At 64.0% G+C, this 113,954-nt stretch carries 102 protein-coding genes, 1 tRNA gene and 5 pseudogenes (2 of these 108 cut by a window edge); 55 read left to right on the forward strand and 53 right to left on the reverse strand.

Going from position 1 to position 113,954, the window contains the following annotated elements; translation table 11 throughout:
* The 3 genes from MTX19_RS15040 to MTX19_RS15050 form a co-directional block, all read left to right on the forward strand.
* Positions 1-87: the 3' end of a molybdopterin-binding protein gene (locus MTX19_RS15040; protein ID WP_280984247.1), read on the forward strand. It extends 669 nt beyond the left edge of the window; 87 of the gene's 756 nt are visible here — the last part of the coding sequence; the start codon falls outside the window, past its left edge; it ends in the stop codon at positions 85-87.
* 6 nt (positions 88-93) lie between these two features.
* Positions 94-621, forward strand: a complete 528-nt coding sequence (gene gpt, locus MTX19_RS15045) for a xanthine phosphoribosyltransferase (protein WP_280984248.1) — start codon at positions 94-96, stop codon at positions 619-621.
* Positions 622-807: 186 nt separating this feature from the next.
* Entirely contained in the window at positions 808-1,431 is a 624-nt protein-coding gene (locus tag MTX19_RS15050; RefSeq protein WP_280984249.1) for a hypothetical protein, read from the forward strand.
* A 16-nt stretch (positions 1,432-1,447) separates the two neighbouring features.
* Here MTX19_RS15050 and MTX19_RS15055 read toward each other — a convergent pair whose 3' ends face one another.
* Entirely contained in the window at positions 1,448-2,470 is a 1,023-nt protein-coding gene (locus MTX19_RS15055; protein ID WP_280984250.1) for a methionine synthase, read from the reverse strand.
* Between the two features lie 100 nt (positions 2,471-2,570).
* Here MTX19_RS15055 and MTX19_RS15060 point away from each other — a divergent pair, with 100 nt between their 5' ends.
* The 3 genes from MTX19_RS15060 (at position 2,571) to MTX19_RS15070 (ending at position 4,993) form a co-directional block, all read left to right on the forward strand.
* Positions 2,571-3,275, forward strand: a complete 705-nt coding sequence (locus tag MTX19_RS15060) for a glutathione binding-like protein (protein ID WP_280984251.1) — start codon at positions 2,571-2,573, stop codon at positions 3,273-3,275.
* Positions 3,276-3,407: 132 nt separating this feature from the next.
* Complete coding sequence (locus MTX19_RS15065) at positions 3,408-4,019, forward strand: 2-hydroxychromene-2-carboxylate isomerase (protein ID WP_280984252.1); 612 nt, start codon at positions 3,408-3,410, stop codon at positions 4,017-4,019.
* Positions 4,019-4,993, forward strand: coding sequence for an NADPH:quinone oxidoreductase family protein (locus tag MTX19_RS15070; RefSeq protein WP_280984253.1), 975 nt, complete (start codon positions 4,019-4,021; stop codon positions 4,991-4,993). The genes MTX19_RS15065 and MTX19_RS15070 overlap by 1 nt, the downstream gene beginning before the upstream one ends.
* A gap of 15 nt (positions 4,994-5,008) precedes the next feature.
* On the opposite strand, the gene MTX19_RS15075 is transcribed toward MTX19_RS15070, so the two are convergent.
* From MTX19_RS15075 to MTX19_RS15115, 9 genes are all read right to left on the reverse strand, one after another.
* Positions 5,009-5,701 (reverse strand): alpha/beta fold hydrolase, encoded by a 693-nt coding sequence (locus tag MTX19_RS15075; RefSeq protein ID WP_348638292.1) that lies wholly within the window; start codon positions 5,699-5,701, stop codon positions 5,009-5,011.
* A complete protein-coding gene (locus MTX19_RS15080) occupies positions 5,698-6,588 on the reverse strand; it encodes a crotonase/enoyl-CoA hydratase family protein (protein WP_280984254.1) in 891 nt (296 codons plus the stop codon). Before MTX19_RS15080 ends, MTX19_RS15075 begins: the two co-directional genes overlap by 4 nt.
* Positions 6,589-6,722: 134 nt before the next feature.
* On the reverse strand, positions 6,723-8,144 hold the full coding sequence (locus MTX19_RS15085; RefSeq protein ID WP_280984255.1) for an amidase: 1,422 nt from the start codon (positions 8,142-8,144) through the stop codon (positions 6,723-6,725).
* Positions 8,137-9,309: a M20 aminoacylase family protein gene (locus tag MTX19_RS15090; RefSeq protein WP_280984256.1), complete on the reverse strand. Its 1,173-nt coding sequence runs from the start codon at positions 9,307-9,309 to the stop codon at positions 8,137-8,139. The genes MTX19_RS15085 and MTX19_RS15090 overlap by 8 nt, the downstream gene beginning before the upstream one ends.
* A gap of 7 nt (positions 9,310-9,316) precedes the next feature.
* Entirely contained in the window at positions 9,317-10,840 is a 1,524-nt protein-coding gene (locus tag MTX19_RS15095) for a M81 family metallopeptidase (RefSeq protein ID WP_280984257.1), read from the reverse strand.
* 165 nt (positions 10,841-11,005) lie between these two features.
* Complete coding sequence (locus tag MTX19_RS15100) at positions 11,006-12,670, reverse strand: ABC transporter ATP-binding protein (RefSeq protein WP_280984258.1); 1,665 nt, start codon at positions 12,668-12,670, stop codon at positions 11,006-11,008.
* Positions 12,667-13,554, reverse strand: a complete 888-nt coding sequence (locus MTX19_RS15105) for an ABC transporter permease (protein WP_280984259.1) — start codon at positions 13,552-13,554, stop codon at positions 12,667-12,669. Before MTX19_RS15105 ends, MTX19_RS15100 begins: the two co-directional genes overlap by 4 nt.
* A 3-nt stretch (positions 13,555-13,557) precedes the next feature.
* A complete protein-coding gene (locus MTX19_RS15110) occupies positions 13,558-14,499 on the reverse strand; it encodes an ABC transporter permease (protein ID WP_280977204.1) in 942 nt (313 codons plus the stop codon).
* Positions 14,500-14,712: 213 nt separating this feature from the next.
* Positions 14,713-15,843: a M20/M25/M40 family metallo-hydrolase gene (locus MTX19_RS15115; RefSeq protein WP_280984260.1), complete on the reverse strand. Its 1,131-nt coding sequence runs from the start codon at positions 15,841-15,843 to the stop codon at positions 14,713-14,715.
* A gap of 266 nt (positions 15,844-16,109) precedes the next feature.
* Between MTX19_RS15115 and MTX19_RS15120 the strand changes: the two genes are divergently transcribed.
* Positions 16,110-17,708, forward strand: a complete 1,599-nt coding sequence (locus MTX19_RS15120) for an ABC transporter substrate-binding protein (protein ID WP_280984261.1) — start codon at positions 16,110-16,112, stop codon at positions 17,706-17,708.
* 124 nt (positions 17,709-17,832) lie between these two features.
* On the opposite strand, the gene MTX19_RS15125 is transcribed toward MTX19_RS15120, so the two are convergent.
* Positions 17,833-18,120 (reverse strand): hypothetical protein, encoded by a 288-nt coding sequence (locus MTX19_RS15125; protein WP_280984262.1) that lies wholly within the window; start codon positions 18,118-18,120, stop codon positions 17,833-17,835.
* A gap of 295 nt (positions 18,121-18,415) precedes the next feature.
* On the opposite strand from MTX19_RS15125, the gene MTX19_RS15130 reads away from it, so the two are divergent.
* The gene (locus MTX19_RS15130) at positions 18,416-18,703 is read left to right on the forward strand and encodes a PilZ domain-containing protein (protein ID WP_280984263.1); all 288 of its coding nucleotides are present in this window, start codon (positions 18,416-18,418) and stop codon (positions 18,701-18,703) included.
* Between the two features lie 79 nt (positions 18,704-18,782).
* Here the strand turns inward: MTX19_RS15130 and MTX19_RS15135 are convergent.
* Positions 18,783-18,869: transfer RNA gene (locus MTX19_RS15135), tRNA-Leu, on the reverse strand.
* A 220-nt stretch (positions 18,870-19,089) separates the two neighbouring features.
* Here MTX19_RS15135 and MTX19_RS15140 point away from each other — a divergent pair.
* Positions 19,090-19,521, forward strand: coding sequence for a twin-arginine translocation pathway signal (locus MTX19_RS15140; protein WP_280984264.1), 432 nt, complete (start codon positions 19,090-19,092; stop codon positions 19,519-19,521).
* An 85-nt stretch (positions 19,522-19,606) separates the two neighbouring features.
* Here MTX19_RS15140 and MTX19_RS15145 read toward each other — a convergent pair whose 3' ends face one another.
* Together MTX19_RS15145 and MTX19_RS15150 are read right to left on the reverse strand one after the other, a co-directional pair.
* Positions 19,607-20,812, reverse strand: a complete 1,206-nt coding sequence (locus tag MTX19_RS15145) for an FAD-dependent monooxygenase (protein WP_280984265.1) — start codon at positions 20,810-20,812, stop codon at positions 19,607-19,609.
* Between the two features lie 13 nt (positions 20,813-20,825).
* Complete coding sequence (locus MTX19_RS15150) at positions 20,826-21,071, reverse strand: zinc-finger domain-containing protein (RefSeq protein WP_280977211.1); 246 nt, start codon at positions 21,069-21,071, stop codon at positions 20,826-20,828.
* Positions 21,072-21,304: 233 nt separating this feature from the next.
* Here MTX19_RS15150 and MTX19_RS15155 point away from each other — a divergent pair, with 233 nt between their 5' ends.
* Positions 21,305-22,438, forward strand: a complete 1,134-nt coding sequence (locus MTX19_RS15155; RefSeq protein WP_280984266.1) for a hypothetical protein — start codon at positions 21,305-21,307, stop codon at positions 22,436-22,438.
* Between the two features lie 58 nt (positions 22,439-22,496).
* On the forward strand, positions 22,497-23,249 hold the full coding sequence (locus MTX19_RS15160) for an alpha/beta fold hydrolase (RefSeq protein WP_280984267.1): 753 nt from the start codon (positions 22,497-22,499) through the stop codon (positions 23,247-23,249).
* On the opposite strand, the gene MTX19_RS15165 is transcribed toward MTX19_RS15160, so the two are convergent.
* Positions 23,235-24,629, reverse strand: a complete 1,395-nt coding sequence (locus MTX19_RS15165) for a hypothetical protein (RefSeq protein WP_280984268.1) — start codon at positions 24,627-24,629, stop codon at positions 23,235-23,237. The two genes, MTX19_RS15160 and MTX19_RS15165, sit on opposite strands and share 15 nt — an antisense overlap.
* A 195-nt stretch (positions 24,630-24,824) precedes the next feature.
* Here MTX19_RS15165 and cysE point away from each other — a divergent pair, with 195 nt between their 5' ends.
* Positions 24,825-25,652: a serine O-acetyltransferase gene (gene cysE, locus MTX19_RS15170; RefSeq protein WP_280984269.1), complete on the forward strand. Its 828-nt coding sequence runs from the start codon at positions 24,825-24,827 to the stop codon at positions 25,650-25,652.
* 233 nt (positions 25,653-25,885) lie between these two features.
* A complete protein-coding gene (locus MTX19_RS15175; RefSeq protein WP_066511091.1) occupies positions 25,886-26,098 on the forward strand; it encodes a DUF3126 family protein in 213 nt (70 codons plus the stop codon).
* Between the two features lie 129 nt (positions 26,099-26,227).
* Here the strand turns inward: MTX19_RS15175 and MTX19_RS15180 are convergent, their stop codons facing one another.
* Complete coding sequence (locus tag MTX19_RS15180; RefSeq protein ID WP_280984270.1) at positions 26,228-26,938, reverse strand: hypothetical protein; 711 nt, start codon at positions 26,936-26,938, stop codon at positions 26,228-26,230.
* Positions 26,939-27,157: 219 nt separating this feature from the next.
* On the opposite strand from MTX19_RS15180, the gene MTX19_RS15185 reads away from it, so the two are divergent.
* Positions 27,158-27,487, forward strand: a complete 330-nt coding sequence (locus MTX19_RS15185; RefSeq protein WP_280977217.1) for a hypothetical protein — start codon at positions 27,158-27,160, stop codon at positions 27,485-27,487.
* Positions 27,488-27,577: 90 nt separating this feature from the next.
* A complete protein-coding gene (locus MTX19_RS15190) occupies positions 27,578-28,108 on the forward strand; it encodes a gamma carbonic anhydrase family protein (protein WP_280984271.1) in 531 nt (176 codons plus the stop codon).
* Between the two features lie 7 nt (positions 28,109-28,115).
* Here MTX19_RS15190 and MTX19_RS15195 read toward each other — a convergent pair whose 3' ends face one another.
* Complete coding sequence (locus MTX19_RS15195) at positions 28,116-28,352, reverse strand: hypothetical protein (protein WP_280984272.1); 237 nt, start codon at positions 28,350-28,352, stop codon at positions 28,116-28,118.
* 71 nt (positions 28,353-28,423) lie between these two features.
* On the opposite strand from MTX19_RS15195, the gene MTX19_RS15200 reads away from it, so the two are divergent.
* The gene (locus tag MTX19_RS15200; RefSeq protein WP_280984273.1) at positions 28,424-28,732 is read left to right on the forward strand and encodes a hypothetical protein; all 309 of its coding nucleotides are present in this window, start codon (positions 28,424-28,426) and stop codon (positions 28,730-28,732) included.
* Positions 28,733-28,891: 159 nt separating this feature from the next.
* Positions 28,892-29,401 (forward strand): hypothetical protein, encoded by a 510-nt coding sequence (locus MTX19_RS15205; protein ID WP_280984274.1) that lies wholly within the window; start codon positions 28,892-28,894, stop codon positions 29,399-29,401.
* Positions 29,402-29,828: 427 nt separating this feature from the next.
* Here MTX19_RS15205 and MTX19_RS15210 read toward each other — a convergent pair.
* The 4 genes and pseudogenes from MTX19_RS15210 to MTX19_RS15225 form a co-directional block, all read right to left on the reverse strand.
* A pseudogene (locus tag MTX19_RS15210) lies at positions 29,829-30,153 on the reverse strand (dienelactone hydrolase family protein); the annotation flags it as partial.
* Between the two features lie 805 nt (positions 30,154-30,958).
* Complete coding sequence (locus tag MTX19_RS15215; RefSeq protein ID WP_280986044.1) at positions 30,959-31,441, reverse strand: hypothetical protein; 483 nt, start codon at positions 31,439-31,441, stop codon at positions 30,959-30,961.
* Positions 31,442-31,968: 527 nt separating this feature from the next.
* On the reverse strand, positions 31,969-32,583 hold the full coding sequence (locus MTX19_RS15220; protein ID WP_280984277.1) for a transglutaminase-like cysteine peptidase: 615 nt from the start codon (positions 32,581-32,583) through the stop codon (positions 31,969-31,971).
* 335 nt (positions 32,584-32,918) lie between these two features.
* On the reverse strand, positions 32,919-33,536 hold the full coding sequence (locus MTX19_RS15225) for a PilZ domain-containing protein (protein WP_280984278.1): 618 nt from the start codon (positions 33,534-33,536) through the stop codon (positions 32,919-32,921).
* A 174-nt stretch (positions 33,537-33,710) separates the two neighbouring features.
* Here MTX19_RS15225 and MTX19_RS15230 point away from each other — a divergent pair, with 174 nt between their 5' ends.
* The 3 genes from MTX19_RS15230 to MTX19_RS15240 all read left to right on the forward strand — a co-directional run bounded on the left by MTX19_RS15230 (position 33,711) and on the right by MTX19_RS15240 (position 37,120).
* A complete protein-coding gene (locus tag MTX19_RS15230; protein ID WP_280984279.1) occupies positions 33,711-33,896 on the forward strand; it encodes a hypothetical protein in 186 nt (61 codons plus the stop codon).
* Between the two features lie 38 nt (positions 33,897-33,934).
* Positions 33,935-35,086: a zinc-binding dehydrogenase gene (locus tag MTX19_RS15235; protein WP_280984280.1), complete on the forward strand. Its 1,152-nt coding sequence runs from the start codon at positions 33,935-33,937 to the stop codon at positions 35,084-35,086.
* A gap of 111 nt (positions 35,087-35,197) precedes the next feature.
* Complete coding sequence (locus MTX19_RS15240; protein WP_280986045.1) at positions 35,198-37,120, forward strand: cyclic nucleotide-binding and patatin-like phospholipase domain-containing protein; 1,923 nt, start codon at positions 35,198-35,200, stop codon at positions 37,118-37,120.
* Positions 37,121-37,238: 118 nt separating this feature from the next.
* On the opposite strand, the gene MTX19_RS15245 is transcribed toward MTX19_RS15240, so the two are convergent.
* The gene (locus tag MTX19_RS15245) at positions 37,239-38,723 is read right to left on the reverse strand and encodes an ABC transporter substrate-binding protein (RefSeq protein WP_280986130.1); all 1,485 of its coding nucleotides are present in this window, start codon (positions 38,721-38,723) and stop codon (positions 37,239-37,241) included.
* A gap of 505 nt (positions 38,724-39,228) precedes the next feature.
* Between MTX19_RS15245 and MTX19_RS15250 the strand changes: the two genes are divergently transcribed.
* From MTX19_RS15250 to MTX19_RS15260, 3 genes are read left to right on the forward strand one after another with little or no spacing between them, the layout of a single operon-like run.
* On the forward strand, positions 39,229-40,089 hold the full coding sequence (locus tag MTX19_RS15250) for a xanthine dehydrogenase family protein subunit M (RefSeq protein ID WP_280984797.1): 861 nt from the start codon (positions 39,229-39,231) through the stop codon (positions 40,087-40,089).
* 4 nt (positions 40,090-40,093) lie between these two features.
* Entirely contained in the window at positions 40,094-40,573 is a 480-nt protein-coding gene (locus tag MTX19_RS15255) for a (2Fe-2S)-binding protein (protein WP_280984283.1), read from the forward strand.
* Entirely contained in the window at positions 40,573-42,831 is a 2,259-nt protein-coding gene (locus tag MTX19_RS15260; protein ID WP_280984284.1) for a xanthine dehydrogenase family protein molybdopterin-binding subunit, read from the forward strand. Before MTX19_RS15255 ends, MTX19_RS15260 begins: the two co-directional genes overlap by 1 nt.
* Positions 42,832-42,977: 146 nt before the next feature.
* On the opposite strand, the gene MTX19_RS15265 is transcribed toward MTX19_RS15260, so the two are convergent.
* Both MTX19_RS15265 and MTX19_RS15270 read right to left on the reverse strand, forming a co-directional pair.
* Positions 42,978-43,922, reverse strand: a complete 945-nt coding sequence (locus tag MTX19_RS15265; protein WP_280984285.1) for a dehydrogenase — start codon at positions 43,920-43,922, stop codon at positions 42,978-42,980.
* Between the two features lie 225 nt (positions 43,923-44,147).
* Positions 44,148-44,717 carry an HdeD family acid-resistance protein gene (locus MTX19_RS15270; protein ID WP_280984286.1) on the reverse strand — a complete coding sequence of 190 codons (570 nt, stop codon included), beginning with the start codon at positions 44,715-44,717 and terminating at the stop codon, positions 44,148-44,150.
* A gap of 251 nt (positions 44,718-44,968) precedes the next feature.
* On the opposite strand from MTX19_RS15270, the gene MTX19_RS15275 reads away from it, so the two are divergent.
* Positions 44,969-45,190, forward strand: a complete 222-nt coding sequence (locus MTX19_RS15275) for a dodecin (RefSeq protein ID WP_280984287.1) — start codon at positions 44,969-44,971, stop codon at positions 45,188-45,190.
* A 184-nt stretch (positions 45,191-45,374) separates the two neighbouring features.
* Here MTX19_RS15275 and MTX19_RS15280 read toward each other — a convergent pair whose 3' ends face one another.
* From MTX19_RS15280 to MTX19_RS15290, 4 genes and pseudogenes are all read right to left on the reverse strand, one after another.
* Entirely contained in the window at positions 45,375-45,935 is a 561-nt protein-coding gene (locus MTX19_RS15280) for a GNAT family N-acetyltransferase (RefSeq protein ID WP_280984288.1), read from the reverse strand.
* A gap of 18 nt (positions 45,936-45,953) precedes the next feature.
* Entirely contained in the window at positions 45,954-46,088 is a 135-nt protein-coding gene (locus MTX19_RS39250; protein WP_348638335.1) for a hypothetical protein, read from the reverse strand.
* A pseudogene (locus tag MTX19_RS15285) lies at positions 46,065-48,304 on the reverse strand (Orn/Lys/Arg decarboxylase N-terminal domain-containing protein); the annotation flags it as partial. The pseudogene MTX19_RS15285 and the gene MTX19_RS39250, both read right to left, overlap by 24 nt.
* 78 nt (positions 48,305-48,382) lie before the next feature.
* On the reverse strand, positions 48,383-48,490 hold the full coding sequence (locus tag MTX19_RS15290) for a hypothetical protein (protein ID WP_280984289.1): 108 nt from the start codon (positions 48,488-48,490) through the stop codon (positions 48,383-48,385).
* Between the two features lie 180 nt (positions 48,491-48,670).
* Here MTX19_RS15290 and MTX19_RS15295 point away from each other — a divergent pair, with 180 nt between their 5' ends.
* On the forward strand, positions 48,671-49,828 hold the full coding sequence (locus tag MTX19_RS15295) for an acyl-CoA dehydrogenase family protein (protein ID WP_280986046.1): 1,158 nt from the start codon (positions 48,671-48,673) through the stop codon (positions 49,826-49,828).
* A gap of 15 nt (positions 49,829-49,843) precedes the next feature.
* On the opposite strand, the gene MTX19_RS15300 is transcribed toward MTX19_RS15295, so the two are convergent.
* The 6 genes from MTX19_RS15300 to MTX19_RS15325 all read right to left on the reverse strand — a co-directional run bounded on the left by MTX19_RS15300 (position 49,844) and on the right by MTX19_RS15325 (position 54,716).
* A complete protein-coding gene (locus MTX19_RS15300; protein ID WP_280984292.1) occupies positions 49,844-50,266 on the reverse strand; it encodes a cupin domain-containing protein in 423 nt (140 codons plus the stop codon).
* Between the two features lie 73 nt (positions 50,267-50,339).
* Positions 50,340-51,479: a DJ-1/PfpI family protein gene (locus MTX19_RS15305; protein WP_280984293.1), complete on the reverse strand. Its 1,140-nt coding sequence runs from the start codon at positions 51,477-51,479 to the stop codon at positions 50,340-50,342.
* A 222-nt stretch (positions 51,480-51,701) separates the two neighbouring features.
* Positions 51,702-52,316 carry a tetratricopeptide repeat protein gene (locus tag MTX19_RS15310; protein WP_280984294.1) on the reverse strand — a complete coding sequence of 205 codons (615 nt, stop codon included), beginning with the start codon at positions 52,314-52,316 and terminating at the stop codon, positions 51,702-51,704.
* A 350-nt stretch (positions 52,317-52,666) separates the two neighbouring features.
* Complete coding sequence (locus MTX19_RS15315) at positions 52,667-54,217, reverse strand: sodium:solute symporter (RefSeq protein WP_280984295.1); 1,551 nt, start codon at positions 54,215-54,217, stop codon at positions 52,667-52,669.
* A gap of 80 nt (positions 54,218-54,297) precedes the next feature.
* A complete protein-coding gene (locus MTX19_RS15320; RefSeq protein ID WP_280984296.1) occupies positions 54,298-54,501 on the reverse strand; it encodes a DUF3311 domain-containing protein in 204 nt (67 codons plus the stop codon).
* Complete coding sequence (locus MTX19_RS15325) at positions 54,498-54,716, reverse strand: hypothetical protein (protein WP_280984297.1); 219 nt, start codon at positions 54,714-54,716, stop codon at positions 54,498-54,500. Before MTX19_RS15325 ends, MTX19_RS15320 begins: the two co-directional genes overlap by 4 nt.
* 204 nt (positions 54,717-54,920) lie before the next feature.
* Between MTX19_RS15325 and MTX19_RS15330 the strand changes: the two are divergent.
* The 8 genes and pseudogenes from MTX19_RS15330 (at position 54,921) to MTX19_RS15365 (ending at position 64,522) form a co-directional block, all read left to right on the forward strand.
* Positions 54,921-55,306 (forward strand): annotated as a pseudogene (locus MTX19_RS15330) (ester cyclase).
* A 605-nt stretch (positions 55,307-55,911) separates the two neighbouring features.
* Positions 55,912-57,219 carry an ABC transporter substrate-binding protein gene (locus tag MTX19_RS15335; RefSeq protein WP_280984298.1) on the forward strand — a complete coding sequence of 436 codons (1,308 nt, stop codon included), beginning with the start codon at positions 55,912-55,914 and terminating at the stop codon, positions 57,217-57,219.
* Positions 57,220-57,278: 59 nt separating this feature from the next.
* Positions 57,279-58,154, forward strand: coding sequence for a branched-chain amino acid ABC transporter permease (locus MTX19_RS15340; RefSeq protein ID WP_280984299.1), 876 nt, complete (start codon positions 57,279-57,281; stop codon positions 58,152-58,154).
* Positions 58,154-59,995 carry a branched-chain amino acid ABC transporter ATP-binding protein/permease gene (locus MTX19_RS15345; protein WP_280984300.1) on the forward strand — a complete coding sequence of 614 codons (1,842 nt, stop codon included), beginning with the start codon at positions 58,154-58,156 and terminating at the stop codon, positions 59,993-59,995. Before MTX19_RS15340 ends, MTX19_RS15345 begins: the two co-directional genes overlap by 1 nt.
* Before the next feature lie 11 nt (positions 59,996-60,006).
* Positions 60,007-60,705, forward strand: a complete 699-nt coding sequence (locus MTX19_RS15350) for an ABC transporter ATP-binding protein (protein ID WP_280984301.1) — start codon at positions 60,007-60,009, stop codon at positions 60,703-60,705.
* A 190-nt stretch (positions 60,706-60,895) separates the two neighbouring features.
* On the forward strand, positions 60,896-61,774 hold the full coding sequence (locus MTX19_RS15355) for a tyrosine-type recombinase/integrase (protein WP_280979743.1): 879 nt from the start codon (positions 60,896-60,898) through the stop codon (positions 61,772-61,774).
* A 14-nt stretch (positions 61,775-61,788) separates the two neighbouring features.
* Positions 61,789-62,979 carry an IS91 family transposase gene (locus tag MTX19_RS15360; RefSeq protein WP_280979744.1) on the forward strand — a complete coding sequence of 397 codons (1,191 nt, stop codon included), beginning with the start codon at positions 61,789-61,791 and terminating at the stop codon, positions 62,977-62,979.
* A gap of 637 nt (positions 62,980-63,616) precedes the next feature.
* On the forward strand, positions 63,617-64,522 hold the full coding sequence (locus tag MTX19_RS15365; RefSeq protein WP_280984302.1) for a hypothetical protein: 906 nt from the start codon (positions 63,617-63,619) through the stop codon (positions 64,520-64,522).
* Between the two features lie 434 nt (positions 64,523-64,956).
* On the opposite strand, the gene MTX19_RS15370 is transcribed toward MTX19_RS15365, so the two are convergent.
* The 3 genes from MTX19_RS15370 to MTX19_RS39260 form a co-directional block, all read right to left on the reverse strand.
* Positions 64,957-66,729 (reverse strand): tetratricopeptide repeat protein, encoded by a 1,773-nt coding sequence (locus MTX19_RS15370; RefSeq protein WP_280984303.1) that lies wholly within the window; start codon positions 66,727-66,729, stop codon positions 64,957-64,959.
* A 435-nt stretch (positions 66,730-67,164) separates the two neighbouring features.
* A complete protein-coding gene (locus MTX19_RS39255; RefSeq protein ID WP_348638293.1) occupies positions 67,165-67,599 on the reverse strand; it encodes a methyltransferase in 435 nt (144 codons plus the stop codon).
* Complete coding sequence (locus MTX19_RS39260) at positions 67,557-68,186, reverse strand: methyltransferase dimerization domain-containing protein (protein WP_348638294.1); 630 nt, start codon at positions 68,184-68,186, stop codon at positions 67,557-67,559. The genes MTX19_RS39255 and MTX19_RS39260 overlap by 43 nt, the downstream gene beginning before the upstream one ends.
* Positions 68,187-68,455: 269 nt before the next feature.
* Here MTX19_RS39260 and MTX19_RS15380 point away from each other — a divergent pair, with 269 nt between their 5' ends.
* Positions 68,456-70,240: an adenylate/guanylate cyclase domain-containing protein gene (locus MTX19_RS15380; RefSeq protein WP_280986047.1), complete on the forward strand. Its 1,785-nt coding sequence runs from the start codon at positions 68,456-68,458 to the stop codon at positions 70,238-70,240.
* 118 nt (positions 70,241-70,358) lie between these two features.
* Here MTX19_RS15380 and MTX19_RS15385 read toward each other — a convergent pair whose 3' ends face one another.
* The 3 genes and pseudogenes from MTX19_RS15385 to MTX19_RS15395 form a co-directional block, all read right to left on the reverse strand.
* Positions 70,359-70,631, reverse strand: a complete 273-nt coding sequence (locus MTX19_RS15385) for a hypothetical protein (RefSeq protein WP_280977249.1) — start codon at positions 70,629-70,631, stop codon at positions 70,359-70,361.
* Positions 70,632-70,788: 157 nt separating this feature from the next.
* A complete protein-coding gene (locus tag MTX19_RS15390) occupies positions 70,789-71,478 on the reverse strand; it encodes a response regulator transcription factor (protein ID WP_280984304.1) in 690 nt (229 codons plus the stop codon).
* Positions 71,475-72,965: pseudogene (locus tag MTX19_RS15395) on the reverse strand (DUF4118 domain-containing protein); the annotation flags it as partial. The pseudogene MTX19_RS15395 and the gene MTX19_RS15390, both read right to left, overlap by 4 nt.
* A gap of 360 nt (positions 72,966-73,325) precedes the next feature.
* On the opposite strand from MTX19_RS15395, the gene MTX19_RS15400 reads away from it, so the two are divergent.
* Complete coding sequence (locus tag MTX19_RS15400) at positions 73,326-73,790, forward strand: hypothetical protein (RefSeq protein ID WP_280984305.1); 465 nt, start codon at positions 73,326-73,328, stop codon at positions 73,788-73,790.
* 149 nt (positions 73,791-73,939) lie between these two features.
* Positions 73,940-75,778, forward strand: a pseudogene (locus MTX19_RS15405) (potassium transporter Kup); the annotation flags it as partial.
* An 88-nt stretch (positions 75,779-75,866) separates the two neighbouring features.
* Here the strand turns inward: MTX19_RS15405 and MTX19_RS15410 are convergent.
* On the reverse strand, positions 75,867-77,600 hold the full coding sequence (locus MTX19_RS15410; protein ID WP_280984306.1) for an adenylate/guanylate cyclase domain-containing protein: 1,734 nt from the start codon (positions 77,598-77,600) through the stop codon (positions 75,867-75,869).
* 683 nt (positions 77,601-78,283) lie between these two features.
* On the opposite strand from MTX19_RS15410, the gene ltrA reads away from it, so the two are divergent.
* Entirely contained in the window at positions 78,284-79,606 is a 1,323-nt protein-coding gene (ltrA, locus tag MTX19_RS15415) for a group II intron reverse transcriptase/maturase (RefSeq protein WP_280980119.1), read from the forward strand.
* Positions 79,607-80,408: 802 nt separating this feature from the next.
* Here ltrA and MTX19_RS15420 read toward each other — a convergent pair.
* Positions 80,409-80,963 carry a PAS domain-containing protein gene (locus MTX19_RS15420; RefSeq protein ID WP_280984307.1) on the reverse strand — a complete coding sequence of 185 codons (555 nt, stop codon included), beginning with the start codon at positions 80,961-80,963 and terminating at the stop codon, positions 80,409-80,411.
* A 513-nt stretch (positions 80,964-81,476) separates the two neighbouring features.
* Here MTX19_RS15420 and MTX19_RS15425 point away from each other — a divergent pair.
* Positions 81,477-82,280 carry a rhomboid family intramembrane serine protease gene (locus MTX19_RS15425; RefSeq protein ID WP_280984798.1) on the forward strand — a complete coding sequence of 268 codons (804 nt, stop codon included), beginning with the start codon at positions 81,477-81,479 and terminating at the stop codon, positions 82,278-82,280.
* Positions 82,281-82,468: 188 nt separating this feature from the next.
* Positions 82,469-82,897, forward strand: coding sequence for a CBS domain-containing protein (locus tag MTX19_RS15430; RefSeq protein WP_280977254.1), 429 nt, complete (start codon positions 82,469-82,471; stop codon positions 82,895-82,897).
* Between the two features lie 4 nt (positions 82,898-82,901).
* Here MTX19_RS15430 and MTX19_RS15435 read toward each other — a convergent pair whose 3' ends face one another.
* Positions 82,902-83,933, reverse strand: coding sequence for a patatin-like phospholipase family protein (locus tag MTX19_RS15435; RefSeq protein WP_280984799.1), 1,032 nt, complete (start codon positions 83,931-83,933; stop codon positions 82,902-82,904).
* A 239-nt stretch (positions 83,934-84,172) separates the two neighbouring features.
* On the opposite strand from MTX19_RS15435, the gene MTX19_RS15440 reads away from it, so the two are divergent.
* Together MTX19_RS15440 and MTX19_RS15445 are read left to right on the forward strand one after the other, a co-directional pair.
* Entirely contained in the window at positions 84,173-85,243 is a 1,071-nt protein-coding gene (locus MTX19_RS15440; protein WP_280984800.1) for a hypothetical protein, read from the forward strand.
* Positions 85,244-85,425: 182 nt separating this feature from the next.
* A complete protein-coding gene (locus tag MTX19_RS15445) occupies positions 85,426-87,909 on the forward strand; it encodes an EAL domain-containing protein (RefSeq protein WP_280984308.1) in 2,484 nt (827 codons plus the stop codon).
* 109 nt (positions 87,910-88,018) lie between these two features.
* On the opposite strand, the gene MTX19_RS15450 is transcribed toward MTX19_RS15445, so the two are convergent.
* Both MTX19_RS15450 and thrS read right to left on the reverse strand, forming a co-directional pair.
* Complete coding sequence (locus MTX19_RS15450; protein WP_280984309.1) at positions 88,019-88,582, reverse strand: nitroreductase; 564 nt, start codon at positions 88,580-88,582, stop codon at positions 88,019-88,021.
* An 84-nt stretch (positions 88,583-88,666) separates the two neighbouring features.
* Positions 88,667-90,709, reverse strand: a complete 2,043-nt coding sequence (gene thrS, locus MTX19_RS15455; RefSeq protein WP_280984310.1) for a threonine--tRNA ligase — start codon at positions 90,707-90,709, stop codon at positions 88,667-88,669.
* A gap of 257 nt (positions 90,710-90,966) precedes the next feature.
* Here thrS and MTX19_RS15460 point away from each other — a divergent pair, with 257 nt between their 5' ends.
* Positions 90,967-92,229, forward strand: coding sequence for a hypothetical protein (locus MTX19_RS15460; protein ID WP_280986048.1), 1,263 nt, complete (start codon positions 90,967-90,969; stop codon positions 92,227-92,229).
* Between the two features lie 105 nt (positions 92,230-92,334).
* Positions 92,335-93,474, forward strand: coding sequence for an MFS transporter (locus tag MTX19_RS15465; RefSeq protein ID WP_280984801.1), 1,140 nt, complete (start codon positions 92,335-92,337; stop codon positions 93,472-93,474).
* Positions 93,475-93,597: 123 nt separating this feature from the next.
* Here MTX19_RS15465 and MTX19_RS15470 read toward each other — a convergent pair whose 3' ends face one another.
* Entirely contained in the window at positions 93,598-94,725 is a 1,128-nt protein-coding gene (locus MTX19_RS15470; RefSeq protein WP_280984802.1) for an alpha/beta hydrolase, read from the reverse strand.
* 484 nt (positions 94,726-95,209) lie between these two features.
* On the opposite strand from MTX19_RS15470, the gene MTX19_RS15475 reads away from it, so the two are divergent.
* Positions 95,210-96,580, forward strand: coding sequence for an amino acid permease (locus MTX19_RS15475; RefSeq protein ID WP_280986049.1), 1,371 nt, complete (start codon positions 95,210-95,212; stop codon positions 96,578-96,580).
* Between the two features lie 2 nt (positions 96,581-96,582).
* A complete protein-coding gene (locus MTX19_RS15480; RefSeq protein WP_280984313.1) occupies positions 96,583-97,797 on the forward strand; it encodes a hypothetical protein in 1,215 nt (404 codons plus the stop codon).
* A gap of 88 nt (positions 97,798-97,885) precedes the next feature.
* On the opposite strand, the gene MTX19_RS15485 is transcribed toward MTX19_RS15480, so the two are convergent.
* Together MTX19_RS15485 and yidD are read right to left on the reverse strand one after the other, a co-directional pair.
* A complete protein-coding gene (locus MTX19_RS15485; protein ID WP_280977263.1) occupies positions 97,886-98,053 on the reverse strand; it encodes a hypothetical protein in 168 nt (55 codons plus the stop codon).
* A gap of 120 nt (positions 98,054-98,173) precedes the next feature.
* On the reverse strand, positions 98,174-98,485 hold the full coding sequence (yidD, locus tag MTX19_RS15490; protein WP_280984314.1) for a membrane protein insertion efficiency factor YidD: 312 nt from the start codon (positions 98,483-98,485) through the stop codon (positions 98,174-98,176).
* A 280-nt stretch (positions 98,486-98,765) separates the two neighbouring features.
* Between yidD and MTX19_RS15495 the strand changes: the two genes are divergently transcribed.
* Positions 98,766-99,683 carry a hypothetical protein gene (locus MTX19_RS15495; RefSeq protein ID WP_280984315.1) on the forward strand — a complete coding sequence of 306 codons (918 nt, stop codon included), beginning with the start codon at positions 98,766-98,768 and terminating at the stop codon, positions 99,681-99,683.
* A gap of 175 nt (positions 99,684-99,858) precedes the next feature.
* On the opposite strand, the gene MTX19_RS15500 is transcribed toward MTX19_RS15495, so the two are convergent.
* The gene (locus MTX19_RS15500; RefSeq protein ID WP_280977267.1) at positions 99,859-100,305 is read right to left on the reverse strand and encodes an iron-sulfur cluster assembly scaffold protein; all 447 of its coding nucleotides are present in this window, start codon (positions 100,303-100,305) and stop codon (positions 99,859-99,861) included.
* 245 nt (positions 100,306-100,550) lie between these two features.
* Between MTX19_RS15500 and folE the strand changes: the two genes are divergently transcribed.
* The 4 genes from folE to MTX19_RS15520 all read left to right on the forward strand — a co-directional run bounded on the left by folE (position 100,551) and on the right by MTX19_RS15520 (position 104,160).
* Positions 100,551-101,231: a GTP cyclohydrolase I FolE gene (folE, locus tag MTX19_RS15505; protein ID WP_280984316.1), complete on the forward strand. Its 681-nt coding sequence runs from the start codon at positions 100,551-100,553 to the stop codon at positions 101,229-101,231.
* Positions 101,232-101,258: 27 nt separating this feature from the next.
* Positions 101,259-101,687, forward strand: coding sequence for a phosphoribosyl-AMP cyclohydrolase (gene hisI / locus MTX19_RS15510; RefSeq protein ID WP_280984317.1), 429 nt, complete (start codon positions 101,259-101,261; stop codon positions 101,685-101,687).
* A gap of 116 nt (positions 101,688-101,803) precedes the next feature.
* Entirely contained in the window at positions 101,804-102,811 is a 1,008-nt protein-coding gene (locus tag MTX19_RS15515) for a transglycosylase SLT domain-containing protein (protein ID WP_280986131.1), read from the forward strand.
* Positions 102,812-102,978: 167 nt separating this feature from the next.
* A complete protein-coding gene (locus MTX19_RS15520; RefSeq protein WP_280984318.1) occupies positions 102,979-104,160 on the forward strand; it encodes a DUF2336 domain-containing protein in 1,182 nt (393 codons plus the stop codon).
* Between the two features lie 72 nt (positions 104,161-104,232).
* On the opposite strand, the gene MTX19_RS15525 is transcribed toward MTX19_RS15520, so the two are convergent.
* The 3 genes from MTX19_RS15525 to MTX19_RS15535 form a co-directional block, all read right to left on the reverse strand.
* Positions 104,233-104,811, reverse strand: a complete 579-nt coding sequence (locus tag MTX19_RS15525; RefSeq protein ID WP_280984319.1) for an Hpt domain-containing protein — start codon at positions 104,809-104,811, stop codon at positions 104,233-104,235.
* A gap of 18 nt (positions 104,812-104,829) precedes the next feature.
* Positions 104,830-105,375: a response regulator gene (locus MTX19_RS15530; protein WP_280977273.1), complete on the reverse strand. Its 546-nt coding sequence runs from the start codon at positions 105,373-105,375 to the stop codon at positions 104,830-104,832.
* Between the two features lie 102 nt (positions 105,376-105,477).
* Positions 105,478-106,257, reverse strand: coding sequence for an NAD kinase (locus MTX19_RS15535; RefSeq protein ID WP_280977274.1), 780 nt, complete (start codon positions 106,255-106,257; stop codon positions 105,478-105,480).
* 257 nt (positions 106,258-106,514) lie between these two features.
* Between MTX19_RS15535 and MTX19_RS15540 the strand changes: the two genes are divergently transcribed.
* Entirely contained in the window at positions 106,515-108,089 is a 1,575-nt protein-coding gene (locus MTX19_RS15540; RefSeq protein ID WP_280986050.1) for a peptidase S10, read from the forward strand.
* Between the two features lie 710 nt (positions 108,090-108,799).
* Here MTX19_RS15540 and MTX19_RS15545 read toward each other — a convergent pair.
* Positions 108,800-110,410, reverse strand: a complete 1,611-nt coding sequence (locus MTX19_RS15545; RefSeq protein WP_280978673.1) for an IS1182 family transposase — start codon at positions 110,408-110,410, stop codon at positions 108,800-108,802.
* A 171-nt stretch (positions 110,411-110,581) separates the two neighbouring features.
* Between MTX19_RS15545 and MTX19_RS15550 the strand changes: the two genes are divergently transcribed.
* The 4 genes from MTX19_RS15550 to MTX19_RS15565 all read left to right on the forward strand — a co-directional run.
* On the forward strand, positions 110,582-110,953 hold the full coding sequence (locus MTX19_RS15550) for a hypothetical protein (protein ID WP_280984320.1): 372 nt from the start codon (positions 110,582-110,584) through the stop codon (positions 110,951-110,953).
* Between the two features lie 97 nt (positions 110,954-111,050).
* Complete coding sequence (locus MTX19_RS15555) at positions 111,051-111,458, forward strand: FixH family protein (RefSeq protein ID WP_280984321.1); 408 nt, start codon at positions 111,051-111,053, stop codon at positions 111,456-111,458.
* On the forward strand, positions 111,455-112,894 hold the full coding sequence (locus tag MTX19_RS15560; RefSeq protein WP_280984322.1) for an efflux RND transporter periplasmic adaptor subunit: 1,440 nt from the start codon (positions 111,455-111,457) through the stop codon (positions 112,892-112,894). The genes MTX19_RS15555 and MTX19_RS15560 overlap by 4 nt, the downstream gene beginning before the upstream one ends.
* On the forward strand, positions 112,891-113,954 hold the beginning of the coding sequence (locus MTX19_RS15565) for an efflux RND transporter permease subunit (protein ID WP_280984323.1). Its footprint extends 2,122 nt past the window's final position; the window shows 1,064 of its 3,186 coding nt (coding positions 1-1,064); it begins with the start codon at positions 112,891-112,893; its stop codon lies beyond the right edge, outside the window. Before MTX19_RS15560 ends, MTX19_RS15565 begins: the two co-directional genes overlap by 4 nt.

Below are 113,954 nucleotides of genomic sequence, written 5' to 3' on the forward strand. Positions count from 1 at the left end.
CCGGAAAAGCTTGCGGCGGCGATGGGCGCCGTAAAAGAGATGTTGAAGCAGGTACAGGCTGCGCAGAGGAAGCCAGCGGCGGGTTGATACGACATGGTTGAGAAGAATTCGGAATCAAGCGCGCAGGAACGGGCCGGCAGGCCGTTTCCGGTCTCGTGGGATCAATTCCACCGGGATTGCCGGGCATTGACCTGGCGGCTCAACGAGGTCGGGCCGTTTCACGCGGTGATCGCGATCACCCGCGGCGGCCTGGTGCCGGCGGCGATCGTGGCGCGCGAACTCGGCTTGCGCGTCATCGACACCGTCTGCGTGGCGAGCTACGACCACGACAAGCAGGGCGACCTGCAAGTGCTCAAGGGTATATCGGAGCTGACCGCGAAGCTCGGCGGCGGAACTGGCAAGGGACTCCTGATCGTCGACGACCTCGTCGACACCGGCAAGACCGGCAAGCTGGTGCGCGAGCTGCTGCCGGACGCACATTTCGCGACCGTCTACGCCAAGCCGAAGGGACGGCCGCTGGTCGACACCTTCATCACCGAGGTGTCGCAGGACACCTGGATCTTCTTTCCCTGGGATACCGCGCTGTCGTTCCAGCCGCCGATCCGCGACGGCGCGGCGTAGAGTCACCTCGCCCCGCTTGCGGGGAGAGGTCGGATCACATCGCACGATGCGATCCGGGTGAAGGGGGACTCACCGCGGGTTTGTCTCTCACCGTATTTGTGGAAACCGCCCCTCACCCCGACCCTCTCAGAGCGAGCTGTGCTCGTCTCGACCCCGCAAGGGCGGGGAGAGGGAGGAAGGAAAGCCATGCCGCTGCAAAACCGCGTCACGCCGACCGGCGACATCGTCGCCACCGAGCATCGCGGGATGTTCACCGGCAACCGCGGCATCATCCACGATCCCGCGACCCGCACGCTGCTGAACAAGCGGTGGTCGACGCCAGCCTGGCTCACCTGCGTCTGCGAGTTCAGGGGACGGCGGCGCAAGGTAATGAGCCGGCAGAGCTGGACCGAACTCTTCTTCCTCGATGAAGCCACAGCATTCGCGGCAGGGCACCGGCCCTGCTTCTTCTGCCGCCGCGATGACGCCATGCGGTTTCGGGCGGCATGGGAGCAGGGCAATCGCGTAAGCGATCTCAGCGCCAAGGCTATCGACGTCGTGCTGCACGCCGAGCGGCTCGATCGCGGCAAGAAGCGGCTGCATCCGCTGCCGATGCCAGTCGACGAGTTGCCCGATGGCACAATGGTGCAGGCGAACGGGGGCAGCTATCTCGTCGCCGATGGCAAGACGTTGCGCTGGTCGTTTGCCGGCTACAGCACTGCCGACGTTATCGCTCTCGCCATGCTGCTGACGCCGCCGTCAACGGTCCGTGCATTCCAGGCCGGCTACCGGCCGGTGCTGCATCCGAGCGCCGCGCCCGCGCTCGGCTGATCCATCGGCGCAGCCCTTACGCCAGCCGCTGCCGCGCCAGCCTCGCGCCGGCACCGAGCGCGACCAGCTTGGCTTCGGCGATATCCCGCCGCATCGGCGCCATGCCGCAATTGGTGGTCGCGATGATGTTGCCCTTCGGCACGAACTTCGCGACGGCTTCAATCACCTTGACCACGTCCTCGGCGGTTTCGACCTCGTCGCTGGCGACGTCGATCACGCCGGCCTGCACGATCTTGCCGGGCAGCGCGGCCAGCAATTCCAGCGGCACCTTCGAATTGCGGCATTCGATCGCGACCTGCTGGATCGAGCTTTTGTCGATCACCGGGAAGGTCTCTTCATACTGCCGCCACTCGCCGCCGAGTGTCTGCTTCCAGTCGGTGTTGGCCTTGATGCCGTAGCCATAGCAGATGTGCACGGCCGTGGCGCAGGTCAGCCCTTCGGCCGCGCGCTCCAAGGCCTTGATGCCCCAGTCGCGGACCTGGTCCATGTAGACGTTGAAGGCGGGCTCGTCGAACTGGATCATGTCGACGCCGTCGGCCTGCAGCGCCTTGGCCTCCTCGTTGAGCAGTTCGGCGAAAGCAAAGGCCATCTTGACGCGGTCGCCGTAGTGCCGGTCGGCGATCGTATCGATGATGGTCATCGGGCCGGGCAGGGTGAACTTCAGCTTGTTCTTGGTATGCGCACGCGCGGCGCGGGCTTCGGCGTCGTGGACGCGGCCCTTCAGCCTGAGCGGCGCAACCACCTGCGGGACCATCGCCTTATAGCGGTCCTTGCGGATACCCATCTCGACCTTGTGGGCGAAATCGATCCCCTCGATTTTCTCCAGGAAGCCGTGCACGAAATGCTGCCGCGCCTGTTCGCCCTCGGTGACGATGTCGACGCCGGCATCCTCCTGCAGCTTGACCGCAAGCACCGTGGCGTCGCGCTTGGCGCGGGCGAGCTCGGCGCCTTGAGATTTCCACGGCGCCCACAGCATGTTCGGCTCCGCCAGCCATTCCGGCTTGGGCAGGGAGCCCGCGATCGTGGTTGGAAACAACATGGGAGCCTCCCGATGGGTTCGGATTGAGCGCCTGTGTGCCATGTCCTATGGTGGAGGTACAGAACAACAAAAGTCTTTGTGACCGGGAATAAGGACGCCCATGATCGACCTGCACTACGCGCCGACGCCAAACGGCTGGAAAGTCTCGATCATGCTGGAGGAACTGGGGCTCCCCTACAAGGTCATCCCGGTCAACATCCGGGCCGGCGAGCAGTTTCGCCCGGAATTCCTGGCCATCAGCCCTAACAACCGGATCCCGGCGATCGTCGACCACGCGCCGGCCGACGGCGGAGGGCCGTTCTCGGTGTTCGAGACCGGCGCCATCCTGATCTATCTCGCCGATAAGACCGGCCGCTTCCTGTCGCAGGAGCTGCGCGCGCGGTCGACCGTCATCCAATGGGTGATGTGGCAGATGGGCGGTTTGGGTCCGATGCTCGGCCAGCACGGCCATTTCGCGCTCTATGCCCCCGAGAAGATTCCTTACGCGATCGAGCGCTATCGCGACGAGGCGGCGCGGCTCTACGGTGTGCTCGACCGTCAGCTCGGCAAGACCGGCGCCTATATCGCCGGTGACGATTACTCGATCGCCGACATCGCCTGCTTCCCCTGGACCATGACCCACAAGGCGCAGGGCTTCACCCTCGACGATTACCCGAACATCAAGCGCTGGTACGCGACCGTGCGCGCCCGCCCGCAGGTGCAAGCGGGGCTTGCGATCGGCAAATTCGTCAAGGAGCCGTTCGACGAAGAGGCACGCAAGAACATGTTCGGGCAGCGCGCGAAGGAGCTTGCCGAGAGGAAATGACGCTATAACCCCTCATGGTGAGGAGGCGTAGCCGTCTCGAACCATGAGGCCCGGATGGTGGCCTCATCCTTCGAGACGCGCTCCGCGCTCCTCAGGATGAGGATTGAGAGAAGCGAGAACAAAGGAAACGCCATGATCGAATTCTTCTTCGACTGTTCCAGCCCCTGGACCTATCTCGCCTGGCACAACATCCAGCCGCTGGCGAAGGAGTTCGGTGTCGAGATCACCTGGCGGCCGATCCTGGTCGGCGGCATCTTCAATACCGTCAATCCGTCGGTTTACGCGCAGCGCGAGAAGCCGGTGCCGCTGAAGGCGCGCTACATGAAGAAGGATCTCGCCGACTGGGCGCGCTCGGCGGGGCTTGCGATCAAGATGCCGCCGACTGTGTTTCCGGTGAACAGCGTGAAAGCGATGCGCGGCTGCGTCTGGCTCGGCAATGAGAAGATGGTGCCGTTCGCCCGCGCGGTGTTCGAAGCCTATTGGGGCGATGACAAGGACATTTCGCAGGACGCGGTGCTGACCGAGATCTGCGGTAAGGTCGGGATCGATCCGGCAAAATTCCTTGCCGGGATCGGCGACCAGGCGGTCAAGGACCAGCTCAAGGCCAACACGGACGAGGTGATGGCGCGCGGCGGCTTCGGCTCGCCGACGATCTTCATCGACAAGACCGACATGTATTTCGGCAACGACCGTCTGCCCTTGATCCGCGAGGCGCTGGCACGCCTCAAGGCGCGAGCTGCCTGATGCCGAAAGCCGTCGTCTGCCGCGAGCTCGGGCCGCCCGAGCGCCTGCGCCTGGAAAGCTTCGCCTCGGTGCCGCTGAAGCCGGGCGAGGTCCGTGTCGCGATCCGCGCCGCCGGGATCAATTTCCCCGACATCCTGATGGCCGCGGGCGAATATCAGCTCAAGCCGCCGCTGCCGTTCACGCCGGGCTCGGAAGCCGCCGGCGATGTCGTCGAGATTAACGGTACCGCTGGTGTCGCCGTCGGTGACAGGGTGATCGTCAAGATGCGTTTCGGCGCCTATTGCGACGAGACGGTCGCGACACCGTCGCAGCTCGTGCCGCTGCCGTCGACCTTCGACTATGCGGAAGGCGCCACCTTCCTCGCCGCGCACGGCACCGCGTACCACGCGCTGATCGACCGCGGGCAGATCAAGCCGGGCGAGGTGCTCTTGGTGCACGGCGCCGGCGGCGGCGTCGGGCTTGCCGCGGTCGAAATCGGCAAGCTGCTCGGCGCCACCGTGGTCGCGGCGGCCTCCAGCGAGGAGAAGCTGGCTATCGCAAAGGCGCGTGGCGCCGATCACGTCTTGCTCTACGAACGCGAGCCGTTCCGCGACGTCGTCAAGCGCCTCACCGATGGCCGCGGCGCCGACGTGGTGTTCGATCCCGTCGGCGGCGAGGTGTTCGAGAACTCGATGCGCTGCATCAACTGGGGCGCACGGATCCTCGTCGTCGGCTTCACCGGCGGCATCGGCCTTGCCCGCACCAATCTCCTGATGATCAAGGGGGCGAGCGTGCTCGGCGTTCGCGCCGGCGAGGCGGTGCGAAAGAACCCCGCACTCGGCGAGGTCAGATTCAAGACGCTGAGCGAGTGGGCGGAAGCCGGCAAGGTGCGACCCAACATCTCACACCGCGTGCCGCTCGAGGATTATGCGAAGGCGATGCGGCTCCTGATCGAACGCAAGGCAATCGGGCGCGTGGCGCTGCTGACCAAATAAGCTGTGCAGGGCGGATTAGGCTTCGCTAGTCCGCCCTGCGATTGGCGGCGAACTTCCCCTCTTGCAGGAAGGCGATGGTTTGCGCGATGGCCTCGCTGTTGCGCACCAGGGGTGCGAGGTGCGGACCACGATGTGATCGGCCATGCCGTCGAGCCTGGTGTTGACGATCGAGACCCGCCCGTCGTGCGGCCGCGGCAGCCCGATGGAGGTGATCGGATAGATCGAGCGGTTACCCGCGATGATGCCGGTGGCGTAGTCGATCGGCGGCAGCATCGTGCTGGTCGCGGCATCGCGGCGGGTGACGAGCTGCTGACCGGCCGGACCGAAGAAGGCGCGATAGGCCGCGAGGTTCTTCAGGCGGTCGGCGATCTCGCTGCCGCCGTTCGGTGTGCCGAGCATCACGACGCGGCCGAGCCGCAGCGGGCGGTGCCTCGCGAGATAGACGCGGGCGAGAAGGCCGCCCATGGAATGGCAGACGAAATGGACGGAGCCCCCAAGGTCGCCCGCGAACAGCTCGACCGCAGGATGGATGTCCTCGGCCAGCGCATCGAGCGGCTTCCTCCGGCTGTCATAATCGAGATTGAGGGTGACAAAGCCAGCGGCCTGCAGCGCCAGCTCCATCCGGCGAAACGAGCGCGCCGTCCTGCTGATGCCGTGCAGCAGGACGACGCCGTCAGGTGTTGACGTCGCGGGACGCCGTTCGCTCACTTATACTCGCGCTCTTGCCACCACGGGAAATAGTCGGGCATGTCCGACGACACCTTGTTCTTGAACTGCGCGGGACGCTTTTCGAGGAATGACACCACGCCTTCCTTGACGTCATCGGAGCGGCCGCGGGCATAGATGCCGCGGCTGTCGACCTTGTGTGCTTCCATCGGATCGTCGGCGCCCAGCATGCGCCACATCATCTGGCGGATCAGCGCCACCGACACCGGCGCAGTCTTTGCCGCGAACTCCTTGGCGAGCGCACGCGCGGTCGGCAACAGATCGTCCGGCGGCACCACGTTGCTGACGAGCCGGCCGGCGAGCGCCTCCTGCGCCGGGAAGACACGGCCGGAATAGCACCATTCCAGCGCCTGGGAGATACCGACAATGCGCGGCAGGAACCAGCTCGAGGCGGCCTCCGGCACGATCCCGCGCTGGGAGAACACGAAGCCGAAGCGGGCGGCCTCGGAGGCGATGCGGATGTCCATCGCAAGCTGCATGGTCACGCCGATGCCGACCGCAGGGCCGTTCACCGCGGCAATCACCGGCTTCAGGCACTTGAAGATGCGCAGCGTCACCTGGCCGCCGCCGTCGCGCACCTGCGGATCGCTGTAGTCGGCGCTGCCGTCGGCATTCCGCCGCACCGGGCCGCGCCGCGCGTCGCGGTCGAAGGTGTTGGCGCCGGAGGACAGGTCGGCGCCGGCGCAGAAGCCGCGGCCCGCACCGGTGACGATGATGGCCCTGACATCGTCGTCCTTGTCGGCTTTGTCGAACGCGTCGATCAGCTCCTGCTGCATCGTCGCGTTGAAGGCGTTGAGCTTGTCGGGCCGATTCAGTGTGATGGTGAGAATCTGCTCGGCGACCTCGTACTTGATCGTCTCATACGCCATGGGGATGATTTCCTCTCGGTTTTCTTGGATGAAGAGCGCAACGCGCATCTTCATCCAGATAACCCGGCAATGCATCCCTTGTGAAGAAGCCGGATGCGCGGAGCGTCCCGTGCATCGCGACTTGCGTTGAGGCGCTATTTCTTCGGCGGCGTGGGCCACGGTTTCTGCGCGCCGCGCAGGCTCTCGAAGGCCTTGCCCATGCCGAGCACGCCGATGTCGTCGAAGCGGCGGCCGATGATCTGGACGCCGATCGGGAAGCCCTTCTTGTCATAGCCGCCATTGATCGACAGCGCAGGGTTCTCCGACATATTCCACGGCACGGTATAGCAGATGTGCTCGAACGGCTTTGCGGGATCGTTGAGCGGCGCGGCGAACTCCGCCGGGAAGTTCACGACCGGCGAGACCGGCGAAATCACGTAGTCGATCTCGCAGAACAGCTTCGCGGCCGCCGCGCGGATCGCCATCGTCTGGTTGAAGCCGCGCACGACGTCGACACCCGAGAGCTTCGCACCAGCCTCGCCCCACTTGAGGATGTAGGGCAGGGTCTTGTCGCGCTCGGCAGCCGGGAGTTTCGAGAGATCGTCCCACATCCGGGCACGCCAGAAATTGTCGAGCCCCTCGAGCATCTCCTGGGTCAGGATGCCGTCGATCTCGGTGATCGCGGCGCCGGCGGATTCGAATGCCTTCGCAGCCTTGACGACGACGTCGCGAACGTCCTTCTCGAGCTTCTGGCCTACGCCGAGATCGAGCATCAGGCCGATGCGAAGCTTGCGCGGCGACTTCTCCAGCGCCTTCCAGTTGACCTCGAGTGCGGCGGGCAGGCTCATGCCGTCGCGGCGGTCGGGGCGCGACAACACGCTCATCATCAGCGCGGCGTCGTCCACAGTGCGGGTCATGGGGCCGGCAACGCGGCCGACATAGGGCGGGTCGATCGGAACGCGGCCGAGGCTCGGCTTCAGGGCAACGATGCCGCACCAGCAGGCCGGCAACCGTACCGAGCCGCCGATATCTGTGCCGAGATGCAGCGGACCGTATCCGGCGGCACCGGCCGCACCCGCGCCGGCGCTTGATCCGCCGGGGTTCTTGCTGACATCCCAGGGATTGCGAGTGAGGGGATGGAACGACGACAGCCCCGACGACAGCATGCCGTAGTCGGGCATCGTGGTCTTGGAGAAGATCACGCAGCCCGCTTCGCGCAACCGCGCCGCGGGCGGTGCATCCTTCGGCGCCGGCACGAGCTTGACGCTCGCCGAGCCCAGCGGCACCGGCTGGTCCTTGGTCGCGACATTGTCCTTGATGGTCGCGGGAACGCCGTCGAGCGTGCCCGCCGGCTCGCCCTGGTTCCAGCGCTCGGTCGAGGCCTTCGCAACCTTGCGCGCCCCGTCGGGATCGTAGAGGTACAGCGCCTTGATGTGCGGCTCCCATGCCGCCACGTGGGCGATGACCTCTTCGAGGACCTCCGACGGCGAGAACTGCTTCGCACGATAGCCAGCGAGCAGGTCGACGGCGGAGAGATCGTGCAGCGAGGTGATGGCGTCCTGTGCGGACTTAGGCATGGGCACCTACCGGCATGCGTTTCTCGATGATGCGGGCGAACATGCTGGCGCCGATCGGCAGGATCTTGTCGTCGAGGACGTAACCCGGATTATGCACGGGGACCGAGCCGTCATGGCCGACCCAGAAATACGCCCCCGGAATGGCCTGCATCATGTCGGCGAAATCCTCGCTGCCCATCTTCGGGGTCGAGCGGGTGAACACCTTGGCAGGATCGACCACGGTGCGCGCGACCTCTTCGACCACACGGGACTGTTCTTCCTGGTTCACCAGCACGCTGAACGTATCACGGATATCAGCCTCGATCTCGACATCATAGGCCGCCGCCATGCCGGCGCAGATCGCGCGCATGCGCTTGCGGATCAATGCGCGGGTGTCATCGTCGAAGGCGCGGACGGTGCCGCATAGCCAGGCCTCGCCCGGAATCACGTTGTAGGCGGAGCCGGAGTGGATCTGCGTGATCGAGACCACCGCGGGCTGCAGCGGATCGACATTGCGGCTGACGATCGACTGCAGCGCCTGTCCGAGCGTCATCGCAATCACCACCGCGTCCTTGGAGCGCTCCGGCATCGCGCCGTGCGCGCCATAGCCGTGGATGCGGATGTCGAAGAAGTCGGCGCCGGCCATCGCCGGTCCGGGCAGGATCGCGATCTCGCCGTGGTTGAGGTCGGGCGCGTTGTGCAGGCCGTAGACCTCGTCGCAGGGGAACTTCTGGAACAGGCCGTCCTTGATCATCGCCCGCGCGCCGCCGAGGCCTTCCTCGGCCGGCTGGAAGATGAAATGCACGGTGCCATCGAAATTGCGGGTCTCGGCGAGGTAGCGCGCCGAACCGAGCAGCATCGTGGTGTGGCCGTCATGACCGCAGCCGTGGAAGCGGCCGGGAATGGTCGAGCGCCACTTCAGATTGGTGTTTTCCTCCATCGGCAGCGCGTCCATGTCCGCGCGCAGGCCGATCCGCTTGGTGCCGTTGCCCTTGCCCTTGAGCACGCCGATCACGCCGGTGCCGCCGAGCCCGCGATGCACCTCGATGCCCCAGCTCTGCAGCCTGTCGGCGACGATGCCGGACGTCCGCACTTCCTCGAAACCGATCTCGGGATGCGCGTGCAAATCCCGCCTGATGGCGGTGAGTTCGTCGGCAAAGCTGTCGATGCGCTCAATTGTGGGCATGGTCTCTCTATCCGTTGGTGCGTGATGGGGAGGTGGGCGTGAAGGCGGGACCGTTCGGCTTGATGCGAATGCCCGGACGCAAATGCTTCCAGGGCAACGAGGCGGTATCGGCCGGCATCGCGCCGGGTGCGGCGCAGATCAGGAGTTTTGCCGCGATCGGCTCGAAATCGGCGCGGAAATGCACCGAGCTCTTGTTGACCAGGATCTTCTGCGTCGTCGGCTCGATGCCGACATAGCGATACATCGACTGGTCGGCGAGCTGGGCCTTGTAGGAGCCGACGACAACGCGGACATCGCCGATGCGCAGGCAGGCCGATGGCCCCATGTCCATGTCGCGGCCGCCATAATAGGGACCGGGTGCAACGAACTTGCCGTCGGAGAGCTTTTCGACGACGAAGGTTTCCTTGTACGGCGCGTCGCCGGGAATCCCGGACTTGCCGCCGAGATCGAGTGTGACGGTCGCGCCGACGCCAGCCGCATGCGCGGTCCTTGCCGATTGCGGATCGTAGATCACGCCGGTGGCGGCACCGACGGCCTTGTTGCGCACCAGCGCACGCAGCATGCCGGTGGTGTCGGAATCGCCGCCGGCGCCGGGATTATCCTGGGTGTCGGCGATGATGATCGGCTTGCTCGCCGATTGCGCCAGCTCCATCGCCAGCCGCACGCCCTCGTCGGGCGAATAGATGCGGCCGTCGAAATCGTCTTCATGGCTCTCGACCAGCGCGACGATCCTGTCGGCGGCCGCGTCCGCATCGGCTTGCGTCCGGCCATAGGCGAACACGCTCGGCCCGCAGTCCCTGAAATCGGCGGCCGGAAAGCCCGGCGCGAAGGAGAGCGTCGGCACGGCGTCGCTCTCCAGCGCTGCGAGCTTCTGATAGATGCCCCTGGTCGGCTGGTCGTTGGTGCATTGCCAGCTGATCGGGATCAGGAACGGCAATTGCCGGAATGATTTCGCGAAGCGCTCGCCGGTCTTGAGCAGCAGCGCCAGATGTCTCGCGCAGGCACGGCCGGTGTCGGCCATGTCGACATGCGGATAGGTGCGGTAGGCGATCAGCGCGTCGGCATGTGCGATCATCTCGGGCGAGACGTTCGCGTGCAGGTCGAGGCTCGCGACCAGAGGCAGATCCTTGCCGATCACCCTGCGCACGCGGGCGAGGATTTCGCCTTCGCCGTCGTCATGGTGCTCGGTCACCATCGCACCGTGCAGGTCGAGATAGACGGCATCGATCGGCCCGGCCGCGGCGATGCCGTCGACCATCTCCTTGACGATCCGCTCGAAGGCATCCTTCGTCACATGCGCCGACGGGCTCGCGGCGGCCGAGATCGTCGGGACCAGCTCCCAGCCATTGGCCTCCGCCGCCTCGACGAAGCCGGCGAGGCCGACATTAATCCCGCGCATGACCTTGAGCACATCAGCGCCATGCACCATCGACGGCCAGCCGCCGCCATGCACGAAGTCGTCATAGGTTGCCTTCGTCGGCGCGAAGGTATTGGTCTCGTGCAGGAAGCCGCCAACGGCAATGCGAGTCATCAAGTCGGTCTCGACACGTTTCTTCGATCATGATGCGACGGATCATGCTCTGGCCGGCGACGTTAAGCGTGTCGTCGCGCCAAGCGCAAGCCGTGGAGCACTTCCGGATTTGCATGCCGCATGGGCGTATCGAAGGCCCAAGGCTAAAGGCATAAGGCTAAAGGCTTAGGCCGTTGCCACAATGCCTTCCGAAACCGCGCGGAAATTTGCGAAGTCCCAGCCGCGACCGGGGGCGGCATCGAGCAAGGCGCGGGTATAGGCCTGCTGTGGATTGGTCAGCACCTCGGCGGCCGGCCCCTGTTCCACGACGCGGCCATGCTGCATCACGGCGACGTCGTCGCAAATCTGTGCGGCGACGCGCAAATCGTGGGTGATGAACAGCAGCGCGATGCCAAGCCGTTTCTGGATTTCATCAAGCAGATCCAGCACCTGCGCCTGCACCGAGACGTCGAGCGCTGACACCGCTTCGTCAGCCACCAGCACATCGGGATCGAGCGCCAGCGCGCGTGCGATCGCGATGCGTTGGCGCTGGCCGCCGGAGAATTGGTGCGGGTAGCGCGAGATGGCATCGGGCGGCAGGTGGACCAGCTCGAGCAGTTCGCGGGCTCTCGCAAGTGCGTCCTTGCGCGGCATGCCGTAATTGATCGGGCCTTCCGCAATGCTCTCGCCGACGGTGACGCGCGGATTGAGCGAGCGGTAGGGATCCTGGAACACGATCTGGATCTTCTGGCGATGCGGCTGCAAGAGCCGCCGCGACAAATCGGAGATCTCGCGGCCGGCGAGGCGCACGCCGCCCGAGGTCGGGTCGATCAGGCGAACGATGCAGCGCGCCACCGTCGATTTGCCGGAACCGCTTTCGCCGACGATGCCGAGCGTACGGCCCTTGCGCAAGGTGAGGGTGACGTTCTGCGCGGCCGCGACCTCGCGGGCTTTGCCGAACAGCGACCGTTCCCGATAGACCTTGCCGAGCTCGTTGGCCTCCAGCACCACGGGTTCAGTGGTCTCCGGGCGCGGCGCGCGCGGCACGAGGCTCGGCACCGAGGACAGGAGGTTGCGCGTGTAATCCATTTTCGGATTGCGCAGCACGTCCTGCAGCGCGCCGGCTTCGACCAGCCGGCCATGCCGCATCACGGCGACGCGGTCGGCGATCTCGGCGACCACGCCCATGTCATGGGTGATGAACAACACCGCGGTGCCGTGGTCGCGCTGCAGGTCGCGGATCAAGGTGAGGATCTGTTTCTGGGTGGTGACGTCGAGCGCGGTGGTCGGCTCGTCCGCGATCAAGAGCTTCGGCTCCAGCACCAGCGCCATCGCGATCATGATGCGCTGGCGTTGCCCACCCGAGAGGCGGTGCGGATAGGAGGAGAAGATGCGCTGCACGTCGGGCAGCCGCACATGCTCCATCATCGCCAGGATCTTCTGCCGCCGTGCGCGGGCATCGAGATCGGTGTGGGCGCGCAGCACTTCGTCGATCTGGCGGCCGACCGGCACCACCGGATTGAGCGCGGTCATCGGCTCCTGGAAGATCATCGCCATCCGCGTCGCGCGCAGCTGGCGCAGCCGGCGGTCGCTGGCGCCGAGCAGATCCTCGCCGACCAGTTTGATGCTGCCGCCGGATGGCACCAGCGTGCCCTTCTGCTGCAGACCCATGACGGTCAGCGAGGTCACCGACTTGCCGGAGCCGCTTTCGCCGACGAGGCACAGCGTTTCGCCCTCGCGCACCTGCAGCGACAGGTCGTCGATGATGCGGTGAGCATCCGTCTTCCGGCCGAGGCTGACGACGAGATTGTTGATGTCGAGAACGACGTTGGTTGAATTGGCTGCGGTCACTTGCCCTCACGCTGCTTCATGCGGGGATCGAGCGCGTCGCGTGCGGCGTCGCCGATCAGATTGACGCTGAGGATGGCGATCGAGAGCAGAAGTCCCGGCCAGAAGATCAGCGACGGCTTGACCTGAAAATAGGCGCGGCCCTCGGCCATGATGTTGCCCCAGGTCGGCGTTTCCGGCGAGATGCCGGCGCCGAGGAACGACAGGATCGCCTCGGTGAGGATCGCGGATGCGCAGACATAGGTGCCTTGCACGATCAAGGGCGCGATCGTGTTCGGCATCAAGTGCCGCCACATGATCTTGGGCAGGCTGGAGCCGACCGAGATCGCGGCCTCGACATAGGGCTCCTCGCGCGCGGTCAGCACCACCGAGCGCACCAGTCGCGCCACGCGCGGGATTTCGGGGATGGTGATCGCGATCATCACGGTCCAGATGCTGGCGCCCGATAGCGACACGACGGCGATCGCGAGCAGGATGGAGGGGATCGCCATCAAGCCGTCCATCACGCGCATCATGACGGCGTCGACCCATCGGAAGAAGCCGGAGACGAGGCCGATCAGGAGCCCGATGCCGACCGAGCAGATGGCGGCGCCAAGCCCGATCAGGAGCGAGATCCGGGCGCCATAGATGATCCGCGACAGCACGTCGCGGCCATAGGCATCCGTGCCGAGCAGGAACTGCGCAGAGGACGGCTTCAGCCGCTGCGCCGGTGTCAGCAGCAGCGGATCGTGCGGCGCGAGCACCGGCGCGAAGATCGCCATCAGGATGATGAGGACGAGGCAGATCGTCGCAACGGCGATGATCGGCGTCGCGGTCAGGAAACCGAATTTCAGCCGGAACGGCCGGGTGACCGGAATCGAGGATTCGGGGAGGGTATCGATCGCCATCGCTCAGTACCGGATACGAGGATCGAGCAGGGTGTAGGCAACGTCGATCAGCAGGTTGACCCCGACATAGATGCCCGACGTCAGCAGGATCATGGCCTGGATCACCGGATAGTCGCGCGCCAGCACCGCATCGACGGTGAGGCGGCCGATCCCGGGCAAATTAAATACGCTCTCGGTGACGACGACGCCGGAGATCAGGAGCGCGAAGCCGGAGCCGATCACGGTAATGACGGGCACGGCGGCGTTGCGCAGCGCGTGGTGCAGCAGTACCCCGGTCTCGCCGATGCCCTTGGCACGCGCAGTGCGCACGTAATCCTCGCCGAGCACATCGAGCATCGAGGCGCGCGTCATGCGCGCGATCAGCGCGACATAGATGAAGGAGAGGGTGCAGGTCGGCAGGATGATGCGCTCGAAGAACGGACCGAAGCCGGCGGAGATGCTCTTGAAGCCTTGCACCGGCAGCCAGCGCAGGTCGATCGCAAAGACCTGGATCAGGACGTAGCCGATCACGAACACCGGCACCGAGAAGCCGAGCACCGAAAGGCCCATCACGCCGCGATCGATCCAGGTGCCGTGCTTCCACGCCGCGATCACGCCAAGCGGCACCGCAACCAGGATCGACAGCACGATCGTGGTCAGCGCGATCGAGATCGAGGGCTCGACGCGCTGGCTGATCATCTTCAGGACCGGCACGTTGGAGATCAGGGAGACGCCGAGATCGCCGTGCAGCAGCTTGACGATCCAGGTGTAGAACTGGATGTAGATCGGCTCATTGAGGCCGAGCGACGTTCTGATGCGTTCGAGCTGTTCCGGCGTCGCATTGTCGCCGGCGAGGATCGCGGCGGGATCGCCGGGCGTCAGCCGCAGCAGCAGGAACACGAACAGAGCGACCACTCCCATCACGGGAATGGCGGCGAGGATGCGGCGAACGAGATAGCCGAGCAAATGCACTCCGTTGGATTGTGGTCGATAAAGTCCCCGCGGGACCGTAGCATCTCAGCAAGTCCTGTGCCATCGGAGCCGGCATTTTTGCGGTGCAGCTAATCCCTCTGGGGATTATTCCCGTCATGAAGCGCGAGGCCGTCCACTGAATGGTGGATTGCATTCGCGCTTCAAGGGCTCCCGCGGCAAGTAATCCGTATCGGCTCTGAACGGCGTTTACTCCAGCGTCGCCAACAGCGCAGCCATCAGGCGGCCGCGCTCGGCGAGGCTGTCGACCTCGATATGCTCATTGAGTGTGTGTGCGTCGGCGCCGCGGACGCCGAGGCCATCGAGGGTGGGGATGCCCATCGCTCCGGTGAAATTGCCGTCGGAGCCGCCGCCGGCGCTGCCATGCGGCAGATCGAGGCCCATCTCGCGAGCGAGGCCTTTTGCCTTCTCGTACAAAGCCATCGTGCCGGCATCGGGTTCCCAGACCGGGCGGGTGACGCCGCGCGTCACCTTGAAGGTCACGTCGTTGCTGGTGCCCGACAGCGCCAGCATCCGCTCGACGCCGCGATCGAGATCGGCCTGGCGCTTGGCCATGCTGAGCGCTTCGCCGGTGCAGGTTGTTGCAACGCAATTGACCCACTGGCCGCCGTGCACAATGCCGACCGAGAAGGTGCAGTCCTCGGTCGTCATGCCGTCGATGGCGAGGATCTGCCGCGCCATCTCGCGGATCGCGGAGCGGCCGGAGGAGAGCGTCGCGCCCGCATGGCTGGGCTTGCCGATGGCTTCCAGATTGAAGCGTGCGATCGCGTAGCGGCCGGTGACGACACCGTTGTTCGGCCGGCCCGGCTCCGGCACCAGCACATATTTGTTGCGGGCCGCTTCCGCCTCGATGATGTCCCGCGTCGACGGCGTGCCGACCTCTTCGTCGGGTGTGAACAGCACGGTGATCGGCAACGGCGTCGTGAACGACGCGCGCGCCAGTTGCCGGATCGCTTCGAGCGACAAATAGTTGCCGCCCTTCATGTCGAAGATGCCGGGGCCGTAGCACTTGTTGCCTTCGCGCCGCCATTTCAGCTGCTCGATCGTGCCGACCGGGTGCACCGTGTCCAGATGCCCGGCAATCAGGATTCCGGGCTGGCCTTGCTTGGGATGGGGAAAGCGGGCGCGCACGCAGCCGGCGAAACCCTGCCGTCCTGCGATGCGCTCGATGGTCGCGCCCATGATCGCCATCTCGCGTGCCGCGAGATCGAGCATGCGCTCGACCGCCGCAGCGTCCCAGGTCGGGCTTTCGCACTCCACCCAGCCGCGGAGGCCCTGCAGCATCGCTTCGGAATCAAAGGGAAGATTAGCTGGGTTCATGGTTATTCTCGCTTTGCTTTTCTGACCGCGCCCGCATCGCGCACGCCTACGAAAATCTCAGGCGGCGATTTTGTAAAGCCAAAATGCGGCGCGCCAGGAAATTCGTTTGTGTACGTCCGATCGCGGCCAAAACCGGATTGACGCGCACAGCGCTTGGTGCAAGTCTCGATTTCGCAAGCCATACAGCGTGTTAGTTCGCCTAAATAACGAACCGCATGCATAACGAATAAGCCGGCTTTGACCACTTTCACGTCAGGAGAGATTGCATGTTCCTCAGGTCGCGTTGGAAGCATCACACGATAGCGGCTGCGCTGTCGGTGCTTGCGCTGTCGTTTGTGCCGAAGGCGATGGCCGCGGAGAAGACCATCACCGCAGTGATGCATTCGGATTTGCGCATCATCGATCCGATCCTGACCACGGCCTATATTACGCGTGACCACGGCTACATGATCTATGACACCCTGCTGGCCACCGACGCCAACTTCAAGATCCAGCCGCAGATGGCGGACTGGAAGGTGTCCGACGACAAGCTCACCTACACCTTCACGCTGCGCGATGGCCTGAAGTGGCACGATGGAACGCCCGTGACCGCGGAAGACTGCGTCGCTTCGCTGAAGCGCTGGGCCAAGGTCGATGGCATGGGCCAGAAGCTGATGGACTTCACGGCCAGCCTCGAGGCCACTGATGCCAAGACGATCACGCTGAAGCTGAAGGAGCCGTACGGCTTGGTCCTGGAGTCGATCGGCAAGCCGTCGTCGCGTGTTGCCTTCATGATGCCGAAGCGGCTTGCCGAAACGCCGCCGGACAAGCCGATTCCGGAGCAGATCGGCTCGGGTCCCTTCAAGTTTGTCCAGTCTGAATTCCAGCCGGGCGTAAAGGCGGTGTATGTCAAGAACAAGGATTATGTGCCGCGCAAGGAGCCAGCGAGCTGGACCGCGGGCGGCAAGGTCGTGAAGGTTGACCGCGTCGAGTGGCTCACGATGGCGGATGCGCAAACCGCGATCAACGCGCTGCAGTCGGGCGACATCGATTTCATGGAAAATCCATCGTTCGATATGTTGCCGGTTCTCGAAAGCAATCCGGATCTCAAGGTCGAGACGCTGAACAAGTTCGGTTTCCAGACCCTCGGTCGGATGAATTTCCTCTATCCGCCCTTTGACAACGTCAAGGTCCGTCGCGCCGCGCTGCTTGCCGTCAACCAGAAGGACGTGCTCGACGCCCTGGTCGGCAATCCCAAATACTACAAGACCTGCGTCGCTTTCTTCATCTGCGACACGCCGTTCGCGACGGATGTCGGTGGTGAGACCTTGCTGAAGGGCGGCAACATCGCCGAGGCCAAGAAGGCGCTCGCCGAGTCCGGTTACGATGGTACGCCCGTCGTGATCATGGCGCCGGGAGACGTCACCACGCTGAAGGCTCAGCCGGTCGTTGTCGCCCAGCAATTGCGGGAGGCGGGTTTCAAGGTCGACCTGCAGGCGACCGACTGGCAGACCGTCGTGAGCCGACGCGCCAGCCAGAAGCCTCCGAAGGAGGGCGGCTGGAACATGTTCTTCACCAACTGGGTTAGCGCCGACGTCTCCAACCCGATCACCAACCTCTCGGTCGGTGGACAGGGCAAGAATGGCGGCTGGTTCGGCTGGGCCGAAGACGCCAAGATCGAGCAGCTGAAGGATGCCTTCGTTCGTGCGCCTTCGCTCGACGAGCAGAAGAAGATTGCGGCCGATATCCAGAAGGAGGCCTACGATCAGGTCATCTACATACCGCTGGGCCAATACCAGGCGCCCAGCGCGTGGCGGAAGTCGCTCACCGGCGTGCTCGACGGACCGGCCACTCCGATCTTCTGGAATATCGACAAGTCGGAGTAGGCGCGGGCGCAAGCCTCACCCAGGACAAATGGCCGGGTTCGTCCCGGCCATTTCTCGTTTTCGCCGGCGGCATGGGCAGCAATTTGCACGGGCCTCGACATCGTTGTTCGGGAGGTGCGTTCCTTTATCGGGAGGCCGCGCGGTCCGCGAGGCTCGTGAGCTCGATCGAGCCCACGCGCGCGTGGTTCAGAGAGATGAACACGCCGCTCGCCAACAGGAGGATGCCGTAGAAGCCGACCACGCCGCGGATCCATCGTCGAAAGACCGCGCGTTCCTCCTGCATCCCGTCGCGGAATTTCCGTACGCTCAATCCATTGCTGCAATGGGCGGCGTCGTCCCTGTGGGTGATTGTCGCAGCGACGTTGTCATGCGCCTGGCTGTCGGGAATCGGATTGGGCTCGGCAATGGCCATGAAACAAATCTCCAATTGAAATCAATTAGGGACGCGAAGCCCGCGAAAAATGCGGTCGGAGTTTCCGGCGGATGAAAGCTGCGCCACTCCGTGATCATCTCTTGTGAACTGCGCTACACCCGTAGGACACGATAAGGTGATGGGTGTGCTATTCATGTCGCTAGCGGCATGCCCAATCGGTTGGCATGCCCTGTGTTGGGCCCCACGTCGCATCCATGGTTGCTTGTGCGCAAGCCTCGTGTCAGGTATGCGCCGCAAACTAAATGCTCGATTCTGTGCATACCGCGGCGGGTCCATGGTCGAAGACGATATCAAGCCCGCGCCGATCGGCTCACAATGGCCAACCGCCACCCAGGAGCGGCGCGCCGCTCTGCGCCGCCGGATTCTCAAGTCCGGGGCGATCGAGTTCGGCAGCGAAGCGATTCCATGTACGGTCCGCAGCCTCTCGGCAGAGGGGGCCGGCATCGAGGTCAACTCGCCGCTCTGGTTTCCTGACCGCTTCGTCCTTGCCGTCGAGGGCGAGCGACGACCGTCCCGGATCGTGTGGAAAAAGGGGAAGCGTCTCGGACTCGCATTCGTTTGACGCGCGGCCTGCAATGCCGGTGGTCGCCAAAACCCGACCGCGGTGCTTCGGTGCGACGGCCTTCACCCTGAGCGAAGGTTGGTGCGGGCGGTGGGAGTCGAACCCACACGACGTTGCCATCGAGGGATTTTAAGTCCCTTGCGTCTACCAGTTCCGCCACGTCCGCGTTGCGCCAGGCGCGCCGATTTCTAGCGCGTTTGGCGGCCGAGTGGAATTGTCATTATCCTGTTCGAACAGATGCGGTTTCAATGGCTTAGCGCGTCAGTGCGCAATACCATTTGCGCAATGAGCGCATCTCGGGATAAGGCGCTGCCCCGAAGAAGCCTCAATCCGGACACCGGCGGCTGCTTTAGGCAATCTCAACACTGTCCGACTAAGAAAGCTGCATGTCCGTTCGCTTTTCACGCCGCCGAAGCCTGTCGCGCGCGGCTGTCGTCGCTGCGTTGCTCGCCTTGGCCGCGGGCGAATCCGGCTGCGCGCAGATCGGCGACTCGATGTCCTCGGCTTTCGCCGATCCCGCCAAATACGAGCTCTATGATTGCAAACAGCTCGAGGCCGAACGTAAGGGCCTTGCAAACCGTGCCGCGGAGCAGGAAGGGCTGATGGCAAAGGCCCGGACCGGCGTCGGCGGTGCCGTGATATCGGAAATGGCCTACCGCAACGAGCTGATTGCGATCCATGGCCAGCAGAAGTTCGCGGACGAAGCCTGGCGCAAGAACAAGTGCCATGAAACGACGCCGGACGCCCCTGCGGCGACACCGGCCCCCATGCCCACACCCAACGCGAAGGGGGCGCGACCGCGTTCCGGCCTCCACTAACGCGTTTCCGAGCGCCGTGGACACCGGTCAGCGTGAAGAACACACGTCAGTTCCAATCAGTGCGAAAGTGCACCAGGCGCGAGCCTCACAAGCACCAGTCGTACACCCAATCCTGCCGTGCCAGCATGCGACGCGGTCCCATCGCGCGGATGGCAAGGTCGCGCGCGATCGCTGCGGCCCCGCTCAGGTGATAGATCCGGCCCTGTTGCCGGGCCAGGCGCTGCACCTGCAATACGCGCGCACGCCGCATCAGCGTATAGCGCGTCAGCGCGGCCGGAATTTCCGATGTATTTTCGCCGGTGCTGTCGCTCAGGGCCTTTGCGAGCACGGCTGCGTCCTCGATCGCCATGCCGGCGCCCTGCGCGGCAAATGGCAGCATTGCATGCGCAGCGTCGCCGAGCAGCGCCATCGCGCCTTCGTTCCAGCGGCCGAGATCGGGCAAGGTGAAGAGCGCCCATTTGCGCCACCGTTTGTCGACCGCGCCGATCAGCATCCGCGCGGTCGAGGGCCAGCGCGACGTAGCGAACGCGCCCTTGATCTCGTTGGTGTCGCCGGGTGCGCTCCAGCCCGGCTGGTTCCAGACGCCGGCTGTGATTGCGACAACGTTGATCTGTCGTCCGGCCGAAATCGGGTAGGCGACAAGATGCGCGTCGGGCCCCATCCAGAGTTGCACGTGCGGTGTGATGTATTCGCGCGGCAAGGCGCTCGCCTCCAGCGTACCGCGCCAGGCGATCAGGCCTGAGAACTGCGGCTGCACGTCCGGGAACAGGTGCCCGCGCACCGACGACCAGATGCCGTCGGCTCCGATCAGCGCCACAGCCAGTTCCTGTTGCCGTGCATTGCCGCGCCGCTGCACCACCGTCAGCCCGGTGGCGTGCTTGCTAACATCATCGAACTGACAGCCGAGGCGGAGATCGATGTCGGGGTGGTCGTTGGCTGCAGTCTGGAGCACGGCCTGCAGGTCGGCGCGATGGATCACCCAATAGGGGGCGCCGGCGCGGAACGCAGCGGCTTCGCCGAGCGGCATCCGCGCGATCTCGCCGCCGGCCCGCGCGCTCATGATGTTGACGAATTCAGGCGTCACCGCGCGCGGTGCAAGCCGCTCCTTCAGTCCGAGCCCGACCAGGATTCTGCTGGCGTTGGGTGAGAGCTGGATGCCGGCACCAGCTTCCTCGAGCCGCTCGGCCCTTTCGAGCACCACGACGCGGAAACCCTGCGCCGCCAGCGTCAGCGACGCCGTCAGTCCTCCGATTCCGGCGCCTGCAACGATAACGGTTCGCGTCAGCGCCACGGAGCGGGAGCGGTCAGGCGACCTTGTCCTTCAGCACACATTCCGGAGGGCGTGCCTCACCGGGACCGAGGTCGGGCGCGAAACGATAGAGCGTCGAGCAATACGGGCAGATGATCTCGTTGTCGTTGCCGAGGTCGAGGAACACGTGCGGATGGTCGAATGGCGGGTTTGCGCCCACGCACATGAATTCCTGCGAGCCGATCTCGATCACCGAGACACCGGCATCGTTATGGAAGTGCGGGACGACGTGGTCGGACATAATCTCACCTTGGGTGGCAACGGCGGACGAACGCATTCGGCTGCGGCACTGCGAAACGCGGCGCACCATACTGGCGGGAACAATTGATTCCTAGAGCCCCGATCGCTCATCTGCTCATGCAAATTCGACACAATCTTGTCGTCCCAGAGAAGCCCTCCTTTGGTCGGAGCCGTTGTGTCGCAAAAACGGCACACTATTTCCAAGGCGAATTAAACTAGAGGTTTCTTCGCGGAATGACCCGGATGCGTCTCAGCTTCGCGGTGGCTGGCATGGCAGCAAGCGTTGCGCTGGGCGTCGCGATCTGGCCGCATGCCCGCGATGCTGGCGTCGTGCTGGCGGCGCAGGACGATCCCGCAGCGCTCGCCGATGTCAGGCTGAATTCCGTCCTGCGGAGCAATCCTGCATTGCTCTCCGAGAATATCGAGGCGGCGCTCGCCTCTGACGATGCCGATCTCGCGGCGAGCTTCGTCGCGCTCGCGCGCGAGAAGAACATCGTGCTCAGTGGCGATCTCGCAAAGCGCGTCGACGATGCGGTCGCCGAACAGAATTCCACCACGCATTTTGCCAAAGGGTTCGCGGCCGGCCTCGTGACCGGCAATGCCGACGATGTCGCAAGCCTGTCCGGCACGATCGCGGGCGATCTCTTCGTGTTCGGCGATGTCAGGGACGTCGTGCGCGAGGGCAAGCACCTGGCGATGGGTGAGGATACCGACCGTCTGGTGCTCGGGCTCGCAGCGGCCGGGCTCGCGGTGACCGCGGCGACTTATATTTCGGTCGGCGGCGTCGGGCCGCTGCGCGCCGGACTGACGCTGGTCAAGGATACGCGCAAGGCGGGGCGGCTGAGCGAAGGGCTGGTCGAATGGGCTGGCCGTTCGACGCGCGACGTTGTCGACACGCCGGCGTTGCGCGAGGCGGTCGCATCCGGTTCGGTATTTCGGCCGGCGGAAACCGCGAGCGCGATCCGCGCCGCCTTCCGTGCCGACAAGGCTGGTGCGCTTGTTCGCGCCGCCAAGGACGTCGGGCGCATCGGCGAAGCGGCCGGTGTTCGCGCCGCGCGCGACACGCTGAAGGTCGCGGAGAGCCCGAAGGACCTTACGCGCGCCGCCCGGCTTGCGGAAGCGAAGGGCGGTCAGACCCGTGCGATCCTGAAACTGCTCGGCCGCGGCGCGTTGCTGCTTGCGGCCGGGACATTCAATCTGACGATGTGGCTGTTCGGCGCGCTGCTCACGCTGTTCGGCTTCCTATCGTCGATCAAGGCGACCGCCGAGCGGGCCACGGCATCGTGGCTCAGGCGGAGCAAGGCGCGCCGCCTGCAGCGGCAGATGGCGGCCCAGGTTGCGCTGGCGGGTCCTGCCGCCCAGGGCTAAGCTCGCGATCGCCTGTCGATCGCCAATCCCAATCCCCCCAAGAGCAACGGAATGGATGATGCCGAGTTTTCATCACGGCGATGTTGAAATTGCCTATCTCGACGAAGGCGAGGGTGAGCCGATCGTGCTCGTGCACGGCTTTGCGTCGAGCAAGAACGTCAACTGGATCTATCCGACCTGGGTGTCCGAACTGGTCAAGGCCGGCCGACGCGTCATCGCGCTTGACAATCGCGGCCACGGCGAGTCCACCAAGCTCTACGATCCCGCGCAGTACGAGATCGCGATCATGGCGAGCGACGTGATCGCGCTGATGGATCATCTCGAGATCGCGCGCGCCGACGTCATGGGCTATTCGCTGGGCTCGCGGATGACCGCGATCCTGGCGCGGGAGAATCCCGACCGGCTGCGCTCGGCGATCCTGGGCGGCATCGGCATCGGACTGATCGAGGGTGGTGGCCCCGGCGAGAATGTCGCGCTCGCGCTGGAAGCGCCGTCGTTCGACGATGTCGCCGATCCGATCGGCCGCACCTTCCGCGCCTTTGCCGACCAGACCCGCTCCGACCGCCGCGCGCTCGCGGCCTGCCTGCGCGGTTCGCGCCGTCTGATGACGCGCGCGGAGGCTGCTGGCATTCGCGTGCCGGTGCTGATTGCGGTCGGCAGCAAGGACGAGATCGCGGGCTCGGCGGTGGCGCTCGGCAGGATCATTCCGGGCGCGGAGGTGCTCGACATCCCGAACCGCGATCACATGCGGGCCGTCGGCGACAAGGTCTACAAGACCGGCGTCGCCGACTTCCTGTCACGGCGAGCCTAGCTCGTCGGCGTCACGTTGGCCGAACATGCGCGTAGCCGCGATCAACACCACGAAGGTTGCGATCCAGACCAGGCGCGCGCCGTAGCGGTCGTGCGGACCGGATATCACGCCGCAGATGACGGCGTTGCCGAGCAAGGCGAGCGTGACCGTGCCCGCGAGTAAAGTGAGGTCGTCACGCCGTCGCCGCCACAGGCCGTAGGCGAACAGGAGCGCGACTATGAACATCGAGCCCAGTGCAACCGGCACGTGGACGCGGTTCATTGCAGTGAAATCGAGCCGCCAGCGCTGCTGGCGCGCCGCGCGCATCTTTGTGACTTGCGACGGAATATAACGCTCGATGATGCCGTAGGTGTGGGGGATCCAGCCGTTGGTGCCTTCGCCGGTCGCCACATGCACAAGCTGGTCCGCGGTCGCGGCCAGCGCCGCCTTGGCCTGCCATGCCGGGTATTCGGCGAGCGACCGCACCACGATGTGGCCCATCTCGTCATTCAGGCCCTGGAAGCGGCCGAGCTTGTCGAACATGCTGTGGCCCCACAGGAAGTCGTCGGCGGTCGGCGGCAGTTCGTTGCGATAGGGACAGAGCTTGAGGTTCTCCTTCGCGCAATGGTCCCGCAGATATTGCGTGACGATGCCGTCTTGCAGCATGCGGCCGAACGCGACGCCGTAGCCGCCGGGCGTCCAGGCGAGTTGGCCGGAAAGGGCGAAATTCGCTGCCAGCAACATGATGGCGCCGGCAACGATGGTCAGGCTGCCTTGCAGCAGGTTAGCGACTGAGACGCGTCCGCCGAGGAACGGGCGTGCAACCCAGCCTACGCAACACAGGCCGAGCAGGACCGCAAGCGTTGCGCTGTGGGTCGCGCCCGAGAATGCGATGAATGCGAACAGCGCGCATTTTTCCAGCGTCCCGATTTTCCCGCCATGCAGGGCGAGGACGAACAGCGCGAGCACCGACAGGCCGGCAAAAATGTCGGTCAGCAGCATGCTGGCCAGCCAGGGCAGGGCGGTGGTCAGAATCAGCACGAGGCCGATCGGGACCAGCCGGACCATCCGGGCGAGGCCGAACACCCGCAGCGTCAAGTGCAGGATCCACAGCGTCGCCAGCGCCTGGACGCCGAGGTTGAGCCAGAAGCTCGATCCCTCGCCGAGATGCAGGTAGATGCCGAACACCGTGGACCGGCTCGGCACCAGGTATCCCTCGTACCAGCGGGCCAGATAGCCGCCGGTATCCCATTGGAGCAGCGGATAGCCGTTCCAGAAGGCGGGCGCGAGCAGCAACAGGGGAATGGCGATGGTAGCGACCCAGACCGACCATGCATCGGTCAGGCGCGCGCGTAAAACCTGCGTATTGATGATGTATCCCCCTGTCTTGGAGTCGACCATGCCCAGAACTCCATTAGGGAAGAAATCCGCCAATAGTTGCAGAAGCACGGCTTGATTTCGGCAAAATCCCGACCACTTGCCCTAGACGGCCACCGGGGGCGTTTGGCCGGGGTTACCCTACCCAACCGCCCCGGGACGCGCCTGTTCCATCGTGCTACAACGCGCAACCGAACAACCGTATTGCGAGAGCAGTCCATGGCAGTTCATCAGGTCAATCCGCAGGGTGGGAAGCTGGCGGCGCTCGATCCGATCTGGGATCGCGTCCGCGGCGAAGCGGAGGACATCGTCCGGCGCGAGCCTGAGCTTGCGTCCTTCATCTATGCGACCGTGTTGCATCATGACCGTCTCGAAGATTCGGTGGTGCACCGCCTGGCCGAGCGGCTCGATCATGCTGCGCTGTCCGGCGACCTGATCCGCCAGAGCTATGACGAGGCGCTGCGCGACGCGCCGGATATCGGCAACGCCTTCCGTGCCGACCTCGTCGCCGTCTACGATCGCGATCCCGCGACCTCGCGCTTCATCGATCCCTTGCTCTACTTCAAGGGTTTTCACGCGCTGCAGACCCATCGCCTCGCGCACTGGCTCTATCAGAAGGGCCGCAAGGATTTTGCCTATTACCTTCAGAGCCGGTCTTCGGCGGTGTTCCAGACCGACATCAACCCGGCCGCACGGATCGGCCGCGGCATCTTCCTCGATCACGCCACCGGCTTCGTCTGCGGCGAGACGGCCGTGATCGATGACGATGTCTCGATCCTGCACGGCGTGACGCTCGGCGGGACTGGCAAGGAGAACGAGGATCGCCACCCGAAGATTCGCCATGGCGTCTTGATCGGCGCCGGCGCCAAGATCCTCGGCAATATCGAGATCGGTCATTGCGCGCGCATCGCCGCGGGCTCAGTCGTGGTCAAGCCGGTGCCGCACAACGTCACCGTCGCCGGTGTGCCTGCAAAAATCGTCGGCGAGGCTGGCTGTGCCGAGCCGTCGCGCACGATGGACCAGATGCTCAACGCGACCGGGCTTTGATTGATTGCATTCGCTTTCTGACCGCGACGCGTGATCGCGTTTTGGAGCGAAGTGGACGCCGGTTCGCGTGAAGAAGACGCGTCAAAACAAGAATCTACAGGTTCGGTGCTGATTCATCAGAACCGAACCTCTTGCACAAATATCGTGTCGCCGGAGCCCGAAAAGGCTCTGGCGATCTCCGTCGTCTCGTCCTAAAACTCCCCGGAAAATCATCGACCCGATTGGAGACGGCCGTGGACGTTCAGGAAGTCAGGAAGCTCGACGCGTATCTCAAACGCGTGTTTGGCAATCCCAAGATCCGCGTGGTGCCGCGGCCGAAGAAGGATGACTCGGCCGAGGTCTATGTGGGCGAGGAATTCATCGGCGTGCTGTTCGTCGATGACGAGGACGATGATCGTTCGTTCCAGTTCCAGATGGCGATTCTGGAAGAGGATCTGAGCGAGTAGGCTTTGCTCGGCGCAAAGCCGCAAACTGGGCAAAGGCGCGTTTGCGCCGTGCCCACTATCGGGACGACCGACGCGAATGGTGGGGACGCCTCGCTCTGTCCACCCCACCAATCCTGCAATGACGACGGGCTATCCCTTCGCGCTGTGCATCTGCGCGGAGAGGCGATCCATTGCGGTTGCGATATCGCGCCATTGCGCAAGCCAGCTGCGCGGAAAGCGGAACGTCAGGTCGGCGCCCTCGATGCGCCGCTCGCTCAGGCACATGCCGGGCGTTGAGGAGTCACGCGAGCAGCGCGCGGTCAGCTCGGGTTCGCTCGCGGTGACCAGGTCTTCGCCGCCATAGGCCGAGCCATCGCGAAACGCGCGCGTGGTCAGGCCGTCGTTGGTCGTTGCGGCGTTTTCCAGATAGCGCGGGTAGATCGTGCGCAGGCGCATGTCGGGCGCAAGCGAGTCGTGGTGCGCGGCGATCGACACGAAGATCCGGTCGATCGGCTGCACCTTGTCCTCGATCGTGTCGGCGCTGTAGTGCTTCGGTGCCGCTGGCGCCTTCAGCGAGGGGTAGAGGAAGCTGAGGTCGACGCGCTCCTGCGGCCCGGAATGGCGCTGGATCTTCATGCGCACCGCCAAGGTCGGCACGTTGAACAGCGTGCCGCCGACGCTGACCGGCAACCGCGACGGGTCGCTCGGCGGCACGGTGGCGTAGGTGGGCCACAACAGATAGGCGACCAGTGCGATCGCTACTGCTGCGATGACAGCCGAAATGATGATCGGAAGCAGATGCGCGCGCGGATTGCGCCGCGTATCGCGGGCGAGATGCTGGGCTGTCGAAAGGAGCGTCATGAGCGAGGCATCGGATCAGGTCGGAGGGCCGAATCACTTGACGAATATGCCACGTGAGGGCGGCGGATTCTCGTATGATTCCAATGGAATCCGCACCAGGAATGCCGTGCGCGGGGGGCTCTCGCGCCTGCCCTATTAACCCTTTCTTAAGGATGATGTGGCGGCGGGCCGGTAATTTTGCGAAGCAGGGCGATGGTCTGTTGCGTAGCGGAAGTTCCGATGTCGCCCGATGCTCTGAATTCCCTGTTCTCGCTTTGCATTGGTTTTGCCCTCGCGGGTGCGTTGGCCAACGGTTACCAGGTGATGGCGGCGCGCCCGGCCGGGTTCGGCCTGCTCCAGAATGGGGTGGCGACGAAGGCCTTCGCGGCGGTGCCGTTTCTCGTCTTCGCGGCGCCCTTCATCATCATGCGCAACACGCTGCGCGGAGCGCGTATCGAGCGCCGCCGCTTCGAATTCGTGATGATGGCAACGATCATCGCCGGCTTCTGGAGCCTGATGTCCGGCACCTTCTTCCTGATGACGCTGCGCGCGGCCGGTCTGCTCGCCTGATCCGATCGGGATCCGTACCGGATAATGATCCCGCTCGCTTGAAACCACGCGCGCCGTCGTGCCAAGGTCGCCCTGACCAAGGAGACCTTCATGGCGATCTACGAGCTCGACGGGCAGGCGCCCGATCTTCCCGCTGACGGCAGCTACTTCATCGCCGATACCGCCGTCGTGATCGGCAAGGTGCGACTCAAGTCTTTGGCGAGCGTCTGGTTCGGCGCCGTGCTGCGCGGCGACAATGAGTGGATCGAGATCGGCGAGGGCTCCAACGTCCAGGACAATTCGACTCTCCACGTCGATCCCGGCTTTCCGCTGACCATCGGCAAGGACGTGACCATTGGCCACAATGCGATCGTTCACGGTTGCACGCTCGAAGACGGCGTGCTGATCGGGATGGGATCGATCGTGATGAACGGCGCGCGGATCAGGCGCGGCAGCGTCGTCGGCGCCGGCGCCGTCATCACCGAGGGCAAGGAATTTCCGGAATATTCGCTGATCATCGGCGCGCCTGCGCGCGCCATCCGCACGCTCGACGCCGCCCAGATCGAGGCTTTGTCCAGGCCCGCCAAGTCCTACGCCATCAGGGGGCCGCAGTACAAGGCGGGGCTGAAGAAGATCGGCTGAGGCGACGTCAGCGCTTCCGGCCTCGCTTGCTTGTGTTCTTCGACCGGGCCGAGCTCTGCTTCGAGGCGTCCTGCAGCCGCGCGCTCTTGCGCAGCGCGTCCTTCAGGTCGATCGGAATACCGTGCTTCTTGAGCAGGTCGGCGAAGGCTTCGTCGGCGAGCTCCTGAAGGGTCGCCATCCGGTCGCGACCAAGCTGCTTCAGCTTGTCGAAAGTGTCGTCGTCGAACTCGATCAGCTTGCGCAAAACAGCATCGCTCCAATGCCTGTCGGAACCGCCACCTTGCGGAATCGTTGACCTCCGCAAGGAGAACTTCCATGCGCAAATTATCCGTCACCGCCGCACTCGCGACAATCGCGATTCTGCTGGCGTCTCCGGCGGCCCTTGCTCAGGGCACAGGACAGAGCGCCGGACAAGGCACTGGCAGCCCATCGTCTCCGCAACTCACCCCACCGCCGCCGCCCGGCACCAACAGTGCGGGCACCGCCCAATCTTCGGGAGGCAGGCCCAACACCGGTGAAGGCGTCACGACCGGTTCGGCAAACGCTCATAGCGTCGACCAGGCCATCGCCAACGAGAACCGATCGATCGACCGTCGGCTGAAGGGCATCTGCCGCGGCTGTTAGGCATTAGCGATTTCGCGGCCGCCGCCTTGATGAACGCCGGTCGCGCAGAAGTGGGCGCGACACGGCGCGCGGACAGGAAGCCGCAGTCTTAGATTGAGTTGGCGTGGTCGGACGCAGGGACGCGCCGGAGGTTCTTTAGATCAGAAGGAGTGACGGGTGATGTTGCGTAAGATGATGATCGCCTTGATGGCGACCGCCTCGATCAGTTTGCTCACGGTCGACGCCGCGTCGGCGCGCGGCGGCTTCGGCGGCGGCGGCTTCCACGGTGGCGGCTTCCACGGTGGCGGCGGCTTCCGCGGCGGTGGATTTGGTGGCTTCCATGGTGGCGGCCCGGGCTTCCGCGCCGGAGGCTTCGGCGGCGGCTTCCGATCCGCAGCGATCGCGGGCCCTGCTTTCCGCGGCGGATGGGCAGGCGGCGGTTGGCACGGTGGCGGCTGGCGCGGTGGCTACTGGCGTCATCGCGGCTGGGGCTGGGGTTACCCGTTCGCTGCGGCAGCGATCGGCTTTGGATTAGGCTATGGCTACTATGACGACTATTACAGCTATCCCTACTACGCCAACTACGGCTATGACGACGACTACTACGGCAGCGGCGGTTGTTACGTCATCCGTCGCGGCGTGATGACGCCGTTTGGATGGCAGGTCCGGCCCGTGCAGATTTGTAACTGAGCGCACGCGGCAACGCAGGACACAGCTGATCGCTGTGCCGGCCGCTTTGGAATGGTTGTCGCGGCCTCGGTATCTCCATGCCGAGGCCGTGTTGTTGATGCCGCCCACTGGTACGCGGCTCGCATCGTATTCGTCCGCGTGAACGCGCGGCGAAACAAAGGATGCGGCTCCAATCGGAGCAGGGTCTCAGAGGATATCAGAGACGCTGGCAACTCCTGATCTGACCTTGCTGCTGATGAGTATTGTTTTCAGCCTCGCTGCCGCCTTGATCTGATGCTCCACGAGCTCGAGCCCAAGTTTGCGCGGCTACGACTGAGGCACGATCGCCTCTCGTGCGATCGCATCGAGTAGGATCGCGAGCGACGCGCGCCGCGCCTTCGGAAGAATCCGGCGAGCGCGCAACGATGCCGCGCCGATGCGGATGTCGTCAGCAGAATCCGCCGTACTCCTTCAGCCATGGCTGCATCTGGTTCCAGGCGTCCTCGACCGCTTCCTTGCGATAGCTGTCGGATGGTCGGCGTGGAAGCCGTGCCGCGCGCCAGGATGGATCTTGAATTCGGCGGTGTTGTTGGCAGCGTGCGCCTGCTTGAATGCGTCGACGCTGGAAACCGGAATCCCGGTATCGGCTTTGCCATAGGGGCCGAGAACGGCGCCTTCATCTTGAGCGTGAGCCGCATCGGGCTCTGCGGCCGGAGCGGGTTTGGCGGATCGACGGGCGGACCATGGAAGGCGGTGCCCGTTGCGAGGCGAGTGCCCTTCCGGGCTACTGCGGCCTTGAACATAGTTCCGCCTCGTAGCCAGCGCTAAAACGATGCCGCCGGCAGCGTGGGGTGAGCGAAATGAAAAAGGCTGATGTAACGTGCCCACATTGTGGGGCCGGTTTCCGCCGGCTCGAACTGTCGTCCGAATCCGGTACCCGGGGCGAGTATCACTGCCCGGCCTGCGATACGATGTTGGAGCGCTTTGACGGTGACAGGCTGGTTGCCTATCGTCTGACAGTCCAGCCTTCAATTCGAGGGCTCAAGGACTAGCGGGGTCACCCTGCCGCACTGATCGAGCGACCGCCGCCTTGGCCGTGCTGGAGGCACCTCGCAGGCCGAGCGAGTGACAATCTCGCTAAACCAGCATTGCAGTTTGGTGACAGCGAGACTGTTGGCTCCGACATTCACGCGCGCCGCGGCGAGCGGCCAAAAGAACAGGCGGGAGGTCGTAACCGGCAGCTTCTCGGAGCGAGAGCCACTGCGATGACCCGCTCAAAAAAACAAGGCCGTCGACGCAGTATACCGTCAACGACCTTGCCAGCCCCGGATATTGAAATCGGCTCACGCCATCCGGTGATTGCAGGATGGCCCGGATTCGAGGCGCGACATGTGAACCAGTTCACAAAGTCAGGATTAATTCACGCTACCGGGCGCTTGGGACGGGGCCCCGAGCGGTCAAAACGGCGCGAATTGCAACTTTCACGGGGGCGGCATTTTTCGGGAGCCAGCCCGCCGTCGCGCTGCTCGAGGAGCCGTTGAGCACGATCAGCCAGAGTTGGCCGCCGGATCCGAGTGATCAGCTACGCGACCTGCCACGCTTGCGGTGCGCGGTCGGTGAGCGCTTGCGCGGCGACTGATCGGCTGCGGCCGGTTCATTGGCCTGCGAGCTGGCGAAGGATTGGCGCAGGTTCTCGACCGCTTCGGTCAGCGCCGTCACCTGGTCGGAGAGCTTCTTGGCGTCAGCCTGCTGCGCGGCGATCTGCCGGCGCATGGTCTGCATCTGGTCCTGCATCACCTGCAACTGGTCGATCGATTCCTGCTGGGTCGTCTCAAGCCCCTTCGTCTTTTCCTCCAGGGCCGCGGAGACCTGCGCGGCGTGTGCCTGCAATTGGCGGACAGTCACGGCGCGATCCGACTCGGGCGCGTTGCCGAAGGCGCGCCACAGCCCGATCGAGCCGATCCCGAACAGCACGAGGACGAGCGCTACCGCGGCGATCGCGATCGGCTGGACGCCGATGCCGCTGCGCGGCTGCGAATCCTCTGGGGCTAGATCGATCATGCGACCAGAACCGGACATCAATTGAGAGGTTCCGCATAGCACAACCGGGGCAGGGCTAAAACTGCGGATTCGGGTGGGGTTAAGTGCTGCCCGCTCTGGCCGTTCAATATCCAGAATCCGCCCCCCGCCTGATCTAATCTCAGGGACGGCAACCTTTGAATGTGGGTATATCACCTGTCCCGGGGGGCATTTTCGGGACCTTGTGGCGGTTGCGCCGCAATACCGGCCTAGCGAGCGCAAGGAAATCGATCTCCGGACATTGGACGAAATACTTTGAACAGCAGCACGACGAGCGCCGATACCATGCCGATACCATGAAGGCTCCCGTGCCGCGCGCGAACACGCTGCCCCTGTCCGGCAGCGAGCATGATCATCACTCAGCGGCGATCGATCCAGGGGCGAGGTGGGAGCCACCCCAAAAAATGGTGCGGCCAGGCTTTGGGGGAAGCCTGGCCGCGCGCGAGCCGGTCTGGGACGGGGAGGGGTGGGGATGTGACCGGGTCGCGTGTTCGAATGATCGCTGGGCTTTACTTTGAGCTTGCAGTCGCAACGGCCGGGCGGTTGTCGCCGAGCGAGACCCAGACATTGGGATCGCTCTGCGACTGCCGCTTGACGAAGCGGTAGCCGGTCTCGGTCCAGGCGACGATGCTCTCGTTCTGGTTATCGAGCACGAACTCACCCTTGTCGGTCTTCACCGTCAGCACCGCGTGGCCTTCGCCCTTCTTGTCGCGGACGACCGTGATCAACAGCGCCTCGCGCGGCCAGCCGGCATCCATCAGCATCTTGCGCTTCAGGAGCACGTAGTCCTCGCAGTCGCCGTAGCCGTCGGTCGGCAACGACCATTTCTCGACGACGCCCCAATGATCCATGTCGGTCATCGGCTTGATCGTCTCGTTTACCCACTTGTTGACCCGCACCAGGTCGCGCCACGCGGTCTGCGACAGCACGATGTCGCGTGGCTGCGTCGCGCCGCCGCGGCATTCGCCCGGATTGTCGGCACAGAATTCGACCCAGCCGATCGGCGATCGCGCAACATCGCCCAGGCTGGCGTAGAGCACGTCGCCGGCCTTGGCCGAGACGCAAGTCGCAAACAGAATGACGGCAACCGCCACTCCCTTCGCCTGTCCCCTGAACCCAAACATTGTGGCCCCCGTTCTTCTTGTTGGGACCATGTTTCGCACAAAGGATTTGCGTCGCCGCTAAGTGTCAAAAGTAGATTTGACGCGAATACTCGTAAAAGCCTCCGCGAATTCGATCTGTACTTGAATCAAACTCGCATAACATTTGAAACAACTGCAATTGATTCAAATTTTATGCATTAACACAGCAAAGCGCTGTGACAGCGCGGTTTGTCGCGGCGGATGGTTCCCGGCGTTAACCGCAAAGCGCGCAGCCCAAATGCATCGAAGGCGGCGTCCGGTGCATCGGAGGCCGCCTTCGAGAGCCGAAATTCAAGCGTTTGGGGCGGTTCGCCGCTTTACCGGGCGGTAACGCTCTCTTCGAGCGTTTCCGCAAGCTGCTCGTGAACGAACTCGAGCGCGAAGCCTTCGTCGAGGTTTCGCACCACGCGGGACTGCACCTTGCCGAGCATCACGAGCGACTTCAGCGGCGGGCGGTTCTCGGCGGCAATCGCGGCGCCGGAGAGCGAAAGGTCGATGATCCGGCAGGTCATCCGCGAGCCGTCCTCCTGCGTCAGCAGGGCGATCGGGTTGCGCGGTACGATGCGGTCGTGGCGGCGATCCTCCGGCAGATTGAGGATGTCGCGGTTGGCGAGCCAGGTCAGCTGTGCCGCGAGCTTGTCGCGCTTGCGGGCGGTGGCGCCGATCGTCATCGCAAACCCGTTGTCGATGATGCGGGTGATGCGGCCCTCGACCCGGCCGATATGGTCGAGATAGGCGATCACACGGTCGCCGACATTCCCGATTCCCGGCGCCAGCAGAGCGAGGCCGCCCGGGGACATATTGATGATCTGGCAGGGGAACTCGCGCCGGTCGGGCAGCATATAGCGGCCGAGCAGGTGCACCCTGACGCGCTGGAAGCGCCGGCGCTCCTCGGCCACGGGGACGACGGAAGGTTTCTTCTGTGCAAACGACATCACCGCAACCCGACCACAGGCTTTCGCCTAACGACCCTAAGGCTGATAGGGTTAACGAGGCGTTATCGCTGGGCGCATCAAGGATAGGCAGAGGGTTGCGGTTGAGCGACGCAGGGTTGCAGGCCAGACGTTGCCGCGCGAAATGTCAGACGATGCTGCCAGGCGCGCGGCCGGATGGCCATGACATCCCCACGGCCTTCACCTAAGTTCTGCCTCGCCGAGCGGACGCGCACCACCTATCAGGAACCGCTGGTGATCGGGCGCGACCTGATGTCGTTCGTGATCTCCGACAAGGTCGAGAGCTTTGCGCCCGACGGCAGCCCGATGCAGCCGCTCGCCACGGCCGATGATCGGCCGTGAGAGCCGCGATCAACGACAGCGACAGGGAGGACAGGCCGATGCGAGAGATCCGCGTATGCACCCATGAGGGGCCCGGCGCCCAGCCCGTGATCCGCACTGTGCCGTGGCCTGACGTCGGCAAGAAGGCCGCCTTGATCAAGGTCGGAGCCTGCGGCGTCTGCGGCACCGACCTGCACATCTTGAAGGGACACTGGCCAAAGCCGTTGCCGTGGCCGTTCACGCTCGGCCATGAGCTCGGCGGCGTGATCGTCGAGTGCGGCCCTGAATTCACCGAGGACTTCATGAGCAGGCCGCTTCAGGTCGGCTCCAAGGTGATGATTCCGCCCTTGATGCCGTGCGGCCGCTGCTACTACTGCATCCATTATCCAGAGAGCGCCAACAAGTGCCTGACGCCGGTCTATTACGGCCGCTATCTCGGCTTCGACAAACCTCCGCACATGTGGGGCGGCTGGGCCGAATATGTCTATGTCGATCTCGACATGCTGCCGGGAACCAAGATCTACAAATTGCCTGATGATATGTCGCTGCGGCTTGGCGCGCTCTCCGAGCCGCTGACCTCCTGCATCCGTGCCTTCAACCGCGCGACGCGCGCCGGCGGCTTCCGCTGGGGCGACACCGTCGTGATCCAGGGCTCGGGTCCGATCGGCATTCTCGCGGTCGCCGCCGCGCAGGAGATGGGCGCGGGGCGCGTGATCTGCGTCGGCGCGCCGGAAACCCCGCGGCTTGCGCTGGCGCGGAAGTTCGGCGCGGAGGCGACCATCGACATCGAGGCGCTCAAGACGCCGGAAGAGCGCATCAAGGCGGTGCGCGACATCGTCGGCGGCTTCGGCGCCGATCTGGTGATGGATTGCTCCGGCCATCCGACCGCTGGCCCAGAGGGCATCGAAATGCTGCGCGACGGCGGCACCTATGTCGAGATGGGCCAGTTCACCGACGCCGGCTCGATCAACACGTCATGGCATCGCATTTGCACCAAGGACCTCAACGTGCTCGGCTCCTGGGGCTTCACGGGCAACGACCTGCCGCTCGGCGTCGACATGCTCTACCGCACCCGCAACAAATATCCCTGGCTCGACATGCAGACGATCTATCCGTTCACGGAGGAGGGCGTCGCGAGCGCGGTCGCGGATGCGATGGCGATGAAGACGGTGAAGTCGACGATCGTGCCATGGCCGGAACTGGTCGGGTGATCCCGACGATTAGCGGTGCTGCAAATCCTGTTGCAGTGCTTCCAAAATAGTGATGCCGCGCATGCCGCTATATTGCTCGCCGGGGCCACGGCTCGGCGCTAACATTGGATCATGCAATCGAACCGGGTGCCGCCCACGCAAGGGACGAGCGCAACGTTTGCGTGGGGAAACGCGTCGGAGGACTTCGCGCTGTTCAGAACGCTCAGCGCGGAACAGCGGCTGATCGCCTTTGGTGCGATGACCCGGCAGGACCTCGTGCGCGGCCAGCTGCTGGTCGAACAGGGTGGACCTTCGGACGCATTGTTTCTGGTGCTGCACGGCGCGCTCGCTGTGTACCGGACCGATCATCCCGAACCGATTGCGGAGCTTCGCGCCGGCGAACTGGTCGGCGAGATCGGCTTCTTTGCAAATATCCCGCGCACGGCCAATGTGATTGCGATCCGCGATACCAGCGTACTGGTGTTGACGCGCGCCGCCTACGCGAAGCTTGCGCAGGAAACGCCGGGCATCGTCGAGGCGCTGCTTGCCGCCCTTGCACAGCGATTTGCCATCCAGACGGCACGCCTCTTGCCCGCCCGGGCGTCACCCAAGGCACGGACCGTCGCGCTGATAGCAGGCGGACATGAGCCGGCACCGGCCGACTTTGAACACCGGTTGCGTCAGAGGCTTGCCGCCGTTGACGCGGAGATCGTCGACCTCGCACGTGTTCAGGCCCTGTTTCCCGGGCGCGCGCTCGACGCGCCCGAAGTCGCCGACTGGCTCAACAGGATTGAGTATGACGCACCGCTGGTGGCCTATTTCGGCGGTCCGGATGCGTCCGAATGGGCGCGAAAAGCCATTCGTCAGGCCGATCTCGTCGTGTTCGTCTGCCGCGGCGATGCGCCCGCGCCTGATCTGACGGAGATCGAGAGCTTCGCCTGCGGGGTGCACCCCGCATCGGCGCGACGCCTGGTTCGCGTTCATGACCGCCGACGACATGAGGTGAGCGGCACCGCGGCCTGGCTGGCGCGGCTGCCGTCCTTCATGCACCATCATGTCTCGCTCGAGGACCAGATCGATATCGATAGCCTGGTCCGCTTTCTCTGTGGTCGCGCCGTCGGATTTGTCGCCGGCGGCGGTGGCAGCCTGGGCACGGCGCACGTCGGAATCTACAAGGCCTTTCGTGAGCGCGGCGTGATGTTCGATATCTTTGTCGGCACCAGCGTCGGTTCCGCGATGGCAGCCGGCTTCGCCAAGAACTACGACGCCGAGCGTCTCGAGCGCGGCACGCATGAGATCTTCGTCTCCAGCCGCAGCTTCCGCCGCCCGACCTGGCCGCGCTACGCCTTGCTGGACCACAAGGCCTTCGACAAGGCCCTTGCCGATCAGTACGGCCACAACTGCCGGATCGAGGACTGCTGGCGGCCCTTCGCGGCAGTCGCGACCAATCTTTCGACGCACAGTCTCGAACTGATCCGAACGGGACTGCTCTGGCAGGCGGTGCGCGCATCGAGCGCCATTCCCGGCCTGCTGCCACCCTTCTATACGCGGGACGGCCTGATGCTGGTCGACGGATGCCTCGTCGACAACGTTCCGCTCGCGCAAATGCATCAGTTGAAGAGCGGTCCGAATCTGGTGGTTCATTTCGGTGAGCCGGCAACCGAGATGTTCGACGTCGACTATGCCGCGCTGCCGGGGCGTCTTGAACTGCTCGCGGCCATGCTGACACCGTTCCGGAGGAAATCGCTCCCCGCAGCGCCAAGCGCCGTCAACGTGTTGTGGCGGAGCCTCGTCGCGCATCAACGCTACGACACCCTGCCGATCACGCCGCTCGATATGGTGATGCGCCCGCCAACTCCTGATGGCATCGACGTGACCGATTTCGACCGCCATCAGGAAATCTTCGAATCGTCGTACCGCTGGGCCCGGGAAACCATCGCCGCCCAGGAGGCGGCGCATCATCCGGCCATTGCGGCCTTCGTCGCGTCGGCCAGGGGCACAGATCAAGCGGCCCCGGTGACCGCGCCCGCTGCCCAGAAGGCGCTCTTCGGTTGAGCTGCCGATCAAAGACCGGTGATGTCCGCGCCATCCGAGACATCACCGCAAGATTGTCTCCGAAGGCGTCGTGATCGGCGGCCGCTGGTGGCATCCGAACTGATTGCGGCGCCGTTCGTCATTCGGTCTTGTCGACGTTCCAGAACACGGGCGGCGCCGGGCCCTCCAGCACGCCGGTCAGCGATTTGCGCCAGGCGCTCGGCGAGCGGAACTGGCCGAGCGGGATGTAGATCACCTGCTCATAGGCTTCCTTCTGGATGTCGGTCGCGAGCTTCTTCCGTTCCTCGGCGGAGTTCGCGCGCGCAAAGGCGTCGCGCATCTGCTCCAGCCTGGCATCCTCCGGCCAGCCGAACCAGGCGCGCTTGCCGTTTGCTACGATCTGGTTGTTGACGATCGGGTTCATCGTTTCAGTAGCGCCCGTGAAGGTGAAGAACATGTTCCAGCCGCCTTCCTTCAGTGGTTTCTGGCTGGCGCGGCGGCTGACCACAGTCTGCCAGTCGGTCACCTGGGCATCGACATTGAAGCCGGCCTCGCGCAGGAGCTGCGCCGCAACGGTCGGCGGCCCCTTCAGCGTCTGGACGTCGCCGGGTACCATGATCACGACCGGCGTGCCGTCATAGCCGGATTCAGCCAGCGCCTTCTTGGCTTCGGCCATGCCGTTGCCCTTGATCAGCGTCTCCGCGCCGATGTCGCTGGCAAGCGGCGTGCCGCAGGCGAAATAGGCGCCGCAGATCTCGTAATATTTGGGATTGCCGACGGTGGCGTCGAGCACGTCCTTCTGGTTCATCGCCAGCAGCGCGGCGCGGCGGATTTTGACGTTGTCGAACGGCGGGTACAGGAAATTCATGCGGCCCTCGATCTGGAAGCCGAACTTGTTCAGCACGGCGACGGTCAGGTCGGGATTGGCTTCCAGCACTGGCAGCATGTCGATCGACGGTTGCTCCAGGAAATCGATCTCGCCGGATTGCAGCGCATTGATCGCGGTCTGTGCGTCGGGCATCGTCACCCATTCGACGTGATCGACCTTCGCCACCTTGCCGCCGGAGGTCCATTCCGGCTTTTCCTTGCGCGGGACATAGTCGGCATTCCGCTCATAGACCGCTTTCACGCCCGGCTGGAATTCGGCGCTCATGAATTTGAACGGGCCGGAGCCGATCTGTTCGGAAATCTGCTTGCCCGGCGGCGTCTCCGCCAGCCGCTTCGGCATCATGAAGGCGACATAGGAGGAAGGCTTTGCGATTGTCTCCAGCACCAGGCCGTATGGCTCCTTGAGCTTGAGCACGATCGTGTTCGGTCCGGTGGCCTCGAGGGTTGCCGTGAACTCGGCCAGCTTCTGCGCCATCCCGTCGACCGTGCCCCAGCGCTTCAGCGAGGCGACGCAATCCTCCGCGGTGACAGGCGCGCCGTCGTGCCATTTCAAGCCGTCGCGCAGCGTGAAGGTGTAGGTCAGCTTGTCGTCGGAAATCGTCCAGTCCGCCATCTGCGGCCGGACCTTGAATGTGGAATCGATCCCGAGCAGCGTGTCGTAGACCATGTAGCCATGGTCGCGGGTGATGTAGGCGGTCGTGAACCCGGGATCGATGATGCGGAGGTCCGAATGCATCACCGCGGTGATGGTCTTGCCCTTGCCCGCGGCGGCGGCCCGTGACGTCCACGTAGCTGGCGCGGCGATCGCCGGCGGCAGGCCGGCAGCAAGCTTGAGGAGGGTCCGGCGCGAAAATTGGGCCATTCGCTGTCTCCCGATGTGGCGCAGGCGGGATCGGTGGCAAACATCGATCCGTGTGTCGTTCGATCCGGCACATGCGCTGCAGCGATGGGCATGTTTCCCTAATCCGGCCTCTCAGGCAAGCAAGGGCGGTGCAGCCGGGGCCGCGGCCCTCGATTCTCACGATGTGAAAGATCGGTGACGACGGCGCGCACTCCGCGGCAAGGGCCGCACAAGTCCGCATCCTGCATAGGAGCCTGCCGCTTTCCACCGCACCTCGGAGGCTGTTCCGGCCCCGCTTCGCCGTGTAGGCTGTTGCTCCTGCAGGCCAAGCCAGTGAGGCCAACGACCGTCCACAAGGGAACGGCAGGCGAGGGAGAACCAAACAACAACCATGACCGATATCCGATACGTAGCACCGCGCACGCTTGATGAAGCAATTGGCGCATTTGCTGCCGCCGGAAGTGCCGCCCGCATTATGGCAGGCGGCACCGACTTATTGGTGCAAATGCGCTCCGGCCTGGTGCGGCCGGGACTGATCGTCGACATCAAGAAGATCGGCGAGATGACTGAAATCCAGGAGACCGCCGACGGCGGCTTCCGCGTCGGCGCCGCCGTCTCCGGCATGGAGCTCGCCGAGCACAAACGCTTCGGCAAGGTCTGGCCCGGCGTGCTCGAGGCCGTGAACCTGATCGGCTCCAAGCAGGTGCAGGGCCGGGCGTCCGTCGGCGGCAACCTTTGCAACGGCTCGCCCGCCGGCGACAGCGTTCCGGCGATGATCGCGGCCGGCGCGGTCGTCACCGTGCAAGGCCCGAATGGCCACCGCGAGATCAAGGTGGAAGACGTGCCGGCCGGGCCGGGCCGCACCAACCTCAAGCCGGGCGAAATCCTCGTCAGCTTTGCATTGCCGCCGCGCCCTGCGGGCTCGGGCGATGCTTACCTGCGCATGATCCCGCGCACCGAGATGGACATCGCGGTGGTCGGCCTCGGCGTCAATCTGACGCTGAAAGACGGCGTCTGCACCGCGGCCCGCGTCGGTCTCGGCGCAGTGGCGCCGACCGCGCTCTTGGTCGAGCCAGCGGCGAAGGCGCTGATCGGCTCCAGGCTCGATGATGCCGCGCTGAAGGCTGCTGCCGCGGCGTGCCGCGCCGCCTGCCGTCCGATCGACGATAAGCGCGGCACCATCGCCTATCGCACCAAAACCGCCGGCGTGCTGCTCAAGCGTGTCGCCGCGATCGCCGCCACGCGCGCCGGAGGGAATTAGCACCATGGCGAAACTGCACGTCACCACCACTGTCAACGGCGAGCCGATGGAGTTCCTCTGCGAGCCCTACGACACCATGCTCGACGCGCTGCGCGGACAGCTTGGCCTCACCGGCTCCAAGGAGGGGTGCTCGTCCGGCGATTGCGGCGCGTGCTCGATCACGCTCGACGATCGCCTGGTCTGCTCCTGCCTGATGCTCGCAGCCGAAGCCGAAGGGCACGAGATCAGGACCATCGAGGGCATGGCCAGGGGCGACCGGCTGCACCCGCTGCAGCAGAAGTTCCTAGAGCACGCCGCGCTTCAATGCGGCATCTGCACCTCGGGCATGCTGGTCGCGTCCGAGGCACTGCTGGCAAGAAATTCGAATCCCACCGAAGAGGAAGTCCGCTTCTGGCTCGCCGGCAATCTCTGCCGGTGCACCGGTTACGACAAGATTGTCCGCGCGGTAATGGAGACCGCTGCCGAAATGCGGGAGGCTCGCTGATGAACGTCGTCGACAACAAATGGATCGGCCAGCGCACTATCAGGCCCGATGGCGTCGACAAGGTGACGGGCCGCGCGGCGTTCGCCGCCGACACCACCATGCCCGGCATGATCTGGGGCAAGATCCTGCGCAGCCCGCATCCGCATGCGCGGATCAAGTCGATCAACACCGCGAAGGCCGAGGCGCTGCCCGGCGTCAAGGCGGTGGTCACTTCGCGCGACATCGTCGACTTTACGGTCGAGAAGGGTGCGGTGATGCTCGGCATCCAGGACATGCGCTGGATGTGCCGCAACGTGATGGCGCGCGACAAGGCGCTATTCCCCGGCCATCCCGTGGCGGCGGTGGCCGCCACATCCGAGGCGATCGCGGCGGAAGCCTGCAAGCTGATCGAGGTCGATTACGAGGTGCTGCCCTGGGCAATCGAGATCGAGGACGCGCTGAAGCCGGATGCGCCGATCCTGCATGAGTGGAACAAGTTCGACGGCAAGCCGTCGAACATCGTGGGCCGGCTCGAATCGAAGAAGGGAGACATCGCACAAGGCTTCAAGGAGGCCGAGGTCGTCATCGAGCGCTCCTTCACCACGCGCCCGGTGCACCAGGGCTATATCGAGCCGCATGCCTGCCTGATCTCGGTGGCGGCCGACGGCAAGACCACGATCTGGAGCTCGAGCCAGGGCCAGTTCATGGTGCGCGCGATGACGTCGATGTTGACTGGCATCCCGCAGAGCGACATCCGCGCCATTCCCGCCGAGATTGGCGGCGGCTTCGGCGGCAAGACCATCGTCTATCTGGAGCCGCTCGCGACGCTGCTGGCAAAGAAATCCGGCCGTCCGGTGAAGATGGTGATGACGCGCGAGGAGGTGATGCGTGCAACCGGGCCGACCTCCGGCTCGAAGAGCACGGTCAGGATCGGCGCGAAGAAGGACGGCACCATCGTCGCCGCCCACGGTGCATTCTATCTCCAGGCCGGTGCGTTTCCGGGCTCGCCGATCCGCGGCGCGGTCGGCTGCAGCTTCGCGCCTTACGACATCCCGCATGTGCTGTCGGAAGGTTTCGACGTCTGCTCCAACCGCTCCAAGGTCGCGGCCTACCGCGCGCCCGGTGCGCCGATCGGCGCTTATGCTGTCGAGTGCGTGCTCGACGAACTCGCGGAAGCCTTGCAGATGGATCCTCTGGAGCTGCGCCTCAAGAACGCGGCCAAGCAGGGCACCAAGGCGGCGCATGGCCCGGTGTTCCCGCGCATCGGCTATGTCGAGACGCTGGAGGTGGCGAAGAACCATCCGCATTATTCGGCGCCGCTCGGCAAATTGCAGGGTCGGGGTGTCGCCTCCGGCTTCTGGTTCAACGCCGGCGGTGAATCCTCCGCGCAGGTCAACATCACCGAGGACGGCAACGTCGTCGTCACCACGGGTCATCCGGACATCGGCGGCTCGCGCGCCGGCATCGCCAACATCTGCGCCGAGCTGCTTGGCATCGACTACAAGCGTGTCTCTGTGATCATCGGCGACACGCAGACTGTCGGGTTCTCCAATCTGACCGGCGGCAGCCGCGTGCTGTTCGCTTCCTCGATGGTGGTGACGCAGGCGGCCGACAAGGTGATATCAACCTTGCGCGAGCGCGCCGCCAAGATCTGGGAGATCGATCCTGAAGCGGTGAAGTGGGAGAACGGCGCCGCGCATCCGGTGAGCCCGAATGCCGGCGAGTTCAAGCCGCTGACGCTCGCCGACCTCGCCGAGAAGGCGCCGTCGCAGGGCGGCCCGATCGGCGCCAGCGTGCAGCTCAACACGCAAGGCGCCGAAGGCGGCTTCGGCACGCATATCTGCGACGTCGAGGTCGACGTCGAGCTCGGGATCATCAGAGTCATCCGCTACACGGCCGTGCAGGACGTCGGCCGCGCCATCCATCCGAGCTATGTCGAGGGTCAGCTCCAGGGCGGCGTCGCACAGGGTATCGGCTGGGCGCTGAACGAGGAGTACATCTACAACAAGGACGGCAAGGTCGATAATCCCGGCTTCCTCGACTATCGCATGCCGGTGTGCTCGGACCTCCCGATGATCGACTGTGCGCTGGTCGAGGTGCCGAACCCGAAGCATCCGCAGGGCGTGAAGGGTGTCGGCGAAGTGCCGCTGGTGCCGGTGATGGCCGCCGTGGCGAACGCCGTCCACAATGCGCTGGGCAAGCGGTTCTACAGCCTGCCGATGTCGCCGCCGAAGGTCTCGGCGGAGCTGGACGCGCCGACGCAGCAGGCGGCGGAGTAGGAAAGCGTAGGGTGGGTCAGGCGACGGCGTCCGCCGTAGCTCAGCGAACGAAGGCGGAAGCCGTAACCCACCAATGCTTCTGCACATCGAGTCGCGGCGGGTTACGCTTCGCTAACCTGCCCTACTTTTTTGGCAAGCGTCGACGTTCAGCGCAGTTCCTTCCCCAGGCGCGCAAACACCGTCTCACACGTCATTAAATCGAGATGCCCACCACCGGCGTTCTTGAAGAAGGTGATGTCGCCGGCTGACAGCCGACCGGTGACCTTGCCGCTGGCGAGGTCGTAGTGGTCGCCGAGCACGTCGCTCTCGCGGATGGCGCCGCTTTCGATCGGCTGCAGGATGTCGCCGACGCCGTCGAAGGCGGATTCGCGGCGGTCGACGAACACGCGTGCGCGCCGCGCGGCCTCGTCGTCGGCCTCGCGGGTCTCCGGCGTGAAGCCGCCGACCAGGTCGAGATGGGTGCCGGGCCGCAAGTTGGCGCCCTTGAGCAGCGGCTCGCGCGAGCGCGTGCAGGTGGTGATCACGTCAGCCTCGCGCGTAGCGGCATCGAGATCGGTGACGGCTTCGGCGGCGATGCCGTCGCCCGCGAGCTGCGTGGCGAGCACTTCGGCGCGCTCCGCGGTCCGGTTCCAGATCAGCACACGTCGCAACGACGGCCGCACGGTGCGATGCCCGCGTACCAGCCAGTGCGCCATCTCGCCGGCGCCGACCACCAGCAGCGTTTCGACGTCCGGTCGCGCCAGCTGCTTGGCACCGAGCGCGGAGTCCGCGGCCGTCTTCCAATGGGTGATTTCGGACGCATCCATGACCGCGAGCGGCCTCCCGTCGACGCCGTCGAACAGCACGCAGACCGCCTGCACGGCGGGCAGCTTGCCGTGCGCGAGATTGCCCGGAAAGCTGGTGTACAATTTGGTCATCATGAAGCGGCCGGCATCGACCGCGCTGCGCGTCACGAGCTGTTGCCCCTTGCCGTCGCCGAGATAGCCGTCGTGCACCGCGATCTTCGGCCGGCGGTGCGCCGCCTCGATCGCCTCGATCAGGATCGGAAAGGTCAGGACGCGATTGACCTCGCTGTCGTCGACAAAATGCACGTCGTTCTCCTCTGAGCGCGCTTGCGCTCTCCTCTGCAGCGCTCTCGCGCTCCTGGCTGGGCTCGACCGAACGCGGCCCCGGACTTGATCGGGGATGGATAGCGCGCGGGAAAGGCCAGTCAACCGGACATGCGCGCCCGGCGGCAGACCCGCGAGCGCAATCCGCCGCGCTCCGCGCACGAGAAGCGCTGCGGGCTCCTTCGCTAACCCACCCTGCGACCGGGACTACGTCCGGCGCCGCAACGCCATCCCCATGCCCCAGCTGATGCCGGCGAAGATCAGGTCGACGCTGAGGAAGATGCCGAGCACATAGAGGCTCGAGACCGGCCAGTGCGCGAGGATGATGGCGCCGAGCACCAGCGTGATGAGGCCCGAAAGCGCGACCAGGCCCCAGGGCGCTGCGGCGTTCATGCCGAAGGCGAGGAAGATGCGGACGATCCCCGAGACGACCAGGGCGACGCCAAGGAACAGGGTCAATGTTGCCGCCGCCAGCAGGGGATTCTCGAAGGTGATGAAGCCTGCGACGACGTAGAGCACGCCGAGCAGGGCCCAGAACAGGAACTTGCCCCACGACTTGACCTGGAATGCGTTGATGATCTCGGCGACGCCCGAGACGATCATCATCGCGCCGACGAACAGCACGCTGACGACGGTTGCGAAGAACACGCTGCCGAACGCGAGCACGCCGGCGATCAGATAGATCACGCCGAGCGCGACGATCCAGCCCCACTTCGAGCGAAGGCTGGACAGTCCGGATCCGAGGCTATGGGCGGGTGAGCTGGACATCGTCGACATGGCATCGCTCCCGTAAACTGGATCAAACCATGCTACCATAGGTAGGCGTGCCGGCAAGGGCGGGTGCCGGTGGCACCGAACGCAGCGCGACACGTTGATTCTATTCGTCTGGTGTGGTGCCGCGCAGCATTCGTCCACGCGACACCATCTGGTCCAGATCGGAGGACAGACTGTCCGGATTGCAGAGGACAAAATTGTCCGGTTCGCGCATTCACTCGTCCGGTTCGTCCATCCATCTCAAGGAGGTCGACATGCCCGCAAGTCATGACAAGGATCACGTCTACAAGATCCTGGAACTCGTTGGATCATCGGAGAAGAGCGTCGAAGCGGCGATCGAGAACGCCGTCGGCCGCGCGTCGGAGACGATCCGCGAGATGAAATGGTTCGAGGTCGTGCAGACCAGAGGCCATATCGAAGACGGCAAGGTCCGCCACTATCAGGTGACGTTGCGGGTCGGCTTCACGCTGGAATAAGACCGCAGTGATGCACCGTGATCCAATCCCGTCATCCTGAGGTGCGAGCCTCTTCGGCGAGCCTCGAAGGATGTACGGCCTCGCTGGTGGCCGTCGTGCTTCGAGACGGCCGCTGCGCGGCCTCCTCAGCATGACAGGGATAGATGTGAACGCGCTGATCCACGCCGTTGCCCGCGTCGCTGCGTCACCGCCGCGACAGCGGCGCGGGCGGGGGCGGCTCGGTCGCGCCGGGGCCGAGCGAGCGCTGCACCATCACGCTGTCCGACCAGTGGCCGTAGCGATAGGCGACGCCGGGCAGGTGCCCGACGCGCGCGAAGCCGAACCGGTCGTGCAGTGCCAGCGACGCGGCGTTGTCGGAATCGATATAGCCGATCATCTGGCGGAAGCCGGCCGCGGCGCAGGTGTCGATCAATTCCTGCAGCAGACGGCTGCCGACGCCCTGGCCGACATATTGGTGATGGATATAGATCGAGTGCTTCACCGTGTAGCGGTAGGCGGGACGCTTGCGGAACATCACGACATAGGCGTAGCCGACGACGTCGCCGTTGCAAACGGCGACCAGATGCGGCAGGCGCGTGTTGCGCAAATTCTTGCGGCGCTCGCGCAGATCGTCGGGCTCCGGCGTGCCGCTGTCGTCGACGCTCTCCTCGACGCCGCGGCGAATGTGGCGGCGGTAGATCGACAGCATGGCGTCGACGTCGCTGTCGCGCGAGGCGCGCACAATGATCTTGTGGTCATTCTCCATTGGGTGCAGTCCGTCCACTTATTCCGCCACGACGTAAGTATAGAAGCGGACGCGTCCTGATGCATCGATCTCCTTGTAGACGCCCTGGATCTCGACCTCGAAGCCGGGGAATGCGTTGAAGCTCGCCTCGAACATTTTGAGATAGTCGATCATCGGCTTGCTGCGTTCCGACAGCCGCTCACCGGGCACGATGGTGGCGATGCCGGGCGGGTAGACTACGAACGGCGTCGCGGCGATGCAATCTCGTCGATCGGCAGATAGTCGACGTCGTTGCGCACCAGGTAGCGCGAGGCCTCGCGTGGCGACATCGCGATCTCGGGCAGGTGCTCGGGCAGGAATTGTTTCGCCTGCAGCGCGCTGACGCCGGCGTCCCGGAAGAAGCGATGCATGTCGCCGCAGAGATCGCGCAGCCGCACGCCGGCATAGCGGTTCGGCCGCCGGCGGTAGAATTCGGGGATGACGTCCTCGAGCAGCGCGTTGTCGTCGTGCAGCTTCTTGAAGGCGACGAGCCCGCTCACCAGCGTGCCGGCTTTGCTGGCCTCGACGCCCGGCGTCAGCAGGAAGAGCAGGGAGTTGAGGTCGTTCTTTTCGGCGACGATGCGGTTCTCGCGCAGATATTGCGCCACCACGGGTGCGGGAATGCCATGGTCGGCATAGGCGCCGGTCGCGTGATCGAAGCCCGGCGTCAGCAGGGTCAGCTTGTTGGGGTCGGTCATGGCGAAGCCTGCCGTCACGTCCGGGAAGCCGTGCCAGCTCTCGCCGGGCTTGAGCTGCCAATAGGACGGGTTGGTCGCAAGCTGGTCGGTCGAGATCGTCTCCCAGGCCACGTTGTGCACGCCGCCTTCGCGCGCCACGTCCGGGATCATCACGCGATCCGGCACGAACGGCTCGAAGAACCAGCGCCGATCGGGCCGCGTCTCGTTCTCCTCGAACTCGCGCTTGACCGCGCGGATCTTCTTGCGCAGCTCGATGCCGAGCCGGATCGTGTCGTCCCACAACACTTCGCCGGAGCGGCCCTTCATCATCTGCGCGCCGACGTCGAGCGAGGCGAACAGCGGATAGAACGGCGAGGTCGAGGCGTGCTGCATGAAGCTTTCGTTGAAGCGGCGGTGCTCGACGCGACGCTTCTGGCCCTTGATGTGGCGGTCGCGGATGTGGATCTGCGAGGCCTGCGAGAAGCTCGCGAGCTGCTTGTGGGTCGATTGGGTCGCGATGATGCCGGGCGCTTCGGCGCCGAGATCGGAAAGTCCCATCGCGAAGCGGCCGGCGTAGATTGGGTGGAATTTCATGAAGCCGGCCCAGGCTTCGTCGAACAGGATGTAATCGCAGAGATGGCCGATGCGCTTGAGGATCATCTCGGCGCTGTGGATGGTGCCGTCGTAGGTGCACTGCTCGACCACGGCGACGCGGAAGGGGCGGGGCTTCTTCCAGGCATTCTCGTCCCTGACCAGCGGGTGCTTGCGGATGTGGTCGCGCAAGGTCGCTTCGTCGAGCAGGTCCCAGCGCATCGGGCCGATCAGGCCCCAGGCGTTGCGCACGGTCGGCACATAGACCGGGATGCCGCCGCCGATCAAGAGCGCGCCGTGATGCGCGGCCTTGTGGTTGTTGCGGTCGAACAGCACGAGGTCGCCGTCGGTGACCAGCGAGCCGAGTGCGACCTTGTTTGAGGTCGAGGTGCCGTTGAGCACGAAATAGGTCTTCTCGGCGCCGAAGATCCGCGCCGCCTCCTTCTGCGCCCGCAGCGCCGGCCCTTCATGGGTGAGGAGGTCGCCGAGGTCGAGCACGGAGTTGTCGAGATCGTCGCGGAACACGGCTTCGCCGAGATGCTCGACGAACACCCGCCCGATCGGGCTGCGGCTGTAGAATACGCCGCCATTGTGGCCGGGGCAGGTCCAGAGCTGGTTGCCTTCCTCGGCATAGTCGACCAGCGCGCCGAAGAACGGCGTCTTCAACGTCTCGGCATATTGCTTGAGCCGGCTGATCAGATTTTTCGCGATGAAGGGCGGCGTCTCCTCGGACAGGAACACGTAGCCGTCGATGAAATCCAGCACCTCGACCGGCAGGTCCTCGAAGCGCTTGCGGCGAATCAGCAGGATGATCGGGAAGTCGAGGCCGCGCCGGCGCATCAAATTGATCAGCGCCGCGGTCTTGCCTTCAAGTCCCTTCTTGCCCCAGTCGACCACCATGCAGCCGATCGCGGCATCGGTCTGCACCGCGATCTCGGCATCCTCCAGCTTGCGGGCGCGCACCACTTCGAAGCCGGACCGCTCGATTTCGGTGATGATCTGGTTGAAGCGGATGCCCTCGAGGTCGTCGGCCTCGAACACCGGCGCGGCGAACAGGAAGTTGAAGCGTTTGAAATAGTCCATGCGTGTCCTCGAACTGTGTCCGCTGACGTGTCGGCACAATTCATGACAGGCAGATGACAGGTGGTACGCGCTCGACGATCAAGGCGGAATGGTGAGCGTCAGCGGACGCGGCCACCGCCGGAACAGCGATTGGCCGCAGTGACGTTCCCGCAGGTTGATCTGGTGGCTGATGGCGGTCGGCGACACCTGCAACTCCGCGGGCGCCGCCTTGAAACGGCTTCGAAGGCGCAGAGTTCGGTCAGCGGCGGCAGCTTGCGCATGGCGGTGAGTGTAGATGAATTCAGTTCACCCGCAGCTGAATTCTTCGCGTTTGCCTGGTGCGGCATGATGCCCAACACTGAGCGCGTTACCGGTCTGGAGGCTGCCATGCTCGTACCGACCCAAGCCAGTGTTGTAGACTATCTCGCCGCCATTGATCGGCTGGCGCCCCTGATTGCGGCGGAACGCCAGCATTTCGACCGCGACCGCAGGCTTCCCGATGCGGTCTTCAACGCGCTCGCCGAGGCCGGGCTGTTTCGGCTCTATCTGCCGCGATCGCTCGGCGGCCCGGAATTCTCGCCGCTCGACTTCATGACGATTGTCGAGGCCGCCTCGGCGCTCGACGGCTCGGTCGGCTGGCTGGTCGGGAATGGTGCGGGCATGAGCCGGATCGGCGGCTATCTGCCGGAAGACGTGGTGCGGAACTGGTTCGCCGATCCGCTCGCGTTCGTGGTGAGCGCGACCGGCGCGGTCGGAACGGCGGTGGAGGTCGAGGGCGGCTATCGCGTCAGCGGACGCTGGCCGTTCGGCAGCGGCTCACATCACGCGACGCGGTTCATGGGGCTTGCCAGAGCGAAGGGGCCGGACGGCAAGGACGGTGCGCCGCTGTGCTGCTACTTCGACCGATCGGATGTCCGCGTTGACGACACCTGGTTCGTGTCGGGGCTGCGCGGCACCGGAAGCTGCGATTTCGAGGTTCGCGACAGCTTCGTTCCGCTCAGTCACACCCATTTGTTGATCGATTTCCAGCCGACGCAGGCGGGCATTCTGTATCGGTTGCCGGGTATCTCGGCGTTCTCCTGGACCATCTCGGTCGTGCCGCTCGGAATCGCGCGCGGTGCGCTTGACGCCTTCATCGCGCTCGCGAGCCGCAAGCCGCGCCCGGGGGGTGCCGGTCAATTGCGCGACGGCGAACTGGTTCAGGCCATGGTCGGCCGCGCCGAGGCTGCCCTGCGCTCTGCGCGAGCCTTGCTCGTCGAAGCCATGACGGAACTGATGGAAGCAACCGACGTCGGAGGCGGTCGGCTCGTTCAGGCACGCGCGTTCTTGCGCGTTGCCTGTGCCAATGCCGCGGAAAACGCCGCGCGCGTCGTCGACATGATTGCGGCCAGTGCCGGGACAGCCGCGATCTTCGAGACCGGGACGCTGGAACGGTCGGTCCGCGACGTCGACGCGGCGATCAAGCATATCGCGATGAGCCCGAACAGCTATGCGCTCGCCGGACGCGTGAGCCTCGGCCTCGACGCCGGCACCTGGCGGTTCTGAAGGCGATCCGCGTCGTCAGGGCGCAACCGGCACCAGCCCGTAGCGCAGCATCGTCTCCTTGATCTTCGCCGGATCGGGCGCGCCGCCAGCCAGCAGCGCCGCCATTTCCTTGAAGTACTTTGGCCCGAGCACGCCGGGGCTCAGCATGCACAGGCAGCTTGCCGGACCGTTCGAGCGGTTGGTGAAGCCGTGCACGATGCCGCGCTTGATGAACACGGTCTCGCCGGGCGCGAGGTCGATGTCCTTGCCGTCGACCCGCCAGGTCGAGATGCCCGACAGGCCGTAGATCGTCTCGTCCCAGCTCTCGTGGTAATGCGGGATCGGCATCCGCGCATTCGGCTGCAGCGTCATCTCGAACCGGTCGATGCTGCCGCCGGTGGTCTCCTTGCTCTGCAGGAATTTGAGCTGCAGCGCGCCGATATCGATCAGTTCGGGCATCGTCGTCTCGCGCGTGGTTTGTCGCCACGATAGCGGACGGCGCGCGACGAGGGCAATGGGGCATTGCTTGGATTCAGCGCCGCGGATATTCGAGCTGCATGGCGACGAAGTCCGCCGTGCCCGCGCCGTAGCGCGTCTCGATTCCCTTGAGCGCCTGGTCCAGCGCCTGAGCGGGCGGCGTCGTTCCAACCGCCGGAAGCAGGTGCGCCGCAGGCCAATCGGTCGCGACCTGTTGTGGATAGATACGCAAGCCGTTGCGGGTTGTCTGCGGAGCGCCAGTCGCGGCAAACGTCACCGCGTGCGAGCGATAGGTGCGCGACCAACTATCTGCGACCAGCGCCAGCGAGACCTCGTCGATGCCAGGCGTCAGGGCAAGGCCGAGTTGCTCGCTGCTCCAGAACGCCAGCGTGTTCGCGATCGCGGTCAGCGCGAACGGCCGCGTGAACTTGAACGCGCCACTGTCATGACGCGCGTCCCAATCGCCTAAGCCGATCTCGTGGGCGATCGTCTCCGCCTTGGCGCGGCCCGTGATCGCCTCAATCAGGGTGAGCGACATCGGCATCGACGCCGAGATCCCGGTCGTCGTTGCAACGCCGCGGTCGACCACGATCCTGCGGTTCGCGACGTAGCGGATTTCAGGATGCTTGTCGCGCCAGTCCTTGAGGTAGAACCAGTGCGTGGTCGCCTGCCGGCCATCGAGCAGGCCGGTGGAGGCCAAGACCTTGCCGCCGGCGCAGACGCCGACGATCACGGCGCCGTTCTCCGCCTGGCGGCGGATCCACTGCACCACGGCCGGATCGTCGTCGCGGCTCATCGCGGGCACAATCACATAGTCCGCGCCGTCGGGATGCGCGGCATCGAACGCAGCGATCGTTGCGTCCGGCTCGACTTTCAGCACCGGGAACAGCGTCACCGGGCCTGGCGCGGTCGACAGCGTGACGACGTCGGCGACATCGGCACGCTTGAGGATGCCGTAAGGCATCAGATAGTCGGTGGTCTCGGTCATATCGTTGATGCCGACGATCGCGATCAGCGGGCGTTGCCGCTTCGGCGGCTTCAAAGCGGCGAGCGCTGCATCATGTTCTTCCTTCGCGATCGGCGGCGGCGCCTTGAATGTCGAAGCGGCGGGGAGGGTGAGCAGCCAGCCGCCACCAAGGATTGGAACCAGCGCGGCAACGGCAAGACCGCCCCATGCAAGAAGCCGCCAGTTCATGAGGATATGTCTCAACGGATCTGTTGCGTCTGGGCGCAAGCTATCCGGCGACAGTGTCGATCGAAATGGCGTATTTCCCGCAAAAACGGACACGCCGATGCCGGCGGCCGAGTCTGTGTCGACGCGTCGCCCGGATGAGCGCCAGCGGCATCCGGGGACGGCTTTCCCGCATGTCGCTCCGCTCATGCGGGCTACAGGCTGTCTCAGGATCGGCGGCGCGGGTCAGTAGACGAGATTCGTGCCCGGTGGCTGCTCGAGCGCCGCTGCGAGCGAGCGATACTCCGCGCAATCGGTACCGCAGATTTCGGCGATACGGCGCAGATGGTATTCCGCCTGGTCGCGGTTGCCCTGTTCGATCTGCCAGAGGCCGTAGTAATTCCACGTCAGCACGTGGTTCGGATCGGCCTTCAGCGCGCGTTCGTACCAGACCTGCGACTGCTTGTAGTCGCCGAGCTTGCGATAGGAGTAGCCGATCAGATTGGCGACGTTCGGATGATCGTCATGACCGAGCGCATGGAGTTGATCGATCGCGGCGGCATAGTCGTTGCGTTCGTAGATCGTCGCATAGGCGGCGCGGTAGCCCTCGCGAAATGCCGGATCCTCGAAGCCGGATTGCTTGGTGGGTTTCTTGGTGTGCGTGGTCTTCTTGCCCTCTTGCTGCGGATAGGCCGGCGCCGTCGCCGGCGTGTCGTAGTGCGATCCGTAGGGATCTCCACCTCCGCCGCCGCCACCACCGCCTCCACCTCCGGCCGCCATGGTTGCCTGCGGCGGGAAGAGGGTGAGCGGCACTGTCAGGAATGCCGCTAGCGTTGCGAGCTTCATCGGTGACTTGATCATGCACACCTCCCGAGGACAGTCGTTGACCTGAAGCAACAACTCCAGGTGACAGGTGACATTCCCTGTTCGCTACAAAAAAATGTTGCGGCAACGAATCCGGCAACCGCACTGTCCTTCCGATGCAGGCGCGCTGCCGCGCGCTGCGCACGCCGTGTCACGGTCGCTGCAGGGTGCAGTCAGAAACCAACATTCGTGTTAGCTGCGGGGCGTGATGGAGTGCGGCTGCTGCCTTGCGCAAGGCGACGGCAACCTGCCGCGTTCCTGCCTTCCCGCATATGGCCGAGCATCATTCGACGGAATGGCTTGCGTATCCGTGGCAGGGCGCTCGCCGGGAGCGGCGAGGCCACGGGTCATGCCGTCGGCGCGTGATATTCGGTTGCGACGGTTTCGTCGGTCGAAGCGGCGCCCAGCGAGGTGAGGAGCAGAGTGAGGACAACCGTCAGACCCAGGTTGACGATGACCGCGTAAAGCGCCGCATAGCCCGGAAAGGTGAAGGTGCCGATCGCGAGCGCGTAGGTCGGCGCAAGTTTTGCTGCGATGAACATCGCGGTCCCAGTGGCGATTCCGCCGGCCCAACCGATCAGCAATGCCCAATCGTTGAACCAGCGGGTATAGACGCCCAGCATCACGGAGGGTAGCGTCTGGATGATCCAGATGCCACCGAGGAGTTGCAGGTAAATCGCAAACTTGGAAGGCAGGAAGATGATGAAGGCGAGCGCGCCGAACTTGACGATCAGCGATACCCACTTCGCCATCTGCGCTTCCTGCCTGTCGGTCGGCTGTCGATTGATGAACTCGCGATGAATGTTGCGTGTGTAGAGGTTGGCCGCAGCAATCGACATGATCGCTGCCGGGACGAGCGCTCCGATCCCGACGGCCGCGAAAGCGATCCCCACGAACCACGACGGGAAGCTATGGAGGAACAGGGCCGGCACTGCAAAGTTGTTGCCGAATTGCTTGAAGCCCGCGGCGTACTCGGGAAGCGTGCTGACGCCTGCCGCGATCGCGAAGAAGCCGATGAGCGCAAGCAGACCGAGCATGAACGAATAGCCCGGCAGTAATGCCGCGTTGCGACGGATGGCGCGACCGCTGCTTGCGGCGAGGATCCCGGTGATGGAGTGCGGATACAGGAAGAGCGCAAGCGCCGATCCAAGCGCCAGTGTCGCATAAGCTCCATATGCGCCGGTAGTGTTGTCGCCTGGGACAGCCAGCAGCAGCTTCGAGGCCGGCACGGCCGCAAAGATCTTCTCGAAGCCTCCCAACTGTATCGGAACGATGACGATCGCGGCGAACGCCGTCAGATAGATGAGGAGGTCCTTGACAATGGCGATCGAGGCGGGGGCTCGCAGCCCGCTCGAGTAGGTGAAGGCCGCGAGAATGATGAATGCGATGACGAGCGGCAGATCGCCGGCATAACCGGTTCCGGAAATGCCCAAGCCTCCGATCACGACCTGCAGCCCGACGAGTTGCAGCGCGATGTACGGCATCGTCGCGACGATGCCGGTCACCGCGACTGCCAGCGCAAGCCAGCGGTTGCCGAAGCGCCCACGCACGAAGTCGCCGGCGGTGATGTAATTGTGCTTGTGACAGACGTACCAAAGCCGCGGAAAGGCGAGGAAGAGAATGGGGTAGGCGACGATCGTGTAAGGGACCGCGAAAAACGCAATTGCACCGGCCCCGAAGGCGAGCGCCGGAACGGCAATGAACGTGTAGGCCGTGTAGAGGTCGCCGCCGATCAGGAACCAGGTGACGACGGTGCCAAAGCGACGTCCTCCGAGCCCCCATTCATGCAAGAGATCGAGGTCGCCTTTGCGCCAATGGGCTGCGGCAAAGCCCAACCAGGTAATGAAGGCAAACAGCGCCAGGAAAATGATCAAGGCGGTCCAGTTAACACTCTGCACGACACCCTCCCGGTTAGCCCTCCGCGTTTCCTCGTCGCTTTCTCCTCATCTCGGCAGTCCGGCCCGGCGTTGCTTCGGCGCTAGTCCTCGGTTGCAAAGTAGACAATTGCGGTCAGGACGGCTCCGATGATGATCCAAAGCAGCTGGTACCAGTAGAAGAACGGCATGCCGATCAAGGATGGCTCGGCCCTGTTGTAGAAGGGCGGCCAGAGCACTGCGATGAATTGAATGAGAAGGAGCAGGTACCACGGGCTCCATCCTGTACGTCGGATAAGTTGATTCATGTTTCCTCCTCGGAGGAAGCCGGACTCTTGCTGACATTGCGCTCGCCGGCGCGATCGCTGCGCGGATCGAAAATTCGCTGGCGGCCCGGTGGTCGATCACCAATGTCGTCGCCTGATCCGGCGAGCGACGGGGCTCGTCCAGGTTGCTGCGAGCCGATCAACTCTCTTGCAGCATCCACGAGCCGGAAAGCGATCCACTGCGGCACGCCACGCAATTCAGTATATCACTCTCTCGCGAAAGCTCGCTTCCCAATCCACGCAATTTTGCCAATGAGAACCGGTAGAACCTAGCCCCAGGTTCGTTCGCAAGTGCAGCATTGTCCTGCATGTTGTGGACGGTACGTTGCCGCACTCACGCACTCATATGGGTTCTGGCCTGCCGGTTGACGGCACCATCGGCGGAGAACGGAAACGAGGCCATGAGCAAGGTTGACCTCTCCGACATCTATCGAGACTACATTGCCTGCCTCAACCGACAGGACTGGTCGCTGTTGGGACAGTTCGTGGACGATGACGTGTGCCACAACGGCCGGCGGATCGGCTTGTCAGGCTACCGCGAGATGTTGGAAGGGGACTTTCGCGACATCCCGGACCTACATTTCAACATCGAGCTGCTGATTGCCGATGCGACGTACGTTGCGAGCCGTCTGACCTTCGATTGTTCGTCGAAGGAAAAGTTTCTCGGCCTCGTATCAATGGAAAGCGCGTCGGCTTTGCCGAGAACGTGTTCTATGAATTCCGGGACGGCAAGATCGTGCAGGTCTGGTCGGTGATCGACAAGGCCGCGATCGAGGCCCAGCTTTAGGGCGTGTACTCATGAGCGCCGCGTCCGCTTAACCCTCAAAAGGCGACATGGACGGCGATCGGAATGCACGTTCGCCTTGGGCCAGAACGAGACGTGGGCAGAGCAGCCTTGTTGCTGCAAGCTGCGATTTGATCGACTGTCGGTGTCCTCGCGGGATCTGGCACCAACCGGGCCAATGCGGGACTTGGTCGACCAGTGATGGGCCGTTCCGCACGCGATACCCGTTCAACTCGAACACGATCGTGCGCGACGGCTTGCGAGCGAAATGATTGCCGAAGACTACGGCAGCTTCCGCTTGGTTAAACCTCGCTCACCTATCTTGCACCGGTCTCCAATGCGGTCTTCACCAGGCCGCACATACCTGATCGTCGCCCGGTGGTATCCTCCGCCAAAAGCAACTCCTATTCGACTGGGCAAGCCCCGCTGAATGAGACTTTATGCGTACATCGATCGCGCCAGCTGTTTGGAACACGGTCCGCGAAAGAACCGTTAATTGAAGGGGCCGAGCCTGCTCGATCGGGCGCAGCAGAGGAGCACGCGCCATGCCCCAATATCCACACAGCTACCGCGAAGCTGCCGACATATCGCTCACGCGACGGAGTCTCATGAGAGCCGGCATCGGAGCAAGCGTTGCCGGCTTTTTCCTGCCTTATGCGACCTCTCCGGCCTGGGCCAAGGACTACCCTGCGCTTGGCACCTTCCCGGCCGGGACGAACGGCAGCAGCATTTTTGTCGGCTGCCTTGTGCCGCTGACTGGTCCCTATTCCGCATCCGGAAAGGACATGCGACTTGGCTTTGAGCTTGCGGTCGAACATCTGAACAACGGCAGCCGCGTGACTGAACAGATCCCGACACTGAAGAAGGGCAAGGGCGTGCTCGGCAAGAAGATCGAATTCCAGGTCGCCGACGCCGAAACAAAGCCGGACCCGGCGGTCCAGGCCGCCACGCGCTACGTTCGCGAAAACAAGGCCATCATGCTGACCGGAGCCGTGAGCAGCGCGGTGGCTGTCGCTCTCGAGGAGCTCGGGCAGCGCGAGCACACGATCGTCATGATCGGCAACAGCAGTTCCAACGACACTACGGGCAAGGATTGCCAGAGATACGGTTTCCGCTCGCAGGATTCTGCCTACATGGCCTCGAAGGCGTTGGCGCCAGTGCTGGCCAAGGAACTGGGCAAGGACCGCAAGGCTGGTTACCTGGTCCCGGATTACACCTTTGGCCACACCATCTTTGCCTCGATGAAGCAGTTCACGGAAGCCCAGGGCTGGAAGACATCGATCGAACAACTCGCGCCGCTCGGTACGACCGATTTCAGCTCCTACCTGCTGAACATCGCCAATAGCGGCGCCGATGTCTTCGTCAACCTGGCATTTGGCGCGGATGCTGTCGCCTCGACCAAGCAGGCACAGCAGTTCGGTATCCTACCCAGAATGAAATATGTGGTGCCCGATATTTCGCAGTTTCAGGCCAAGGAGCTGGGTGCCGAGATCATGGGCGGCTCCTATGGCTCGCAGCCGTGGTGGTGGACGGAGCAGGACACTTATCCCTTGGCAAAATTCTTTGTCGAGGATTTCGAGAAGAAGAACCACTACAAGCCTCGCTGGGGCGCAAGCGAAGTCTATCTGCAGATGCTCGTCTGGGCCGATGCCGTCGAGCGTGCGGGCACGTTCTATCCCATCGAGGTGATCAAGGCGCTGGAGAGCGGGCAGAAGGTGAACTCGATCTATGGCGAGGTGTATTACCGCGCCGGCGACCATCAAATGGTTCGGCCGGTCCCGATCATGATCGGCAAGAAGCCGAACGAGATGAAGGGACCGGAAGATTATTATCGCATCGTCGATCTCGTTCCCGGCGAACAGGTCCTGCCGCCGTTGAACGAGACCGGGTGTCACTTGCAGCCCTACGAAACCTAGCTACGGGCGTCTACAAGCCGCCCGCCGCACTCCGGATGTTGATCAAAGAGCGTCATCTGATGCCGACGCTACCGCAATTTCTGTCGCAGGCTTTCAACGGCATAGCGCTGGGAAGCCTGCTGGCGCTGATTGCGTGCGGGCTGACGATCATTCTCGGCACGCTCGGCGTTCTCAATTTCGCCCACGGCGCGATGTTCATGTTCGGCGCCTATGTGGCTTTCATCGTGCTCGGCCACCTCGATTCATTTGCGGCTGCCCTGGTGCTCGGCGCGTTGTCCCTTCTTGCTTTCGGTTTCGCACTCGAGCGTGGATTGATCCGGCTCTACTATGATCGGCCGCATGAGGATCAGATCCTCGTCACGTTCGGGCTGGCCATCATGATGATCGAAGCAGTCCACTACGTGTTCGGCGGCGAGAGCCAGCGGGTGCCTGTTCCGTCCTGGGGACAGGGCATCGTGAACCTCCACTTCTTCTATTATCCGCTCTATCGCGTGGAAGCGATCGGCATCGCCGGATTGATCCTGCTCGGATTTTATCTGTTGTTGTATCGCACCCGGATCGGCCTCGTGGTGCGCGCCGGGATCGAGGATCCACTCATGGTGGAGCTCTTGGGTACCCACGTGCGCCGCGCTTTCATGGCGGTGTTTTCAATTGGCGCCATGGCCGCGGGAATCGCGGGCGTTATCTATGCACCGCTCGCCGCGATCATCCCGAATATGGGTGAACAATTCCTGGTCCAATGCTTCGTGGTCGTCGTGATCGGGGGACTTGGCTCGTTTCCGGGCGCCATTGTCGGCGGCCTGGTTGTCGGCGAGATCCTCTCCCTGACGACGCTGTTCAATCCGGCCTATGCGCAAGCGGCGATCTATGCCGTGATGACACTGGTGCTGATCGTGAGACCGCGCGGGCTGTTCGGCACCATGGGACGCGCGTGATGGATGTGCGGCGACGATTGCATCGCTGGCTGCCCGAACTGCTTATGGCACTCGCGCTGGTGGCGCTGCCGTTTCTATGCAGTGCCTTGCTCGGCTCGGTGGATCTCCTGACTCGCATCCTGATTTGGGGAATTTTCGGACTGGGCTTCGACCTGCTGTTCGGTTTCACCGGACTTCTGTCCTTCGGCCAGGCGGCTTTCTATGGCTGCGGAGGATTTGTGACAGCCTATCTTTTGACGAGCGGTGATATCCGCAACGGTTGGCTTGCGATCGCGGCTGGTGTCGCCGTTGCGGCGGCGTTCAGCGTCATTGTCGGACTTCTGGCGCTGCGCCGTGTCGGAATCTACTTCGCGATGATCACGCTGGCGTTCGGCGAGCTGGCCTATTTCCTGGAAAATTCGCCGCTGGCCCGATGGACCGGTGGCGAGAATGGATTGCCGGGCGTGCCGGCCCCGCGCCTGCAAGTTGGCCAATTCGCTTACAGCTTCTCTGGCTCCTGGGCGAGCTACGAGCTCATCGCGGCATTCTTCTTCGTCGGTTTCGTGTTTGCTCGGTTCGTCGTGAGATCGCCGGTGGGCGCCGTGCTGACCGCCATTCGCCAGAATCCGCTGCGGACCGCGGCGCTCGGTCATAATGTCCATGCTTACAAGCTTTCAGTTTTCGTGCTAGCCGCGATTTTTGCAGGCTGCAGCGGCGCGTTGCTTGGCATATTCCAGGGTTATATGCCGCCAAATGCTTTCGAGCTGGAAACCTCTGGTCAGCTCGTGATTCAGACCGTCATAGGGGGCGCGGGGACGCTGATTGGCCCAACGATCGGCGCGGCAATCTGGTTGATCTTGCGCCAGCTCCTGCAACAGGTGCCGGCAATCGGCGATCTCTGGTTGTTCATTCTGGGATTGGTGTTCGTTGTGTTGGTCACTCTGCTGCCGAAAGGGATTGTCGGTGCCGCAGCCCGCCTCGGATTGAGTCTTCGCTTGGTCAGGCCGGAGCCCGTGGTCGCAAGTGCGGTCCCGGGCGAGAAAGCGGCTGCAGGTCAGGCGCTCCTTGCCCCGTTGCCCACGGCCGGCGCGCGCGCTGGCAAGCCTGCTGAGCTGGCGCTCGAGGTCCGCAATGTCAGCAAAGCCTATGGCGGCATTCATGCCGTCGAGGGAGTTTCGCTCGAGCTGCCCGCCGGTCGATTCCACGCCATCATTGGCCCCAATGGCGCGGGCAAAAGCACATTCCTCAGGCTGCTCAACTGCGAGGAAAGACCGGACTCGGGCCGCATTCTCCTGAATGGAATCGATGTCACGACAGCAGGCGTTACCCAAGCCCATCAACATGGGCTGGCAAAGAGCTTCCAGATCAACCAGCTGTTCCCGCAGCTTACGGTACGGCAGAACCTGCGCATTGGCGCGCTCAGTCACGTGCGCGGCGCATTGCGGCTCGACGTCTTTCGTGCCGCAGATGGTTTCGACAAAATCGAATTGATGATGTCCGCCTTGCTCGAACGTCTGGGCCTCACTGCGAGCGCTGACGTCCGCGTTAGTTCGCTTGCCTACGGCGAAAAGCGTCGGCTCGAGCTCGGGCTTGCGTTGGCATCCCGCCCCTCGGTGCTGCTGCTCGACGAGCCGCTTGCAGGTTTGAGTCCCGGCGAGCGTGAGGGGATCAAGCATCTGATCCAAGACCTGCGCAGAGGACGCACGATCGTCCTCGTCGAGCACGACATGGATGCGGTTTTCGAGCTCGCGGAGCGCATCACGGTGTTGCACGAGGGACGCAAGCTCGCTGAAGGCACACCGCAGGAAATTTCCGGTGATCGGCGAGTGAGAGAAGCCTATCTCGGAGGAATTGCTGCCTGAGAACGATCGGAATGAACATGATCGAGGTGGAGCGGATCAACAGCTATTATGGAGATTCTCACGTTCTGTTCGACGTATCAATGGACGTGCGCGGACAGGAAGTCGTTGCGTTGCTTGGCCGCAATGGTGCCGGCAAGAGCACAACGCTCAAGACGCTCGCTGGCGTGCTCCATCCGCGCTCCGGCACGATACGGTTCGAAGGTGAATCCATCGAACTGTTGCCCACTCACCGGATTGCGAGCCTAGGGCTGCAACTCGTTCCGGAAGAGCGGCGGATCTTCGGCGGATTGACTGTGGAGGAGAATCTTGAACTTGCTACTCTATCGGCGGCGCAGCGTTTGCCGCTCGCCGACATTTTCGTGATGTTCCCGCGCTTGCGCGAGCGGCGGAGCAGTTACGGCCGGTCGCTTTCCGGCGGTGAGCAGCAGATGCTCGCGATCGCCCGCGCCCTGATCCGGCGCCCCCGGCTCTTGCTGCTGGACGAGCCATTCGAGGGGCTGGCTGTCACTATCGTGCAGGGCCTGCTCGAGGTATGCCGCGAGCTGGTGGCCCAAGGACAGACGATCGTGATCGTCGAACAGAACGTGCGTGCGGCACTCAGTCTCGCCCGCCGGGCCTATGTGCTTGACAAGGGCAGGATCGTTTTCGGGGGATCGGCCGAGGAACTGCAAGCTTCGCCGGACGTGATGGATCGCTACCTCGGCGTCTGAGTCAGCGCCGGTGCGGTTGTTGGCGCATACCCGTCCCCAGAGACGGCCGGGTCCGAGTGGGGTCAAAGGACTAAACCGCTCGCGCGGTAGGGCGCTGGGGCTGGCGACGCAGCCAAGACGATAGCGCGACGGGGCGTCCTGTTTTGAGATGAGGGGTTCGCAACCTTCACTCAAAACAGGAGCATCCCCAATGACCAAGCAGGCCATCAGTCCGTTGCGCCAGCGCATGATCGAAGACATGGCGATCCGCAAGTTCGCGCCCAAGACCCAACACGACTACGTGCAAAGGGTCAAGGACTTCGCGGTATTCCTCGGCCGCTCGCCCGACCTGGCCCAGTCGGAGGACGTGCGCGGCTTTCGGCTGCATCTGGCGTCGAACGGCGCCGGCGCGCCAAAGATCAACGCCACCGTCTCGGCGCTGCGGTTCTTCTTCAATGTGACGCTCGATCGGCCCGAGCTTGCCAAGCACCTGTCGTTCATGCACGAGCCACGCAAGGTTCCGGTTGTTCTCAGCCCGGAAGAGGTTGCGCGCTTTCTGGAGGCGGCGCCGAGCATCAAATACAAGGCGGCGCTCAGTGTCGCTTACGGTGCAGGGTTGCGTGTCTCTGAGGTCGTCGCGTTGAAGGTATCCGACATCGATTCCGAACGCATGATGCTGCGCGTCGAGCAGGGCAAAGGCCGCAAGGATCGCCACGCGATGCTTTCCCCTGTGCTGCTCGAACTTCTGCGCGATTGGTACCGCATTTCCCGCCCGCAGGGCTGGCTGTTTCCGGGACTGAAGCCGGCCAGCCCGATGACGACGCGCCAGCTCACGCGCGCCTGCCACGCGGCGGCCCACATGGCCGAGATCGCCAAGCGGGTGACGCCGCACACCCTGCGCCACAGCTTCGCGACCCACCTGCTCGAGCAGAACATTGATATTCGGGTGATCCAGGTCCTGTTGGGCCACGCCAAGCTCGAGACCACGGCGCTCTATACCCGCGTCGCCACCAACACCATCCGCGAGGTCATGAGCCCGCTGGATCACCTCACCCCGCTCCGCGCCAAGCGAGACGAGCCGCCTGCCTGACGCGCAGGCCGCGCATGTCGCGCCCGGCTTTGGAGGTTGCGGATATCTTCCGCAGCCATGGCCTAGCATGGCGTCAAGCCCATGCCGGTCATATCAGCCTCGACCAGATGAAGGTGATGTCGGCGATCGAGCGCTGCCGCACGGCGGCCCTCGGGGGCCACGTCGCGCGCTGCGCGGACTGCGCTTATACCACGATCGCCTACAACTCCTGCCGCAACCGGCACTGCCCGAAGTGCCAGGGCGCCGCCGCGAAGGACTGGCTTGCCGACCGCGAGGCCGAGCTGTTGCCGGTGCCGTACTATCACGTCGTGTTCACGCTGCCGGCGGCCATCGCCGACATCGCCTACCAGAACAAGGCCGTGGTCTACGATCTGCTGTTCAAGGTCTCGGCCGAGACCATGCTGACGATCGCCGCCGATCCGAAGCATCTGGGTGGGCGGATCGGCGTCACCTCCGTGCTGCACACCTGGGGTTCGGCGCTGACCCATCACCCCCACGTGCACATGATCGTGCCGGGCGGCGGCATCTCGTCCGACGGCCAGCGCTGGGTGTCGTGCCGGCCGGGCTTCTTCCTGTCCGTGCGCGTGCTCTCCCGCCTGTTCCGGCGACTGTTCCTGGAGAAGCTTGTCGCCGCCCACCAAGCCGGCCGCCTCAGCTTCTTCGGCGACCACGCCCATCTCGCCGAGGCGCAATCCTTCGCGACTCATCTCGCCCCGCTGCGCACGGCCGAGTGGGTCGTCTATTCAAAGCGGCCGTTCGGCGGCCCTGAGGCGGTGCCGGCCTATCTGTCGCGCTACACCCATCGCGTGGCCATCGCCAACAGCCGATTGATCGCCTGCGACGAGGGCGGCGTCACCTTCAAGTGGAAGGACTACCGCATCGAGGGCCGCGATCGATACAAGCAGATGACGCTCGCCACAGATGAGTTCATCCGCCGCTTCCTCATCCACGTGCTGCCAAAAGGCTTGCATCGCATCCGCCACTACGGCCTGTTCGCCAAAGGCGCTTGTGCCGCCAACGTCGCACGCGCCCGTGAGCTGCTCGCCGCTGCAAAACCTGAAGGCCAGCCTACCGCCGATCCCAGCAAGCCGAGCTGTCCATGCTGTGGCGGCTGCATGATCGTCATCGAGGTTTTCGCGCGCGGTGCAACGCCGCGGCATCGGCCGACAGCTCCAATGAACCGCATCAGGATCGACACCTCATGATCACGTCTCAATCCTGCAAATCTGCTCGTCGTGCCCGCTGGCTCTCGACCGGCCACGGCAGAGCGCGCTCAGATTTCCCCCAGCCGTCGCAAATCGACGGACAAATTATGGAGTTCGATGCCACCCGTGGCCCGTTCGTCAGCCGCTCAACCGTCGAACAACCCGCTGCATCGGCTCGATTCAAATCAGCCATCTCGCCCGCGGCGCTCAAATCCCCATAGTCCCGGCCGCACAGCCTTACGTTCCCTTACCCGCGGTTTCCTCCCTTGGAGGCTTTCGGACGCCGGCCGCCGAATGCGCGGCGCTGTCCCTCAAACGGCCGGCATCCGAAACCCTTCACAGATTTGCTGACATGCTGGTGGTGCCGAGCGCTAGTGCTTCGAAAAAAAGGCCTGCAGAGCTTGATCGTAATCGGTGATCATACCGTTTGAACCCTAGTGCGCCTGGCCAGACACATCTAAACACGATCTCGGGTGAGGTTGCCGCATCAGAATAGGACGCCGCGCACGCCGCTAAGCCTGCCCAATAGCGGTATCGGAGAGGCGCAGTTCGATGTTCTTCCTCCTGAGAGGAAGGGCTTTTTTTTACCAGAGATTGGCCGGATTATTGTTGCTCAATCTCGTGAGGGAGGCCTGTCATGCCACTGACCGAAGGCGACGTCCTGGATACACTGAGCGACCCGGTAACGCTCGGCATCGAGTTCTACGTGGATAAGATTCACATTAAAGGCGAATACTTGACGACAGTTCGCGATCACATTCGCGCCGGTAATATCTTGGTTAAGGGCGGCACCAAGGATCTCGCTTTCTACGATCAAACGACGGATGTTCTGTTGACACAGAAGAAGTCACCGCCCGCGAATGACAGCGATCGGGCGCTGCTGCTGCATGAATGCGTCCACGCCATGATCGACGTCTATGATCCTGATGGCACCGTTACGCGTCACATGGGTGAATTGGCGGCCTATCTCACTCAAACGACCTATAGCGTTCGCAAGAATCCGTCGGCTAACCGCAACGGCACAGCCCCCTGGGACAAGTTCTGGGGCGACATGTTCGCCACGGTGCGCGCCAACGGGCTCGACACCAGCGCGGGCAACGGCGTCAAGATCCCGTCGGCGACGCTCGAAAATTTGCGCCGGCAACTCGCTGCCTTGCCCTCTGTAAACTACGGAAATTTCAGCAAAGAGGCGACCGGCGTATCAGATGGGCTGATCCGCATGAACGTATTTCTGACGACGACCGATGAACCCGTGTCCACGCGATCATCGAGCGTTTCCTACGAATCTTATCCAGATCCGAGCGATAACTATTTGATCCGCACCTTAATGGAAGCCTACGCGAGCACCGATGTGAGAGGCTATGGCGGGCGCCTTCGCCAGCTCCGTCGGGATTTTCTCTTTTGTTCGCTGTCTCGCGCCCATGAGCTGCGGAGGCGGCTCTCGGTGCGGAAGCGGGGAGACCGGCTCTCCGAATTGTTTCACGATCGCCTGTCGCGTGGCGGCCGCGGAATTCTTCTGCGTGTTCTTGCGTTGCGAAGCTGACAGCGCCTAGGACGAGCCAGGAGCAGCACTCGTGAGAGGAATAACGCAACAGAGACTGCACGAACTCTCGGCGAATTGGCGCATCATATAAACAGACCAGATTTGGTTCATGGATTTTGCGGCCGCTTCCGCAATGGGTCACGAGCGTCGCCCGCTCCAATAGACAGTGGCGTGTCGATTTCTGCTATTCCCCGTTAGCGACCGAGGTCGTGTGGCAGTGCAGTATGACGCGAAGGGCCAGAAGCTGACTCGAGCCGCCTTATTCGTCATCGCCGGGGACTTTCAGCGCCGGCAGTATTTCGAGCGCGATCGCTCTGCGCCAGGATCGGACCAAGATCAGCTCTGATGCCGCCCGCGCAGTACCGAGACGGCCTCGGCGATGCTCTGGCGCAACAGAACGGTCAGCGTATGGCAGTCAAAGACGGCTGCCCCCGTCACTTCGGCATCCCGGCCTTCCGCAAGCCTTCGAGGAACTGTTCTCGATGTTCCGTGCATCCAAAGGGGCGGTTGAGGCGCTCGTCGTTCGTGGTCAATGCGGGCATGCGCCGCAACAACTGATCCAGCGCAGCCCGCGCTGGATCTACTCGACCCAACTGACCATTCGCGGCAGCTAGTACGGCGTAGATGTCGGGAAATTCCGGATTGGCTTCGGCTGTGTCGCTAGCGAATTCGATCGCCTCTTGGTATCGCTGCGTCAACAAAGCCGCCCAGCCCTTGCACAATGTCCAAATGACTAGCAGGGGATCGCGCGGGCTGAGTCGGATTGCCTCGTCGAGGTGCGGCAGAGCGGCATCGTAGTCGCCGCTGAAACCGAAGCTTACGCCGAGATATCCACGTGCGAACACCGAGTTGGGATCGAGATCGAGGGCGCGCCGCAGCCGGCGTCGGGCTTCTCCGTGCCGACCCGAGAACAGATCGTAAATGGCTAGTGCGGTGTGGGCGGCCGCATCGCCGTCATCAATGGCGACCGCCTTGCGCCCGGCTTCGCCGAGTCGCGCATGCGACTTGGCGGGTCCGTCCCCCCATCCAAAGACGGCCTCGAAATGGCAGGCAAAGGCGAGATCGCTAAGCGCCATCGAATTGGCCGGATCAAGCGCTATGGCTTGGACGAGCAGGCGTCTTGCCTCCGCCAGATCATCCTGGGTGAAGCGGCGGATGTGCCAGTGCGCGCGCATGATGTGGTCCCACGCATCGAGTTGGCTCGGATCCTTGCGCTGCGCATGCTGCATCTCGGCCGAGATGATGCCGGGCGCGATAGCGCCGGTGATGTTCCGCGCGATCTCGTCTTGGACGACAAACACATCGGCCAATTCGCGGTCGTAGCGATCCGCCCAGAGGTGATGGCCGCTCGCCGCATCGATCAGCTGGGCCGTGATGCGCACCCGATTGCCAACCCGGCGAACACTGCCTTCGAGCACGTAGCGGACGCCGAGTTCGCGGCCGACCTGACGCACGTCGACGGATTTGCCCTTGTACGTGAACGACGAGTTGCGGGCGATGACGAACAACCAATGCGCCTTGGATAGTGCCGTGATGACGTCTTCGGCGATGCCATCGGCGAAGAACTCTTGCTCGTTATCACCGCTCATGTTTTCGAACGACAGCACGGCGATGGAGGGTTTGTCCGGCAAAGCCAGCGCCGATTCCGAAGACCGAGGTACCGTCCGGTCTTGGCTGAAATTGAGCAGTAGACGATAGACGTGTATGGGTTGGACGATGTTCTTGAGGGCTTGCTCGCCCAGATCCTCGACCTCGAAAGCGATCTTGCCGCGCGCGTGATTGAGGACAGTTTGCGATATGCAGATGCAGCCCGGCTCGGCTAACCCCTCCAGTCGCGCCGCAATATTCACGCCGTCGCCATAGAGGTCGCGCCCCTCAATGATCACATCGCCAAGGTTGATCCCGATGCGGAACTCGATGCGCCTCTCCCGAGGGACATCGGCATTGCGTTCTCGCATGCCCTGCTGAACCTCGATCGAGCAGCATACCGCATCGACGACGCTCGGAAACTCAATGAGGATGCCATCACCCGTCGTTTTCACGACGCGACCGCGATGTTGCCTGGTCTTGGGGTCGATCAGATCTCGGCGGTATTGTTTGAGGCGGGCCAGCGTGCCGGCCTCATCCGCCCCCATCAACCGGCTATACCCGGCAATGTCGGCGGCAAATATGGCGGCGAGCTTGCGCTTGACCTGATCGGAAGCCATTCGGGTTTCCCTCCCGGGGGACACCCTCTGCGGATACCGCAGACAAAAAATATATCACATCTGCCCACGTTTGGCAGGAAAGTTCAGCGGCCGTTGCCTTGCTCCGGCTGCGGACCGGCGATTGAGCGACCCTGGATCAAGAGGTTCGGCCTTCTCTCCAAGACGCTCGCACTCGAGACAAAGCCGAGCTGTGCTCAATCGGCACCTGTCACACTCTGGCAATCGAATGCCCGGTTTGGGTCATGTCCTACTGTCAGGTAGTGATCGGCCTCACTCTGCTCTTCAGCCAGCAGCAGACATCGGACAAACCGCTTGGCGCGTTTCGTGCCAAGCGCGGCCATCCAGCCGGTTTACCGAAGCGGTCGGCAAACGGCCAAAAAGGAATCGCTTGGCCAACGTCGAGGGGCCGTGCGACGAACTCAAATCGCAATCCAGCTACTTGTAGGCGACCGCAGCGCTCGACGGGCCCGTCAGCGGGATGATCTTGAAGTCCCGGAATCCGACCTCACGAGACCAGCCCGCAAAATCGGATCCCGAGTAATCAAAGGCGTCGCCAAATTCGATCAGCATATTGAGAGACATCATCAGGCCGAATACATTCTCGCGTCTTGCATCGTCGATGAGCGCCTCAATAACCACAAATGCACCGCCCGGGGGCAAGGCATCATACGCCTTCCGAATGAGCAATTTCTTCTTCTCAAGGTTCCAGTCGTGCAGGATCATCCCCATGGTGATGACGTCGGCCTTGGGTAATGGATCGGCGAAGAAGTCGCCACCGACAGCCGTTACCCGGTCGGTCAGGCCGGCCTGCTGAATTTTGCGTGTGGCTATCGGCACGACTTTGGGGAGATCGAAGTTGGTGCAACGCATTGCGGATTTGCTGCAGCGACCATGCAGGAAAGCTGCCCGGTGGCGCCACCGACATCGCAAAGGGTCTTAAACTTGGAGAAATCGAATTTCCGGGCAAACTCCTTGAAGTTTCCGGCCGAAATCCCCGACATGGCGTTCATGAACTGCTCGAGGCGTGCGGGGTCCGCGTAAAGCTTCGTGAACATCGGCTCTCCGGAGTGCTTGGTTTCGTTTTGCGGCATGCCCGTCTTGAGAGCCTCGGTGAGATCCGCCCAGAATCGGTACAGACGAGCATTCGCCATCTCAAGGATGCCGCCGATGTAGCCAGGGCTGGTTCGGTCCAGAAAAAAGGCGCTCTCGGGCGTATTCGCGTAGCGTGCCTCGGGACCGTCGCCGTCACGTTGGAGAAACTTGAGAGCTACCAGCGCGTCCGGGAGGTCCGGTATGGCGCGCGGATGGAGTTGCAATGCCGCGGCGATCTCCTTGCCCGTCATCGGCTGCCTCGCAAGCGTGGTGAACAGTTCCAGCTCGACGGCTGAAAGCAGCGTCTTCGACGCAAAGAATCCCATCCCGACTTGCATGATATGTGACGGATCCAGCCCCGACATGATTACCTCCTGTTGTCGCGCCATGGGTCTATGGCTCATTTGGCGCCAAGGTGTAACACATTTGAACGCTTCAGGAGTCCGGTCCGGGGTCACGAGCGTCGCCCTCTGGAATAGACGTCGGCCTGTCGATTTGCGCTATGCCCCGTTAGCAACCAAGATCGTGTGGCGCTGCAATATGTCGCGAAGGGCCTACACAACATGCGACATCAGCCCGAGTGGCCATCTTGGCGGGGTCTGTAGTACAAGGAGCAGGAAGAGGTTCCAATGCTATGGAGCAAGACCGACCATCTCGGGTTGATCGCAGGTTGTCGGCGATATTGGCCGCTGACGTGGCTGGCTATTCCCGGCTTATGCATACCGACGAAGAGCCTACGCATGCCAAATTGGCCGCGCTCCTAGCGGACGCTGTCAACCCGGCAATTGCCGAACATGGCGGCCGCATCGTGAAGAATACCGGCGACGGGTTTTTGGCAGAATTTTTGAGCGCGGTCCAAGCGGTTCGGGCTGCTGTGCAGTTTCAGGCCCGCATCAGGGAACTTACAATCGGCGACGTCGACGGCAGGCGTATTGCTTTCCGCGTAGGCGTTAACATTGGCGACGTCATCGTCGAGCCCCACGACATCTTTGGAGATGGTGTCAACCAAGCGGCAAGGCTGGAGAGCATTGCAGAGCCCGGCGGAATATGCATCTCGGCTTCTGTCTACGAACATGTCCGAGGTAAGGTCGACGCTGAGTTCGTCAATATGGGTGAGCAAAGTCTCAAGAACATCGCCCACCCCGTACGGGCGTATGCCATGGTCCGGGATGGAATTAACTTAGGTTCACAGACTGGGCGGCGGGCGCCGTTTTCGCCGCCTCGTCTTTCCATCGTTGTGTTGCCCTTCGCCGACCTCAGCAGTGATCCCGAGCAAGCCTACTTCGTCGATGGCATAACAGAAAGCCTAACCACGGACTTGTCGCAGATTGAAGGCGCTTTCGTCATCGGGCGGCACACTGCATTCACCTATAAGGGCAAACCTGTCGATCTCAAGCAGCTCGGTTGCGAATTGAACGTACGCTATGTGCTGGAAGGGACGGTCCAGCGCAGCGGTGACCGACTCCGCATCAACGTTCAGCTCGTTGACGCGGGAACCGGCGGGCACTTGTGGGCCGATCGTTTTGACAAACCCGTTGGCGATTTGTTTGATATGCAAGACGAGATCGTAGCACGGCTGGCTAACACACTAAATGCCAAGCTCATTGAGGCTGAGGCCCGGCGAGCGGAAAACACGCTTCATCCCGACGCTATGGATTTGTTTTTCCAAGGCCGCCATTCGTTCAACAAGGGGGTCACGTCTAAATCCCTGACACAAGCTCGTCTTTTTTTTGAACGCGCATTGGCGATCGACCCTGAAAACGTCGACGCAACAGTCTGGATGGCGGCCGTCGATGTGACATTTTCATCGACCTTCTTGACTGACGACCTATCTCTGCATTTGGCAGCGGCAGAGAAGATACTGCTAAAGGCGCTGTCCCGTGCACCGAACCATTCCTGGGCCCACTTGCTCCTAGGTGTCGTCCTAATGCATACGAACCGCGCAGATCAAGGTTTGGCTGAGTGTGAGAGAGCGTTGGCATTGGATCGCAATCTGGCTGATGCGCACGCGATGATTGGTCTGGCTAAATTTCTCATGGGGTGCGGCGCAGAGACCGAGGCCCACGTCGACCAAGCATTGCGCCTCTCTCCTCGTGACATCTGTGTCTACCGATGGCTATCCCCGGTCGGATTTTCCAAGTTGCAGATCGGAGCAGACGCCGAAGCAGTCAGTTGGTTCCTTCGCGGTATCGAAGCCAATCGAAATTATCCCCTCGTACATTTTGGACTTGCTGCTGCGCTCGCGCTACTCGGGAAGCTGCACGAGGCGCACGCCGCCGCAAAAGCGGGGCAAACGCTTGATCCCACGTTTACTATTCGTCGCTTGAAAGGCCTTTCAGTAGGTAACAGTGCGACATTCTTCGACGGAAGCAGGCGCATCCTGAATGGGATGCGCCTGGCTGGGGTACCGGAGAGGTGATGTCGGAGATGGGTCACACAAGCCGACATGGCTTACGTGCCAATGTCGCCCAGCTTTGCGCCAGGGCATCGGCAAATCACAAGCTTGGTAGATGAATCAAAGTCCTGGGTTCAACCTTCTAGGCTAGGCTTGTCTCTACTTTCCTGGCGGTACGCTTCACGGCGCCGGCCGCTTTCTTGGCCGCGCGCTTTGAAGCTTCTGCCGCACGCTTTACGGCGCCGGCCGCTTTCTTGGCCGCACGCTTTACGGCTCCAGTTGCAGCTCCAGCCGAGTACTTGGCCGCACGCTTTACGGCGCCGGCCGAACGACGCGCCTTCTTCGGCGGATAGCGCACGAGGCGCCGGACTTGCTTGCGGCCTCGGGCGGTCTGCTTTTTCGCCTTTTTCGCCATTGCTGATCCTCCTACTTTAAGGATAATGCGAAGTCGCGCAGCGAGGTTCCTAAACTCGGAACAAACAGCAAGCGCGCGTGTCAATATGCGTTCTTATCAGAAGCCAGCCGAGGACCGGTTGGGGTCCATTAGCGGACATGCCCGCCGGTAACTCTACTCAATCCGGCGCGCGAAGTCGGTAGCCGATACCGGTCTCGGTAAGGACGTATTCGGGACGCTCTGGATCAGCTTCGATCTTTTGTCTTAACTGACGAACATAGACGCGAAGGTATTGCGCATCCGTACTTTGATCCCACAGCTCGCCGAGCAGGAACTTGTGTGTCAGCACCTTGCCGGCGTGCTGCACCAGGAGCCGCAACAGATCGTACTCCTTCGGCGAAAGCTTCACCTCGGCATCGCGCACTTTGACAATGCGCCGGACCAGATCGATGGAGAGATCGCCGACCCGAAAGACCGGGCGCTCGCCCTGCACCTGCAGCCGGTGACGGAGTGCTGCCCGCGTGCGCGCGAGCAGCTCATTCATTCCGAACGGCTTGGTGACATAATCGTCGGCGCCGCCATCCAGCGCCTCGACCTTGCCGGTTTCATCGCCGCGGCTCGATAGCACGACGATGGCGACTTGCTCGTTCTGGGCTCGCAGCATCCTGAGCAGGTCGAGCCCCTGCATGTCGGGCAGGCCAAGATCGAGAATGATGAGGTCCGGGGACTGAGACAGCAGCTCCAACGCGGCTTTCCCGTTCGGGGCTTCAAGAATGTCATAGCCCTGGGTGACCAATCCCATCCGGAGCAGTTTCCGGATCGGCGGCTCGTCGTCGATGACCAGAACCTTCAGCGCCCCGGTGCTCATGCGACTTCGCCCATGCGCGGCGGTGCTGCCGGGATCGGCAGGCGGATGGTGAAAACAGCACCGCTGCGGTCGCTGCGATTTGCCGCCGAAATCGTGCCGTGCATCGCCTCGATAAACCCGCGGGAGATCGCAAGCCCAAGTCCCGTGCCGGCGCGGACCCGGTCGCCCTTTCGTACCCGGTAGAACTTCTCGAAGATTTGGCCGAGCTCGGAGGCGGGAATGCCGTCGCCTTCATCCATGACCTGCAGCGAGATCATCTCGCCAGACTCTCGTCTGCTTCGGATGGTGATCGCGGTGCCGGAGGGTGCATATTTCGAGGCATTGTCGAGAATGTTGAACAGCACCTGCTCGAACAGCACGGCGTCCAGTTCAAGCATCGGCAGATCGCCGGCCAAATCGAGCTCGATTCGGTGTGGTCGCAGGATCTTTCCGGCACGGCGAAGCACGCTGCCGACGATTTCATGCAGATCGTGGCGGGCGGTGTTCGGGGTGATTGCTCCCGATTCCAGCCTCGTCATGTCGAGCAGATTGGCGATGAAGCGGTTCAGCCGCTCCGATTCATCGATGATCGTCGCGAGAAGTTCGTCCTTCTGATCCTGGTTCAGCTTGCTTGCCAGATCGCGCAGAGTTCCGGCTGCACCGAGCACCGCGGCCAGCGGGGTCTTGAGGTCGTGCGATATCGAGGTGAGCAGCGCCGAGCGCAGGCGTTCAGTCTCGAGGGTGCGTCTTACCCGCTCCATGTCCTCGACGAGATAGACGCGCTCGATGGCGAGCGCGCTCTGGTCGATCAGGGCTTCGAGTAGACGCCGCTCGCCCGCGGTCGGCAGTGGATCCTCCCTGTCGCTGTCGATGCCGACTACGCCGATGACGCCACGGCCAGTCCGCATCGGCAGGAACAAACGTTTCGCTTCGGCCCGAACGCCGGAGCCGTGCCCTGCCGGAACATCCTGTTGCCACGCCCATTGCGCGGCGGCGAGATCGGCTTCTTCCAGCTGGTCTTCCGGCGGATACCCCGCCTTGACCGCGATGGTGCCGTTCTCCGGCAGCAGAAGCACTACCCTCACGTTCAACATCAAGGCGGTCTGGTGCGCTATGGCCCAGAGGACGTCATCGAGCGTACCGGTGCCGGCCAGCTTGCGGCTGAATGCGTAGAGCAACTCCGTCGTGCGCGCTCGCCCCATCGCGGCAACCGCCTCTACCCGGGCTCGGGCAGCGACATTCGAGACGATGACCGCAACGACCGTAAACACGACCACCGCGACAATGTTCGCGGGGTCATCAATGGCGAGGGTGAAATAGGGCGCGGTGAAAAAGAAGTTGTAGCAGAGCGAGGACAAGGCGGTTGCAAACAAGGAGGGCCAAAGCCCGAACCTCGCCGCAATGGCCACGATGGCGGTCAGGAAGATGAGGCTGATGTTCTCCTGGCCGATCCATGGCCAAAGCAGGAAGCCGATGCCGACCGCGCATGTCACGGCCACAGCCGCAAGACCAAGCGCGCGCCAATCGGGACGAACGAGTGAATCCGATAGCGTCCAATCGCCAACGCCGCCGAAGAGAAGCCTCTCCCGTGTTGAAGCACTGTCTTCCCGCGAGTCTTTGGCGCCCTTCGGCATCGGCGTGTGCCCGTTCGAGTTCGCATGTCGGCGAGCCCAGTTCGCCATGCGATGACACAATCAATTCCTGCGATCAAGGCGCCGGCTGGTCACTTATATCGCGAACGTTAATTCCTATGAGATTCCTATGCCGCGAGTTCTAGGTCGCTCTGGTTTCCCTATGGCGTTTGCACCCATTTTCCGGGCGCGGTCGCATGTGGCGATCGTTTTTCCAAGGGTGAACGGTGTTACCCGGTGGATGCGATGACGGAACGTTTGGATCGGCTAGTCGACGAGCTTCGCCTGACGCCGGGGCTCACGCCGCACCTGATCTCCAGGGTCGTCACGGATGCCTGCACGCGGTTGCCAAGCATGGCGCGGGCGGGCAGGGCCGCGCGCCTGGACCGGCTGGTGCACGCAGAATCCTGGATCGACGCGGTGCTCGCACTGATCGAGTTGGAGCTTCCGATGTGGCGTCCTTGCCGGCTGATCTACGACGGCGGCGAATGGGTGTGTTCGCTGTCCCGTCATCCCGAGGTTCCCTTCGAATTCGACGACACAGCTGACGGGCGGCATGAAGTGCAGGCGATTGCAATCCTGCTGTCCTTCGTCGAGGCGAAGCGGCTTCTCACGACAACTGAACAAGCCAGCGCATCGTCCGTGCCGCAGGTCGCACCCAGCGCGGCCGCATACACGTTCTGCTGCGACAATTTTGGATGAAGAACCCGAACGCGTGCCGGGCCCCGGCGCGCATTCAGCAACAGGGACATGTGAAAAAGATGACGACGATCAACAGCGCCGATCAGGCCGGAGGCGAACTCGCTGGCCCGCGGACCGTCGACGGTCGGCGTCATGCCGGCTTCTGGGGACTCACTCTCGGCGCCATCGGCGTCGTCTATGGCGATATCGGGACGAGCCCGCTCTATGCCGTGAAAGAATCCGTACTGGCCGCGGTAGGCTCCGGTAATTCGGCGAGCTACGAGGTCGTGCTCGGCATCCTGTCGCTGATCATCTGGGCGCTGTTGCTCGTCGTCACTCTGAAATACGTCGTCATCCTGCTGCGCGCGGACAACCATGGCGAGGGCGGCACACTCGCGTTGATGGCGCTCGCCAACAAGGCCGTGAGCGGACGCGCGCCGATGATCATGCTGTTGGGCATCATCAGCGGCGGCCTGTTCTTTGGCGACGCGATCATCACTCCCTCGCTTTCCGTGCTCTCGGCCGTCGAAGGCATCAAGATCATCACTCCGGCCTTCGATCCCTACGTGGTCCCGATAACCGCAGCGATCCTGCTCGGGCTGTTCGCGGTGCAATCGCGGGGAACGGCGCGGGTGGCCGCGTTCTTTGGTCCGATCACGCTGGTGTGGTTCGTCGCGCTTGCGCTGGCGGGCCTGTGGCATATCTCGGACAATCCGTCGGTGCTGCTCGCCTTCAATCCGCTGCACGGCGTGCGCTTCCTGCTCGAACACGGCATGATCGGGTTTTTGACGTTAGGCGCGGTGTTCCTGGTCGTCACCGGCTCGGAGGCGCTCTATGCCGATCTCGGCCATTTTGGCCGCGGGCCGATCCGGACCGCATGGCTGTTCGTGGCCTTGCCGGCGCTCGTTATCAATTATCTTGGCCAAGGCGCACTGATCCTGGCCAGTCCGGCAGCGATCGAAAATCCGCTCTTCCTGCTCTACCCGCAATGGGCCTTGATTCCGATGGTGGTGCTCGCCACCGCTGCCACCGTCATCGCCAGTCAGGCGGTGATCACCGGCGCCTATTCGTTGACCCAACAGGCGATCCAGCTCGGCCTGCTGCCGCGGCTGGAGATCCGGCACACTTCCGAGGCGCTCGTAGGACAGATCTACATGCCGCGCGTCAACGGATTCCTGCTGGTTGGCGTACTGGTGCTGGTGTTCATGTTCCGCTCCTCGAACGCGCTGGCTTCGGCGTATGGCATCGCCGTCACTGGCACGATGGTGGTGACGGCGATGCTCGCCTTCGTGGTGATCTGGAAAGTGTGGAATTGGTCCGCGATCGCGGCCGGCGCGCTGGTGGCGCCGTTCCTGCTGCTGGATCTCACCTTCCTCGGCGCCAACCTGCTGAAGGTCATGGAAGGCGGCTGGATGCCTCTGATGCTGGGCGCTGCCATGGTGACGGCGATGTATACCTGGCGCTGTGGGACGGCGGTGCTGGCGGCAAAGACCGCAAAGCTGCAAGTCCCGCTGGCTACTCTGGTCGGGATGTTGGAACGATCGCCGCCGCATCGCGCGTCCGGCACCGCCGTTTTCCTGACCGGCAACCCTGACCATGCGCCGACCGCGCTGCTGCACAATCTCAAGCACAACAAGGTGCTGCACGAGCGCAACGTCGTGCTGACAGTCGAATATGCCGAGACGCCGCGTGTCCCCGAGCAAGAGCGCGTTCGCATTGAGCCGCTGGGTGATGGCTTCCTTCGTGTCAAGCTGCGCTTCGGCTTCATGGACGTGCCGAATATCCCGGAAGCCCTCGCATTGGCACGTAAGGCGGGGTGGCAGTTCGAGATCATGTCGACCTCGTTCTATGTGTCGCGGCGCTCGCTCAGGATCGCTGCCCACTCGGAAATGCCGCGCTGGCAGGATCGCCTGTTCATCACGCTCGCCTCCGGCGCGAGCGATGCGACCGACTATTTCCGGATTCCGACTGGCCGTGTCGTGGAGATCGGCGCGCAGGTGGCGATTTAGGCTGCCTCAGGTCCGCTTTGGGTCGCAACTACCGCTTCGCCCTCAGAAGCGGACTTTTATGAGTACACCCCCTTAGCGCGCGGCGGCGCTACTTGTGCTCCAGGTGCCAGGCGCCGTCCCAGTCCGCGGGAGGCGGGCTTTGCCGGAAGCCCTCGACGCGCGCTTTCAAGGCCGCCGCCGGGCCATCGCCGGGCACCGCTTCAAGCGCGACGGCGAGGGCGCGCTCGGCGTCGTCCCAGCGCCGTTCCCGATAGGCCGCGAGACCTTCCGCATAATGCTGCCGCAGCAGCGTCTGCGCCGGCGTGAGCTCGTCCTTCCTGCCCATGATCTCGAACACGGTCTGCGGCTGGCTCTGGCCGACCACGACCAGCCGGTCGATCTCGCGCAGCTCGACGGTTGCCGTGCAAGCGGCGGCGGTCGCTTCCGAGATCAGGCTGCGGCTGCCATAGACCTTGTTGGCGCCTTCCAGCCGCGAAGCGAGGTTCACGGTGTCGCCGAGTACGGTGTAGCTCATCATGAATTCGGAGCCGATGCTGCCGACCAGCGCTTCGCCGGTGGCGATCCCGATGCGGATGTCGCAGTCGGTCGGGATCGCGCGGACCCCAAGCAGTTCGGGCAACTCCTTGCGCAGCTGTGCAACATGGCCAATCATGTCCAGCGCGGCGAGCACCGCGAGCTGCGTCTGCTCGGTCTCCTCGACGAAGGGCGCGCCCCAATAGGCCATGATGGCATCGCCGATATATTTGTCGATGATGCCGCGATGTGCGTGGACCGGCGCGGACATGGTCGAGAGATAGAGGTTCATGATCTTGACCAGCCCGCGCGGCGTCACGCCCTCGCTCAGGGTGGTAAAGCCCTTCATGTCGCAGAACATCACCGTCATGACGCGGCGCTGCCCTTCGGTGGCGGCGATCGCCGGCTGTTCGAGCAGGCCTTCGGCGATCCGCGGATTGATGTAGCGGCCGAAGGTTTCGCGGATGCGCTGGTTGTGGCGCAGCGTCTCGATCATGCGATTGAAGGCGGCCGAGAGCTGGCCGATCTCGTCCTGCGTCGTGATGGTGATGGTGCCGTCGAGACGGCCGGCCTCGACCTCGCGGGTGCCCTCCAGCAGCCGCATGACCGGGCGCGTGATCCCGCTGCCGACCAGCATCGCGAACACGAAGCCGAGCACGGCGGCGATCGCGGTGACGACGGCCGAGACGATGATGGCGCGCTGCTGGGAGCTCATCACGATCCTTGCGCTGCGGCCGACCTGGGTCAGCATGTCGGCGCGAATGCCTTCGATCCTGGTGTTGAATTCGTCGCGCAGCGCTTCCGCGCGGAGCATCGTCTTCCGCGCGTCGGCGAAGTCCTTGGCGTCGAGCTCATCGAGCAGCGCCTGGTTTTCCGTGTTCAGCCGGACGAGCAGGTCGTTGAGCGCATTGTCGATCCGGTCGTCGATGCGTCCAAGCGCGGCGTTGTCGGAGGGGGTAGATGGATCCTCGATGATCGCGTCGATCAACTTGCGTGCGGCATTGGCCTCCTGGGTGATCACCGGATTGATCGCATCGAAGGTTTTGCGCGCGGCGGCGTAGGTCTCGTCTTCCGCCGGCCCCTGCATCTTCGCCATCATCATCCGCCGCATCGCGAGCGAGCGTTCGAGCGAGCGGACATTGATACGGGCGAGATGGGCGTAGGCGGGAATGTAGCGATTGGTGAGCTCTCCGAGCAGATGGCCGACCCGGCTCGCCATCACCATCGACAACAGCGATGTGACCACCGCGAGGATGATCAGCCCCGCGGCGATGCCGACGATCTTCTGCCTGATCGATTTGCGAAACATGCCCTGCGCTTGGCGCCCCTGGTCGCGCCGTACAGCTAATAGAGTTCCTCCGCCCGCGGCGCAAGTTCACCCGTGCGCGCAGGCGCGAATTTTGCCAGATATTTCAACGCGATTGGGGCTGTCCAGTCCTCGTGCGAAAAATATTCCGCTTCCGTCGTCGGGCAAATCAGTGGCACGAATCCGGCCGTCTCAGTGCGCCCCGACGGCGCGCATCACCAGTGGAGGAGGATTCCACCCAGATAGTTGTCGATTGATCTGGTAGCTGACGAGCGGATCGGTCGGGTAACCGGCCGGTTCGAAGCCTCGTGACAAAGGCCGCCTTGGGCGGTCGAGCAATCCAGCGGGCCGTAATATGAGTGAAGTCTGAGCAGGCCTCGAAAGTGAAGATGCGGATGCCGACCCGCCTGAGATACGGGGAAGGCCGTGTGGATAGGGAAGCAATCGACGTGCGCACCTGTTTGATCCGCCGGGGTAGTGGACTCGGCACGCTGGAAGGGCGATGCGGGTAATCGGGGGAGACCCGCAGCGGGCGGAGGTCGCGTCTTCAACGTCGCAATTGGCGGCGGCCTGCAGCGGGAGTCGGACAGGGACGCGGTACCGTTGAAACCGGGTAATGCCGGCGGAGGGAAGGTCCCTGACTTCTGGTGTGCTTTCAAAGACGGTGAGGAAACAGGTGATTGGCGATGAGCCTCGAAACGCCTGAAAGGATCAGGACCCTTCAGAGAAAGCTCTATTGCAAGGCGAAGGCGGAGCCTGCCTACCGCTTCTATTTGCTCTACGACAAGATCTGCCGTGAGGACATTCTGCGCCACGCCTACGCGCTGGCCCGTGCCAATGCGGGTGCGCCTGGTGTTGACGGGGTGACCTTTGAGCAGATCGAGGCGTCGGGCGTGGAAGCATGGTTAGCGGGGCTGCGCGAGGACCTCGTTTCGAAGACGTACCGACCCGATCCGGTGCGGCGGGTGATGATCCCGAAGCCCGGGGGAGGCGAGCGCGCGCTCGGCATTCCCACGATCCGCTGTCGCGTCATTCAGACTGCCGCCAAACTCGTGTTGGAACCGATATTCGAAGCGGACTTCGAGGACAGTGCTTATGGCTATCGTCCGCGTCGCAGCGCGGTCGATGCGATCAAGGAAACGCACCGGCTGATTTGCCGGGGCTATACCGACGTGGTTGACGCCGATTTGTCGAAATATTTCGACACGATCCCGCATTCGGACCTCCTCAAATCGGTGGCCCGACGCATCGTTGACCGGCATGTGCTGTGGCTGATCAAGCTGTGGCTGCAAGCGCCGGTCGAGGAGCGGGACGGCAACGGGAAGCGGCGCATGAGTGGCGGCAAGAACAGCAAGCGCGGCACACCGCAAGGCGGTGTTGCAAGCCCGCTGCTCTCCGTCATCTATATGAACCGGTTCCTGAAGCATTGGCGATTGACCGGACGCGGCGAAGCCTTCCGCGCCCACATCGTCTCGTACGCCGACGACTTCGTCATCCTCAGCCGCGGCTATGCGCACGAGGCTCTGGCGTGGACGAAAGCGGTGATGACGAAACTCGGGCTGACGCTCAACGAGGCGAAAACCTCGGTGAAGGATGCCCGGCGCGAGAGCTTCGACTTCCTTGGTTATAGCTTCGGGCCGCATCGGTACCGGAAAGATGGCCATTGGTATCTGGGCGCGAGCCCGTCCAAGAAGAGTGTTCAGCGGCTCAAAGCCAAGGTGAGCGATATCCTGGTCCCCGGCAACACCGGGTGCTGGCTTGACGTGCGTGACCGGCTCAATCGCTTGTTGCGAGGCTGGAGCACGTACTTCGGCTACGGCACTCGGAAACCGGCGTACCGGACCGTCGATAACCATGTGTACGAACGGGTCCGCGGATTCCTGGTCCGACGTCACAAGGTGCCGTCGCGTGGCACCCGCCTCTTCCCGCGAGAGGCTGTGTTTGGCGCGCTCGGGGTCTTGCACCTCCGACGCGTCCACTTGGGACCGCCGCCGTGGGCCTTGCACTGAAGCCAGTCGGAAAGCCGGATGCGGTAGCTCCGCACGTCCGGTTTGATGAGCGAGGAAGGGAAACGGGGCGTTGCCGAATGGCCCAAGCTACCGCGCCCTTCCCCGACTCTACCCCGCCTGAGGGGCGCTTCGCGATCGTCACGAGTGTTGGGTCGAGATGCGGTGGACGCCGAAGTCACGGCTGACGAGCGTGGCAGATAGCGGACGGCGAAATCGTGCAGGCCTGACGCCCTAGTGGCAGGTGTCTCATCAGCAGGAGAGACAAATTCTCTCGCCGATGACGGTGACAACAAAGCCCAGTCTCGCCGGGGAGAGCACGTATAAGCCGTAACCCATCGCGCAGGGAAAGCCGGGATCGTTCCGGTTTCACCTGTGGTCCTACCTCCCGTGCTTTCCATTCGCACGGGACCCATGGGTGCGATCGGCACCCGGCTTTCCCTGCGCCCTCTGTTCGGAAGGAGGGTGGAAAGTTACGCAAGACTCGGACGGCTCACGTCGCGAGAACGCGAAGCCATATCTCCACGACTGTCATCGCCCGCGAAAGCGGGCGATCCAGTATTCCAGAGGCAGCAGTGATTGATCCGAGAGGCCGCAGCGTACTGGATACCCCGCATGCGCTGGGTATGACGGCGGGGCGGAGCGACGGATTGCTTCCGCCTTCGCCGAGGCTTCGGCGGACAAGTCGTCGCTTCAGCGCAAAATTGCTTTGCAATTTTGTCGCGAGCTCCTCGCAATGACTGTCATGGTCCCCTGGACCCGGCTTTCGCAGGGACGACCGCGAACGGCAGCGAAACCTTCGCGACTACCGCAGGCCTTCGTAGACCATCATGCCGCGCGCGATCGCGAGCTTTCGCAGGGCACGCGGCACCAGCCGTTCCGGAGGATGCAGATAGCGCCAGGAGGTGAGCACCAGATCGTGCAGCGTGGTGGTGTTATCTTCAAAGGGGGCGAGGAGCCCGGTGAGGCTCGCCGGCGTATGCACGCGGGCGGAGAAGGGGAGCAGCAGCAATTCGAGGTGCGCTCGCGCGCCGGTCGCGGTGGTTGCGGTAATGCCGGCGATGGCCGGCAGCGTCTCCTCGGCAACGCAGGTGATGATCTCTTCGATCTCGCCGCGGCTTTCGCTCGCGAACAGCGCGGAAAAGCTCCGGTCCTTGAGGTCGCAGCCCAGCAGGGCCGAGATCCGGGTGCCCGCGACACGGAAGGGATAGCCGGCCTCGCCGTCATAGGACAGCACGAAGATGTCGGCCAGCAGCTCGCGCACCGCGGACGGCTCGAACTCGCTCCGGTCAGGTGCGCGTGCATCGCCGCGTTTCGCATTCCAGTAAGCGAAGAATTCGCGGCTGGAGCTGTGTTTCATCTGAAGAACCTTGCCCGGCGCCCGTCTTGGCGGGACACATCTGTCCCGATTTCGTGCAGGCGCTTTCCCTTCTCTGTTGTGCAGGGAAGGCTGTGCAGCGTCCATGCCGCGGCCGCGTTTTCGGCGGCTTATCGGCATCTTTGCGTCGTTAACGTAAATTTAACTATATGCTTGGCGGTAGCCGGAACCCGACATAGGGTGCCCGCATTCCCGTTCGCGCCGATTGGCCCCAAGGGCCGGCGGCGTACGCATACAGGTGGCGTCAAACAGTTTGGTCGTCGCGCGGGGAGGGGTGGGGATGCGTTCCCGATCCCTCTCGGGCGCGAGAAGACCAGCAGAAACAGGGGAGGGTGTTCTCAGCGCCCTCCCTTTTGCTTTTGCCGCGCCTGCCGGCGTCGGCGCTGTGTCGCACCTCGGGACACCAGGTTGACCGATTTCGGGATTGTGCACTTGCACAGCGCGGCGAAAGCCGCCTATCTGGGATTCACCGCCGCTTTCGAGGTCGTCGATCCCTTGGACTCCCATCCCGAACCTCAGCTCGAGCAACCGCCGCCACCGGAAGCGCCGCGCGAGCCGATCCTGACGTTGCCGCCGGCGCTCACCGCTTACATCCTGTTGCTCGCGGTGATCCATTTGCGGGTCCTGCTGCCGCCGGAGATGGAAAACTGGACGATCGACGTCTTCGGCTTCATCCCCAAGCGCTACGATTCGACGCTGCTCGACATCACCTTTCCGGGCGGGGCGGGCGCCAAGGTCTGGACCTTCGTCACCTATTCGCTGCTGCACGCCAATCTCACCCATATCGGCTTCAACGTGCTGTGGCTGCTGCCGTTCGGCAGCGCGCTCGCGCGGCGTTTCGGCGCGCTGCGCTTCTTCGTGTTCATGGCCGTGACGGCGGCTGCCGGCGCGCTCGCGCATCTGTTGACCCACGAACATGCGATCGCGCCAATGATCGGTGCATCGGCGTCGGTGTCGGGGACGATGGCGGCGGCGATCCGCTTTGCCTTCGTGAAGGGCAGCTTCCTCTCGTTCAGCCGGGGCGACGCCGAGGCGGCCGCCAAGGTGCCGGCGCTGTCGTTGTCGCGGGCGCTGCGCGACGGCCGCGTGCTGGGCTTCCTGGCGGTCTGGTTCGGCGTCAACATCGTGTTCGGCGTCGGCTCGATCGCGGTCGGCGGCGACGACGTCAGCGTCGCCTGGCAGGCCCATATCGGCGGCTTCCTTGCCGGGCTGGTGCTGTTCTCACTGTTCGATCCGGTCCCGCGCACCCAAGGCGATGCTGCAGATGCGTCATCGGCGGACCAGTCGGGGCGCGTCTGATCGCCGCTTGCGGCTCGGGTCGAATTCATCCATCATCTTTGCAACGCAAGATGAAGCGGGCTGACAAATGCAGCGCCGCTGTTGACCGCGCCCCGGAACCGAAATCGGCGCGGAACTGTTGATTGAAGGCTCTGGCGAACAGATCGATCCCCGCTCAAGGGGAGACGAACGGATGCAGGGAGGCGACAATGACGGTACGTTCCATTCTCGATGCAAAAGGCCATCAGATCGTCAGCGTCGAGCCGGGCGCGAAGCTGACGGCTGCGATCAAGCTGCTCGGCGAACGCAAGATCGGCGCTGTGCTGGTGATGGATCAGGGCCGGATGGAGGGCATCCTGTCGGAGCGCGACATCGTGCGTGTGCTCGGTCAGCGCGGCGCGGGCGTGCTGGAGGAGCCGGTGAGCGCGGTGATGACGAAGAAGGTCGTCAGCTGCCTGCAGTCCGACACCGTCGCCGGGATCATGGAGATGATGACGACGGGCAAGTTCCGCCATCTGCCGGTGCTCGAGGACGGCAGGGTGGTCGGGCTGATCTCGATCGGCGACATCGTCAAGCGGCGCGTGCAGGAATACGAGCACGAGCAGGAGGCGTTGCGCGACTACATCAAGACGGCTTGAAGCGCTATTTGCCCGCGGTGCCGGCGCCGGTCGACGGCGGCACCAGGATGTCGATCGCTTCCTCGATCGCGCCGATGGCGCGCTCGGCGGCGCGGATGCCGTGCGCGATCAGGTCGTCGGCGCGGTGGAAGTCGAACCAGCCGATCTGGCCGACCCGCGGCGAGATCAGCATGTCGGGCGGATCGCCGGCGAGGCGCGCCCGGGTGATGCGGTCCTGCATGATGTTGAAGGCGTCGACCATGACGCTGGAGATGCCCGGCCGGCTCGCGCTGCCGAAGAATTCGCGCTTCACGGTGCGTTCGGCCGAGAAGAAGCGCCCGAAGCGGCGCTTCGGCGGCTCGGGCTCGAGCGCCGGCTCGGCGGTCACCGCCACCGTCATCTCGGGTGCGGCGGACTGACCGTGATTGTAGATCGTGGTCGAGTGCGCGAACACGTCGCTGGAGAGGTTGGCTGCGATCACGATCTCGGCGCCGAGCGCACGCGCGGCCGACACCGGCACCGGGTTGACCAGCGCGCCGTCGACCAGCCAGCGATCGCCGATCAGGACGGGAGCGAAGATGCCGGGCAGGGCGTAGGAGGCGCGCATGGCGTCGACCACGCGGCCGTGGGTCAGCCAGATCTCGTGGCCGGTGCGCACTTCGGTCGCGACGCTGGCGAACTTGACCGGGAGGTCCTCGATCGCGGACTGCCCCAGCGCCGCCTCGAGTTCGGCGGCAAGCTTGCTGCCGCCGATCAGGCCGGAGCCGCTGAGGCGGATGTCGAGGTAGCCGAGGACGCTGCGCGGCTGCAGGCCGCGAGCCCATTGCTCAAGCGTCTCGATATGACCGGCGGCATAGGCGCCGCCGACCACGGCGCCGATCGAGGTGCCGACCACCACATTGGGGACGATGCCGTGGGCGAGCAGGGTCTTGACGATACCGATATGGGCAAAGCCCCGGGCGGCCCCGCCGCCGAGGGCAAGCCCGATCACAGGACGGCGAACCGTTCCCAGTCCGACCTTGTCGGGGCCGTCGGAGCTCTTGTGGCCTCGGCCCATCCAGCTGTCCAACACGACACATCTCCTGCCGGCGCGAGCTTATGCCTCGCGGCGCCGCTTCGCCAGAATCGTCCACATGCATGGTTTATGTCCAGCCAGCTCGGCCTAGGCAGGAATTGTGACTGGACCACGACGCTAGGACTAACATCGGCTTGATCGATCTGTTCCAAATGGGGATCAAGGCCTCCGGGCCGCCGCCAAGGCTTGAATTTGCCGCGTTTTCGTTGAAAAGCATGGCGATGACTTCGTGGGGTAATGGCATCGGCGGACGCGGGCGGGGCAGGCGGCTCCTTCCGGTGATCGCGCTTGCGGCTATCTTGATCGCCCTGCTCCCCGATTTCGCGTCGGCCCAATTGTTCAGCGATCGGCCGCCGCCGATCCCGCCGGCCTCGGTCCCGGAGGCCCCTTCCGGCCCGGCGCTCAATCTGGCGCCACCTTCGGGAGCCGGTTCAGGGCCCACCCTGCCGTCGCCGCTCACCCAGCCGACCATCGTCCAGCCATCGATTGCGACCATGCCGCCCGTGGCGCCGCCGCCGGGCATCTCGACCGCGGGGCAGGCGGTGCTCGCGTTGACGGCGCGGTACGGCAAGGACATGCCGGTCATCAACGGCGGGCTGGTGTGGCGGGTGTTCGCCGACAAGCCGGACGAGAACGGGACCTTCAAGCTGGTCCGCGAGGAGCGCGGCGCGACGCCGAACATCGTGCTGCCGCCGGGCAACTATGTCGTGCATGTCGCGCTCGGTCTCGTCAGCGCGGTCCGTGCCGTCAGCCTCAAGTCGGAGACCGACCGCGAGTCCTTCGTGCTGCCGGCTGGAGGCCTGCGGATCGAGGGCCGGGTCGGCACCAGCAAGATCCCGGCCAACCAGATTTCGTTCGCGATCTACAAGGGCAGCCAGTTCGACGGTTCGGATCGCAATCCGCTGATCCCCAACGTCGCCGCCGGCGACGTCGCGCTGTTGCCGGAGGGGACCTACTACATCGTCTCCAACTACGGCGACGCCAACTCGGTGGTGCGCTCCGATATCCGCGTCCAGGCCGGCAAGCTGACCGACGTGACCGTCACACATCGCGCCGCGGTCATCACCCTTAAGCTCGTCAGCGAGAAGGGCGGCGAAGCTCTTGCCAACACCGCTTGGTCGGTGATCACCCCGGGTGGCGACGTGATCAAGGAATCGATCGGCGCTTTCCCGCGCGTGGTGCTCTCCGAGGGCGAGTATCGTGCGATTGCCAAGAACGAAGGCAAGGTGTTCGAGCGTCCCTTCAACGTCGTCAACGGCGTCGATGGCGAGGTGGAGGTCATCGCGCGCTAACGCGGGGCGCAGCTTGCATTTCATGCGACTGTCATAGTCTCTAACGCCGACTAACCATCGCGCGACTTAAAACTGTCATAATCGCCCGGGCGGTGCGCCGCTTCCGCATTTTTTTACATGGCGTTAAGCGCGGATGAATTGGATGCCGGCGGGGACAAGCGTTTGCGTGAACGGGGCGTGCCATGGTCGTGGCCAACAAGAAATCAGCAAAGACATCGGCCAAATTCAACACCGAGATGTTCGCCGACGTCCCGGTTCTGCAGCGCAAGTGGCAGGCGGCCGTCCGTCCGGGCGAGAAGCTGCCGCATTATGAAGACGTGATGCTTGGCAGCCTCGGCCGGCTCGCAGATCACATCGTGCTGCTGCGTAACGACGATGGCGTGCTGCGCGTCTCCCACCCCGGCCGGTACATCCAGGCGTGGCTGAACGACGACCGCTGGGACATCCCCTTGAGTGCGCTGCCGCCGGACTGTGCGACCGCTTTGGCCGAAGCCGCGGCGAACGCACGCGAGAACAGTCGCCCCTATCTCGCATCGGCGCATTGCGTGCGCGACGGTCTGGTGCGGACCTATGACGTGCTGGCGCTGCCGACGCGGTCGCGCTGGGGCGGCATGCTGGTCGGCGTCTACGTCAATGAGCGCAATGCGCAGTACAATCTGCTGGACACGATTTTCTCTGCCACCGATGAGGGCGTGCTGTCGCTTGCCGCGATCCGCAACGCGTACGGCGAACCAGCCGACTTCCAGGTCGTGCATCTCAACCAGGGCGCCGCAAGGCTCTTGATGCAGCCGGCGACCGATCTGCTATGGCGCCGGCTTTCCGCTGGCGGCAATCCGCTTGCCGCGCCGGAGGTGATCGGACGGCTCCGCGCGTTCGTCGCAGGGGGCCACGGTGGGCAGTTCGAGATCGACAGCGGCGACCGGTGCGTTCGGCTCGGCGTCACGGCGTTCGGCGACATGCTGTCGCTGACGGTCTCCGATGTCACGGCGCTGAAGCGGCGCGAGGTTTCATTCCGCTTGTTGTTCGAGAACAACCCGATGCCGATGTGGGTGTTCGACGCCGACAAGATGGAATTCCTGAGCGTCAATGACGCGGCTGTTCAGCACTATGGATACAGCCGCGAGAAATTCCTCCGCATGACGCTGCGCGAGATCTGGCCGGAGGACGAGTGGGCCGTCCACAGCGAAGCGTTGCGCGAGGTCGGCGATGTCTATCAATCCAACCGCGACTGGCGCCACATCAAGGCCGACGGCAGCGAGATTCATGTGCTGACGTTCGGACGCAAGGTCACATTCGATGGCCGCGATGGCTATCTGGTCGCGATCGTCGACATCACGGAACGCCGCGCCGCCGAGGCACGGATCGCTCACATGGCGCACCATGATGGACTCACAAACCTGCCGAACCGCGACTTCTACCAGGAGCGCCTGCGCGAGGCGTTGGAGCGCAGCCGCTCAGGCAACCGGCGCGTCGCGGTGATGTGCGTCGACCTCGACCTGTTCAAGAACGTCAACGACTCCTTCGGTCACCCGATGGGCGACCGGCTGCTCAAGCTGGTGGCGGAGCGGCTGAGATCGGAGGTGCACGGTGACAACATGGCTGCGCGTCTCGGCGGCGACGAGTTCGCGATCGTGCTCGGCGCCGACGTTTCGCCGAATGATGCGAGCGCATTTGCCGAAGGATTGATCGAGGTCCTGAGCGCGCCCTACGACATCGACGGGCTCGAGGTGGTGGTCGGCGCCAGCATCGGGATCGCGCTTTCGCCGGGCGACGGCACGACGTCGGAAGAATTGATGCGCAACGCCGACATGGCGCTGTATCGCGCCAAGTCCGAGGGGGGCGGCGTGCACCATTTCTTCGAACCCGAGATGGACTTGCAGGCGCAGAAGCGCCGCGACATGGAGCGCGATCTGCGCGCCGCCTTCGCTAACGGCGAGTTCGAGCTGCATTACCAGCCGCTGGTCGATATCGCGGCCGACCGCATCAGCGGCTTCGAGTCGCTGCTGCGGTGGCGGCACCCGCAGAAGGGGATGGTCTCGCCGGCGGAGTTCATCCCGGTCGCGGAAGACATCGGCCTGATTGTCGCGCTCGGCGAATGGGTGTTGCGCGAGGCCTGCTCGGAAGCGACGAAGTGGCCGGCCGATGTCAAGGTTGCCGTCAACCTGTCGCCGGTGCAGTTCCGCAGCCGCAATCTCGTCCAGGCCGTCATCTCGGCGCTCGCGCATTCCGGCCTGTCGGCACGGCGGCTTGAGCTCGAGATCACCGAGTCGGTATTCCTGGCAGAAACCGAAGCCAACCTCGCGATCCTCCACCAGTTGCGCGAGCTCGGCGTCAGCATCTCGATGGACGATTTCGGCACCGGATATTCCAGCCTGAGCTATCTGCGCAGCTTCCCGTTCGACAAGATCAAGATCGACCGCTCGTTCGTGAAGGACCTCGCTCGGCGCTCCGATTGCCTGGCGATCGTGCGCGCGATCTCGGGGCTCGGCCGCAGCCTCAAGATCACCACGACCGCGGAAGGTGTCGAAACCATCGATCAGCTCGACTGGCTGCGCGCGGAAGGCTGTAACGAGGTGCAGGGCTTCCTGTTCAGCGCCGCCAGGCCGGCGAGCGAGATCGGGGCGTTGCTGACCGGCTTTGCCGAGCGCGCGTCGAGGGCGGCGTAGCAAGTTTTTGGGTCGTTATTCCCGGGGTGTCCCGGGTATCCATCCTTCAAGGACTCTTGTTTGATGGATTGCCGGGTCAAGCTCGGCAATGACACCGCGTATGCAAACCTCAGAATCGCGTGACGATGTCCGACAGCGCGGGGCGCGGGCGGTCCTCGCTCGGCTTGGTCGGCTTGCCGATATGGATCAGGCCGGCGAGCTTTTCGTCGGGCTTCAGGCCAAGACCGTCGAGCACGTCGCGGTCGAAGACGAACCAGCCGGTCAACCAGCAGGCGCCGTAGCCGAGCGCGGTCGCCGCGGTGACGATGTTCATCGCGCTCGCGCCCGCCGACAGTTCCTGCTCCCACGGCGGCACCTTCGGGTGCGGCTTGGTGAAGCTCACGATCCCGATCACCAGCGGCGCATCAGTCAGGCGCTTCTTCTCGATCTCGATGTCGGAGGCAGGCGCGCCGGGATTCTTCTTGGCGAAAACCTTGGCGATCACGTCGCCGGCGCGCACGCGGGCATCGCCCTCGAACACGATGAAACGCCAGGGCGCGAGCTTGCCGTGGTCGGGAACGCGCGCGCCGATCGTCAGGATGGTCTCGAGCTCGGCGGGTGAGGGGCCGGGCCCGGTCATCTCGCGAGGCTTGATCGAGCGGCGGGTCTTCAGGAGTTCGATGGCATCGGGCACGGACATGTCCTTCAAGTGAAGTCGTGCCCCCAAGATGGGGACACGACCAGGCCGATGAAAGTCAATTTAGACCGATTGTGAAGATCACGCCGCCGATTGCGCCCGCCTGACGTCCGGCGGGGTCGCCTCGTCCACCAAGGCGGCGATCGCCTCGTTCGTCGGCATCACGGTCTGCCGCTCGCTGCCGAGGCGGCGGACCGAGACCGAATGCGTCTCGGCCTCCTTCTTGCCGACGACGAGCAAGGCCGGGATCTTGGCCAGCGAATGCTCGCGGACCTTGTAGTTGATCTTCTCGTTGCGCAGGTCGATCTCGACGCGCAGGCCGGCGCGGCGCGCCGCCGCCGCCACCACCTTGGCGTAGTCGTCGCCCTCGGAGGTGATGGTCGTGACCACCACTTGCGTCGGCGCGAGCCAGAGCGGGAAGTTGCCGGCATAGTGCTCGATCAGGATGCCGATGAAGCGCTCCATCGAGCCGCAGATCGCGCGGTGTACCATGACCGGCACCTTCTTGGAGCCGTCATGATCGATGTAGAACGCGCCGAACCGCTCCGGCAGGTTGAAGTCGACCTGGGTCGTGCCGCACTGCCAGTCGCGGCCGATGGCGTCGCGCAGCACATATTCGAACTTCGGCCCGTAGAACGCGCCTTCGCCCGGATTGATCTCGGTCTTGATATTGTTGTTCTTCGCCTGGATTTCCCGCAAGACCGTCGCCATCACCCGCTCGGCATGCTCCCACATCTCGTCGGTGCCGACGCGTTTTTCGGGCCGGGTCGAGAGTTTGACCGTGAGCTCACCGGTGAAGCCGAAATCGGCGTAGGTCGACAGGATCAGGTCGTTGATCTTCAGGCACTCGTCGGCGAGCTGCTGTTCGGTGCAGAACACGTGCGCGTCGTCCTGGGTGAAGCCGCGCACGCGCATCAAGCCGTGCATGGCGCCCGACGGCTCGTAGCGATGCACGACGCCGAATTCAGCAAGACGCAAGGGCAGGTCACGGTAGCTCTTCAGCCCGTGCTTGAAAATCTGCACGTGGCCCGGGCAGTTCATCGGCTTCAGCGCGAACCAGCGCTTGTCCTCGGCCTCGTCGCCGGCCGACTGCGCCGCGAACATGTTCTCGCGATACCAATCCCAGTGACCGGAGGTCTCCCACAGTACCTTGTCGAGGATCTGCGGCGCATTGACCTCGTTGTAATCTCCGGTCAGCCGCCGCCGCATATAGGCGATCAGCTGCTGGAAGATGGTCCAGCCCTTGGGGTGCCAGAACACGACGCCCGGGCCTTCCTCCTGGAAGTGGAACAGGTCGAGCTCGCGGCCGAGCTTGCGATGGTCGCGCTTCTCGGCTTCCTCGATCTGCTTGAGATAGGCGTCGAGGTCCTCCTGCTTGGCGAAGGCCGTACCGTAGATGCGCGTCAGCATCGGATTGTTGGAATCGCCGCGCCAGTAGGCGCCCGCGACCTTCATCAGCTTGAACGCGTTGCCGACCTTGCCGGTCGAGGTCATGTGCGGACCGCGGCAGAGATCGAACCAGTCGCCCTGGAAATAGATCTTGATCGGCTCGTTGCCGGGAATGGCGTCGACCAGCTCGACCTTGAAGGCCTCGCCCTTGTCGCGGAACACCTGCTTGGTCTTCTCGCGATCCCAGACTTGCTTGGTGAACGGCTGGTCGCGCGCGATGATCTCCCGCATCCGCTTCTCGATCGCGGCAAAATCTTCCGGTGTGAACGGCTCGTTGCGGAAGAAGTCGTAGTAGAAGCCGTTCTCGATCACCGGGCCGATCGTGACCTGGGTGCCCGGCCACAGCGATTGCACGGCTTCGGCCAGCACATGCGCGGCATCGTGCCGGATCAGCTCCAGCGCGCGGGGATCGTCGCGGCTAATCAGCTCGATCTTCGCGTCCGCTTCGATCGGATCGTTGAGGTCGGCAAGCGTTCCGTCGAGCGCCATCGCGACGGTGCGCTTGGCGAGCGAGGGCGAGATGCCCTTGGCGATGTCGAGGCCGGTGGTGCCCTTGGCGAATTCGCGCCTCGCTCCATCGGGGAAAGTGAGGGCGATCTTGTGCACTGGTTCGGCGGGCTTGAGGTTCGAGAGGCTGTACTGGAATCCGGATTCGGACTTGGGCGTGTCTGCCATTGAAGTCTCCTGTGGCTCACTCCTGCGAACGAGCGCAGGTAAGCGGAAAGCAGCGGTATAGCAGGGGATTTGGCGTCTGCAATCGGGCAATATCAAGAAAATCCGCATCTCAGCATTGTCGCAGGGATGAAGCGAGGTCGCGGCATTGCCGCGCAGGAAAGATCTTCCCCAGCATCGCATGCGACCGAACGTTGCGACCGCGCCGCGCCTCGTTTAACGTCGAAATTCAATTTCCACCGCGCAATCCAGCATATTTCATGCTTATCCAAATCCTGTTCCTTGTAGCCTCGCTGTCGATTGCCGGTGCATTGCGGGCGGAAGAAACGCCGGCCGAGAAGGCCGGCTATGCGCCGAAGCTCACGATCTATCTGGCCAAGGGTCCGGCGAACGCATGCGGTGCCGGCTGCGACCGCTGGATTGCCATCGAAGGCGAGATCGATCGGGATGCGGCCGCGCGCGTCCGCCGTTTCCTCGCCGGCGTCAAGGACATGCAGCGTCCGATCTACCTGCATTCGCCCGGGGGCAATGTGGAACAATCCTATGCCATCGCGCGATTGTTGCGCGCCCGCAAGGCGACCGCCCGGGTCGGCCGGACGATCGTGCCGGCGTGCAGCGGTAAGCAGGTCGATGCCGAGTGCCTGAAGATCAAGGCTGCGCGCGGCGAGGTCGAGGCCGAGCTCACCACCCGCAATGCGATGTGCAATTCAGCCTGCGCCTACGTATTCCTGGGCGCGACGACCCGCGAGGTGGCGCCCGATGCGGCGATGGCGGTGCATAGTTCGCGGCTGACATTCGTGATCCATGGGCATCCGCCGCCGCAGGCGGTCGCGGAATACAGGCAGCGGCAGATGGTGTCCGCCGATCGCGATCGCGCGGCATTCGTCGCGGCGATGGGAATCAAGCGCGAGTTCAACGATCTGATCAGGACGGTGAAATTCGAGAACGTGCACGCGCTGACGCGCGCAGAGCTCTATCGTTTCGGGATCGACACGCGGCCGCGGCCCGAAACGCTGTGGACGCTGGAGAAGGACGTGCGCCCCTATATCCGCAAGATCGCGCTGGAGAAGAAGCGCGACGGCGCCGCGTTCCGGCTGATGGAGTGGCGGCTGTTCTGCGAGCACAAGGATCGCGCGCGGCTGATGTACGTGCGGGAAGTCGACGAGACTGCTGCTGGCAAGAGGACGGTGGTGATGACGGCGGGCGCCGACCAGTCCGTGACATTCGGGAAATCTCCGGCGCGGATCGGCAAATATGAGGTCTGGAGCGATGCGATCGCGCCCGATGCGCTGAAGGCGGTGCTGGCGGCCCCGCATCTGCAAGTTGGTGAAACGGCGTCGACGCCCGATGGCAAGGCGGATCTCACGACGTTCGATATCGACACGACCGGCCTGGAGCCGGCCTGGATGCAGCTTCAGGCGTCTTGTCCGGCGGTGACAACCACTGCCAAGCCAGCGAGGCGGTTGCCGGCAGCGGCGTCGCCGAACGTCAACGCAGCGCCTCCAATATCGCCGTCGCCATGAGCGCAAGGGGCTCAATCGATCACGGGCCATGCATTTAGATGCAGTTGCATTGAAATCGTCATCTGCTAATAACGCGGCGTGAAACGCTTCGCCCCGACCGCATTGATGCTCGGAAATCTCGTCACCGGCTGCTCGGTGCTGGCGCCGGCGGGCATGCTGGCAGACTTGTCCGAGGGCCTCGGTGTCACGATCCGCGCAGCGGGTCTGCTGATCACCTTCGGCGCGATCGTGCTGTGCGTGGGCTCGCCGGTGACGGCGTGGCTGACCAGCCGGATCGAACGGCGCGTGCTGCTGACGACGACGGTGCTGGTCCTCGCGCTGACCAATGCGGCGTCCGCGATTGCGCCTGACTATGACAGTCTGCTGATCATCCGCCTGGTGATGCTCGCGGTCGGCGTGCTCTATACGCCGCAGGCGGCGGGCACCGCGGCGCTGATCGTGCCTGCGGAGAAACGCGGCAGCACGATCGCCTATGTCTTCCTCGGCTGGTCGCTCGCGGCCGCAATCGGGCTGCCGCTGATCACCTTCATCGCAAGCCGCTACGGTTTCCGTGCAACCTATGGCGCGATCGCGCTGACGGGGCTCGCGAGCTTCGTGTTCCTGTGGTGGCGCTTGCCCGGCGGATTGCGCGGCGCGCCGGTCGACTTGAGAACCTGGGTCGATCTCGGCCGCAACCCGATGATCGTCCTGCTGCTCTCGATCACGACGCTGCAGATGTCCGGCCAGTTCGTGGTCTTCACCTTCATGGGGCCGCTGCTGGCCAAACTCACCGGCGCAAGCCCCGATGCCATTGGGATCGTGTTCGCGCTCTACGGGATCTGCGGGTTCATCGGTATCGTCGTGGCGACGCGCGTCGTGGATTCCTGGGGTGCGTGGAAGACCTCGCTGCTGTTCACCGGGCTGCTGCTCGCCGGCGTCGCCGGCTGGGCGCTGAGCGCCGGTGCCTATGCGCTGATGGCCGGCTCGGTGGCGCTGTGGGGGCTCGGCTTTGCGTCGACCAATTCGATGCAGCAGGTGCGCCTGGTGGGCGCGGCGCCGGCGCTCGCGTCGGCGTCGGTCTCGCTCAACACCTCGGTGCTCTATATCGGTCAGGCCATCGGCTCCGCGATCGGCGGACTGCTGTTTGCGCGCGAGTGGCTCCACAGCGCCGGCTATGTCGCGACCGCCTTCGTGGCGGTGGCGTTTGCGGTGGTGATCGTCACGCGGCCGCGCCGGGCCGCCGCTCATGCCGCTGCGGCCGAGTGAGTCCAAGCGTCGGTTCTGATTGAATCGGAGCCGCTCGAAAGCGCCCCAGTCGGCGATCCGCGTCAGGATCGCCTTGAAGTTCACGCCAAGGAGAACGAGACCGCGGTGCGTGGGACGCCGACGTCAACGGCTCGCGGATGCCGGGGCGCTCGCCATGCGCGTCAGCGCCGGCGTCGCGGCCATCTTGCTGAGCACTTGCTTGATCGGGAACTCGGTCCAGGCCTGCGTCACGTAGCTTCGGTGGGTGATGCCGTCGCGGGTCTGCACGAACACCACGCTCCCTGGACGCAGCGGCCCCTCCATGCTTTCGCTGACCGGAATGCCCTTGTCGCGCAGCATCGACATCAGCTCGCGGTCGTGCGGCTTGGTGTAGTGGGTATAGGAGGAGATGAAGAAGCCGGTGCGGTTCTTCTCGATCCAGGACGCAAACTTGTCGAGCTCGCCGTAGACGGCGTCGAGCAGCAGCACGCCGCGGACGCGACCGGTGGCGCCGCCGACCTCGAGGCTCCAGGCCGTCGGCAGGAAGCCGCCGCTGTAGCCGATGATCACGACCGGCATGTTGGCAAACACCTGCTCGGACTTCGGGTCGCCGTAGAGGCGGGCGAGGTGGTGCGCGGACTCGTCGAGGAACCGCTTGAAGCCGCCCGGCTGCCAGAACTTGCCGGCGCTGGAGTCGGCAGCATCCACGGCCATTTGTGGCGCAAGGAGCACCGCGTTGGCCCCGGAGTCGGTGATCTGCTGCGGCACGAGCTGGCGGTCGCGCACGTCGCGCTCCAGCGTCGCGCCGTTGCCGTGGAAGAACACCACGATCACGCCGGGCTTGTTGGCGTCGAAGGTCTCCGGCACGTGCACCAGCACGCGGTTGTCGTTGTAGGTTTCGTTTTGCCAGTAGACGCGGCCGCTGAGGCTGCGGTGGCCGCGGCGGTCGCCGCTGCCGACGTTGAGGAACGGCGCGTCGGTGCGCGGGTTGTTGCCGAAATAGGGGAAAGCCGAGGACTTCATGCTGACCAGCGTGGTCAGCTTCTCGCGCTCGGTCGGACGCGGCAGCGTCAGTGTCGGCGAGATCGAGGCGACGCGGACGGGCGGTAGCGCCGGTTTCTGCGGAACCTGGGCCGGTACGGGAGCGGCGGCCGCGGTCCGCTGGTAGGGAACGAAGCTTTCCTTCTCGGTCGGGAAACGATCCTTGAATTGCGGTGCCGGGAAGCGATCCTCGAACGTGTCGCCGGTTGCCTGCGTGTTGGCGGCCAGCATGTCGGCGTTCGGCGCCTTGCCGCACTGCGCGAGGAGCAGCGCAAACGGGATGAGGATCAAGGCCGCCGCGATCCGGGTGCTGCGGGGCGACCGCGCATGACGCGTCGCGCAGGCTGGCATCACCCGGCACGCACGATCACGTTTGTCGAATTTCGGCTGCGCCCCGACCATCCCATCCGTTGCCCCGACCCCACCGGCAAACGACGTATTTGAGCTTGTCGGTGTTTAGGTCCCGTTAAGCTTCCGGAGCATTTCCCCACATCCGGAAGCCGTGATGAGACCATCCAATCGTGTCTTGATTGTGGGAGGGCCTCCCGCTTCCGGATTCCGGCAGTTACCCGGTCATGGCAAGTTTGATCTAAGGGTGCTAAAGTACCGTTTTGATATTTCAGTTTAAGCCATTGTTAACGCTGCTTGAATTGCATGGCGCGAACCTGCAGCATGGCGGCGCTCAGGCGGGCGGCGGCTTGAAGGTACGGTCGAGATGGCGGCATTACCCACGGGAAGCGCGGCACTGCGCGGCCCGCTTCCCGGCACTGGGTCGACCGTTTCGGTTCTGACGGCGACCGCAATCGTCGTGGCCGACATGGTGGGCGTCGGCGTGTTCACCAGCCTCGGCTTCCAGGTCAAGGACATCCCATCCGGTTTCTCGATCCTCCTGTTGTGGACCGTCGGCGGCATCGTCGCGCTTTGCGGCGTGTTTTCCTATGGCGAGCTCGGCGCCATGTTCCCGCGCTCGAGCGGCGAATACAATTTCCTGGGCCGCACCTATCACCCGGCGTTCGGTTTTCTCGCCGGCTGGGTATCGGCGACCGTCGGCTTTGCCGCGCCGGTTGCGCTGGCGGCGATGGCGTTCGGGGAGTATGGCCGCGCGATCCTGCCGGACGCGCCGCCGTTGGCGCTTGCCATCGGCGTGGTGTGGCTGGTGTCGATCGTGCAACTTACCGGGGTGAAGCATTCCTCGACGTTCCAGCTGATCGCGACCGTTCTGAAAGTGGTGCTGATCACGGCCTTCCTGGTCACCGGCTTCGTGATCGCAACACCGCAACCGGTGTCGTTTGCGCCGTCGTCGGCCGATCCAGCCTATGTGCTGAGCGCGCCGTTCGCCATCAGCCTGGTGTTCGTGATGTACTCGTTCTCGGGCTGGAACGCTGCGACCTACATCATCGGCGAGATGCGGTTCCCGGAGCGCAACCTGCCGCGCGCGATGTTATCAGGTACGCTGATCGTGCTGGTGCTCTATGTCGCGCTCAACGCGGTGTTTCTGCACACTGCGCCGATCGGCAAGCTCGGCGGCCAGCTCGACGTCGCCCGCATCTCCGGCAGCTACATCTTCGGCGAGATCGGCGGCCGCGTCGTCGGCGCGATGATCTGCGTCGGGCTGATCTCTTCGATCAGCGCGATGATGTGGATCGGCCCGCGCGTGACGATGACGATGGGGGAGGACATCCCGGCGCTGCGGGTGTTCGCGCGCCGGTCGAGCCGCGGCGCGCCGGCCTATGCCATCCTGTTCCAGCTTGCCGTGGCGAGCCTGATGCTGCTGACGCGCAGCTTCGAGGCGGTGCTCGACTTCATCCAGTTCGCGCTTCTGTTCTGCTCGTTCTTCGCAGTCGCCGGTGTAATCAAGCTGCGCATCACGCACCCCGGACTGCCGCGTCCCTACCGGGCCTGGGGATACCCGATCACGCCGCTGGTTTTCCTGCTCGTGACCGGCTTCATGATGTATTATCTGCTGACGCAGCGCCCGCTGCAGTCGGCACTTGGTATCTTGATCATGATTTCGGGCCTTTTGATCTACGCGATCTTCCGCAAGCGAGCCGATCGTCCCGCGACCGAGCGCTCGGGCCGCGAATGAAAATGCTGTTCTCCGTGAGGCTGTTGACGCTGGCTGCGGCCTTGCTGCTCGTTGCGCCTTCGGTGCGTGCCGCGGACGTGACGGCGGACGATACCGCGCGCTTCCTCGCCGGCATGCAGCCGTCGGCCGGTTCGCCATTGATGCCGCTGACCAGGGATCCCGCGTGGCAGCGCCACGCCAAGTTCTTCGATGGGGCGTTTGCCCAGCTCGAACAGCGGCAATTGTCGAAGATCCGCGCATGGTCGGACGTCAACCTCGCCGCGCCGAAGCCGACCATGTTCTACATGTTCTCGGGCCCGGACTTCCTCTATGCCAACGCGTTCTACGCCAAGGCGACGACCTATGTGCTGAGTGCGCTGGAGCCGCCCGGCGCGGTGCCCGACCTGACCCGGCTGCCGCCGGGCGGAGTCGGTACGGCGCTCTACAATGTCGAGCGCTCGCTCGGATCGGTCCTGAGCTTCTCTTTCTTCATCACCAAGCAGATGAAGACCGACCTGCACGCCGGTGAGCTCGGCGGCACCTTGCCGATCCTCTATGTGTTCCTCGCGCGCTCGGGCAAGACGATCCGCGACGTCAAGCCGGTCACGATCGACGAAGCCGGGACGCTCAGCGTGGGCCCCGCTGGGCCGGCGCGGAACGTCGTGCATGGCGTTCGGATCACCTTTGCGGGCTCGGACGGCATCCAGAAGACGCTGTATTATTTCTCGACCGATCTCTCCAATTCGGGTGTGAAGGCGAGCGGTTTCCTGAAATTCTGCGCGACATTCGCGCCCGGCAACAGCCTGATCAAGAGCGCGTCGTACCTGATGTACGCCGGCAATTTCTCCACGGTGCGCAACTTCATCCTGGCCAACAGCGCGACAATCATCCAGGACGATTCCGGAATCCCGCTCGCCTATTACAATCCGAAGCGGTGGCGCTTCTTCCCGTTCGGCCGCTATCTCGGTCCGATCGAGAAGTTTCCCGGCCGTTTCCAGGAATCCTATGCGGAGCTGTTCAGCCGCGCGCAGCCGATCGATTTCGGCATCGGCTATCGTTGGCGCCCGCACGAGTCCAATCTGCTGCTGTCAGTGAAACTGCCCGATGACGGCACGGGCGGCACGGCGGAGGCGACGCCGCCGGTCGAAGAGCTACCGCCGCCAAAGCCGCGGCCGCGCAGACCGCGGGCCGTGGCGCCGCTGCCACCGCCGCAGGATTTTTTCTGGTTCTGGCGCTAAAGCGCAATCCGATCGGAATCAATCAGCGTCTCATCATCGCACTTTAACGCGTTGATTGAGCGTGATCTTCGTGCAGGCACTCGGTGCGTCACCACCTCACGCTCTGGCTCGGCACAATGAATGCCGTCGTATTCTGGGTGTGAGGCTTGTGGGTGAAGTAGCCGTAGGCGGCACCGATCAGAACGAGCAAGGCGAGGACGGCCAGCAAATCGATCTGCCGAGGATCATGGCCGTTGTGGCTGATTTTCCAGCGCATTGTTGTTTCCTCCCCAAAAGGGGGCGAAGAGACAATGCGGCAACTCTGCGACAGTTCCATGAGCCGGCAGTTCCATGGGGCGGCAATGCGTTCCGCGATTGAACGCACTGCAGCAACCCGTCAATTGTCGTTGACGCCGCGCCAGCGTCCGTAGCGCCAGGGCAGGTACCACCGCGCACCGGGCGGTGCCGCGAGCGGCACGTTATCGATTCCGGAGGTGCCCCACGGCTGGCAGCGCAACAGCCGCGCCAGCGTCATCCAGCCGCCGGCCCACAGTCCGAAGCGCTCGATCGCTTCGTCGCCATAGACCGAGCAGGTCGGCAGATGCCGGCAGTTGTAGCCGACGAGCGGCGACAGCGTGTGCCGGTAGATCCAGATCAGCGCGCGGCCAAGATTGCGCGGCAAACGGCGCATGTTGTTGGCACACTCCATGCATCGCTCAGGGTGTGACGTTGGATGGTCTGTCGACGGCATCACTGGATTATGTACGTAGTCTTGCGGGGGTTCCAAGCCAAGGAACTGTGTTGTTGCAGATATTTACGCCACAGTTCGCAATTATCGCACTGCGCGAAAGGCACTGCTGCAGCGCTCCTATGGACGCTCAGGATCGGCAAGGATACCGTTTCGATAACGCTCCGATGACGGAATCACGGGGCGTCGATATGGGGCCGTTGCCACCGCTCGCACCAGGGGTACGGGGGAAGGAACCAAATTGAGATTCGTGAAGTCGCTTTCATTGCGCGGCTGGGCGCTTGTCGGCGCTGTCAGTCTTGGCATCGCCGTTTCCGGCACCGTCACCATGCTGGTCGACTCGGCGCATGCGAGTTCGACCCTCGAAGAGCGCAAGCTGCCGATGAAGTTCAGCTGGATCGCGTGCCAGCCGAATTGCAGGGGCTGGGTATCCGCGGTCGGCATCATCACGGCCGACAGCCCGAAGGATTTTGATGCGTTTGCCCGCGGGCGCCAGCTCAATGGTGCCACGATCGTGCTCGACTCCAGCGGCGGTTCGGTCAACGACGCGATCGCGCTTGGTCGCCGCTTCCGCGGCCTGGGCGCACTGACGACGGTCGGCACCAGCGTCATCAGCAAGACAGGGCAGGGCAACCGCGCCAGCGTGCTGCCGGACGCCTATTGCGAGTCGATGTGCGTGTTCCTGCTGCTGTCCGGCAAGACGCGTTATGTCCCGCCGGCCGCCCATGTCCGCGTCCACCAGATCTGGATGGGCGACCGGGCCGATGATGCCAAGGCCGCAAGCTACACGGCGCAGGACCTGATGATCGTCGAGCGCGACCTTGGCCGTCTCGCCAAATACACATTCGACATGGGTGGGGCAGGCGAACTGCTGTCGCTGGCGCTCAGCGTGCCGCCGTGGGAGGAACTCCACGAATTGTCGCCGGCTGAATTGCGTCTGACCAATCTGGTCACGACCGATACGGTTGCCGACGTGCTGCCGCAGCAGAACGACGCCGTCCCAGTCGCCGAAGCCAAGCCCAAGAACACCGATCGCTTCGTAAGCAGCGCGATGGAGGGTGAGGCACAGCCGCAAGCCGCGAAGGCGACCAAGACCGCCGAGGCGGCGGTGCCGACCGGTAGCACCGCGGCTCCCGCGCCGGTTCAGCCCACGCAGTAGGCGGGTGCGTCTTTCTGAAACGGCCTCATCCTTCGAGACGCACGCGTAGCGCGCTCCTCAGAATGAGGAGCAAAAGGGGCGTGCGGGAGCGCACTTTCGTCCAGGGATGACTGCCAAACCCTCATGGTGAGCAGCCGCGAAGCGGCATCTCGAACCACGAGGCCCGACCGGGCGCCTACGCCAGCTGCCTCGCCTTGGCCTCGATCTGGCCGATTGCATCGACCACGGCATCGAAGGTCAGCATGGTCGAGGCGTGGCGGGCCTTGTAGTCGCGCACCGGTTCGAGCAGCGCGATATCGGCCCACTTGCCTCCTTCCGGAGGCTTGCCATTCTCCTTCAGCATCTTGCGAACGGTCTCGCGCAACTCGCGCAGCTCGTCCGCGGTCGAGCCGACGACGTGGCTTGCCATGATCGAGGAGGAGGCCTGGCCGAGCGCGCAGGCCTTCACATCATGGGCAAAGTCCGTCACCACGGGACCGTCCATCTTGAGATCGACCTTTACGGTCGAACCGCACAGTTTCGAGTGGGCGGTGGCGCTGGCGTCCGGGTCGGCCAGTCTGCCGAGGCGCGGAATATTGCCAGCCAACTCGATGATCCGCTTATTGTAAATGTCGTTCAGCATGAGGGCAGGTGTCTGGTTCCGGCATTGCCGGGCGCTCTTGGCGGCTGGGTTTCATCGTCCTATATATGAACGGCATTGGCGGAAATATAGTCAGTCCGGCCATGCGGCCGCTGCGGCCCACCTCCGCCGCCGCGGTGCGAGAGAAGATGGGACTCAGGCGCCCGGCGGGTCGAAGATCCGCCCCGTCTGCCCGGTGACACATCCGGCCCAAGGGTAAATGCCTGGGCCGGTCGAACGGAGAAGACATGGACGCCTTAATCAAATCGATCCGCCCCAACAAGCCGACGGACGTCAAGACCACCGAGCTCGATCCTTCAGAGTTCATGGGAGCTGCCGTTCGCGCAGACCAGCCGCGTCCCTCGCGCGCGGAGGCCGAGCAGGCGGTGAAGACGCTGCTCAGCTATATCGGCGAGGATCCGGGCCGCGAGGGCCTGCTCGATACGCCGCGCCGCGTGGTCGAGGCCTATGATGAACTTTACCAGGGCTACCATCAGGCCCCGGCCGAGGTGCTGAACCGCACCTTTGGCGAGACCGCCGGCTACGATGATTTCGTGCTGGTCCGCGACATCGAGTTCACCTCGCAGTGCGAGCATCACATGATGCCGTTCTACGGCAGGGCGCATATCGCCTATACGCCGGTGGAGCGGGTCGTGGGCTTGTCCAAGCTGGCACGGCTGACCGACATCTTCGCCCGCCGCCTGCAGACGCAGGAGCATCTGACCGCGCAGGTCGCGGCTGCGATCGACGAGATCCTGAAGCCCCGCGGTGTTGCGGTGCTGATCGAGGCGGAGCATACCTGCATGTCGGTGCGCGGCGTCGCCAAGCACGGTGCATCGACCTTCACCAGCCGCTTCACCGGCATGTTCCGTGACAATCCGGCGGAGCAGCAACGTTTCCTGTCCCTGGTGCGAGGACCGACCCGGTAACCTCGCGTTTCAAATGCGAGGTTTGCCGTGTCCGCATCGACCCACGATCACGACCGCGAGGAAGGGCTCGGCTTTCAGCCCAAATTCGACGCGGCAGGTCTCGTGACCTGCGTCGCGACCGATGTCGCGACCGGTGACGTGCTGATGGTCGCGCACATGAACGACGAAGCCCTGCGCAAGACCATCGCGACCGGCGAAGCCTGGTACTTCAGCCGCTCGCGCAACGCGCTGTGGCGCAAGGGGGGAAGCTCAGGCCACACGCAGCGCGTGGTCGAGATGCGGATGGACTGCGATCAGGACGCGGTGTGGATCAAGGTCGAGCAGATCGGCGCGGCCTGTCACACCGGACGGCGCTCGTGCTTCTACCGCAAGGTCAAGGGCGAGGGGAGCGATGTCAGCCTATCCTTCGTCGATGCCGAGCGGCTGTTCGATCCGGCACAGGTCTATCGCGAGTAGCAGCGTCCGGTCCGTCCTCCCGCCGGCCGAGCAGTTTAACGCGTCATTAACCATAATTGCGGCAAGCTGACGGAACATGGGTGCCGATTGCCGGCGCCCGGCAAGGCACCGGACAGATGGCGGTCGACACATTCATTGCCTCGGCTGCGGCAGGTGTCGATCCCTCACGCCTGCAGATCGCAAGCTCGATCAAGCAGGCGGCCTCGACCACCGGCGTGAGCTTCGAATACCTGCTCACGACCGCAAAAATGGAGTCCAATTTCGATCCGCAGGCCGGCGCCTCGACTTCGTCGGCGCACGGGCTCTATCAATTTATCGACCAGACCTGGCTCGGTACCGTCAAGGAGGCGGGAAGCCAGCTCGGTTACGGTAAATATGCCGACGCCATCACCAAGAATTCCGACGGCAGCTATTCGGTCAGCGATCCCTCCGCGCGCAACGCAATCATGAAGTTGCGGGATAATCCCGATGCGGCGTCATCGATGGCAGCGGTGCTGACCCAATCCAACAGCTTCAAGCTCACCGGCAAGCTCGGCCGGCGTCCGACCGACGCCGAGCTGTACATGGCGCACTTCATGGGGGTCGGCGGCGCCGGCAAGCTGATCTCCGCCGCAGAGGACAGCCCGGCCGCCAATGCCGCGGCGATGTTCCCGATGGCCGCCGCCGCCAACCAGTCGATTTTCTACGACAGGTCGGGCAACGCGCGTAGCGTCTCGCAGGTCTATTCGGTCCTCACCACGCGCTATGCCGCCGCTGCGAATTCGAAGGATACCCGCACGGCCTTTGCTGCGGCGGGCGGCGGCACGATGAGTCCCTACGCAGTCGCCAGCTCAGCGCCGACGTCTGCGCTGACCATGGACACCGCGGCCTATCTCTCGACCTTCCCCGACGCCCGCACGGTCGCGGCGGTGGGGGCGACGTCGCAGACCACGGCGTCCGCGCAGCAGGCGCCGGTATTCCGCTCGCTGTACCAGGGCGGCGACCGCATGCAGCCGATCTCGCCGGCGGTGCAGGAATTGTGGGGCAGTTCGTCGTCATTGACCGCGGCGGCGACGCCAACGGTTCGCGCCCGCGGCCGGCTCGATCTGTTCAGCGATCCCAACGGCACCTACAGCAGCGGCTAGCCGCTTGCCGCGGCGCCGTGCGCGCCTTCCGGGCATCGCCGTCATCTTAACGAAACGTCAATAATCCCAAACGTTTATGGTGAACGCTTTGTTAAGCGTCGTGGTTTATTTTTCCTTGTAGTGGCGTCGCATACCGATGCCGTTTCGTTGCGTAAGCCGGCAGGACCATGATCGTTCGGCAGTTTATTAGTTGGATTAGGACCGCTCCGGCAGGCGAGCGGGCGGAAGCGACCCGAGCGTTGGCGCGGGCCTGGCTCATTTCGGATCTCAGCGACGACGATCGCACGGCGGCCGAAGGCGCGCTGCTGATGCTGCTCGACGACCCGTCGCCGCTGGTGCGCCAGGTGATGGCCGAGGTGTTTGCGCGCAGCACGGAGGCGCCGGCAGCGATCGTGCAGGCCTTGTCGGTCGACCAGCCCTCGATCGCGCTGCCAGTGCTGGAACATTCTCCGCTTCTGATCGACGCCGATCTCGTCGACATCGTCGCGACCGGGAGCGACGAGATGCAGTGCGCGATCGCGCGCCGCATCAACCTGCCGCCCTCGGTTTCCGCGGCGATCGCCGAGGTCGGCTCGGCGGCGGCGGCGCTCGAGCTCATCGAGAATCCCTACGCCGAGCTTGCGCCGTTCTCCTGGGACCGCATCGTCGAGCGCCACGGCCATCTCGCGGCCATCAGGGAATCGATGCTGCAGCTGGAGGACCTGCCGTCCGCGACGCGGCTGGCGCTGGTCGCCAAGCTGTCGGACACGTTGACGCAATTCGTGGTCGCGCGGAACTGGCTCGGCGCCGACCGGGCAGGGCGGATCGCCGATGAAGCGCGCGAACGCTCCACGGTGAACATCGCGGCGCGCTCCTTCGGCGAGGACATGCGCGGCCTGATCACTCATCTGCGCGCCACCGGCCAGCTTACCGCCGGGCTGATCCTGCGTGCGCTGCTGTCGGGCAATCTCGACCTGTTCGGTGCCGCGCTCTCCGAACTGTCAGGGCTGCCCTATGGCCGCGTCTCGGCGCTGCTCAACGATCGCGGCGGCAACGGCCTGCAGGCGCTCCTGATCCGCGCCGGCCTGCCGGAGTCCACCTTCGCGGCGTTCCGCGTCGCGCTCGAGGCCAGCCACGAGATCGGCTATGTCGATACCGGGGACGGCGCCGCGCGGCTGCATCGCCGCATGGTGGAACGCGTGCTGACCCATTGCGAGACCGACCACTCCGCGGCCGAACCGCTGTTGATCCTGTTACGCCGCTTCGCGACGGAATCGGCGCGGGAGGATGCCCGAATGTTCTGCGAAGAGCTGGTCGCGGAAGACGCGATCGCGCCGCTGCCTTACGACGACGACCTCATCGCGGCCTAGTCCAGACCGCGCCCTTCAGAAGAGGTGGAAGTTCGGACAACCGCCGCGTCAGCGGCGGCGGACGGCATGCCGCTATTCGTTCGGCACGATGCTCGGTGCGAGGATCGCCTCGAGATGCTCCGGCCGGTCGCGGTTGGCGTGGGTCAGGAATTCGTCGGCAATGCCGCGCAGCTGCTTGCTCAGCACGCCGGCCACAACAGCGGTGTCGAGCTTGGTGCGCTCGCGCACGATCGCCTGCACGGCATTGATGTGGTGGGCGATCAGCTGCGGCGGCACCGCATCGAGATCCGGCGCGTGCTCGATGATGCGGCACAGGCTTTCGGCCGCCGCAGCCGCCGACGGATAGCCGAACGTCGCGGCGTCGCCCTTGATGTCGTGCGCGGCGCGGAACAGCTCCTCGCGCGTGCGGTCATTGAAGCCCTCGCACTTCACCGCGTCATATGCGGCGGAGAGGCGGTCGGCCTCGACCGTCATCCAGGTCTTGAACTCGCCGGAGAGGCCGGCCAGCGCCTTCTCCGCGCGCCCGACCGGATCGTCGAGATCGCTCTCGGGCACGCGCAACAGCACCTTGCGCAGCGGGTTGGGCTGCGTGATCACATGGTGGGTGCCGAAGCTCTTGACCTCGATCGTCCCGGGTTTGTCCTTTGCCATGGCGGTGTCCTTGACCGGCTATATGCTCGAGCGCGCCTTCTCGAGCAGCGACGGCTGCTGCATCACTTCCACCTCGCCGCTGCCGCGACGCTCGGGGCCGATATAGGTGTTGGTGGTGTTGCGGCGGCGGTCGGGGCCGAAATAGGTCTTGGTCTTGATGAACGGACGCGGATTGGCGACCACGTTCATGATCCGCTGGTAGAGGCCCTTGGCCGAGATCGGCTTGGCCAGGAATTCGGTGACGCCGGCGTCGCGCGCCACGGTGACGCGGCGCTTCTCGGAATGTCCGGTCAGCATGATGATCGGCGCGTAAGGGTTGCCCTTGGACTCCGGCTGCCGGATCATCTGCGCGAGCTCGAGCCCGTCGAAGATCGGCATCGACCAGTCGGTGATGACGATGTCGGGCACGTAATGGGTGTACATTTCGAGCGCGGTGGCGCCGTCCTCGGCCTCGTAGACCTCGCGAGCGCCGAACGAATGCAGCAGCGTCCGCAGGATGCGGCGCATGTGCGGATTGTCGTCGCAAATCAGAAATCGCAGCTTGTTGAAGTCGATGCGATACATGGTCCGGCCCCGAGCGGGCATACCGGAGAGGCGCGGTATTACCCGAAATTAACCATATCCCGGCTGCGGTTAATGATTGGTTGCCGGGCAGGGGCGCCGCTCTCAATAGCCGAACTGCTCGCGCAGGATCCGCTCCTCCAGCGAGTGGCCGGGGTCGAACAGCATCCGCATCGCGAACGTCTTGTCGGAGAGCACCTCGACGCGGCGCACGTCGCGGACCTCGTCATGGTCGGCGACCGCGGCGACCGGCCGCTTCTCGCCCTCGATCACCTCGATCACCACGAAGGCGGAGTTCGGCAGCAGCGCGCCGCGCCAGCGCCGCGGCCGGAACGCACTGATCGGCGTCAGCGCGAGCAGCGCCGCGTTGATCGGCAGGATCGGCCCCTGGGCGGAGAGGTTGTAGGCAGTCGAACCGGCCGGCGTCGCCACCAGGATGCCGTCAGCCATCAGCTCCGGCATCCGTTCATGCTCGTCGATCAGGATGCGCAGTTTCGCCACCTGGTAGGTCTGGCGGAACAGCGCGACCTCGTTGATGGCGTGATGCAGGTGCACGGCGCCGTGAATGTCGGTGGCGCGCATCAGCAACGGATTGATCAGCGACTCCCGCGCCGCCGCCAGCCGCTCGCGCAGGTCGTGCGTCGAGTATTCGTTCATCAGGAAACCGACGGTGCCGCGATGCATGCCGTAGATCGGCTTGCCGGTCCGCATATGGGCGTGCAGCGTCTGCAGCATCAAGCCGTCGCCGCCGAGCGCGACCACGACGTCGGCGTCGTCGATCGGGCGGTTGCCGTACATTGCGGTGAGCTGCTCGAGCGCGGACTGCGCTTCCGCGCTCGCGCTGGCGACGAAGGCGATCTTGTCATACCGCTTGGAGCTTTTCATCGCTCACGAACTCGTTTGCCACGGAACACGCCGGGCTCGTCTATACATCCCGGGCGGCCTTGTCGAGATGGTCCTGTGATGGTGGTGCCACGCCTTGCTGATGCCGCCAGGCTGTCGCGGCTTGCGGCCCTGGCGCCGGGTTCTGATGAACCGGGCTCTGGACTCTCATTTTGACGCGTTTTCTGCACGCGAACCGGCGTCCACTTCGCTTGAAAACGCTTTGCTATCGGTAAATGTGGGCGCAGGGAGTGCGCGGTATGGCTAACAGTTTTGCGACACGGCTCGCGGCGGCGCTGCTCGCAGCCTGCCTTCTGACCGCGGCGCGCGCCGAGGATGAGGCGCCGCAGCCGCAGCCATCGCCGAGCGCGCAGGCGCCGACCGGCCAGAAGGGACGGGCAGGGCGCGGCGAGGCTGGTCCCAATGCCAACGCCTCCGCCAACGCATCCACTGCCGAACAGCATCGCCTGCCGCCGGACTCGACCACCAAGCAGTCGGTCGTGCTGCCCGGCCGTACACTCGCCTTCACCGCGACCGCCGGCTCGATTCGCGTGTTTGACGACAAGGGCGAGCCGCTGGCCGACATCGCCTACACCTCCTACCAGCTCGACGGCGCCGACAGGGCGAGCCGGCCGGTGACTTTCTTGTTCAACGGCGGTCCAGGCGCTGCGTCGGGCTGGCTGCAATTCGGCAATGTCGGACCGTGGCGCCTCTCGTTCGACGGCGATGGCATGGCGTCGTCGGCGTCGCCCGATCTGATTCCGAATGCCGACACCTGGCTCGACTTCACCGATCTCGTCTTCATCGATCCCGTCGGCACCGGTTACAGCCGCTTCGTCACAACGTCGCAGGACGAGCGCAAACGCTTCTTCTCCGTCGATGGCGACGCCAACGCGATCGCGCTGGTGATCCGCCGCTGGCTGGAGAAGCACAACCGGCTGCTGTCGCCGAAATACGTCGTCGGCGAAAGCTATGGCGGCATTCGCGGGCCCAAGGTGGTGCACAATCTGCAAATGCAGCAGGGCGTCGGCGTGCGCGGCCTGATCCTGATCTCGCCGGTGCTCGATTTCCGGGAGTATTCCGGCTCGAGCATTTTGCAGTACGTGGCGAGCCTGCCGACCATGGCGGCGGTTGCGCGACAGGCCAAGGGGCCGGTGACGCGCGACGATCTCGCCGACGTCGAGCGCTACGCGCGCAGCGATTTCTTGATCGACCTCGTCAAGGGCCAGGCCGACACCGACGCCACGACGCGCCTTGCAGACAGGGTTGCGAGCCTCACCGGCATCGATCAGGCGGTGAGCCGCAGGCTCGCCGGCCGTTTCGATATCGGTGAGTTCCGTCGCGAGTTCGACCGCAAGAACGGCAAGGTGACGGGCCGCTACGACGCTTCGGTCGAAGGCTTCGATCCCTATCCAGACTCCAGCAACTTCCATTTCCACGACCCGTCTAGCGATCCCCTGATGGCGCCGCTGACCAGCGCGGCCGTCGACCTCACCACGCGCAAGCTGAACTGGCGGCCGGACGGCTCCTATCATCTGCTCAGCGGGAGTGTGAACAAGGCCTGGGATTTCGGTCACGGCGTCAGTCCGGCCGAGTCGGTGACGCAGCTTCGCCAGGCGCTGGCGCTCGACCCGAAGCTGAAGCTCCTGATCGGCCACGGCCTGTTCGATCTCGCCACGCCGTATTTCGCATCGCGAATTATCCTCGACCAGTTGCCGGCCTTCGCGGGGGGAGACCGCACCAAGCTCGTGGTCTATCCGGGCGGCCACATGTTCTATTTCCGCGACGGCGCGCGCGAGGCGTTCCGCAAGGAGGTCGAGGCGCTGGTGAAGTGAGGGGGGGAGCGACGTGGATTGCACCGCCTGCCACGATATGGCTGCGTCGTCCCGGCGGAGGCCGGGACCCATACGCCGCGGCTTGTGTTGTGAACGGGACTCGTCGTTCCAGCATCGCGCGATAATCAACATTGGTGGTTGTGGGTCCCGGCCCCCGTGCGCAATTGCGCGCTAGGCCGGGACGACGTTGAGGGTGTTGAGAGATCGCGAGTCATACATTCGCATTCTCGCGGCGCGATGCGCCCGAGGTTTTCTGCCGTCTTCGCCGCTCTTCGAACAGAGGGCGCAGGGAAAGCCGGGTGCCGATTGCACCCATGGGTCCCGTGCAAATGGAAAGCACGGGAGGTAGGACCACAGGTGAAACCGGAGCAATCCCGGCTTTCCCTGCGCGATGGCTTTACGGCTTATACGTGCTCTCCCCGGCGAGACTGGGCTTTGTTGTCACCGTCATCAGTGAGAGAGCTTGCCTCTGACTGATGAGACACCTGCCACTAGGGCGTCAGGCCTGCACGACTTCGCCGTCCGCTATCTGCCACGCTCGTCAGCCGTGACATCGGCGTCCACCGCATCTCGACCCCACACTCGTGACGATCGCGAAGCGCCCCTCAAGCGGGTGAGACGGGCCATTCATACACTGAGTTGCGCTTCTGGAAAACAGAAATATTTTTGATGCGAGGCCTTGCGCCGTCGAGACTGGGCAAGAATGGCAACTAAGGGGCTGGGGCGGCTCGGAAAGCACTGACGACGAGCGACAGCGAGATTTTGGCGCGGAAGGGCCGCAAAGCAAGCCGAATGGCGCGCAGAGTGGCCGCAAGGAGGTTTGCGCCGGCAATGCGCGTCTTTTCTGCAAGGTACGCGACGAAGCGGTCGAAGCCGAGAATGCTGAGCACGCGGGTGAAGTTGTAGCAAAGCGCCATCAGGCTCCATTCGCCGCGGACCTTGTCGAAGCCGCGCACGAGAAAGTGCTGATAGCCGGCGCGGCATTTGAGTGTTCCGAAAGGGTGCTCGACGATGGCGGAACGGCGGCGCATCAATGTGGCAGCCTCGGCGCTTTGCATCCTCATGCGGTGACGTTCGAGAACGTCCTCGTGTTCCCAGCGCGCGATGCTCCGGTAAGGCGCCTTCGGGGCAAGACACCGCGCGCTCAGGGGACATGCTGCGCAGGCCGCCTTGCGCGCCAGGTAGCGGATCTCGATGCGGCCGCTCGTGTTCGTCCAGCGCCCTTCCGTCGGGCGCAGCAGCTCGCCGGCCGGGCAACGGTAGGCATCGGCGTTCGCATCGTAACTGAAGTCCTTGCGGCTGAGGCGGCCTTCCTTGAGCTTGCCATTGCCCTCGTGCAGCGGCACATAGGCAACAATGCCGTCATCCTCGCAGGCCTTCAGGTCCTCGCTGGTGGAATAGCCGGCATCGGCCGCCACCTGCAGAGTCTCGACGTCGAGGGCCTCTTTTGCCGCCTTTGCCATCTCATGAAGATGGCCCGCGTCGTTGCGGTTGACGACCTCGCTGGCAACGATGAGCGTGTGCTTGTCGTCAACGACGCTCTGCACGTTGTAACCCGCAATGGTCTGGTCGCCCTTGCTCAGAAGCCTTGCGTCGGGATCGGTCTTCGAGAGTTGCCCCTTGTCGCTTGTCTCCAGGTTCTTGAGGTCGGCTTGCGCGCGCTCGCGCCGGGCCATCAGCTCCTTCACCTTCTCGCCGACATCGCCGCTGCCCTTGCTGCCATCTCCCGGACCGGCACATCGCTTGGCTTCCTCGGCATCGTTGGCTTCAAGGGCCTTGCCATAAGCCTCGATCTCCTTGTCCAACGCGGCGATCTGTTTGGCCAGCTTCCCTTGCGTGAAGATGCTGCCCTTGCTGGCGTTACCATGGAATAGCGCCCCGTCGATCGCAACGAAGGTCCCACCGATCAGGCCGAGGTCGCGCAGGAGCAGCACGAAACTGCGGTTCGCGGCCTTGAGCGCCGCCCAGTTCTCCTTGCGGAAGTTGGCGATCGTCCGATAGCCCGGCTTCATGTTCTTCAACAGCCAGATCAGCTCCAGATTGCGGCAGGCCTCCCGCTCCAACCGCCGCGACGACCTGATCTGGTTGATGTAGCCGTAAAGGTAGAGCTTCAGCAGATCGGCCGGATCGTAGGGCGGCTGCCCCACTTCGTCCGCGGCACGATCCGCATGGCGGAAGCCGAGCTTTGAAAGGTCGAGCGCGCCAACGAAACTGTCGATCGCCCGCACCGGATTCTGCTGTCCGACATAGTCCTCAATCCGGGGAGGAAGAAGACTGGGTTGCTCCCGGCTGTCGCCGGCCTTGAACGTCCGATTCGCCATGCGCCGAATCGTACATCAACTCCAAAAAATGCCGAGTTCTTGCCCAGCCTCGTCGGGCAAATCAGTGATCAGCTCGACAGGGGGCGACTGCACCCGTCGGTCGGCTGGAGCTGGCGCGATCGTGATGTGGGGCGGATTTGCAGGTCGCACCGAGACATGCGACAAGCGGGCATGCATTTTAGGCGCTTCGCCAATCTCTGGATTCTGGTTCTTGTTGCGGCCGGGCTGCTGCTCGCGCCGCTGGCGTCGGCGTTTGCCGGGGCGATGCCGACTGCCTCTGCAGCCGCCATGCCGACGGCATCGGACGATCACGCCATGGCCGACGACATGCCGTGCTGTCCGGACCAGACCAAGCAGCGGACCTGCGACGGATGTCCGTTCCTCGCGCTTTGTATGCTGAGCATCTCGCTGCCGGTCCCTGACGGGACGACGTCGCTGATCGTGCGTGACCCGCAGCGAAGCCGGTTCATGGCGCATGACGATCGTTTGCTGGACGGCCTCAGCGCCAAACCTCCCGACCATCCACCTCGAGCTAACGTCTGAGAGGTGCGCAAGCGCCTGATCAGTGACGCGTGCGCCGATGGCGCGCGCTGCTTTCTGCCGCTCGCGCGGTGAACCAGACGTATCGAGGATCATAACCATGAAGACTTCCAAGCTGGCGCGGGCCACCGCGGCCGCGCTGATCGGCATTGCCATCACGGGCGTTGCGTTGCCCGCTCATGCCGAGATCAAGAACTACGAATTCCAGCTCGTGCAGCCGACCGTCCAGGTCGGGGCCGATCGCATCGTCACGGTGCGGCTGGTCGACAAGGCGACCGGAAAATCCGTCCCCGACGCGGTCATCTTCGCGACGCGGCTCGACATGGCGCCCGATGGCATGCAGGAAATGGTCACCAAGGTGACGCCGATGCCGGGGACCGAGTCCGGCACGTATCGGTTCAAGGCTACCTTCAGCATGGCCGGACGCTGGCAGTTGTCGCTCGGCGCGAAGGTGCAGGGCGAGACCGGATCGGTCGACAACAAGCTCGTCGTTACGGCCCAGAAATGAGCCGCCTCGTCTTGGCCGGCGCTGCCGCTGCGATCGCCGCAGCGGCAGGCGTTGCACTCATCGGTCGCGGCCTGCCGCCGCGACCGATGGCCATTGCCATTGCGCCGACCGCGCATGCGGCGGAGGCCAGCGCACCGATTTATTACCGCGACCCCGACGGCAAGCCGTTCTACTCGCTGACGCCGAAGACGACGTCCGACGGGCGGGATTATCGCCCAGTGCCGGCGGGTGCCGACATCAGCTTCGAGGACCCCGAGCAATCCGCGGACATGGCGCCGGCGGATGCCAAGGCCGAGCGCAAGATCAAATACTACCGCAACCCGATGGGGCTGCCGGACACCTCGCCGGTGCCAAAGAAGGACTCGATGGGGATGGACTACATTCCGGTCTACGAGGGCGAGGACAGCGACGATGGGGCCGTGAAGCTCTCACCGGGAAAAATACAGCGCACCGGCGCGAAGTCCGAGCCGGTGGTGCGGCGACCCATCACTTCGATCATCCGTGCCCCGGGCACCGTCCAGGAGGACGAGCGGCGCGTGTCAGTCGTTGCACTGCGCTTTGAGGGATTTGTCGAAAGCGTCGCCAATGTCACGACCGGGGATCACGTTCACAAAGGGCAGGTGCTCATGAACGTGTACAGCCCGGCACTTTCCAGTGCTGCCGCCGAGTATCTTTCCGCCATCAACGCAGGCGCAACCGGAAAGGAGTTGAAGGGAGCGCGCCGGAGATTGGAGAACCTGGATACCCCGGAGCCCGCGATCAAGGAGCTGGAACGCACCCGGGATATCTCGCTGTCCATTCCCTGGCTCGCGCCGCGCGACGGTGAGATCGTCGCGCGGAACGCCGTCAACGGAATGCGGGCGGCCCCCGGCGACGTGCTGTTCAGGATCGCCGATCATCGCCTTGTCTGGGTGGTCATCGACGTTGCGGAACGCGATCTCGGTCAGGTCTCGGTTGGAACGAAGGTGACGATCAGGCCGCGAGGACTAGGCGGCAGGATTTTCACCGGGACCGTGGCGCTTATCTACCCGCACCTGAACGCTCAGACCCGCACTGCACGACTGCGCGTCGAGCTTCCCAATCCGGACGAATTGCTGCGGCCTGAGATGTACGTCGACGCGGAGATCGAGTCCGGCTCGCCGGATCCGGTTCTGGCCGTCCCGGAGAGCGCCGTCCTCGACGACGGCACGCGACAGGAGGTCCTGATCGACAAGGGAGACGGGCGTTTCGAGCCGCGTGGCGTCAAGCTCGGCGGGCGCGGCGGAGGCTATGTCGAGATCGCCGAAGGCGTCAGCGAAGGCGATCGAGTCGTAACCTCGGCCAACTTCCTGATCGATGCCGAGAGCAATCTGAAGGCGGCATTGAAGGGCTTTGCTGAGGCGAGCGGTCCGAAATCGACCGAGGCGGCGGCCCCAAGCACGGCGGCGCGCCCATGATCGCCCGCGTCATCGCCTGGTCGGCGCGCAATCTGCTGCTCGTGCTGTTCGGCACCGGCTTTGCGGCGGCTGCCGGCCTCTACGCACTCGTCCATCTGCCGCTCGACGCGATTCCCGATCTCTCCGATACGCAGGTGATCGTCTACACCGAATATCCAGGCCAGGCGCCGCAGGTGATCGAGGATCAAGTCACCTATCCCTTGGCCACGGCGATGCTGACGGTCCCGAAATCGAAGGTCGTTCGTGGCTTCTCGTTCTTCGGCGTGTCCTTCGTCTACGTCATTTTCGAGGACGGCACCGACATCTACTGGGCGCGCTCGCGCGTGCTCGAGTTCCTGAATGGTGCGGCGTCGCGGCTGCCGGCAGGCGTATCCCCGACGATCGGACCGGATGCGACGGGCGTCGGCTGGGTCTACCAATATGCCGTGACGTCCAAGGAGTTGAACCTCGCCGATACGCGCACGATCCAGGACTGGAATCTGAAATTCGCGCTTGCCAAGGCCGAAGGCGTCGCCGAGGTCGCAAGCGTTGGCGGCTTCGTCAAGCAGTACAATGTCATTCTCGACCCGCAGCGGATGCGCGACCGGGGCATCACCATGCAGCGGATGCGCGAGGCGATCCGCGCCAGCAACGCCGATGTCGGCGGCCGCACGGTCGAGCTCTCCGAGTTCGAATATGTGATCCGCGGCAAGGGCTATCTGAAGAGCATCAACGACCTCGGCAACATCGTGCTCAAGATCGACAATGGCACGCCGGTGCTGCTGCGCGACGTCGCGCGCGTCGAGCTCGGCCCCGACGAGCGCCGCGGGATCGCCGAACTGAATGGCGAGGGCGAGGTGGCGAGCGGCATCGTGCTGCAACGCTTCGGGATGAATGCGCTCGAGGTGATCGAGAACGTCAAGAAGCGGTTCAGCGAGATCGCAACCAGTCTGCCGAAGTCGGTCGAGATCGTGCCGGTCTATGACCGCTCGAACCTGATCTATGCGGCGATCGACACGCTCAAGCGCACGCTGATCGAGGAGAGCGCCATCGTCGCGCTGGTGTGCATCCTGTTCCTGCT

Origin of the sequence: Bradyrhizobium sp. ISRA464, assembly GCF_029910095.1 — a bacterium.
In the GTDB taxonomy this organism is placed as follows: domain Bacteria; phylum Pseudomonadota; class Alphaproteobacteria; order Rhizobiales; family Xanthobacteraceae; genus Bradyrhizobium.

What these genes read in the sequence shown, in the direction of transcription:
- gpt (WP_280984248.1), top strand. Translation starts at nt 94, where the DNA reads ATGGTTGAGAAGAATTCGGAATCAAGCGCGCAGGAACGGGCCGGCAGG.
- MTX19_RS15050 (WP_280984249.1), top strand. Translation starts at nt 808, where the DNA reads ATGCCGCTGCAAAACCGCGTCACGCCGACCGGCGACATCGTCGCCACC.
- MTX19_RS15055 (WP_280984250.1), bottom strand. Translation starts at nt 2,470, where the DNA reads ATGTTGTTTCCAACCACGATCGCGGGCTCCCTGCCCAAGCCGGAATGG.
- MTX19_RS15060 (WP_280984251.1), top strand. Translation starts at nt 2,571, where the DNA reads ATGATCGACCTGCACTACGCGCCGACGCCAAACGGCTGGAAAGTCTCG.
- MTX19_RS15065 (WP_280984252.1), top strand. Translation starts at nt 3,408, where the DNA reads ATGATCGAATTCTTCTTCGACTGTTCCAGCCCCTGGACCTATCTCGCC.
- MTX19_RS15070 (WP_280984253.1), top strand. Translation starts at nt 4,019, where the DNA reads ATGCCGAAAGCCGTCGTCTGCCGCGAGCTCGGGCCGCCCGAGCGCCTG.
- MTX19_RS15080 (WP_280984254.1), bottom strand. Translation starts at nt 6,588, where the DNA reads ATGGCGTATGAGACGATCAAGTACGAGGTCGCCGAGCAGATTCTCACC.
- MTX19_RS15085 (WP_280984255.1), bottom strand. Translation starts at nt 8,144, where the DNA reads ATGCCTAAGTCCGCACAGGACGCCATCACCTCGCTGCACGATCTCTCC.
- MTX19_RS15090 (WP_280984256.1), bottom strand. Translation starts at nt 9,309, where the DNA reads ATGCCCACAATTGAGCGCATCGACAGCTTTGCCGACGAACTCACCGCC.
- MTX19_RS15095 (WP_280984257.1), bottom strand. Translation starts at nt 10,840, where the DNA reads ATGACTCGCATTGCCGTTGGCGGCTTCCTGCACGAGACCAATACCTTC.
- MTX19_RS15105 (WP_280984259.1), bottom strand. Translation starts at nt 13,554, where the DNA reads ATGGCGATCGATACCCTCCCCGAATCCTCGATTCCGGTCACCCGGCCG.
- MTX19_RS15115 (WP_280984260.1), bottom strand. Translation starts at nt 15,843, where the DNA reads ATGAACCCAGCTAATCTTCCCTTTGATTCCGAAGCGATGCTGCAGGGC.
- MTX19_RS15120 (WP_280984261.1), top strand. Translation starts at nt 16,110, where the DNA reads ATGTTCCTCAGGTCGCGTTGGAAGCATCACACGATAGCGGCTGCGCTG.
- MTX19_RS15125 (WP_280984262.1), bottom strand. Translation starts at nt 18,120, where the DNA reads ATGGCCATTGCCGAGCCCAATCCGATTCCCGACAGCCAGGCGCATGAC.
- MTX19_RS15130 (WP_280984263.1), top strand. Translation starts at nt 18,416, where the DNA reads ATGGTCGAAGACGATATCAAGCCCGCGCCGATCGGCTCACAATGGCCA.
- MTX19_RS15140 (WP_280984264.1), top strand. Translation starts at nt 19,090, where the DNA reads ATGTCCGTTCGCTTTTCACGCCGCCGAAGCCTGTCGCGCGCGGCTGTC.
- MTX19_RS15150 (WP_280977211.1), bottom strand. Translation starts at nt 21,071, where the DNA reads ATGTCCGACCACGTCGTCCCGCACTTCCATAACGATGCCGGTGTCTCG.
- MTX19_RS15155 (WP_280984266.1), top strand. Translation starts at nt 21,305, where the DNA reads ATGACCCGGATGCGTCTCAGCTTCGCGGTGGCTGGCATGGCAGCAAGC.
- MTX19_RS15160 (WP_280984267.1), top strand. Translation starts at nt 22,497, where the DNA reads ATGCCGAGTTTTCATCACGGCGATGTTGAAATTGCCTATCTCGACGAA.
- MTX19_RS15165 (WP_280984268.1), bottom strand. Translation starts at nt 24,629, where the DNA reads ATGGTCGACTCCAAGACAGGGGGATACATCATCAATACGCAGGTTTTA.
- cysE (WP_280984269.1), top strand. Translation starts at nt 24,825, where the DNA reads ATGGCAGTTCATCAGGTCAATCCGCAGGGTGGGAAGCTGGCGGCGCTC.
- MTX19_RS15180 (WP_280984270.1), bottom strand. Translation starts at nt 26,938, where the DNA reads ATGACGCTCCTTTCGACAGCCCAGCATCTCGCCCGCGATACGCGGCGC.
- MTX19_RS15185 (WP_280977217.1), top strand. Translation starts at nt 27,158, where the DNA reads ATGTCGCCCGATGCTCTGAATTCCCTGTTCTCGCTTTGCATTGGTTTT.
- MTX19_RS15190 (WP_280984271.1), top strand. Translation starts at nt 27,578, where the DNA reads ATGGCGATCTACGAGCTCGACGGGCAGGCGCCCGATCTTCCCGCTGAC.
- MTX19_RS15200 (WP_280984273.1), top strand. Translation starts at nt 28,424, where the DNA reads ATGCGCAAATTATCCGTCACCGCCGCACTCGCGACAATCGCGATTCTG.
- MTX19_RS15205 (WP_280984274.1), top strand. Translation starts at nt 28,892, where the DNA reads ATGTTGCGTAAGATGATGATCGCCTTGATGGCGACCGCCTCGATCAGT.
- MTX19_RS15215 (WP_280986044.1), bottom strand. Translation starts at nt 31,441, where the DNA reads ATGATCGATCTAGCCCCAGAGGATTCGCAGCCGCGCAGCGGCATCGGC.
- MTX19_RS15220 (WP_280984277.1), bottom strand. Translation starts at nt 32,583, where the DNA reads ATGTTTGGGTTCAGGGGACAGGCGAAGGGAGTGGCGGTTGCCGTCATT.
- MTX19_RS15225 (WP_280984278.1), bottom strand. Translation starts at nt 33,536, where the DNA reads ATGTCGTTTGCACAGAAGAAACCTTCCGTCGTCCCCGTGGCCGAGGAG.
- MTX19_RS15230 (WP_280984279.1), top strand. Translation starts at nt 33,711, where the DNA reads ATGGCCATGACATCCCCACGGCCTTCACCTAAGTTCTGCCTCGCCGAG.
- MTX19_RS15235 (WP_280984280.1), top strand. Translation starts at nt 33,935, where the DNA reads ATGCGAGAGATCCGCGTATGCACCCATGAGGGGCCCGGCGCCCAGCCC.
- MTX19_RS15240 (WP_280986045.1), top strand. Translation starts at nt 35,198, where the DNA reads ATGCAATCGAACCGGGTGCCGCCCACGCAAGGGACGAGCGCAACGTTT.
- MTX19_RS15245 (WP_280986130.1), bottom strand. Translation starts at nt 38,723, where the DNA reads ATGCATTCGGACCTCCGCATCATCGATCCCGGGTTCACGACCGCCTAC.
- MTX19_RS15255 (WP_280984283.1), top strand. Translation starts at nt 40,094, where the DNA reads ATGGCGAAACTGCACGTCACCACCACTGTCAACGGCGAGCCGATGGAG.
- MTX19_RS15260 (WP_280984284.1), top strand. Translation starts at nt 40,573, where the DNA reads ATGAACGTCGTCGACAACAAATGGATCGGCCAGCGCACTATCAGGCCC.
- MTX19_RS15270 (WP_280984286.1), bottom strand. Translation starts at nt 44,717, where the DNA reads ATGTCGACGATGTCCAGCTCACCCGCCCATAGCCTCGGATCCGGACTG.
- MTX19_RS15275 (WP_280984287.1), top strand. Translation starts at nt 44,969, where the DNA reads ATGCCCGCAAGTCATGACAAGGATCACGTCTACAAGATCCTGGAACTC.
- MTX19_RS15280 (WP_280984288.1), bottom strand. Translation starts at nt 45,935, where the DNA reads ATGGAGAATGACCACAAGATCATTGTGCGCGCCTCGCGCGACAGCGAC.
- MTX19_RS39250 (WP_348638335.1), bottom strand. Translation starts at nt 46,088, where the DNA reads ATGATCGACTATCTCAAAATGTTCGAGGCGAGCTTCAACGCATTCCCC.
- MTX19_RS15295 (WP_280986046.1), top strand. Translation starts at nt 48,671, where the DNA reads ATGCTCGTACCGACCCAAGCCAGTGTTGTAGACTATCTCGCCGCCATT.
- MTX19_RS15300 (WP_280984292.1), bottom strand. Translation starts at nt 50,266, where the DNA reads ATGCCCGAACTGATCGATATCGGCGCGCTGCAGCTCAAATTCCTGCAG.
- MTX19_RS15305 (WP_280984293.1), bottom strand. Translation starts at nt 51,479, where the DNA reads ATGAACTGGCGGCTTCTTGCATGGGGCGGTCTTGCCGTTGCCGCGCTG.
- MTX19_RS15310 (WP_280984294.1), bottom strand. Translation starts at nt 52,316, where the DNA reads ATGATCAAGTCACCGATGAAGCTCGCAACGCTAGCGGCATTCCTGACA.
- MTX19_RS15320 (WP_280984296.1), bottom strand. Translation starts at nt 54,501, where the DNA reads ATGAATCAACTTATCCGACGTACAGGATGGAGCCCGTGGTACCTGCTC.
- MTX19_RS15335 (WP_280984298.1), top strand. Translation starts at nt 55,912, where the DNA reads ATGAGAGCCGGCATCGGAGCAAGCGTTGCCGGCTTTTTCCTGCCTTAT.
- MTX19_RS15340 (WP_280984299.1), top strand. Translation starts at nt 57,279, where the DNA reads ATGCCGACGCTACCGCAATTTCTGTCGCAGGCTTTCAACGGCATAGCG.
- MTX19_RS15345 (WP_280984300.1), top strand. Translation starts at nt 58,154, where the DNA reads ATGGATGTGCGGCGACGATTGCATCGCTGGCTGCCCGAACTGCTTATG.
- MTX19_RS15350 (WP_280984301.1), top strand. Translation starts at nt 60,007, where the DNA reads ATGAACATGATCGAGGTGGAGCGGATCAACAGCTATTATGGAGATTCT.
- MTX19_RS15355 (WP_280979743.1), top strand. Translation starts at nt 60,896, where the DNA reads ATGACCAAGCAGGCCATCAGTCCGTTGCGCCAGCGCATGATCGAAGAC.
- MTX19_RS15360 (WP_280979744.1), top strand. Translation starts at nt 61,789, where the DNA reads ATGTCGCGCCCGGCTTTGGAGGTTGCGGATATCTTCCGCAGCCATGGC.
- MTX19_RS15365 (WP_280984302.1), top strand. Translation starts at nt 63,617, where the DNA reads ATGCCACTGACCGAAGGCGACGTCCTGGATACACTGAGCGACCCGGTA.
- MTX19_RS15370 (WP_280984303.1), bottom strand. Translation starts at nt 66,729, where the DNA reads ATGGCTTCCGATCAGGTCAAGCGCAAGCTCGCCGCCATATTTGCCGCC.
- MTX19_RS39255 (WP_348638293.1), bottom strand. Translation starts at nt 67,599, where the DNA reads ATGCGTTGCACCAACTTCGATCTCCCCAAAGTCGTGCCGATAGCCACA.
- MTX19_RS39260 (WP_348638294.1), bottom strand. Translation starts at nt 68,186, where the DNA reads ATGTCGGGGCTGGATCCGTCACATATCATGCAAGTCGGGATGGGATTC.
- MTX19_RS15380 (WP_280986047.1), top strand. Translation starts at nt 68,456, where the DNA reads ATGGAGCAAGACCGACCATCTCGGGTTGATCGCAGGTTGTCGGCGATA.
- MTX19_RS15385 (WP_280977249.1), bottom strand. Translation starts at nt 70,631, where the DNA reads ATGGCGAAAAAGGCGAAAAAGCAGACCGCCCGAGGCCGCAAGCAAGTC.
- MTX19_RS15390 (WP_280984304.1), bottom strand. Translation starts at nt 71,478, where the DNA reads ATGAGCACCGGGGCGCTGAAGGTTCTGGTCATCGACGACGAGCCGCCG.
- MTX19_RS15410 (WP_280984306.1), bottom strand. Translation starts at nt 77,600, where the DNA reads ATGTTTCGCAAATCGATCAGGCAGAAGATCGTCGGCATCGCCGCGGGG.
- ltrA (WP_280980119.1), top strand. Translation starts at nt 78,284, where the DNA reads ATGAGCCTCGAAACGCCTGAAAGGATCAGGACCCTTCAGAGAAAGCTC.
- MTX19_RS15420 (WP_280984307.1), bottom strand. Translation starts at nt 80,963, where the DNA reads ATGAAACACAGCTCCAGCCGCGAATTCTTCGCTTACTGGAATGCGAAA.
- MTX19_RS15430 (WP_280977254.1), top strand. Translation starts at nt 82,469, where the DNA reads ATGACGGTACGTTCCATTCTCGATGCAAAAGGCCATCAGATCGTCAGC.
- MTX19_RS15435 (WP_280984799.1), bottom strand. Translation starts at nt 83,933, where the DNA reads ATGGGCCGAGGCCACAAGAGCTCCGACGGCCCCGACAAGGTCGGACTG.
- MTX19_RS15440 (WP_280984800.1), top strand. Translation starts at nt 84,173, where the DNA reads ATGACTTCGTGGGGTAATGGCATCGGCGGACGCGGGCGGGGCAGGCGG.
- MTX19_RS15445 (WP_280984308.1), top strand. Translation starts at nt 85,426, where the DNA reads ATGGTCGTGGCCAACAAGAAATCAGCAAAGACATCGGCCAAATTCAAC.
- thrS (WP_280984310.1), bottom strand. Translation starts at nt 90,709, where the DNA reads ATGGCAGACACGCCCAAGTCCGAATCCGGATTCCAGTACAGCCTCTCG.
- MTX19_RS15460 (WP_280986048.1), top strand. Translation starts at nt 90,967, where the DNA reads ATGCTTATCCAAATCCTGTTCCTTGTAGCCTCGCTGTCGATTGCCGGT.
- MTX19_RS15465 (WP_280984801.1), top strand. Translation starts at nt 92,335, where the DNA reads ATGCTCGGAAATCTCGTCACCGGCTGCTCGGTGCTGGCGCCGGCGGGC.
- MTX19_RS15470 (WP_280984802.1), bottom strand. Translation starts at nt 94,725, where the DNA reads ATGCTGGCCGCCAACACGCAGGCAACCGGCGACACGTTCGAGGATCGC.
- MTX19_RS15475 (WP_280986049.1), top strand. Translation starts at nt 95,210, where the DNA reads ATGGCGGCATTACCCACGGGAAGCGCGGCACTGCGCGGCCCGCTTCCC.
- MTX19_RS15480 (WP_280984313.1), top strand. Translation starts at nt 96,583, where the DNA reads ATGCTGTTCTCCGTGAGGCTGTTGACGCTGGCTGCGGCCTTGCTGCTC.
- MTX19_RS15485 (WP_280977263.1), bottom strand. Translation starts at nt 98,053, where the DNA reads ATGCGCTGGAAAATCAGCCACAACGGCCATGATCCTCGGCAGATCGAT.
- yidD (WP_280984314.1), bottom strand. Translation starts at nt 98,485, where the DNA reads ATGGAGTGTGCCAACAACATGCGCCGTTTGCCGCGCAATCTTGGCCGC.
- MTX19_RS15500 (WP_280977267.1), bottom strand. Translation starts at nt 100,305, where the DNA reads ATGCTGAACGACATTTACAATAAGCGGATCATCGAGTTGGCTGGCAAT.
- folE (WP_280984316.1), top strand. Translation starts at nt 100,551, where the DNA reads ATGGACGCCTTAATCAAATCGATCCGCCCCAACAAGCCGACGGACGTC.
- MTX19_RS15515 (WP_280986131.1), top strand. Translation starts at nt 101,804, where the DNA reads ATGGCGGTCGACACATTCATTGCCTCGGCTGCGGCAGGTGTCGATCCC.
- MTX19_RS15520 (WP_280984318.1), top strand. Translation starts at nt 102,979, where the DNA reads ATGATCGTTCGGCAGTTTATTAGTTGGATTAGGACCGCTCCGGCAGGC.
- MTX19_RS15525 (WP_280984319.1), bottom strand. Translation starts at nt 104,811, where the DNA reads ATGGCAAAGGACAAACCCGGGACGATCGAGGTCAAGAGCTTCGGCACC.
- MTX19_RS15530 (WP_280977273.1), bottom strand. Translation starts at nt 105,375, where the DNA reads ATGTATCGCATCGACTTCAACAAGCTGCGATTTCTGATTTGCGACGAC.
- MTX19_RS15535 (WP_280977274.1), bottom strand. Translation starts at nt 106,257, where the DNA reads ATGAAAAGCTCCAAGCGGTATGACAAGATCGCCTTCGTCGCCAGCGCG.
- MTX19_RS15540 (WP_280986050.1), top strand. Translation starts at nt 106,515, where the DNA reads ATGGCTAACAGTTTTGCGACACGGCTCGCGGCGGCGCTGCTCGCAGCC.
- MTX19_RS15545 (WP_280978673.1), bottom strand. Translation starts at nt 110,410, where the DNA reads ATGGCGAATCGGACGTTCAAGGCCGGCGACAGCCGGGAGCAACCCAGT.
- MTX19_RS15550 (WP_280984320.1), top strand. Translation starts at nt 110,582, where the DNA reads ATGCATTTTAGGCGCTTCGCCAATCTCTGGATTCTGGTTCTTGTTGCG.
- MTX19_RS15555 (WP_280984321.1), top strand. Translation starts at nt 111,051, where the DNA reads ATGAAGACTTCCAAGCTGGCGCGGGCCACCGCGGCCGCGCTGATCGGC.
- MTX19_RS15560 (WP_280984322.1), top strand. Translation starts at nt 111,455, where the DNA reads ATGAGCCGCCTCGTCTTGGCCGGCGCTGCCGCTGCGATCGCCGCAGCG.